113 protein-coding genes, 2 pseudogenes and 1 riboswitch (1 of these 116 cut by a window edge) are annotated in these 115,343 nt (G+C 37.9%); of the genes and pseudogenes, 87 read left to right on the top strand and 28 right to left on the bottom strand.

What is annotated here, in order from left to right:
- The 12 genes from MHH44_RS16290 to MHH44_RS16235 form a co-directional block, all read left to right on the top strand.
- A protein-coding gene (locus MHH44_RS16290; protein ID WP_340799036.1) for a TRAP transporter permease crosses the window boundary here: on the top strand, nucleotides 1-1,873 show its 3' portion. 113 nt of this gene lie to the left of the window's left edge; only the last 1,873 of its 1,986 coding nucleotides appear in the window; its start codon lies off the left edge, out of view; the stop codon is at nucleotides 1,871-1,873.
- Nucleotides 1,874-1,883: 10 nt separating this feature from the next.
- Nucleotides 1,884-2,585 carry a FadR/GntR family transcriptional regulator gene (locus MHH44_RS16285; protein ID WP_008406032.1) on the top strand — a complete coding sequence of 234 codons (702 nt, stop codon included), beginning with the start codon at nucleotides 1,884-1,886 and terminating at the stop codon, nucleotides 2,583-2,585.
- Between the two features lie 57 nt (nucleotides 2,586-2,642).
- A complete protein-coding gene (locus MHH44_RS16280; protein WP_340799035.1) occupies nucleotides 2,643-4,049 on the top strand; it encodes an FAD-binding oxidoreductase in 1,407 nt (468 codons plus the stop codon).
- On the top strand, nucleotides 4,042-5,331 hold the full coding sequence (locus MHH44_RS16275; protein WP_340799034.1) for a (Fe-S)-binding protein: 1,290 nt from the start codon (nucleotides 4,042-4,044) through the stop codon (nucleotides 5,329-5,331). Before MHH44_RS16280 ends, MHH44_RS16275 begins: the two co-directional genes overlap by 8 nt.
- A gap of 12 nt (nucleotides 5,332-5,343) precedes the next feature.
- Nucleotides 5,344-6,543 carry an L-2-hydroxyglutarate oxidase gene (lhgO, locus tag MHH44_RS16270; protein ID WP_065216904.1) on the top strand — a complete coding sequence of 400 codons (1,200 nt, stop codon included), beginning with the start codon at nucleotides 5,344-5,346 and terminating at the stop codon, nucleotides 6,541-6,543.
- Between the two features lie 245 nt (nucleotides 6,544-6,788).
- Nucleotides 6,789-7,850 carry an iron-siderophore ABC transporter substrate-binding protein gene (locus tag MHH44_RS16265; protein WP_340799033.1) on the top strand — a complete coding sequence of 354 codons (1,062 nt, stop codon included), beginning with the start codon at nucleotides 6,789-6,791 and terminating at the stop codon, nucleotides 7,848-7,850.
- Between the two features lie 40 nt (nucleotides 7,851-7,890).
- Nucleotides 7,891-8,886: a FecCD family ABC transporter permease gene (locus MHH44_RS16260; protein WP_445683043.1), complete on the top strand. Its 996-nt coding sequence runs from the start codon at nucleotides 7,891-7,893 to the stop codon at nucleotides 8,884-8,886.
- A complete protein-coding gene (locus tag MHH44_RS16255; protein ID WP_340799031.1) occupies nucleotides 8,883-9,914 on the top strand; it encodes a FecCD family ABC transporter permease in 1,032 nt (343 codons plus the stop codon). The genes MHH44_RS16260 and MHH44_RS16255 overlap by 4 nt, the downstream gene beginning before the upstream one ends.
- The gene (locus MHH44_RS16250; RefSeq protein ID WP_065216907.1) at nucleotides 9,914-10,729 is read left to right on the top strand and encodes an ABC transporter ATP-binding protein; all 816 of its coding nucleotides are present in this window, start codon (nucleotides 9,914-9,916) and stop codon (nucleotides 10,727-10,729) included. Before MHH44_RS16255 ends, MHH44_RS16250 begins: the two co-directional genes overlap by 1 nt.
- An 81-nt stretch (nucleotides 10,730-10,810) precedes the next feature.
- A complete protein-coding gene (locus MHH44_RS16245; RefSeq protein ID WP_340799030.1) occupies nucleotides 10,811-11,863 on the top strand; it encodes an NAD(P)/FAD-dependent oxidoreductase in 1,053 nt (350 codons plus the stop codon).
- 148 nt (nucleotides 11,864-12,011) lie between these two features.
- Nucleotides 12,012-13,031, top strand: coding sequence for a hypothetical protein (locus MHH44_RS16240; RefSeq protein ID WP_339262860.1), 1,020 nt, complete (start codon nucleotides 12,012-12,014; stop codon nucleotides 13,029-13,031).
- Between the two features lie 58 nt (nucleotides 13,032-13,089).
- Nucleotides 13,090-13,590: a GNAT family N-acetyltransferase gene (locus MHH44_RS16235; protein ID WP_014823003.1), complete on the top strand. Its 501-nt coding sequence runs from the start codon at nucleotides 13,090-13,092 to the stop codon at nucleotides 13,588-13,590.
- A gap of 49 nt (nucleotides 13,591-13,639) precedes the next feature.
- Here the strand turns inward: MHH44_RS16235 and MHH44_RS16230 are convergent, their stop codons facing one another.
- The 3 genes from MHH44_RS16230 to MHH44_RS16220 all read right to left on the bottom strand — a co-directional run bounded on the left by MHH44_RS16230 (nucleotide 13,640) and on the right by MHH44_RS16220 (nucleotide 17,612).
- Entirely contained in the window at nucleotides 13,640-15,361 is a 1,722-nt protein-coding gene (locus MHH44_RS16230) for an ABC transporter permease (protein ID WP_014823004.1), read from the bottom strand.
- Between the two features lie 15 nt (nucleotides 15,362-15,376).
- Complete coding sequence (locus tag MHH44_RS16225; protein ID WP_340799029.1) at nucleotides 15,377-16,447, bottom strand: ABC transporter ATP-binding protein; 1,071 nt, start codon at nucleotides 16,445-16,447, stop codon at nucleotides 15,377-15,379.
- 73 nt (nucleotides 16,448-16,520) lie between these two features.
- Nucleotides 16,521-17,612 (bottom strand): extracellular solute-binding protein, encoded by a 1,092-nt coding sequence (locus MHH44_RS16220; protein ID WP_008406017.1) that lies wholly within the window; start codon nucleotides 17,610-17,612, stop codon nucleotides 16,521-16,523.
- Between the two features lie 353 nt (nucleotides 17,613-17,965).
- On the opposite strand from MHH44_RS16220, the gene MHH44_RS16215 reads away from it, so the two are divergent.
- From MHH44_RS16215 to MHH44_RS16205, 3 genes are read left to right on the top strand one after another with little or no spacing between them, the layout of a single operon-like run.
- Nucleotides 17,966-18,367: a pyridoxamine 5'-phosphate oxidase family protein gene (locus tag MHH44_RS16215; RefSeq protein WP_340799027.1), complete on the top strand. Its 402-nt coding sequence runs from the start codon at nucleotides 17,966-17,968 to the stop codon at nucleotides 18,365-18,367.
- A gap of 13 nt (nucleotides 18,368-18,380) precedes the next feature.
- Entirely contained in the window at nucleotides 18,381-18,785 is a 405-nt protein-coding gene (locus MHH44_RS16210) for a pyridoxamine 5'-phosphate oxidase family protein (protein ID WP_340799026.1), read from the top strand.
- A gap of 44 nt (nucleotides 18,786-18,829) precedes the next feature.
- Nucleotides 18,830-19,075, top strand: a complete 246-nt coding sequence (locus MHH44_RS16205) for a hypothetical protein (protein WP_340799025.1) — start codon at nucleotides 18,830-18,832, stop codon at nucleotides 19,073-19,075.
- Between the two features lie 97 nt (nucleotides 19,076-19,172).
- On the opposite strand, the gene MHH44_RS16200 is transcribed toward MHH44_RS16205, so the two are convergent.
- Nucleotides 19,173-19,652 (bottom strand): hypothetical protein, encoded by a 480-nt coding sequence (locus tag MHH44_RS16200; RefSeq protein WP_008406009.1) that lies wholly within the window; start codon nucleotides 19,650-19,652, stop codon nucleotides 19,173-19,175.
- Between the two features lie 265 nt (nucleotides 19,653-19,917).
- Between MHH44_RS16200 and MHH44_RS16195 the strand changes: the two genes are divergently transcribed.
- The 4 genes from MHH44_RS16195 (at nucleotide 19,918) to MHH44_RS16180 (ending at nucleotide 23,463) form a co-directional block, all read left to right on the top strand.
- On the top strand, nucleotides 19,918-20,391 hold the full coding sequence (locus tag MHH44_RS16195; protein WP_008406007.1) for a Fe-S oxidoreductase: 474 nt from the start codon (nucleotides 19,918-19,920) through the stop codon (nucleotides 20,389-20,391).
- 278 nt (nucleotides 20,392-20,669) lie between these two features.
- Nucleotides 20,670-21,998 (top strand): hemolysin family protein, encoded by a 1,329-nt coding sequence (locus MHH44_RS16190; RefSeq protein ID WP_008406006.1) that lies wholly within the window; start codon nucleotides 20,670-20,672, stop codon nucleotides 21,996-21,998.
- A 56-nt stretch (nucleotides 21,999-22,054) separates the two neighbouring features.
- Nucleotides 22,055-23,122, top strand: coding sequence for a hemolysin family protein (locus MHH44_RS16185; RefSeq protein ID WP_039966902.1), 1,068 nt, complete (start codon nucleotides 22,055-22,057; stop codon nucleotides 23,120-23,122).
- A 182-nt stretch (nucleotides 23,123-23,304) separates the two neighbouring features.
- Complete coding sequence (locus MHH44_RS16180) at nucleotides 23,305-23,463, top strand: hypothetical protein (RefSeq protein WP_008406002.1); 159 nt, start codon at nucleotides 23,305-23,307, stop codon at nucleotides 23,461-23,463.
- A gap of 42 nt (nucleotides 23,464-23,505) precedes the next feature.
- Here the strand turns inward: MHH44_RS16180 and MHH44_RS16175 are convergent, their stop codons facing one another.
- The gene (locus MHH44_RS16175; RefSeq protein WP_008405995.1) at nucleotides 23,506-23,706 is read right to left on the bottom strand and encodes a hypothetical protein; all 201 of its coding nucleotides are present in this window, start codon (nucleotides 23,704-23,706) and stop codon (nucleotides 23,506-23,508) included.
- Between the two features lie 171 nt (nucleotides 23,707-23,877).
- Between MHH44_RS16175 and MHH44_RS16170 the strand changes: the two genes are divergently transcribed.
- Together MHH44_RS16170 and sstT are read left to right on the top strand one after the other, a co-directional pair.
- Nucleotides 23,878-24,816 (top strand): bile acid:sodium symporter family protein, encoded by a 939-nt coding sequence (locus tag MHH44_RS16170; protein WP_065216913.1) that lies wholly within the window; start codon nucleotides 23,878-23,880, stop codon nucleotides 24,814-24,816.
- 214 nt (nucleotides 24,817-25,030) lie between these two features.
- Nucleotides 25,031-26,242: a serine/threonine transporter SstT gene (gene sstT, locus MHH44_RS16165; RefSeq protein WP_065216914.1), complete on the top strand. Its 1,212-nt coding sequence runs from the start codon at nucleotides 25,031-25,033 to the stop codon at nucleotides 26,240-26,242.
- A 56-nt stretch (nucleotides 26,243-26,298) separates the two neighbouring features.
- Here sstT and MHH44_RS16160 read toward each other — a convergent pair whose 3' ends face one another.
- Nucleotides 26,299-27,225, bottom strand: coding sequence for a DUF4003 family protein (locus MHH44_RS16160; protein WP_065216915.1), 927 nt, complete (start codon nucleotides 27,223-27,225; stop codon nucleotides 26,299-26,301).
- Nucleotides 27,226-27,401: 176 nt separating this feature from the next.
- On the opposite strand from MHH44_RS16160, the gene MHH44_RS16155 reads away from it, so the two are divergent.
- The 5 genes from MHH44_RS16155 to MHH44_RS16135 all read left to right on the top strand — a co-directional run bounded on the left by MHH44_RS16155 (nucleotide 27,402) and on the right by MHH44_RS16135 (nucleotide 34,066).
- Complete coding sequence (locus tag MHH44_RS16155) at nucleotides 27,402-28,616, top strand: carboxylate--amine ligase (RefSeq protein WP_340799024.1); 1,215 nt, start codon at nucleotides 27,402-27,404, stop codon at nucleotides 28,614-28,616.
- 107 nt (nucleotides 28,617-28,723) lie between these two features.
- A complete protein-coding gene (locus tag MHH44_RS16150; RefSeq protein WP_008405990.1) occupies nucleotides 28,724-29,161 on the top strand; it encodes an SACOL1771 family peroxiredoxin in 438 nt (145 codons plus the stop codon).
- A gap of 13 nt (nucleotides 29,162-29,174) precedes the next feature.
- Complete coding sequence (locus MHH44_RS16145) at nucleotides 29,175-31,172, top strand: ABC1 kinase family protein (protein WP_014823015.1); 1,998 nt, start codon at nucleotides 29,175-29,177, stop codon at nucleotides 31,170-31,172.
- A gap of 462 nt (nucleotides 31,173-31,634) precedes the next feature.
- Complete coding sequence (gene hutH, locus MHH44_RS16140; RefSeq protein ID WP_340799023.1) at nucleotides 31,635-33,119, top strand: histidine ammonia-lyase; 1,485 nt, start codon at nucleotides 31,635-31,637, stop codon at nucleotides 33,117-33,119.
- 68 nt (nucleotides 33,120-33,187) lie between these two features.
- Nucleotides 33,188-34,066 carry a 5'-3' exonuclease gene (locus MHH44_RS16135; RefSeq protein ID WP_340799022.1) on the top strand — a complete coding sequence of 293 codons (879 nt, stop codon included), beginning with the start codon at nucleotides 33,188-33,190 and terminating at the stop codon, nucleotides 34,064-34,066.
- 38 nt (nucleotides 34,067-34,104) lie between these two features.
- Here the strand turns inward: MHH44_RS16135 and MHH44_RS16130 are convergent, their stop codons facing one another.
- The 4 genes from MHH44_RS16130 to MHH44_RS16115 all read right to left on the bottom strand — a co-directional run bounded on the left by MHH44_RS16130 (nucleotide 34,105) and on the right by MHH44_RS16115 (nucleotide 38,359).
- On the bottom strand, nucleotides 34,105-35,238 hold the full coding sequence (locus MHH44_RS16130) for a Ger(x)C family spore germination protein (protein WP_340799021.1): 1,134 nt from the start codon (nucleotides 35,236-35,238) through the stop codon (nucleotides 34,105-34,107).
- The gene (locus MHH44_RS16125; protein WP_340799020.1) at nucleotides 35,235-36,662 is read right to left on the bottom strand and encodes a spore germination protein; all 1,428 of its coding nucleotides are present in this window, start codon (nucleotides 36,660-36,662) and stop codon (nucleotides 35,235-35,237) included. Before MHH44_RS16125 ends, MHH44_RS16130 begins: the two co-directional genes overlap by 4 nt.
- Nucleotides 36,655-37,746, bottom strand: coding sequence for an endospore germination permease (locus MHH44_RS16120; RefSeq protein WP_340799019.1), 1,092 nt, complete (start codon nucleotides 37,744-37,746; stop codon nucleotides 36,655-36,657). Before MHH44_RS16120 ends, MHH44_RS16125 begins: the two co-directional genes overlap by 8 nt.
- An 85-nt stretch (nucleotides 37,747-37,831) precedes the next feature.
- Entirely contained in the window at nucleotides 37,832-38,359 is a 528-nt protein-coding gene (locus tag MHH44_RS16115; RefSeq protein WP_340799017.1) for a C39 family peptidase, read from the bottom strand.
- A 148-nt stretch (nucleotides 38,360-38,507) separates the two neighbouring features.
- Between MHH44_RS16115 and MHH44_RS16110 the strand changes: the two genes are divergently transcribed.
- Both MHH44_RS16110 and MHH44_RS16105 read left to right on the top strand, forming a co-directional pair.
- Nucleotides 38,508-39,014 (top strand): sigma-70 family RNA polymerase sigma factor, encoded by a 507-nt coding sequence (locus MHH44_RS16110; protein WP_340799524.1) that lies wholly within the window; start codon nucleotides 38,508-38,510, stop codon nucleotides 39,012-39,014.
- The gene (locus MHH44_RS16105) at nucleotides 38,983-39,915 is read left to right on the top strand and encodes a hypothetical protein (protein ID WP_061550146.1); all 933 of its coding nucleotides are present in this window, start codon (nucleotides 38,983-38,985) and stop codon (nucleotides 39,913-39,915) included. The genes MHH44_RS16110 and MHH44_RS16105 overlap by 32 nt, the downstream gene beginning before the upstream one ends.
- A gap of 51 nt (nucleotides 39,916-39,966) precedes the next feature.
- Here MHH44_RS16105 and MHH44_RS16100 read toward each other — a convergent pair whose 3' ends face one another.
- From MHH44_RS16100 to MHH44_RS16090, 3 genes are all read right to left on the bottom strand, one after another.
- Nucleotides 39,967-40,578 (bottom strand): NAD(P)-dependent oxidoreductase, encoded by a 612-nt coding sequence (locus MHH44_RS16100; RefSeq protein WP_008408701.1) that lies wholly within the window; start codon nucleotides 40,576-40,578, stop codon nucleotides 39,967-39,969.
- Nucleotides 40,579-40,580: 2 nt separating this feature from the next.
- On the bottom strand, nucleotides 40,581-41,774 hold the full coding sequence (locus MHH44_RS16095) for an MFS transporter (protein WP_340799016.1): 1,194 nt from the start codon (nucleotides 41,772-41,774) through the stop codon (nucleotides 40,581-40,583).
- 139 nt (nucleotides 41,775-41,913) lie between these two features.
- On the bottom strand, nucleotides 41,914-42,231 hold the full coding sequence (locus tag MHH44_RS16090; protein ID WP_008408698.1) for a thioredoxin family protein: 318 nt from the start codon (nucleotides 42,229-42,231) through the stop codon (nucleotides 41,914-41,916).
- 241 nt (nucleotides 42,232-42,472) lie between these two features.
- Between MHH44_RS16090 and MHH44_RS16085 the strand changes: the two genes are divergently transcribed.
- The 10 genes from MHH44_RS16085 (at nucleotide 42,473) to MHH44_RS16040 (ending at nucleotide 52,823) form a co-directional block, all read left to right on the top strand.
- Nucleotides 42,473-44,857 (top strand): 3-hydroxyacyl-CoA dehydrogenase/enoyl-CoA hydratase family protein, encoded by a 2,385-nt coding sequence (locus tag MHH44_RS16085; protein WP_340799015.1) that lies wholly within the window; start codon nucleotides 42,473-42,475, stop codon nucleotides 44,855-44,857.
- A gap of 121 nt (nucleotides 44,858-44,978) precedes the next feature.
- Entirely contained in the window at nucleotides 44,979-46,151 is a 1,173-nt protein-coding gene (locus MHH44_RS16080; RefSeq protein ID WP_008408694.1) for an acetyl-CoA C-acetyltransferase, read from the top strand.
- Between the two features lie 56 nt (nucleotides 46,152-46,207).
- Nucleotides 46,208-47,992, top strand: a complete 1,785-nt coding sequence (locus tag MHH44_RS16075) for an acyl-CoA dehydrogenase family protein (protein WP_065216926.1) — start codon at nucleotides 46,208-46,210, stop codon at nucleotides 47,990-47,992.
- A gap of 323 nt (nucleotides 47,993-48,315) precedes the next feature.
- The gene (locus MHH44_RS16070) at nucleotides 48,316-48,672 is read left to right on the top strand and encodes an arsenate reductase family protein (RefSeq protein WP_008408689.1); all 357 of its coding nucleotides are present in this window, start codon (nucleotides 48,316-48,318) and stop codon (nucleotides 48,670-48,672) included.
- A gap of 80 nt (nucleotides 48,673-48,752) precedes the next feature.
- On the top strand, nucleotides 48,753-49,133 hold the full coding sequence (gene gcvH / locus MHH44_RS16065; RefSeq protein ID WP_008408686.1) for a glycine cleavage system protein GcvH: 381 nt from the start codon (nucleotides 48,753-48,755) through the stop codon (nucleotides 49,131-49,133).
- Between the two features lie 89 nt (nucleotides 49,134-49,222).
- A complete protein-coding gene (locus tag MHH44_RS16060; protein WP_008408685.1) occupies nucleotides 49,223-49,549 on the top strand; it encodes a toprim domain-containing protein in 327 nt (108 codons plus the stop codon).
- A 7-nt stretch (nucleotides 49,550-49,556) separates the two neighbouring features.
- Nucleotides 49,557-49,859, top strand: coding sequence for a thioredoxin family protein (locus MHH44_RS16055; RefSeq protein ID WP_340799014.1), 303 nt, complete (start codon nucleotides 49,557-49,559; stop codon nucleotides 49,857-49,859).
- Between the two features lie 61 nt (nucleotides 49,860-49,920).
- Nucleotides 49,921-50,023, top strand: a riboswitch (SAM riboswitch).
- Nucleotides 50,024-50,168: 145 nt separating this feature from the next.
- Nucleotides 50,169-51,197 carry a methionine ABC transporter ATP-binding protein gene (locus MHH44_RS16050; protein ID WP_008408682.1) on the top strand — a complete coding sequence of 343 codons (1,029 nt, stop codon included), beginning with the start codon at nucleotides 50,169-50,171 and terminating at the stop codon, nucleotides 51,195-51,197.
- Nucleotides 51,190-51,858 (top strand): methionine ABC transporter permease, encoded by a 669-nt coding sequence (locus MHH44_RS16045; RefSeq protein WP_087618371.1) that lies wholly within the window; start codon nucleotides 51,190-51,192, stop codon nucleotides 51,856-51,858. Before MHH44_RS16050 ends, MHH44_RS16045 begins: the two co-directional genes overlap by 8 nt.
- A gap of 158 nt (nucleotides 51,859-52,016) precedes the next feature.
- Nucleotides 52,017-52,823, top strand: a complete 807-nt coding sequence (locus tag MHH44_RS16040) for a MetQ/NlpA family ABC transporter substrate-binding protein (protein WP_340799013.1) — start codon at nucleotides 52,017-52,019, stop codon at nucleotides 52,821-52,823.
- A gap of 121 nt (nucleotides 52,824-52,944) precedes the next feature.
- On the opposite strand, the gene MHH44_RS16035 is transcribed toward MHH44_RS16040, so the two are convergent.
- The gene (locus MHH44_RS16035; RefSeq protein WP_008408676.1) at nucleotides 52,945-53,847 is read right to left on the bottom strand and encodes a LysR family transcriptional regulator; all 903 of its coding nucleotides are present in this window, start codon (nucleotides 53,845-53,847) and stop codon (nucleotides 52,945-52,947) included.
- A 118-nt stretch (nucleotides 53,848-53,965) separates the two neighbouring features.
- On the opposite strand from MHH44_RS16035, the gene gltB reads away from it, so the two are divergent.
- The 8 genes from gltB to MHH44_RS15995 all read left to right on the top strand — a co-directional run bounded on the left by gltB (nucleotide 53,966) and on the right by MHH44_RS15995 (nucleotide 65,862).
- Nucleotides 53,966-58,486 (top strand): glutamate synthase large subunit, encoded by a 4,521-nt coding sequence (gene gltB, locus MHH44_RS16030; protein WP_340799012.1) that lies wholly within the window; start codon nucleotides 53,966-53,968, stop codon nucleotides 58,484-58,486.
- A gap of 15 nt (nucleotides 58,487-58,501) precedes the next feature.
- Complete coding sequence (gltD, locus tag MHH44_RS16025) at nucleotides 58,502-59,983, top strand: glutamate synthase small subunit (RefSeq protein WP_340799011.1); 1,482 nt, start codon at nucleotides 58,502-58,504, stop codon at nucleotides 59,981-59,983.
- A gap of 315 nt (nucleotides 59,984-60,298) precedes the next feature.
- Nucleotides 60,299-61,078, top strand: a complete 780-nt coding sequence (sufC, locus tag MHH44_RS16020; RefSeq protein ID WP_008408673.1) for a Fe-S cluster assembly ATPase SufC — start codon at nucleotides 60,299-60,301, stop codon at nucleotides 61,076-61,078.
- 18 nt (nucleotides 61,079-61,096) lie between these two features.
- Nucleotides 61,097-62,404 (top strand): Fe-S cluster assembly protein SufD, encoded by a 1,308-nt coding sequence (gene sufD, locus MHH44_RS16015; protein WP_008408672.1) that lies wholly within the window; start codon nucleotides 61,097-61,099, stop codon nucleotides 62,402-62,404.
- A complete protein-coding gene (locus MHH44_RS16010) occupies nucleotides 62,404-63,633 on the top strand; it encodes a cysteine desulfurase (protein ID WP_008408671.1) in 1,230 nt (409 codons plus the stop codon). Before sufD ends, MHH44_RS16010 begins: the two co-directional genes overlap by 1 nt.
- Nucleotides 63,623-64,063 carry a Fe-S cluster assembly sulfur transfer protein SufU gene (sufU, locus tag MHH44_RS16005; RefSeq protein WP_008408670.1) on the top strand — a complete coding sequence of 147 codons (441 nt, stop codon included), beginning with the start codon at nucleotides 63,623-63,625 and terminating at the stop codon, nucleotides 64,061-64,063. Before MHH44_RS16010 ends, sufU begins: the two co-directional genes overlap by 11 nt.
- 70 nt (nucleotides 64,064-64,133) lie before the next feature.
- Nucleotides 64,134-65,531 (top strand): Fe-S cluster assembly protein SufB, encoded by a 1,398-nt coding sequence (gene sufB / locus MHH44_RS16000; protein ID WP_008408669.1) that lies wholly within the window; start codon nucleotides 64,134-64,136, stop codon nucleotides 65,529-65,531.
- Between the two features lie 187 nt (nucleotides 65,532-65,718).
- Nucleotides 65,719-65,862, top strand: a complete 144-nt coding sequence (locus tag MHH44_RS15995) for a hypothetical protein (RefSeq protein ID WP_014823035.1) — start codon at nucleotides 65,719-65,721, stop codon at nucleotides 65,860-65,862.
- Between the two features lie 46 nt (nucleotides 65,863-65,908).
- On the opposite strand, the gene MHH44_RS15990 is transcribed toward MHH44_RS15995, so the two are convergent.
- Nucleotides 65,909-66,262, bottom strand: coding sequence for a thioredoxin family protein (locus tag MHH44_RS15990; protein WP_445683056.1), 354 nt, complete (start codon nucleotides 66,260-66,262; stop codon nucleotides 65,909-65,911).
- A gap of 69 nt (nucleotides 66,263-66,331) precedes the next feature.
- On the opposite strand from MHH44_RS15990, the gene MHH44_RS15985 reads away from it, so the two are divergent.
- From MHH44_RS15985 to MHH44_RS15960, 6 genes are all read left to right on the top strand, one after another.
- The gene (locus MHH44_RS15985; protein WP_014823036.1) at nucleotides 66,332-67,183 is read left to right on the top strand and encodes a DUF72 domain-containing protein; all 852 of its coding nucleotides are present in this window, start codon (nucleotides 66,332-66,334) and stop codon (nucleotides 67,181-67,183) included.
- 25 nt (nucleotides 67,184-67,208) lie between these two features.
- On the top strand, nucleotides 67,209-68,573 hold the full coding sequence (locus MHH44_RS15980) for a bifunctional metallophosphatase/5'-nucleotidase (RefSeq protein WP_065216301.1): 1,365 nt from the start codon (nucleotides 67,209-67,211) through the stop codon (nucleotides 68,571-68,573).
- A 65-nt stretch (nucleotides 68,574-68,638) separates the two neighbouring features.
- The gene (locus tag MHH44_RS15975; RefSeq protein ID WP_065216300.1) at nucleotides 68,639-69,742 is read left to right on the top strand and encodes an HD-GYP domain-containing protein; all 1,104 of its coding nucleotides are present in this window, start codon (nucleotides 68,639-68,641) and stop codon (nucleotides 69,740-69,742) included.
- Nucleotides 69,743-69,783: 41 nt separating this feature from the next.
- Nucleotides 69,784-70,554: a sporulation protein YunB gene (yunB, locus tag MHH44_RS15970; protein WP_008408660.1), complete on the top strand. Its 771-nt coding sequence runs from the start codon at nucleotides 69,784-69,786 to the stop codon at nucleotides 70,552-70,554.
- 113 nt (nucleotides 70,555-70,667) lie between these two features.
- Nucleotides 70,668-71,579 (top strand): lipoyl synthase, encoded by a 912-nt coding sequence (gene lipA, locus MHH44_RS15965; protein WP_008408659.1) that lies wholly within the window; start codon nucleotides 70,668-70,670, stop codon nucleotides 71,577-71,579.
- A 155-nt stretch (nucleotides 71,580-71,734) separates the two neighbouring features.
- Nucleotides 71,735-72,082, top strand: a complete 348-nt coding sequence (locus tag MHH44_RS15960) for a YutD family protein (RefSeq protein ID WP_065216299.1) — start codon at nucleotides 71,735-71,737, stop codon at nucleotides 72,080-72,082.
- Nucleotides 72,083-72,122: 40 nt separating this feature from the next.
- Here the strand turns inward: MHH44_RS15960 and MHH44_RS15955 are convergent, their stop codons facing one another.
- Nucleotides 72,123-72,389 (bottom strand): DUF3055 domain-containing protein, encoded by a 267-nt coding sequence (locus tag MHH44_RS15955; protein WP_008408657.1) that lies wholly within the window; start codon nucleotides 72,387-72,389, stop codon nucleotides 72,123-72,125.
- Between the two features lie 91 nt (nucleotides 72,390-72,480).
- On the opposite strand from MHH44_RS15955, the gene MHH44_RS15950 reads away from it, so the two are divergent.
- The gene (locus tag MHH44_RS15950; RefSeq protein ID WP_008408656.1) at nucleotides 72,481-72,933 is read left to right on the top strand and encodes a DUF86 domain-containing protein; all 453 of its coding nucleotides are present in this window, start codon (nucleotides 72,481-72,483) and stop codon (nucleotides 72,931-72,933) included.
- Complete coding sequence (locus MHH44_RS15945) at nucleotides 72,933-73,697, top strand: TIGR01457 family HAD-type hydrolase (RefSeq protein WP_340799010.1); 765 nt, start codon at nucleotides 72,933-72,935, stop codon at nucleotides 73,695-73,697. The genes MHH44_RS15950 and MHH44_RS15945 overlap by 1 nt, the downstream gene beginning before the upstream one ends.
- Nucleotides 73,698-73,723: 26 nt before the next feature.
- On the opposite strand, the gene MHH44_RS15940 is transcribed toward MHH44_RS15945, so the two are convergent.
- Entirely contained in the window at nucleotides 73,724-73,963 is a 240-nt protein-coding gene (locus tag MHH44_RS15940; RefSeq protein WP_008408654.1) for a YuzB family protein, read from the bottom strand.
- 270 nt (nucleotides 73,964-74,233) lie between these two features.
- On the opposite strand from MHH44_RS15940, the gene MHH44_RS15935 reads away from it, so the two are divergent.
- Complete coding sequence (locus MHH44_RS15935; protein WP_065216297.1) at nucleotides 74,234-75,301, top strand: NAD(P)/FAD-dependent oxidoreductase; 1,068 nt, start codon at nucleotides 74,234-74,236, stop codon at nucleotides 75,299-75,301.
- A 97-nt stretch (nucleotides 75,302-75,398) separates the two neighbouring features.
- Here the strand turns inward: MHH44_RS15935 and MHH44_RS15930 are convergent, their stop codons facing one another.
- Nucleotides 75,399-75,731: a YuzD family protein gene (locus tag MHH44_RS15930; protein WP_065216296.1), complete on the bottom strand. Its 333-nt coding sequence runs from the start codon at nucleotides 75,729-75,731 to the stop codon at nucleotides 75,399-75,401.
- 28 nt (nucleotides 75,732-75,759) lie between these two features.
- On the opposite strand from MHH44_RS15930, the pseudogene MHH44_RS15925 reads away from it, so the two are divergent.
- A pseudogene (locus tag MHH44_RS15925) lies at nucleotides 75,760-76,052 on the top strand (NifU family protein).
- A 52-nt stretch (nucleotides 76,053-76,104) separates the two neighbouring features.
- Here MHH44_RS15925 and MHH44_RS15920 read toward each other — a convergent pair.
- On the bottom strand, nucleotides 76,105-76,797 hold the full coding sequence (locus MHH44_RS15920) for a DUF2225 domain-containing protein (protein ID WP_340799009.1): 693 nt from the start codon (nucleotides 76,795-76,797) through the stop codon (nucleotides 76,105-76,107).
- 210 nt (nucleotides 76,798-77,007) lie between these two features.
- Here MHH44_RS15920 and MHH44_RS15915 point away from each other — a divergent pair, with 210 nt between their 5' ends.
- The 15 genes from MHH44_RS15915 (at nucleotide 77,008) to MHH44_RS15845 (ending at nucleotide 90,019) form a co-directional block, all read left to right on the top strand.
- Entirely contained in the window at nucleotides 77,008-77,382 is a 375-nt protein-coding gene (locus MHH44_RS15915; RefSeq protein WP_008409036.1) for a HesB/IscA family protein, read from the top strand.
- A gap of 162 nt (nucleotides 77,383-77,544) precedes the next feature.
- Entirely contained in the window at nucleotides 77,545-78,573 is a 1,029-nt protein-coding gene (locus tag MHH44_RS15910; RefSeq protein WP_340799008.1) for a tyrosine-type recombinase/integrase, read from the top strand.
- A gap of 823 nt (nucleotides 78,574-79,396) precedes the next feature.
- Nucleotides 79,397-80,002: a hypothetical protein gene (locus MHH44_RS15905; protein ID WP_340799007.1), complete on the top strand. Its 606-nt coding sequence runs from the start codon at nucleotides 79,397-79,399 to the stop codon at nucleotides 80,000-80,002.
- 1,069 nt (nucleotides 80,003-81,071) lie between these two features.
- A complete protein-coding gene (locus MHH44_RS15900) occupies nucleotides 81,072-81,359 on the top strand; it encodes a hypothetical protein (protein WP_340799006.1) in 288 nt (95 codons plus the stop codon).
- A 180-nt stretch (nucleotides 81,360-81,539) separates the two neighbouring features.
- Entirely contained in the window at nucleotides 81,540-82,034 is a 495-nt protein-coding gene (locus MHH44_RS15895) for an HNH endonuclease (protein ID WP_340799005.1), read from the top strand.
- 342 nt (nucleotides 82,035-82,376) lie between these two features.
- Nucleotides 82,377-83,156, top strand: coding sequence for a hypothetical protein (locus MHH44_RS15890; protein WP_340799004.1), 780 nt, complete (start codon nucleotides 82,377-82,379; stop codon nucleotides 83,154-83,156).
- A 145-nt stretch (nucleotides 83,157-83,301) separates the two neighbouring features.
- Complete coding sequence (locus tag MHH44_RS15885) at nucleotides 83,302-84,558, top strand: hypothetical protein (RefSeq protein WP_340799003.1); 1,257 nt, start codon at nucleotides 83,302-83,304, stop codon at nucleotides 84,556-84,558.
- Nucleotides 84,559-84,899: 341 nt separating this feature from the next.
- Nucleotides 84,900-85,250, top strand: coding sequence for a hypothetical protein (locus tag MHH44_RS15880; protein WP_340799002.1), 351 nt, complete (start codon nucleotides 84,900-84,902; stop codon nucleotides 85,248-85,250).
- Nucleotides 85,251-85,376: 126 nt separating this feature from the next.
- Complete coding sequence (locus MHH44_RS15875; protein WP_340799001.1) at nucleotides 85,377-85,763, top strand: hypothetical protein; 387 nt, start codon at nucleotides 85,377-85,379, stop codon at nucleotides 85,761-85,763.
- A gap of 631 nt (nucleotides 85,764-86,394) precedes the next feature.
- A complete protein-coding gene (locus tag MHH44_RS15870; protein WP_340799000.1) occupies nucleotides 86,395-86,802 on the top strand; it encodes a hypothetical protein in 408 nt (135 codons plus the stop codon).
- 396 nt (nucleotides 86,803-87,198) lie between these two features.
- Entirely contained in the window at nucleotides 87,199-87,762 is a 564-nt protein-coding gene (locus tag MHH44_RS15865) for a recombinase family protein (RefSeq protein ID WP_340798999.1), read from the top strand.
- Between the two features lie 533 nt (nucleotides 87,763-88,295).
- On the top strand, nucleotides 88,296-88,790 hold the full coding sequence (locus MHH44_RS15860; RefSeq protein ID WP_340798998.1) for a hypothetical protein: 495 nt from the start codon (nucleotides 88,296-88,298) through the stop codon (nucleotides 88,788-88,790).
- On the top strand, nucleotides 88,783-89,094 hold the full coding sequence (locus MHH44_RS15855; RefSeq protein WP_340798997.1) for a hypothetical protein: 312 nt from the start codon (nucleotides 88,783-88,785) through the stop codon (nucleotides 89,092-89,094). Before MHH44_RS15860 ends, MHH44_RS15855 begins: the two co-directional genes overlap by 8 nt.
- Nucleotides 89,095-89,108: 14 nt before the next feature.
- Nucleotides 89,109-89,582: a hypothetical protein gene (locus tag MHH44_RS15850; protein WP_340798996.1), complete on the top strand. Its 474-nt coding sequence runs from the start codon at nucleotides 89,109-89,111 to the stop codon at nucleotides 89,580-89,582.
- Entirely contained in the window at nucleotides 89,579-90,019 is a 441-nt protein-coding gene (locus MHH44_RS15845; RefSeq protein WP_340798995.1) for a hypothetical protein, read from the top strand. The genes MHH44_RS15850 and MHH44_RS15845 overlap by 4 nt, the downstream gene beginning before the upstream one ends.
- A gap of 395 nt (nucleotides 90,020-90,414) precedes the next feature.
- Here MHH44_RS15845 and MHH44_RS15840 read toward each other — a convergent pair whose 3' ends face one another.
- The gene (locus MHH44_RS15840; RefSeq protein ID WP_340798994.1) at nucleotides 90,415-91,470 is read right to left on the bottom strand and encodes an S-layer homology domain-containing protein; all 1,056 of its coding nucleotides are present in this window, start codon (nucleotides 91,468-91,470) and stop codon (nucleotides 90,415-90,417) included.
- 323 nt (nucleotides 91,471-91,793) lie between these two features.
- Here MHH44_RS15840 and MHH44_RS15835 point away from each other — a divergent pair.
- From MHH44_RS15835 to MHH44_RS15810, 6 genes and pseudogenes are all read left to right on the top strand, one after another.
- Nucleotides 91,794-91,895 (top strand): annotated as a pseudogene (locus MHH44_RS15835) (iron-sulfur cluster assembly accessory protein); the annotation flags it as partial.
- Nucleotides 91,896-92,221: 326 nt separating this feature from the next.
- Nucleotides 92,222-93,988, top strand: coding sequence for a methyl-accepting chemotaxis protein (locus tag MHH44_RS15830; protein WP_339262818.1), 1,767 nt, complete (start codon nucleotides 92,222-92,224; stop codon nucleotides 93,986-93,988).
- A gap of 604 nt (nucleotides 93,989-94,592) precedes the next feature.
- Nucleotides 94,593-95,804 (top strand): EAL domain-containing protein, encoded by a 1,212-nt coding sequence (locus MHH44_RS15825; RefSeq protein WP_008408828.1) that lies wholly within the window; start codon nucleotides 94,593-94,595, stop codon nucleotides 95,802-95,804.
- A gap of 150 nt (nucleotides 95,805-95,954) precedes the next feature.
- Complete coding sequence (locus tag MHH44_RS15820) at nucleotides 95,955-97,166, top strand: NAD(P)/FAD-dependent oxidoreductase (RefSeq protein WP_340798993.1); 1,212 nt, start codon at nucleotides 95,955-95,957, stop codon at nucleotides 97,164-97,166.
- A 150-nt stretch (nucleotides 97,167-97,316) separates the two neighbouring features.
- Nucleotides 97,317-97,814 (top strand): NUDIX domain-containing protein, encoded by a 498-nt coding sequence (locus MHH44_RS15815; protein ID WP_008408830.1) that lies wholly within the window; start codon nucleotides 97,317-97,319, stop codon nucleotides 97,812-97,814.
- A gap of 123 nt (nucleotides 97,815-97,937) precedes the next feature.
- Nucleotides 97,938-98,264 carry a YuiB family protein gene (locus MHH44_RS15810; protein ID WP_008408831.1) on the top strand — a complete coding sequence of 109 codons (327 nt, stop codon included), beginning with the start codon at nucleotides 97,938-97,940 and terminating at the stop codon, nucleotides 98,262-98,264.
- Nucleotides 98,265-98,340: 76 nt separating this feature from the next.
- On the opposite strand, the gene MHH44_RS15805 is transcribed toward MHH44_RS15810, so the two are convergent.
- On the bottom strand, nucleotides 98,341-98,820 hold the full coding sequence (locus MHH44_RS15805; protein WP_081483423.1) for a divergent PAP2 family protein: 480 nt from the start codon (nucleotides 98,818-98,820) through the stop codon (nucleotides 98,341-98,343).
- 157 nt (nucleotides 98,821-98,977) lie between these two features.
- Here MHH44_RS15805 and MHH44_RS15800 point away from each other — a divergent pair, with 157 nt between their 5' ends.
- From MHH44_RS15800 to MHH44_RS15790, 3 genes are all read left to right on the top strand, one after another.
- Nucleotides 98,978-100,477, top strand: a complete 1,500-nt coding sequence (locus MHH44_RS15800; RefSeq protein WP_065216290.1) for a leucyl aminopeptidase — start codon at nucleotides 98,978-98,980, stop codon at nucleotides 100,475-100,477.
- A 120-nt stretch (nucleotides 100,478-100,597) separates the two neighbouring features.
- Entirely contained in the window at nucleotides 100,598-100,792 is a 195-nt protein-coding gene (locus tag MHH44_RS15795) for a hypothetical protein (protein WP_014823047.1), read from the top strand.
- 94 nt (nucleotides 100,793-100,886) lie between these two features.
- Nucleotides 100,887-101,447 carry a YufK family protein gene (locus MHH44_RS15790; RefSeq protein WP_008408837.1) on the top strand — a complete coding sequence of 187 codons (561 nt, stop codon included), beginning with the start codon at nucleotides 100,887-100,889 and terminating at the stop codon, nucleotides 101,445-101,447.
- A 64-nt stretch (nucleotides 101,448-101,511) separates the two neighbouring features.
- On the opposite strand, the gene MHH44_RS15785 is transcribed toward MHH44_RS15790, so the two are convergent.
- Nucleotides 101,512-103,362: a transglycosylase domain-containing protein gene (locus tag MHH44_RS15785; RefSeq protein WP_339262810.1), complete on the bottom strand. Its 1,851-nt coding sequence runs from the start codon at nucleotides 103,360-103,362 to the stop codon at nucleotides 101,512-101,514.
- Nucleotides 103,363-103,484: 122 nt separating this feature from the next.
- Entirely contained in the window at nucleotides 103,485-104,702 is a 1,218-nt protein-coding gene (locus MHH44_RS15780; RefSeq protein WP_014823049.1) for an MFS transporter, read from the bottom strand.
- A 187-nt stretch (nucleotides 104,703-104,889) separates the two neighbouring features.
- Between MHH44_RS15780 and MHH44_RS15775 the strand changes: the two genes are divergently transcribed.
- Nucleotides 104,890-105,477: a peptidylprolyl isomerase gene (locus MHH44_RS15775; RefSeq protein WP_008408840.1), complete on the top strand. Its 588-nt coding sequence runs from the start codon at nucleotides 104,890-104,892 to the stop codon at nucleotides 105,475-105,477.
- Nucleotides 105,478-105,499: 22 nt separating this feature from the next.
- Nucleotides 105,500-105,745 carry a hypothetical protein gene (locus tag MHH44_RS15770; RefSeq protein WP_008408841.1) on the top strand — a complete coding sequence of 82 codons (246 nt, stop codon included), beginning with the start codon at nucleotides 105,500-105,502 and terminating at the stop codon, nucleotides 105,743-105,745.
- 66 nt (nucleotides 105,746-105,811) lie between these two features.
- Here MHH44_RS15770 and MHH44_RS15765 read toward each other — a convergent pair whose 3' ends face one another.
- Nucleotides 105,812-106,990: a MalY/PatB family protein gene (locus tag MHH44_RS15765; RefSeq protein ID WP_065216288.1), complete on the bottom strand. Its 1,179-nt coding sequence runs from the start codon at nucleotides 106,988-106,990 to the stop codon at nucleotides 105,812-105,814.
- A 78-nt stretch (nucleotides 106,991-107,068) separates the two neighbouring features.
- On the opposite strand from MHH44_RS15765, the gene MHH44_RS15760 reads away from it, so the two are divergent.
- Nucleotides 107,069-107,329 carry a YugE family protein gene (locus MHH44_RS15760; protein ID WP_173364534.1) on the top strand — a complete coding sequence of 87 codons (261 nt, stop codon included), beginning with the start codon at nucleotides 107,069-107,071 and terminating at the stop codon, nucleotides 107,327-107,329.
- Between the two features lie 36 nt (nucleotides 107,330-107,365).
- On the opposite strand, the gene MHH44_RS15755 is transcribed toward MHH44_RS15760, so the two are convergent.
- A complete protein-coding gene (locus MHH44_RS15755; RefSeq protein WP_008408845.1) occupies nucleotides 107,366-107,572 on the bottom strand; it encodes a helix-turn-helix domain-containing protein in 207 nt (68 codons plus the stop codon).
- A 111-nt stretch (nucleotides 107,573-107,683) separates the two neighbouring features.
- A complete protein-coding gene (locus MHH44_RS15750) occupies nucleotides 107,684-109,012 on the bottom strand; it encodes a sodium-dependent transporter (protein ID WP_008408847.1) in 1,329 nt (442 codons plus the stop codon).
- Nucleotides 109,013-109,258: 246 nt separating this feature from the next.
- On the opposite strand from MHH44_RS15750, the gene yugI reads away from it, so the two are divergent.
- The 3 genes from yugI to MHH44_RS15735 all read left to right on the top strand — a co-directional run bounded on the left by yugI (nucleotide 109,259) and on the right by MHH44_RS15735 (nucleotide 112,340).
- A complete protein-coding gene (gene yugI, locus MHH44_RS15745) occupies nucleotides 109,259-109,633 on the top strand; it encodes a S1 domain-containing post-transcriptional regulator GSP13 (protein WP_008408849.1) in 375 nt (124 codons plus the stop codon).
- A gap of 230 nt (nucleotides 109,634-109,863) precedes the next feature.
- Entirely contained in the window at nucleotides 109,864-111,108 is a 1,245-nt protein-coding gene (locus MHH44_RS15740) for a Glu/Leu/Phe/Val family dehydrogenase (RefSeq protein ID WP_008408851.1), read from the top strand.
- A 68-nt stretch (nucleotides 111,109-111,176) separates the two neighbouring features.
- Entirely contained in the window at nucleotides 111,177-112,340 is a 1,164-nt protein-coding gene (locus tag MHH44_RS15735; protein WP_008408853.1) for an iron-containing alcohol dehydrogenase, read from the top strand.
- Nucleotides 112,341-112,400: 60 nt separating this feature from the next.
- On the opposite strand, the gene MHH44_RS15730 is transcribed toward MHH44_RS15735, so the two are convergent.
- Complete coding sequence (locus tag MHH44_RS15730; RefSeq protein WP_065216286.1) at nucleotides 112,401-113,390, bottom strand: cation diffusion facilitator family transporter; 990 nt, start codon at nucleotides 113,388-113,390, stop codon at nucleotides 112,401-112,403.
- 14 nt (nucleotides 113,391-113,404) lie between these two features.
- Complete coding sequence (locus tag MHH44_RS15725) at nucleotides 113,405-114,124, bottom strand: MgtC/SapB family protein (protein ID WP_008408857.1); 720 nt, start codon at nucleotides 114,122-114,124, stop codon at nucleotides 113,405-113,407.
- A gap of 141 nt (nucleotides 114,125-114,265) precedes the next feature.
- Between MHH44_RS15725 and MHH44_RS15720 the strand changes: the two genes are divergently transcribed.
- Complete coding sequence (locus MHH44_RS15720) at nucleotides 114,266-115,156, top strand: DMT family transporter (RefSeq protein WP_340798990.1); 891 nt, start codon at nucleotides 114,266-114,268, stop codon at nucleotides 115,154-115,156.
- Nucleotides 115,157-115,343 lie beyond the last annotated feature (187 nt).

The following is a 115,343-nucleotide window of genomic DNA, read 5'->3' as shown; positions in this document are numbered from 1 at the left end:
AGCACTATTGTTTGCACTGGCATTCTTCTCGGTATACGTAAACAGTTTAATGAATATCCAGGAAATATACCGTAATGCCATCTTCCTGACATTTATTTTAGTACTGACATTTTTACTTTATCCAGCAACTAAAAAATCGAGTAAAACAAAAATCACAGTTGTAGATTATATATGGGCGGCATTTGGTTTTGCTGGGGGAGCTTACATTCTATTAAATTACTCAAATATTCATAATGTAAAATTCTCAGAGCCAACCTTTATTGATTATGTATTTGCATTCATTACAATTGTTGTATTACTTGAAGTTTCACGGCGTACGATTGGCTTATTTATTCCAATATTATCTGCAATTGCTTTATTCTTTGCACTTTTTGGTCCGTGGTTTCCAGGAATGTTTGGACATGCAGGGTTTAGCTTCGAACGTTTACTATACCGTTTATACATGACAACTGAAGGTATATTCGGAATGACCTTCTCGATTGCGACGACCTATATTGTAATATTCATTTTATTTGGTGCTTTTTTAAATGCGAGTGGAGCAACACGTCTGTTTAATGACTTAGCATTATCCATAGCAGGCCAACGACGCGGTGGCCCTGCCCAAGTAGCTGTATTATCTTCAGCATTAACAGGAATGTTAAGCGGATCGGCTGTAGCGAACGTTGCCACTACAGGAACATTTACAATTCCTTTAATGAAAAGTATTGGTTTAAAACCACGCTTTGCTGCAGCTGTTGAAGCAACTGCCTCAACAGGTGGGATGATTATGCCTCCAATAATGGGAGCTGCTGCATTCATTATGGCTGGTTTCTTAGGTGTAGGGTACAACGTCATTGTTTTGGCAGCAATTATACCAGCAATTCTTTACTACGCTTCACTCATAATTGCCATTGATCTTGAAGCGAAAAAGCAAGGATTAAAAGGGATTAGTAAAGATAATATACCAGATGTTATCGAAGTGATTAAAGCGCGCGGAGTGTTAATTTTACCGATTGTTATTGTTATTGTGACTTTAATGACAGGTTTCACAGCACTATTAGCTGGTTTCTCAGGGATTTTCGCTTGTATTGTAGCAAGCTGGTTAACGAAAGACAAAGAATTCCGTATTGGAATTAAATCAATTGTAAACGCATTAATTGAGGGTGCACGAGGTTCGATCCAAGTAGCGGTAGCCTGTGCAACAGTAGGGATTATCATTGCTGTAATTACGATGACAGGTTTAGGTTCAACTCTTGCCTACAACATTATTCAAATTTCGGGGAATAATTTAGCAATTATTTTAATCTTAGTCATGGTGACTAGTATTGTTTTAAGTATGGGCTTACCATCAACGGCTTTATATATTGTCGTTGCAGTAGCCGCTGCGCCAGCCCTAATTGAAGCTGGTGTTAATCCGATTGCAGCACATTTCTTTGTATTCTGGTTCGGTGCACTTTCAAATATTACACCACCTGTAGCACTAGCCTCCTATACAGCGGCAGGTATAGCAAGAGCCGATGCGATGCAAACATCTTGGACAGCGGTAAAACTCTGTTTACCAGGATTCCTATTACCGTTCATGATTGTATACAACCCGGCTCTTGTCATGCAGACAGATGCAACAGGTATAGATGCAATATTTCAAATAGCATTTGCATTTACAACATCCATTTTAGGTGTATTTGCATTATCAACAGCAGTATTTAATTTCTTTACGACAGGTATGAATATGATGGAGCGTATGCTAATGGGGATTGCGTCAATTCTGCTTATTATTCCGGAATTAATTACAAGTGCAATCGGACTAGCCCTTATTATAATAGTATTAACAATTCATATTCCACGCGGTAAAAAGGCGAATGCCCAAGTTAATAATTTATCTGTTGAAAGATAGGAGTTTTCATATGCAAGTAGAACGTAGAAAAGTTGCGGATCAAGTTTTAGATTTCTTAATCGAGATGATGCGTACTGGTGAATTACAAAAGAATACAATATTACCTACTGAAAACGAGTTAGCAACTCGCTTTGGTGTAAGTAGAGCACCGATTCGAGAAGCATTGAAAGTACTTGAAGTGGCAGGTGCAATCGAAAGCAGACAAGGTGGAAGAAGTTTAGTTAAAGAAGTATCTTTAGCTGAATTACTCGATCCTGTTCGCTTCCAGCTTATTCATAAAAAACAAGTGCTCGATTTGTTGGAATTTCGAATCATTATAGAGAGTGAAGCGGCTGCTCTTGCTGCCGAACGGCGGACAGAAGACGAGCTGATTGAGATTCAAAACTTAGTTGAGCACTTCCAGAATTTAATGAAAGACAACCAGGCGATTGGTCATGAAGAAGATTATCAGTTCCATCAATTCATTATGAAAGCGAGTAAAAATGATTTTATATCTGGAACAATTAGCAACTTAAGTGATCTGCATCTACGTGCTTTAAAGTTTTCATTATCCCATAATTTAGGATGGGACAAGAAACGTCAAGAAGTCGCAAAGGAGCATATGCTAATTGCTCAAGCGATCGCAAAGAAAGATTGCGAAGGCGCTAGACAAGCAATGCGAGAACATTTAATCAATGCACGCCAAAAAATTCTCAACTTACCGGAAGAGTAACGTTTCAATTACGTTCTCTATCGCGGTCAGAAGTTAACGGACAGTGGAGGGAACGAGATGAATCAAATCCTACAGCTTTTAAAACAAAACATTCAAGATGATGCACGCATATTTACTGAAAAGGCAGATTTAGTAAGCTATTCTTTTGATGCTTCATTCGGTTCATACATGCCTGAATACGTTGTGCAGCCTTTAACAACAGAAGAAGTAGCCGCTGTTATAAAGCTGGCGAATACTCATAAGGTTCCTGTCTATCCACGCGGACAAGGGACAAGCTTAAGCGGCGGTCCTTTGCCGGTTCGTGGGGGGATTGTGCTTGACCTCTCCCGATGGACATCGAAATTAGAAATTGATGCAGAAAATATGTTGGCAATAGTATCACCTGGGGTTACAGCACAAGCTATTAATGATGCTGCATTGCTACATGGCCTAATTTATCCTCCTGATCCGAGCAGTATGAATATTGCAACAATCGGGGGTAACTTAGCTGAAAATTCTGGAGGACCAAAAGGATTAAAATATGGTGTAACAAAAGATTACGTAATTGGCTTGGAAGTTGTTACGCCTGAAGGAAATGTCATTCGGACTGGTGGTAAAACGATGAAAAATGTAACTGGCTACGACTTAACAAAACTTATTGTTGGTTCTGAAGGAACGTTGGGTGTCATTACAGAGGCCATTTTACGCTTATACCCAAAGCCAGAAGCAACGGAAACATTGATGGCGCAGTTTGATGACATTGTCGATGCAGGTCGAGCAATATCCAGTATTTTAAGTGCGGGGATTATTCCGGCAAAACTTGAAATCATGGATAAAGCCTCAGTAGAAGCAGTTGAAGCGTATCGTCCATCAGGGCTGCCGACTAATATTGATGCGCTAATTTTGATTGAATTAGATGGCCATCCCGAGGCAATTAAAGATGAAATTAAACGAGTAAATGATGTTTGTATTAAAGAAAACGCCCGTGCAGTTCAAATTGCGCAAACAAAAGAAGAAGCAGCCCAACTATGGCAAGCAAGGAAACTTGTATCCCCGGCAATTGTACGTCTGAAGCCGACAAAGATTTCTGAAGATGCAACAGTACCACGTAGCAAAATTCCGGAAATGTTTCAACGTTTAAAAGAAATACGTGAAAAATATAATGTTGATCTAGTGGTGTTTGGTCATGCAGGCGATGGGAATTTACATCCGAATATAATTGCTGATGAGCGTGATGCAGAAGAGATGAGGCGTGTTGAAAAGGCAGTAGAGGAAATTTTCCGTACAGCCATTGAACTGGGTGGTACATTATCGGGAGAACATGGAATCGGTACATTAAAGGCACCATTTATGGAGATGGAGCTCGGGGCAGTTGGAGTCGATATGATGAAACGGATTAAACAAGCTTGGGACCCAAAAGATATTTTAAACCCAGGGAAAATATTCCCGGAACCAAATCAAAGGTTTGTGTTAACAAATGACTGAACTTGCATATCAAGAGACGCTCAGCTGTGTTCAATGTGGTTATTGTCTTCCAACCTGCCCAACGTATGTAACATTCCAAAAAGAAACCCATTCACCACGTGGCCGTATAAATTTAGTCAAAATGGCTGCAGAAGGGAAAATTACGTATGACGAAATATCCGATTCAATTGACTTATGTTTAGGTTGCCGTGCATGTGAAACAGTATGTCCCACAAATGTGCAATACGGAAAAATTTTGGAGTCGGCAATTGAAGTATTAACAGTTCATAAAGAACAACAAATGAAAAATCGTATGAAAACGGTGAAATCACTATTGTTCAATCAAGTTGTACCGAATAAAAATATTCAAAAAGTCCTTGGTACTGGTTTAGCCATATATCAACAAACTGGTATACAAAAAGTTGCACAAAAAACAAAAATATTAAACATTTTACCGGAAAATCTCCATTCTTTTGAAACGATACTACCAACCATTGAAGGACCTATTAAACGAAATAAAAGAAAAACACATTATGCTGTACAATCTCAAAAGCCAGTGTTTAAAGTAGGTTTTTTCGTTGGCTGTATTATGGATACGATGTTTTCATCGATTAATACACTTAGCATGAAGTTATTGCAGCAAGCAGGCTGTGATGTGACCGTTATTAAAGAACAAGGTTGTTGTGGTGCACTTCATCAACATAGCGGTTTAACAGATAAGACACGTCAATTAGCAAAACGAAATATTGAAGCATTTGAACAGTATGATTTTGATTTCGTAGTAAATAGTATCGGTGGCTGTGGTGCTATGTTAGGGGAATACCCTCATCTTTTAGCAACTGAGGCTGATTGGGTAAAACGCGCAATTGAATTTTCCGAAAAATCTGTAGATATTAGCGTTATTTTAAGTAAGTTACCGCTACCATTTAAGAAAAATTTGCCTTATGTAATTACTTATCAACCGTCTTGTCATATGACAAACGTACAAAAACGTGTAAATGAACCACTTCATATGATAAACAGTATTCCTGGTATTGAACTAATGCCATTGCCTGATGCTCATATGTGTTGCGGATCTGCAGGGATATATAACATCATTCGTTATAACCATTCTATGAAAATACTAGATGAAAAGATGAAGCATGTGAAGTTATTACAACAGCGACCAAATGTGATAGTTACGACAAACCCAGGTTGTCATTTACAAATGAAGTTAGGTGTAGAGCGTGAAGGGTTAGCTGAAACAGTTCGAGTTGTGCATCTTGTCGAGCTGTTAGCTGAAGCATGCGGCATAGAAGCGTAAGGGGGAAAATAGATGTTAGAAGTAGTTATTATTGGTGGAGGGATTGTTGGCTTATCTGTGGGTCTAGCTTTAACGGAACGCTTCCCGGATAAAAAAGTAGTCATTTTAGAAAAGGAGAATTCGGTATCGAAGCATCAAACCGGCAATAATAGTGGTGTCATCCATTCAGGCATTTATTATAAACCTGGTAGCTTTAAGGCACGTTTCGCAAAGCAAGGTAGTCAGTCGATGGTGGCCTTTTGTAAAGAGCATGGCATTGAATACGACATTTGCGGGAAAGTTATTGTAGCAACTGAGCAACACGAACTACCACTATTACAAAACTTATACGAGCGCGGTATACAAAACGAGCTTGAAATTGAAATGTTAAATGCGGAACAACTTAAAGAAATTGAGCCGCATGTAGCAGGTCTTGGAGCCATTCGAGTTCCACAAGCCGGGATTGTCAACTACCAGCAAGTGTCTGAAAAAATCCGGGAGTTAATAGAAGCAAACGGTGGCGAAATTCGTTGCGGCGAAGAAGTGAAATCTATTAATGAGCATGAAAATGGAGTGTCAATTGAAACTTCAAAAGGTACAGTTGAAACAAAAGTAATGATTAACTGTGCAGGACTTCAAAGTGACCGGATTGCAAAAATGACAGGATATTTTGCCGATTTAAAAATCGTACCTTTCCGTGGAGAATACTATAAGCTAAAAGAAAGCAGCCGTAGTTTAGTCAATCATTTAATCTATCCTGTACCAAACCCGGACTTTCCGTTTTTAGGTGTACACTATACACGCATGATTGGCGGGGAAGTCGAAGCTGGTCCAAATGCTGTTCTAAGCTTTAAAAGAGAAGGCTATAAAAAAACAGATATTAACTTATTTGATATCGCCGAGACGTTAACATACAAAGGGTTTTGGAAGTTAGCCGGGAAAAATATGAAAGAAGGATTAAATGAGATGGCTCGTTCATATAGCAAAGGGCTATTCGTAAAAAGTTTACAAAAGCTTATTCCAGAAATCCAAGCAGATGATTTAGAACCAGGAGGAGCAGGAGTACGGGCTCAAGCTTTAAAAAGTGATGGCTCAATGGTAGATGACTTTTATTTCATTCCGGGTAAGCGCAGCATTCACGTGCTAAACGCCCCTTCACCAGCAGCAACTGCATCCCTTGAAATCGGGAAGGAAATAGTCGCTCGATTTGAGAAAAAATTTGAAACTGTTTAATATTGAAAATTATAAACTACCGAAAGCAAAGGTTTAAAAATGCTCTCGGTAGTTTTTTGTAATAACGTAGTAATTGGTAAACCAAAATAGCGCTATAGGCTACAAAGCATTTTAAAACCCTCCTATATAAAAAATAATACTCAATAAGTAACAAATCTCATTGACAATCATTATCAAATAGCTTTATTATTCTAATTAGCGATAATGATAATTATTATCAATCAATTTTAAGGGGCGTTAATTAGATGAAAACGAAAAAGTTCTATTCTTTAATGGCAATGCTTTTCGTAACAATAGGCTTACTAGTTGTTGCGGGTTGCTCAGATAAAGAAACAAGTACAGATGAGAATTCAAATGAAACAACAGGCTCTTCGAATTCTGAAGATTCAGCAACGCAATATCCAATCGTAATCAAACATGCATTAGGCGAAACAGTAATTGAAGAAAAACCGGAGCGTGTAGCAACGGTTGCATGGGCAAACCATGATGTGGCACTTGCTCTAGGTGTAGTACCAGTAGGTTTCTCAGCAGCAAACTACGGAGTGCAGGATGAAAGCGGTATGCTTCCATGGACAGCAGAAAAATTAAAAGAGCTTGGTGAAGAAAATCCGAACATCTACCAAGATACAGATGGCATAGATTTTGAAGCGATTTCAGATTCAAATCCGGATGTTATTTTAGCAGCATATTCAGGTCTTACACAAGAAGAGTATGATACATTAAGCGAGATTGCACCAGTCGTTGCATATCCGGAAACTCCATGGGTTATTACATGGCGTGACCAAATCCTATTCAATGCAAAAGGTATGGGTATGGAAGAAGAAGGTAAACAATTAATCGCTGATACAGAAAAATTAATTCAAGATAAAGCAAACGAATTCCCTGAAATCAAAGGTAAAAAAGCGGCGTTCGGTATGTTTAACGCTACAGATTTATCGAAGTTCTATATTTATACACCAGCTGACCCACGTGGTGAATTACTGGAAGAGCTAGGTATGGAATATCCGGAAAGCATTAAAGCGCAAGTTCAGGATGAAAGCAGCTTCTATATCGAGTTAAGTGCAGAAAATGCAGATGCTTTAAACGATGCTGAAATTTTGATTGCCTATGGTGATGACAACACATTAAAAGTACTTCAGGCAGATCCGATTTTAGGCAAAGTGCCTGCAATCAAAAATGGTACGGTTTTAATTATTCCTGACAACACACCACTTGCTGCAGCAGGAAACCCGAACCCATTATCAATTCAGTACACAATTGATGAATACGTATCACTAATTTCGGAAGTTGCGAAAAAGTTAAAGTAATATGAAAAGTCCATCCGTTTTAGAAAAGAAGCAAATTATAATGCCGCGTAATTTTATAAAAGTATTATTGCTTTTAACGATTTTACTCGGACTATGTATACTTGCATCACTTATATTTGGTTCGCGGATGATTAGCTGGACAGATCTTCTGAATGGGTTATTCCGTTCAGAAGCTCAGTCTCATGAAGCGAACGTAGTAAGACAGCGTGTGGTACGAACGATTTTCTGTTTATTATGCGGCGCAGCATTAGGTGTTTCCGGAGCGCTTATGCAATCGGTTACACGTAACCCTATTGCAGATCCAAGTATATTAGGTGTAAATACAGGGGCATCCCTTTTTGTCGTTTGTGGTATTGCTTTTTTGAATATCAGTTCTGCAAATCAGTATATTTGGCTTGCGATAGCGGGAGCTTTTATTACCGCTATTTTTGTATTTGGAATCGGTTCAATGGGAAGAGGCGGGGCGACACCATTAAAGCTCGTTTTGGCAGGTGCAGCTACGAGCGCTATTTTATCTTCACTGGTCGTTGCCATTATGATTCCGCGAACGAATGTAATGGATCAGTTCAGATTTTGGCAAGTAGGAAGTGTCGGGTCAGGAAGCTGGGATACAATCACTTTATTTATTCCATTTATCGCGGTAGGACTATTCATTGCCTTTTTTACAGCGCCGGCATTAAATGCATTGGCATTAGGTGATGATGTCGCGACAGGGCTAGGGGTTCGCACAGGTACTGTAAGAATTGTAGCGGCATTAGGTGGCGTATTATTATGTGGTGCTGCGACTGCTTTGGCAGGTCCAATCGGCTTTATTGGTTTATTAGCTACACATATCGTACGTCTCGTAGTAGGTCCTGATCTACGTTATATTATTCCGATGTCAGCATTGTCGGGGGCGGTTATTTTAACCTTTTCCGATGTGATCGGAAGGCTTCTTGGCAGTCCAAGTGAGCTCGAAGTTGGAATTGTGACGGCCTTTATAGGTGCGCCGATTTTAATTTTAATTACGATGAAAGCGAAAATGCGTGCAATATGATGAATGAAACGATGAAGATGATTAAAACGTCAAGATTAAAAAGAAAACGCCGGTTTATATTGATGACTTCCTTGATGGCAATCATTTCGCTCGTACTTTGCGGTTTGATGCTTATGCTTGGCAACACGATTTATCCGGTGCAAGATGTCATAAAGGTTTTACTAGGTGAACAAGTGAAGGGAGCATCCTTTGCGGTCAATACAATTCGTTTCCCGAGAATGGTAGCCGGTTTGTTTGCAGGCTTTGCATTTGGTGTCGGGGGTTACATATTCCAGACAATGCTGCGCAACCCGCTTGCAAACCCAAATGTAATCGGAATTACAACAGGTTCAAGTGCTGCGGCAGTATTTTGTATCATTGTATTAAATGCAAGCAATACTGTCGTATCCATCGCAGCTGTAATCGGAGGGCTTGCAACAGCTATCTTTATCTATCTGCTGGCGAAAGGCACATCCTTTTCGATTGGTCGACTAATTTTAATCGGTATCGGCATTCAGGCGATGCTGACTGCCTTTATCAACTATTTAATGCTCATCGGGGATACACATGATATTCCGGCTGCAATGAGATGGCTGAGCGGTAGTTTAAACGGTGCTAAATTAACGAACTTATACCCGTTAATCCTTGTCGTGTGTATTTGCACACCGATTTTAATTTATTTTGCGAAGCGTCTGGAAATGCTTGAACTTGGTGAACAGGCGGCAACGTCTCTAGGCGTCAATACAAACCAAACGAGAGTCATCCTTATTATTACGTCGGTGCTCATGATTGCATTGGCGACTGCTGCAACGGGTCCGATTGCCTTTATTTCCTTTTTGGCAGGTCCCATTGCAAAAAAATTGGTCGGTGTCGGATTTTCAGGTCTTATTCCTGCGGGTTTAATCGGGGTCATTTTAGTATTGGCAGCAGATCTTATCGGACAGTTTGCTTTTGAGACACGCTATCCGGTAGGGGTCATTACAGGGATAATCGGTGCACCATACTTAATTTATTTATTAATCCGAATTAATCGGAAAGGAGATTTATGATGAAATCGACACATACATTCCAAACGGAAAATCTTGTTGCAGGCTATGACAACAAAGCGATTTTACACGGTGTAAGTCTAGCGATTCCTAGCAACAAAATCAGCATTATTATCGGTTCGAATGGCTGTGGAAAATCGACACTTTTAAAAACGATGGCACGATTAATCAAGCCAATCTCCGGCCAAGTATTGTTGGATGATAAATCGATTAACAAAATCCCGCCGAAGCAGCTTGCACGTGTTTTAGGACTTCTTCCGCAATCACCGATCGTACCGGAAGGCATCACGGTAGCCGATTTAGTTGGCCGGGGCCGATTTCCTCATCAGAGCTTGTTAAAGGGCTGGTCAACAGAGGATTATGATGCAGTTGCGGAAGCGATGGAAATGATGAATATTACCGAACTTGCAGACAGTCATATCGATGAGCTGTCAGGAGGGCAGAGACAACGTGTATGGATTGCCATGGCACTTGCACAGCAAACCGATATTTTGTTTCTAGATGAACCGACAACCTACTTGGATATTACGTACCAAGTGGAGATTTTGGACTTGCTGACGGATTTAAACCGTAAGCATGGTACGACAATTGTAATGGTACTCCATGATATTAATTTATCCGCCCGCTATGCCGACTATATTTTTGCTTTACATAAAGGTCGACTTGTTTCGGAGGGAACACCAGCACACGTGATTACGAGTGAATTAATCAAAGATATATTTAATCTAAACTGTGTGGTCACACAAGATCCTGTTTCGGATTCGCCTTCTGTTGTACCAATCGGAAGACACCATTCGAAATCCGGAATGCTCGTTTAGCTGCAACTTAGTCAATGGAATCCGGCTGCAATTTCGCGAAAAGTGTAATTGACCGATAATGAAAAGAATGGAGTGTTTCGAATGAACGATATTTATGATGTAACGATAATTGGCGGTGGTCCAAGTGGATTATACAGTGCGTTCTATGCAGGGTTGAGAGATTTAAAAACAAAAATCATTGAATTTCAGCCTACGCTTGGCGGTAAGCTGCATGTTTATCCTGAAAAAATCATTTGGGATATTGGCGGCATGCCTGCAACTCCTGCGCAGCAAGTCATTGAAAATCTGGTTAAACAAGGACTGACATTTAAGCCGACCGTATGTCTAAATACGAAAGTTGATTTCATTACAAAAAAAGATGATTTATTTGTAATTGAGACAAGTTCAGGCGAAAAACACTATTCGAAAAAGGTCGTAGTTGCAGTAGGTGGCGGTATTATTAGTCCGATCAAATTGCATATTGAAGGTGCTGAAAAGTATGAAGTATCGAACTTGCATTATACAATTCGGGGCATTCAAAGCTTTAAGGACAAGTCACTGTTAATTTCAGGCGGCGGTAACTCGGCAATTGACTGGGCGAAGGATCTGATCGGCATTGCCAAGCAGATTACAGTTATCTATCGAGGTGAAAAGCTATCTGCACACGAAGCCCAAATCCGACATTTGCAGGATAATGGGGTTCCCATCATTACAAATACGCAAATTAAAACACTTGTGGCTAATGACACAAAGACTAAAATAGAAGAAGTCATTTTGGAAAATGTCGTAACAAAGGAAACAACCAAAATAGTTGTGGATGATGTACTTGTAAATCATGGCTATGACCGGGATTCTTCGTTTTCTTTTGATGAGGCACTAGCTCCGGAAAAAGATTCGGATTATGACTATTATTATTTAACCAACGGAAAAGGATTGACATCTGTTGACGGTATTTATGCAGTAGGCGATATTTCCAAGTACGACAACAAAGTATATTTAATTACAGGTACATTCCAGGATGCCGTCAATGCAATTAATGCAATCAAGTTAAGCCTGGAACCTACAGCAGATCAGTATGCAAAAGTTTCTTCGCATAACGAAGTGTTCGAAAAGCGTAACAGGGAACTGATGAAGGATATCCTTGTGAATGGCTAGTACCAATAACGATTAATTAAAATAAATCCAAACGTAGAAGTTTATGTGAACTTCTGCGTTTTTTAATGAGGGAAAGGTAACATTAGATTATAATGGAAGTACCAGATTTATGGGAATTTATGTAATGCATTTAAGGAAGGGGATTGCGATGGTTTTCCAAAGAGTATTTGATTATAAATGGCTCCTGATTGCTTGTATCATTTTAATGGGTAATATGATTGTTTATCAGTTATCGTTTGTTTCCACACTTTCAGATGGGCAAGCGCGTGGGATGGTGATCGGTTCGCTAATTGACTGTGCAGTTGTGGCACCAGCGCTTCTTTTGCTGCAAAAGGGCAAATGGACAGTCCAAAATTTCGTTGTCTTTATCGCTGCCGGTATTTTATTTGCTCGACTAGTAATCCCTGATGGATTGATGGAACCTTTCCGTTATTTAACACTTTCTGCAATCGCTGTAGAAGCTGGGTTGGTTCTTATAGAATTATTCATTTTATTTATTTTTATCAAATATTTACCAAGCATTATTCGGGCGGTTAAATTAGAGCAGGAGCAACTTATTTTTGCGTTTCCTCGAATCGTAGCGGAGAAAGTGAAAGATAACATTCTCATTAGGGTACTTTGCTCAGAAATGCTAGTTTTTTATTATGCGTTTTGCAGTTGGAAGAAAAAACAGCCTACCGGATTTTCCGTTTACAAAAATACGATGTATGTACCTTTTTTAGTAATGATTTTTCATGCGGCATTGTTTGAAGGAATCGCATTTCATTGGTTCTTTCATGATCGGCTACCAATTTTAGCTTGGGGCCATACAGTTCTATCACTTTATGGACTCGTATTCTTACTTGCAGATTTTCGTGCATTAACGCTAAATCCAGTTCGTATTGAAAACGGAAATCTATATCTATCCAATGGCTTATTGAAACAAACAAAAATTGATGTGACTAATATTGCACACCTTCATAAGTCGATAGAAGAAGATAAAAATGTCTATCATTTTAAAGTATTAGGTAATACAGATGAACAGCCCGCTTTTGTAATTGAAATGAAGCAATTGCAATCAATCCAATTAGTTGGCGGATATGAAAAAAAGGCAAAATATATTGGGGTTTATGCCGATGCGCCAGCCCTATTACGTAGCGAAATAGAATTAGCGATACTAGCGAAATAGTGTAAAAGATTAAGAAACGGGGTATATAATAAGGGACGTAAATTTAAGAGGTGAAAAGATGAATATTAGAATATTAGGTTATAAAGATGCGGAACAATATCATAAAGTCAGATTGCATGGACTTTTAAATTATCCAACATTTTTTAGCTCGTCTTATGAACATGAGAATAATTATACGGTTCCGGAAATTGAACAACGACTTCGCCCGCAAGCCGATAAATTTACACTTGGGGCATTTAAAGAGAGCCAACTGATCGCAATTGCGACATTTAAAAGGGAAACAAACGCAAAATTAAATCATAAAGGCTTTCTTGTAGGTATGTATGTTATGCCAGAAGAAAGAGAGAAGGGCGTTGCGCGTGCCTTGGTAGAGGAGTTGCTGCGTCTATTAAGAGAAAACGAGGGTCTTGAACAGCTGCATCTAACAGTGGAATCAACGAATGAACGGGCAATTGCCCTTTATGAATCTTTAGGATTTAAGCAATATGCATTGGAACGACATGCATTGAAAGTTGACGGTAACTATTATGATGAAGTTTGGATGGTTAAAGAGCTATAGCAATAAAGAAAAAAGTAAAAGCAGTTTTTATGCTTTTACTTTTTTTTTGCTATATTGCGCTTCCTGCAGAACCTTTCGATAATCGTTCTGAAATAATCAGTACAATCAGGATTAAAATAATCTGCAGCACACCATACGCGCACGCCGTCCCAAACTTGAAGGCATACAACTTTTGGAAAATTGCAACCGACAATGGAATAGTCGACGTATTATAAATTAAAATCGATGCGACGAATTCCCCTATACTTTGGACAAAAGCCAACAATGTCCCGGCAAGAACGCCGGATAAAGTTAGGGGAATGACAATTCTTCTGAATGTGTACCACCATGATGCCCCTAAACTCCGGGAAGCTTCTTCTACAGACTGGTCCAGCTGCATGAGGGATGCTGATGTTGACCTGAAGACAAGCGGCAAATGCCGGATAAAGTACGCAAGCGGTAAAATCCAGAATGAACCAATTAATACTTGGTTGAATGTAAACGCACTTTCAGTTGAGAAGGCCGCGATTAAGTTGACGGCTACAACTGTACCTGGCAATGCCCACGGAATCGTAATTAAAATATCGAGCGCTGTTTTCCCCTTGAAACTAAGTCTGACCATAGCATATGCTGCAGCAACACCGAATATAATATTGCCGACTGTTGCGATGAAGCCCATCTGCAGCGAGTTCCAAATTGGACGCCATGTCCGCTCATCGGTAAAGAGCGCTTTGTAATGGTCGAGTGTATATTCCGTCGGTAAAATTTGAATTGTCCAAGCACCATCTTTAGAAAACGAAATTAAAATCAGCACCAAAATTGGCAGGATTAAAATTAATGTACCGATGAATGACAGTGTGACCGCTAAATATTTTAAAGGCTTTGAGCTCACTTCAGAGCGGTGAACACTTATGCCTTTACTTAAATTTTGATAATTACGTCGGTTTTGGTACCAACGCATAATAAGTAAAAAGGTGATAGATACGAACGATAAAATGGTTGACTGTGTTGCCGCCATATCCAGATTGCCGTTTGTCCGTGATAAGTAAATTTGCATCGTCATCGTACGTTCAACCCCGAACATGAGCGGCGCGGTATAGGATGCCATCGACACCATGAAAACGAGCAGGGAAGATGCGATTAAAGAAGGGGTAAGCATCGGCAAAATAATCTTCCGCCAAACACGGATCCGGCTTGCACCCAGGCTTGTTGCGGCTTCTTCCAGAGAAGGATCAAGCCCTTTAATTGCGGCAGAAGCAGTTAAATAAAAGTACGTATACATCGTAAACGTATGAACAACAATAACACCCCAAATCCCTTTCAATGCAAACGGTACATCTTCCAATTGAAACATCTGCTGAAATAAGCGCGGGAAAATGCCGCTTTCGCCATATAAAAATGTAAAGGATAACACCCCGACTAACGGGGGCAATGCCATCGGGACAAGTACTAAAATGGAAAGCAGCCTACGACCCGGGAAATCATAGCGCTCCAGTAAAAAGGCCATCATTACCCCGACAACAGCACAGCATATAACACTAATAATCGATATATAAAAGCTGTTCCAAAGTGCCTCTAAATTGGCTGTACTTTCCAAACTGAAAAACTTCTGATAGTTTGCTAGCTGATTGTCGCCTGCAAAACTTTGAATAAATGTTGAGTAAAATGGATAAATGACATAGGCAAATAAAATTAAAAACAGCGGGGAGATGAGAATATAGACAAAATAGCGTGATTGTGTAAGACGAGACCACCAACTCGCTTCGTATGTGTCAACGGATTTTTTGCTCATTGTGTGCCTCCTCTCTTATTCTCCTAGAAAATAAATATTTTGTTTAGGGATATGTAATTCAATCATATCGCCAGCTTGCAGTATTGCAGTACCCCGACTGATTATCATTGCTTTTAATGTTGTGTCATTCCATTTAATAAAGTAATTTACGCTGACTCCAGTAAATTCAATCAGCTCAACGATACCTGTAACGGTGTTTTCACCAGGACCATTTTCAAATGCTTCAGGACGGATTGATACATAAATTTCGTCACCGGTTGATACTTGAAGACCCGGTGCCAAGTTTTCTGTCAGGCCTTGGAGTTCAAGTTCTTTCTCATTTGTAACAGTAATAATATTGTCCTCAATCGATTGAACTTTCATTGTAAGCAAGTTTGTTTCTCCGATAAAAGTAGCGACGAAGCGGTTGTTTGGACGGTGGTATATTTCCTGTGGTGTACCAATTTGTTTAACGACACCATGCTCCATTACCATAATCCGATCCGACATTGCCATTGCTTCAGTCTGGTCATGGGTAACGTAGATTGTCGTCACACCCAGCTCTGACTGAATTCGTTTAATTTCAATGCGTGTTTCCTCACGCAGCTTTGCATCCAAATTGGATAATGGCTCATCCAGCAGCAAGATATCAGGTTCAATAACAAGTGCTCGTGCCAAAGCAACACGCTGCTGTTGTCCACCTGATAACTCATTAATCTTACGTGTGCCATATGGTCCTAAATGAACGAGCTCGCGTATTCGGTCAACCTTTTCTTTAATTGTTTTTTTATCATATTTCCGGATTTCCAGACCGAATGCGATATTTTCATTGACGGTCATATGCGGGAAGAGTGCATAGTTTTGAAACACCATTCCGATATTACGTTTATTAGGCTGCAATGTTGTGACATCCTGATTGTCAAAATAAATCTTTCCTTTAGAAGGGTAGTAAAATCCGGCGATCATCCGTAATGTAGTTGTCTTGCCACATCCACTAGGACCTAAAAATGTAAAAAACTCACCCGATTTTATATCCAACTCTAAATCTTTGACACTTACGATATCACCGAATTTTTTTGAAACGTCGTTAATATGAACAGCTTTCATCCAATCCAACTCCCTTCACACCGACAAATTATGAAAAGAAAGACCTCTTAATTCAGAGGTCAGTCTATAACTACTATTTACCTTTACCTTTAATGTTTGTATCCCAATACTCCATCCATTCCGCTTCTTTATCGGCCATAACTTGCCAATCGATCTCCAAAGATTTCAAATCCAGCTCTTTATACCAGTCCGGCATAGCATCCGCTGCAATATCAGTACGTGTTGGAATTTGGTAATACTCTTTTGAAAGCTCAATCATTGTCTCCTGATCGAACAGGAATTCCATAAATAATTTCGCATTTTCTTCGTTTTTCGCATTGTTTACAATACCGACTGCATCGACTAAAATCGGTGCACCACTTTCCGGATAAATAAAGTCAAACGTGTAATCCGTTGTATGTTTTTTCAGTAAAATATCCTGCAAGTTCCATAATGAAATCGAACCTTCTTGACGTGCCAGTTTCAAATACAATGCATTAGGATCCTGCGTATATTCTTTCGTGTTCGCATCCAGTTGCTTCAACCATTCATAGCCTTTTGACGGATCATCAGCACCTTGACGGAAAATCATAGAAGAATAAATTGTCCGCATCGTTCCTGAAGCAAGGACACCGCGAATTAAAATCTCATCTTTCCACTTCGGATCAAGTAAATCGTCCCAATCCTGAGGTCCTTCTTCTGGTGACATGACATCACTATTAATCATAATGACTTCAGGTAATAGCATTTCACCGACCCATCGATTTTGTTCATCTTTATGAAGAGGGTCAATAGCATCGATAAATGAAGGATCCCACTGTAAAAGTAAATCTTCATTTGCGGCAACCATCATCGCAGCTTGTGTACCACCCCACCAAAAATCCCCTTGTGGATTGGCTTTTTCACCACGGACACGCTCTAAAATTTGCTGGGCACCCATTGTCATATATTCCACTTCAATATCCGGGTAACGCTCATTAAATTTTTCAATAACACCCTGTACCATGTTTTCATCACGCCCTGTGTAAATGACGAGCTTGCCGGAAGCATTTTCTTCTGTTGTACCTTCTGTCGTGCCGCTATCGCCTTGCGTTGACTCATTTGTCGTCTCTTCGGCGTCGCTACACGCAGCCAAAACTAATAAAAGAGTTGTGAGAATAAGAGAAAGCCAAGTAAATCTTTTCATCCAATGTCCTCCTTACATATAGTTTTTCTTTATCATGCAGAATAAAGGATATCTATTCCAATTTCATTTTATCTACAAATTTTTTAATATTCAAACAAATATCCCTATATCTTATAATTTTTTACAGATTAGTAATTAAAATAAATGAGTTTTTACGTGGTCATTTTTAAAACGAGGAAAAGCGAGAGGACTATAAGCTGCGTTGAATATGAAGAAAGTTGTTTTATTTAAATTTATTAGGGGAATTATAAAAGCATCAGCACATCAGCAATTTTGCAAAATGGCTTCTATCAAGTTGGACGTGCTTCTCATCTCACGAATAATGGAACTTAATTTACCGGAGGAGTGAAAATATGAGTAATAAAGAAATTGCATTACAAATTTTAAATGAAAACAGTATTGGCGTTATGGCCACAAATAATAACGGTGTGCCTAATTCGCGCTACATGACATTTCACTATGTTGAATCAAAACTGTATACCGTGGCAAAGGAAGATTCCGATGTCGTCCGTGAAATTAAGGAATATGGCGGTACCCATATTTTATTAGGCTATGAAAGCGATGGCATACTTGAAACATTTTTAGAAATCGAAGGCAATGCAGCGACAACATTAAATGATGTTGTGAAGCAGCAGCTGCTTGTAAAATATTCAGAGCATGCGGACGGAAACTTTGTGCTCATTCAAGTTACGCCGACAAGAATGAGAATTATGAATAAAAACGGAAAAAACCAGGAAGAAATTCAACTATACTAAGGGAGGCATCGTAATGGAAACATTAAAGGAAAAAGTACTTTCAATTATTAAAGATCATAAAATTGGAACAATGGCTACATTAAACGGACGGCACCCTTATGTTCGTTACATGACATTTACAAATGAAGACTTCACACTATATGCGACAACAACAGAGGATTCCCAAAAAGTGTACGATTTAAATGAAAATCCCTACACTCATATTTTACTGGGCTATACTAAGGAAGATCTTGATGCCCCATATTTAGAAATTACAGCAAAACTAAGCGAAGTAAAAGATGATACATTAAAGCTGAAAATTACAAACTTCTTTAAAGACATTTTTACTTCAGAAGACGGGGATATGGTGACACTTCAATTCGATCCAATCACAATCAAATTAATGAATGATGGCGAACCGCAGGAACTGAAGCTGTAACGTGTTATTTATTTAATCGGTTAGCGAAGCAATGGCATATATCGTTGTCATTGCTTTTTCTGTTGCATATAGATTTAAAATATTTAGCAAACCCGCTCATTATGGGAATTGAGCGAGGTTTTACTAAGGAAGTCTATTTTAGTACGTTAAAAATTTTACCTATTATGTGGATTATCGTCGTATTGCTTGTACGTTTAGTAGCGGGTCCTCTAGTAGGTAAAATTATGCCTAAATTTGTTGGTCAAACAGACGGCTTCAATGGCAAGCTTTGCAATGAGAAAATTACATGAAAATCAAACTGCAAAAGAAGCAGCCCAACAATAAGTAAAAGCTCTTATGACGTAGTATGAATACTACCGCATAAGAGCTTTTGTATTTACCTTTAGCCTAGAAACATTGGAAAGTCAGGATTGAGTTACGGTTTACTGAACTGTATACCCAACCGAAACGTCCCCATCTAAAGCCTAAAATGATATTGCTCGTAACAAAAGTCGGGAAAAACCAGAAACTATTTCCGTTTCGTTGCCAAATGAACGTATTACGATAAATACAACGTCTTATACCACTGGAACCTTGCTGTGACTGGCTAGCGGATAGTTGTTGCATTTGGGGAGTAAAAGTAGGGGGCGGACCCATTGGCATTGGGGTATTACCGCCAGGACCTCCACCAGGACTGCCAGGGAAGCCACCTGGACCACCACCTGGGAATCCCGGTGCTCCACCAGGGAATCCTGGGCCACCAGGGAACCCACCTGGTCCTCCTGGGAAACCTCCCGGGCCTTGGCCGGGTGGGGCTGGGAAAAACTGTTGTTGAAATGGTTGTCCTGCAGGGCTCTCATCAAAGCGTTCAAACGGATTTTGATACAACAAGCATACCTTCTTTCTTAAGTATTCTTTGTAATGTATGTAAATGTGGATAAACGCCAATAGGAATTCGCCTAATACGAGTCAAAATACCGTAGTGTTCATAATTTTCGCCCAGAAATTTAGTTCCATTAATATGTTTTATTGCAAATTGAATTAGGGGGAAGTGTTAACAAATGGACAATTATTTAAAGTAAGGTTGAAGATTTGAAAATTGTTTGAAAGTAAACTAAAATTCACTATGAAGATGTAAAAGAGAAGGGAATTTATGATGAAAAAATATTTGTTCGCTATAATCTTATTGTTGTTGGCAGGTTGTAGTAATGGAGAAAATACAGAAGTTAAATTTACCGAAAAACAGGCAGTACCATTTGAAATTATTAAGTATGATGAAAAAATTGCACCGATTTACGAGACGCTCGTACCGCATATTGCTTATGCAAATACGCAAGGACAGTTTGAATCCTTGCAAGCTCGCTTTGATGTAGACAATTTCACGCTTGATATGGATAAATATATGGCCGTATTTATAGTTACTTACTCGGGTAGCTGTGGTACTTCAGTCGATAATGTTTACAAACACGGTAATTACTTGGCAGTTCAATTAATCGACAATGTGGGACAAAAATGTGAAGATGAAGGCGTCCCTCATACATTCGTTCTCCAAGTGGAGAAAGACGAATATGAAAAAGTTCAATTATATAACGGCGAAATTTTAAAATCTTCAATGGATGTAGAATAAATTTATTAAAAGTTTTCAGCTTTGATTATTCAAAGTCGAAAGCTTTTTTTTATAGTTCTATATTTATTGGGCACAATTTATTGTGATTTGATAAAAAAAACTATATAATTTTTATAAACTATAACGTGATGGTTTTGAGGGCAATAATTCTTCTATAAGAATTAGTAACTTCACCATTATAGTTAGCATGTTCAATAGGATAGTTGGGTACATATCAGAAAGACCGAATTACTATTAAATTATTTTTGGAGGTGAATCCCTCACGCTGAGGGAAGTAATTGGACGTAAACACCATATTAAACATCATTTTATTAATTATTTTTTTAGGTTTAACTGGATTTTTTGTTGCAGCTGAATTTGCTGTTGTTAAAATTCGTAAATCCCGTATTGACCAATTGATTTTGGAAGGCAATAAGAAAGCAGTCATTGCAAAAAAAGTAGCAGGAGACCTAGATTATTATTTATCTGCCTGTCAGCTTGGTATTACCATTACAGCAATCGGTTTAGGAGCGTTTACGAAGCCGTATGTAAAAGAACTGCTATATCCTGTATTTGACTGGTTAAATGTTTCGGATGTTGTAGCTTCGGCTGCTTCTTATGTAATTGCACTAGCTATTGTAAGTTATTTGCACGTAGTAATTGGCGAAATGGCGCCAAAAACGTTAGCGATTCAGTTTTCCGAGAAAGTAACTTTAATGCTTGCAGGACCACTTTATTGGTTCGGTAAAATTATGTATCCGTTTATTCAGGCATTAAATGGAACATCTCGGTTACTATTACGTGCAGTTGGTGTTAAATCAGCAAGTGAAGAGCAGGCCTATTCTGAAGAAGAACTGAAAATTATTATGGCACAGAGTTTCCAGGGTGGACAAATTGACCAACAAGAACTGAAATATTTAGAAAATGTATTTGCTTTTGATGAGCGTGTTGCAAAAGATATTATGGTGCCTCGAACAGACTTAGTTACAATCGACAAAGATATGAGCGCCGAAGAGATTATCCAAATTTTAGATGAACATAACTATACACGTTATCCGATTGTTGAAAATAATGATAAAGACCGCATTATTGGTGTGATTAATGCAAACAAGCTTCTTAGCTATATCGTTTCAAATCGAACAGTACAGCTCGAGCAGTTTTTAACAAAAGTACCATTTGTTTTAGGTGTGACTAGTATCCAAGATGCACTATTAAAAATGCAAAAGGCGAAAGTGCATATGACGGTCATTATCGATGAATATGGCGGTACAGCCGGAGTATTAACGATGGAAGACGTTTTGGAAGAGCTGGTTGGAGAGATTCGGGATGAATTTGACGAGGATGAAGTAGATGATATCCGTAAGTCAGGAGAAAACGAATATACGATTAATGGTCGTGTACTGCTCGATGAACTGGAAGATCGCTTCGGTTTTGAGTTTGAGGACAGTGAAGAGATAGATACAATTGGCGGCTGGATTCAGCATACGAACATCGATTCAATCAAAAACGGTGAAGAGCTTCAAATCGGTGATGAAATTAAATTCGACGACCATATTTGGGTCATTTCGGATATGGACAATTATCAAATTAAAGAAGTTGTATTAAGACAATATAAACTTCAGCAGTAAATGATCGATACTTTATATGTCTTGGAGGTGAATCCCTCATATTTCGGGGGAATTAATTGGACAGTATTATAATGATAAATTTAATTTTAATTGCAGTATTTATTTTGTTAACAGCCTTTTTCGTTGGAGCAGAATTCTCAATTTTAAAAGTACGTATGTCACGAATCGATCAGCTGATCGCAGAGGGCAATAAAAAAGCCGTCACGGCAAAAAAGGTAACACAGGATTTGGATTATTATTTGTCAGCCTGTCAGCTTGGAATTACGATTACAGCGTTAATTCTTGGTGCACTCGGGGAACCGACCGTAGAGAAAATGCTTGAGCCTGTTTTTGACTACTTCAGCATTCCAGCGGCGGTTGCAACAGCCCTTTCTTATGTTATTGCATTATCGGTTGTTACTTTTTTACACGTAGTACTTGGCGAATTAATGCCAAAGACATTGGCTATCCAATATGCAGAAAAAATGACACTATTATTGGCACCGCCACTTTATTGGTTCGGTAAAATTACAGGACCGATTATCTCGATATTAAACGGTTCTGCTCGTGGGCTGCTCAAAATCTTTGGTGTCAAACCGGCTGGTCACGATACAGTTTACTCGGAAGAAGAGCTTAAAATGATTGTGACGCAAAGTTATGAAGGGGGAGAAATCAACCAGACAGAGCTTGCCTATCTAGAAAATATCTTTGCTTTTGATACACGGAAATTACGGGAAGTAATGATTCCGCGCAATGAAATAATTACAATCGAAAAAACGTATACATTAGAGCAAATTCTTGCTGTTATTGACGAGTACGAATTTACGCGTTATCCGGTCATTGATCGCAGTAAAAATACAGCAGCCTTTATCGGTTTCATTAACTCGAAGGAAATGCTGACAGATATAGCTGCGGGACGGAAGAATAATTTCAGTACGTATATTCGTGAGATTCCCCGTTATAAGGAAACAGTAGCGATAAAAGACGTGTTTTTAAAAATGCAGCAATCGCGCAACCATATGGCGATTGTTACAGATGAAAAAGGTGTCACAATCGGTCTTGTGACAATGGAAGATATATTGTCAGAAATTGTTGGAGAAATTGAAGATGAAGACGATGGGGAAATTATCGTTCCCTCAACATAAAGTGAAACTCCAATTGGTTGGGGTATTTTTCATCCCCACGGTCCGTTAATGCGGGATAAGAAAAGGTCGTAAATGATGGACATATTGTTAATTATTTGCGGCTTTTTTTAGTATTATCGAAAGTTGAGCTAATAGATTATAAGGGCAAATGTCACTATAATTAAAGCAAGGAGCTGTTGAAAATGCAATGTGGTGCAAAATGCTTTTTAGTGGAAATTGAGCATAATGGCGAAAAAAAACAAGTTCAAGTGAAAGCAAAATCATCCGTACGTGCGAGAAAAACAGTACGTATTCAATTTGAAGAAGCCGTTAACATCCTATCCGTAAAGGAAGAAAAATAAAAATGAGCAACCAACAATACGGTTGCTCATTTTTCATTTGTTTTACTTATTCTGCTTTTCCAACTTTATTTGTTTAACTAAATGTACAATTAACATAATGATTCCGACTGTACAAAATAGCAGACTGACGATAAATAAAACAAGCCATGAAGTAATGCTCCAGTTAGTTGTGAAAAAGATAGAACTGATTAATAAAAGTATCCCGACAAACAAGACAAGATAGCCCTTTTTAGATAATGACAATGCAATAACCTCCTTAAATACCTATCATAAAAATACCATAATCTTTGCAAACTTATCTATTTAAACGGTTGCTTTACTAAATTGATGGTTGAATTTCATTCTGGTCCGGACGTAATCCGCTTATGATACAATTCGGTAAGGAATATAAATTCAAGAAAAGAGGCACAATGCATGGTTCAATTGCTCAATCAATTTATTCAAAAGTGGATGCCGGTATTAACACCCCTCAGTTTAGTCATCGGTGTGCTGCTCGAAAAAATCGGAACACATTTTCTTTTTCTAGTCCCGGTATTATTTGCCGTGATGACATTCATCAGCAGCTTGAATCTAAAATTTCGCGATATAAAAGTGTTTAAACAATACCCTAAAACGATTTTATTTGTCATCGCTTTTCTACATATTCTCATGCCTTTATGGGCGTTCTTTCTGGCGGAACTCATATTCGATGACCGCTTATTAACGATTGGATTTCTAATATCCGTTGCCGTACCAACAGGGGTTACGAGCGTCATTTGGGTGACGATCAGTAAAGGAAACTTGCCTTTATCTCTCGCCATTATATTGATTGATACTCTGCTTGCTCCGATCCTTATGCCATTAATTTTGCATTTAGTTGTCGGGGAATCGATATCACTAAATACATCAGCACTTATTTTTGATCTTATTTGGATGATTGTTTTACCGTCTATATTGGGTATCCTTGTAAACGAATGGACGAAAGGGAAGTTATTCGAACAATATGGAAAACCAATGTCTTTAGTTTCAAAGCTCTGTTTATTCGGCATTATTATGATTAATAGTAGTGTAATTGCACCTTATGTAAAAACGATTGACTTGGAGCTTGCGAAAGTTATTGCTGTTGTCCTGTTTTTGGCAGTTTCTGGCTATGTATTCTCCCTTGTACTTGGTCGGCTGTTATGGAAATCAGAGGCTGATCAGGCGACATTTGTTTTTAATGGAGGAATGCGGAATATTGCGGTAGGGGTCGTTATCGCTACCACATATTTTCCGTCAAAAGTAGCGATGCCGGTCGTTTTCGGGATGTTATTCCAGCAAGTTTTAGCTTCAATATTTTATAAAATAATCCAAAAAAATTCTGAAGCAGTTTAAAGTTACTTCTTAACATTGTACTGTGGAAAAATACAGTTGTGTTATTTAGTCGCACATTGTATTATTGGTCTATAGTAAATTATTAAATTTTGAAGTGTTATATAGAAAAGTAGCTTCAGCCGGAGAATTTTGTAGTGCATTGATCAGATCCAATCACTTACTCGTTCTCAAACATCCAGAAGCAATGTAACATCTTAGAATAGCGGGGGAAATTATGAAAAGATTGTTCGAAAAATGGAACAGCATTAACTTAGTAAACCGTATTATTATTGGTATAATTATTGGTGTTATTTTAGCACTGACGATACCGGAAGCGGTGAGTGGTATTACCATTCTAGGAACTCTATTCGTTTCAGCCTTAAAAGCAGTTGCACCGATTTTGGTGTTCGTGCTTGTTATTAATGCGATTGCTTCACATGCTGGCGGCAAAGCAACAAATATGAAAATGATTCTAGCTTTATACGGAGTTGCGACATTCGCGGCAGGATTTGTTGCCGTCATTGCAAGCTTTATTTTCCCGACAGTATTAACATTAAAAACAGAAGCACAGGATGTGGCTCCGCCTAGCGGGATACTAGAAGTGTTTGAAACATTATTATTCAATATCGTGACAAACCCGGTAAGTGCAATTATGAACGCAAATTATCTCGGCATTTTAGCTTGGGCAGTTGTTTTAGGGATTGCTTTAAAAGCTGCGAATGATTCAACAAAAAGTGTTATGGCGAATTTTTCGGATGCGATTACAAAAGTTGTGCAATGGATTATTAACTTAGCGCCATTCGGTATTTTAGGAATAGTATTTGAAGCGATTTCAACGACAGGCCTTTCAGCATTAGGGGAATATGCTCGTCTAATTCTGATCTTAGTAGGAACAATGTTCTTTGTAGCGCTCGTTGTAAATCCACTTATTGTATATACAGTAGCACGCAGAAATCCGTATCCGCTTATTTTTACATCTATAAAAGAGAGCGGAATTACAGCCTTTTTCACACGTAGTTCAGCGGCTAATATTCCAGTCAATATGGCATTGGCAGAGAAGCTGAAATTAAATAAAGATACATATGCTGTATCGATACCTTTAGGTGCAACAATAAATATGGGCGGGGCTGCGATTACAATTTCCGTACTGACAATGGCAGCTGCTCATACATTAGGTATCGAAGTTGATTTCCTGACTGCGGTCATCTTAATGGTAATGGCTGCAGTATCGGCTGCTGGTGCTTCCGGTGTTGCAGGCGGGTCGCTATTACTGATTCCGTTAGCATGTAGCCTATTTGGGATTTCAGATGATATTGCGATGCAAGTCGTGGCAATTGGTTTTATCATCGGTGTAGTCCAGGATTCTTGTGAAACAGCATTGAATTCTTCAACGGACATCGTATTTACGGCAGCTGCTGAATATGCAAAAGAACGTAAACAAAATTAATAAAACTGTGCTGAATGGAGTCTCTTCCGGTTCAGCACAGTTTTTTTATTTTTCTTTCAGTCAGCACCGCCAGCAGGAAGGTCGCTTTCATAACGACCAGAATTTGAATGCTCTGCAGCAGAGAAAATAATTGTGGAGAAATCTACATCATATGAGGGTAAGTCACCGATAGATTCAGTCGATGTGTAAATTTGAGTGGCTACCAGCAATGAGTTAAACTGGCTTCGATCCACCTTTAAAAAGCGGCAAATTTCTTCATGCATATCATGTAGTGCCGGGAATTGGTGCACTTCGAACTTCGCAAGCGAGAGCAGGGCAATCGTATTGTAATGGTACGGTGTAAGTTTTTTTTCTGTTTTTCTAATAAAAGTCGTCAGCTCTTTTAATCGGGCAAAGGTTTCATTATGAAAATCCCCTGTTCCGATTGTTAAAATGACAGCTGTATTTGTCGTGTCCTTTGTTCGTTCATATCCGATAGACACAAGCGCCTGATAATACTTTTCCACACTATTTGCCAATACTTTAGTATCTTCCACACGCCCGGCAAGCATCGTACTAGTGGAAAGTTTTAAAGGCGCATATTTTACGCTTTGTTTGTCCATTAAATCTGTAATTAACAGACCGATTCGCTCGATATGTTCTTCCGAGTTTAAATAGGCAGCCGCTATATAGCTGTCTTCATGGCGGCTAAACTGCTTCGTCAATAATTTATGGAGATTTATAACCTCACCGATTTTTTCAGGTTCATTTGCATAATGAACATAATATGTATTAATAATCTGAGTATTAACGCGAGCAAAGTTATACCATTTTGTATTGTTTTTAATTTGTTGACGCACGCTTTCATAATCCTCATAGTTAAATACAATATTGCGGACAGTCAGTTTTAGTGCAAGGTCAATATAAAAATATTTTGCATCTGCCCCAAAATATAAAACGATTTTATCAATGTTTGTGAAGAATAATTGTAATTGAGCATTCATCCCGATCACCTCTTACTTAATACGTACGTTTTAAACGAGGAGAAGTTTCATTAAAATATTCGGGAAATAATAAAAACCATTTACAAAATACAGCATAAATCGATAGAGTATTGTATGATAAATAAGTGATAAATCAAATAAGAATACCGTTGAACAGATTGAGAGGAAGTATAGTAATGACTCGACAACCATTTTTACCGATTATTGTCGGTACTGATATTAATGCATACAACATGGCGATATCTTTCCATGAAGAATATAAGATCCGTCCGATTGTAGTAGGGAAAGGTGTTTTACCTTTTACGAACTTAAGTAATATTCCACGTGCAATTGAGTATGACAAAAAACTTGGTGAACCAGACCAGTTTGCCAAAATTTTAATTAGCGTAGCGAAAAAATATGAAAAAGAAGCAGAAAAACTGATTCTAATCGGCACAAATGATTTATACGTCCGTTTAATTATTGAAAACAGCGCGATTTTAAGAGATTACTTTGTGTTTAACTATATCGACGAAACGTTAATGAATGACTTACAGATTAAATCCAATTTCTATAAACTTTGCGAACAATATGGAATCGATATTCCGACGACGGTATTTTATGATTGCAAAAATGATGGTCAATTCGAAACCGAGATGATGTATCCGGTTATTATTAAACCGAGTAACGGGATTGAGTATAGCCGTCATCCATTTGAAGGACAGGCGAAAGTTTTCAAAGTAGAAAACAAAGAAGAAGTCCAACAAGTGATCGATATGATTAAAAACAGCGGCTACCAGGAAGAACTCATTATTCAGGATTATATTCCCGGTGACGATACAGCAATGTGGGATTCGGTTGTTTATGTCAATTTAAAAGGCGAAACACAGCTCGTATCGTTTGCACAAGTTGTCCTTCAGGAACATACGAAAACGGCGATTGGCAATTACACGGCGCTTATTTCCCGTTATAACGAAGAAGTAATGACGAAACTGCGCGGCTTTTTGGAAGCGGTCGGCTATCGTGGCTACGGAAACTTTGATTTAAAATATGATGAGCGTGACGGGAAGTTTAAAGTGTTTGAAGTAAATATTCGACAAGGCCGTTCAAGTTATTATATTAATGCAATGGGTCATAATTTGGCGCGCAACTTTGTTGAAGATCTAATTTACGATATTCCGAAACCATGCTCGTATTTAAAAGGGGATGTGCTGTTTTCAGTCGTGCCGAAAATTGTATTAAAAAAATTCGTTTACGATGAAGCGGTGAAAAAGGATATTCGCCGATTGATTCTGGAAAAGAAAATTGTGAATCCGTTGTTCTATAAACAGGACAAGCATTTTAAACGTAAAATCTACATGTTCATCCGTCAGGTTAACTACTATAAAAAATATAAACAAAACGTATGGTAAACATCAGCCGATTAACAGGAGCTTTCTGTTAGTCGGCTGTTTTCATTAGCTGAACATCCTAAGGGAAAAATGTTATAGTTAAAGAAAATTGAAAAGAGTGAATAGTAATGACGGTACATACTTTTACATTAACGATTGACTGGCCAGGGGGACGAAATTCGGTTGGTGACTTAAAAACCGAACGATTGCAGACGCAAATTTCGATTCCGCCTGAAATGGATGGACCTGGTATTGGGACAAATCCGGATGAAATGCTGCTCGGTGCTGCAGCAACCTGTTACTTAATTACACTGGCGGCAATGCTTGAACGAAGCCAAATTGATGCAAAGCTGAATTTGAAATCAGAAGGGCTTGTTGATGTGACAAATGGTGTTTTTACTTATAAAGCGATCCATCACTATGTCGACATTGACTTGCAAAATAAGGAAGATGAACGTGCCCGTCGTATAGCGGAGCGCTATGCATATAAGGCAGAGGAAACTTGTATGATTAGTAAAGCGTTAAAAGGGAATGTAGAAGTGCATACACATTTAACTTTGACCTAAAGGGGCGATTTGAATGGATTTCATATCAGCTATACTTCAATTACTTATTGCATCCGTGCTTGTTTTCTTCATTAGCGGCCGTTTAATCGGCTCACAAATAAGTCTGATGAAAAGAATATTATCCGTGTTAATTAGTGTTTCCCTTACGACATTTGTATTTTGGTATACATATTTACGAGGATCGGACTATTATGACCAAGGAATCGTTTCGAATGTAGTCAACATTACAACACTTATCTGGCTCGGCAGTATGCTTCTGATTTCGATGCTGCTTTATCTGTTTTTTGAGCTGTTTGATTCGATAGAATTGAATGAAAATGGCACTCCTGTCGGCAGACGTTCCTATTTTAAGACACTTATTACGTATTGGAAGCGTCAAAAGCGGTTACGCGAAGTTGTAGGAATCGCGGTAACGAACGGGGTAACAAGAACGATGAAATATGCCCGTGCCCGTGAAGATGAACGGGAACTGGCAAAAGCATTACGGGATACGCTGGAACAGTGCGGCGGGGTATTTATTAAATTTGGACAAGTACTGTCAACGCGTAAAGAGCTCTTGTCTCCCATCTTTATTGAGGAACTTGAAAAGCTTCAGCAACATGTGAAACCCCTTACCGAGCAGCAAGTTGACCAAATAATTGCAGAAAATTTCAATGCAGGTACGCAACAAATCTTTTCTTATATAAGTAAAACTCCGTTAGCCTCCGCTTCAATCGGTCAAGTACATAAAGCGGTGTTAAAGGAAACGAACGAACCTGTCGTTGTGAAGTTTTTACGGCCTGATGTCAAAAATATTATGCAGGATGATTTATCGATATTAATGGAGTTTGCCAGATGGATCTCCAGTAAATCGCAATGGGCTGAAAACTTAGGCTTTTACGACTTGGCAAAAGGATTCAGCATGGCGTTAAAGGAAGAAATTGATTTTATTATTGAGGCACGCAACATGGAACAGGTTGCCAAAATTGTCGAACGTGGCAGTATCGATGTGAAAGTGCCGAAAGTATACCGGGAATGCAGTAATTCAAATGTTGTGGTGATGGAATATATAAAAGGGAAATCCGTTACAGTAGGAAATGCATTATTTACGGATTTGAGCATTGACCGCCATCAGTTTGCACAAACTTTATTGTATTCGTTTTTAGAGCAAACACTTATTTCCGGAATTTTTCATGCGGATCCACATCCGGGAAACATTTATATTGAGGAAACAACCGGGCGTGTCGCAATTCTCGATTATGGGGCTGTCGGCCGTTTAGCTGAATTGCAGCAGGAAGGGTTAAAATATTTCCTAGTCGGAATTCATCAAAATGATGCAGCACTTGTTGTTGATGGTATTGCCCAGCTTGTGGAAAATGCCGAACAAATCAATCGGCATGAAATGGAGCAGGCGATTAGTCAAATCCTGTTGAAAATTAATTATGTGTCGACAATCCCTACAGATGAACTAATGTACTCTATCTTTTCTGTAGTGCGTGAATTTGGACTCCATTTTTACCCATCCGTCAATGTGGCTTTACGGGCGATTGTTACATTGGATGGTACATTGTCTGTGATTTGCCCAGGCTTTAGGATTTTCAGTGAAGTAAAAGACTTCTCCAATGATTATTTGAAATCAAGCTTATTGAAACCGTTCAAACATCCGGGCGAGACGAAAGACTTAATTGAAGAAGAACTCGCATTGTTATTACCGAATATACGGAAAATACCGCGTCGTCTTGATCAGCTGTTCAGGAAAGTGGAGAGCGGGAAAATTATTTTGCATCATGATATTTTTTCGGATAAAGCGAATTCCATGTTTGTCACTCAGCTGTTTTCACGGTTTGTTCTGCTGATGGTTGGGATTACATTTGGGATTATATCGGTGGCATTGCTCGCAATCTCGCAATTTATTCATAATGCCTATGCAATTTATTTGAATACTGCTGCGTATTTAGGCTTGTTTTTATGTGCGATTTTGCTCGTGCGATTATCGATTCAAGCAATCCGAGATATGAAGCGAACAAAGTAGAGGCTTAAAATAATCCAAAATGCCATTTTTCTTCTTAAGGAAAATGGCATTTTTTGCTGTGCGTAAAAATTGATTTCCATTCCTGGACGCTTTCCATGGGCACGGCCTGAGCCTGTAGTCTTTAGGCGTCGTGCTATTCCCGTAGGAGTCGCCCTCCATTCCAATCAATTTTATTATATCGCCCATTTCTCACTAAGAGTTTTATTTTTCAATTAAATTACAACTGCTTTCTAAGCTTTTTATCCTTCTTCGCTTTAGTACTTTACTATAATAAAATACTAAATCACTAGAAGGCTAATGTATTAGTAGGTGAACAAGTTTTTAGAAATAAAACGCACAAAGCCTTTAATACAGGCGTTTTCAACTGAACTATAATTTTAAGGGTGAAATATTAGTAGCAATTAACTGCTATTTAAACAATAATAAATTTAAGAGTAACAATATTTAAAAGGGGTGCGGGAAATGATTCAGTTGAACGGACAAAATTTATCGATCGAACAATTGGGAAACATTTTATATAATGGGGAAAAAATAGAGATAGCTGAAGAAGCGAAGTTACGAGTTGTTAAAAGCCGTGAAGCAGTGGAAAGAATTGTTCAGCAGGATAAAACGGTATATGGGATTAACACGGGATTTGGAAAGTTCAGCGATGTAAAAATTGCAGAGCACGAAGTAAGCAAACTGCAAGTAAATTTAATTCGTTCCCATGCATGCGGGTTTGGGGAGCCTTTTTCGGAGCATGTTGCAAAAGCGATGATGGTGCTAAGATTAAATGCTTTATTAAAAGGGCTATCGGGTATTCGACTGGAAGTGCTGGAACGCTTGTTATGGATGATTAATGAAGAGGTCATTCCAGTTATTCCACAGCAAGGTTCACTCGGGGCATCCGGAGATTTAGCGCCACTTTCTCATTTAGTATTGGCGGTTATTGGAGAAGGCGATGTATATGTGAATGGTGTCATGCGCCCGTCACATGAAGTATTCGAACGTCGGGGACTGCCGAAAATTGAGCTGCAGGCGAAAGAAGGTCTTGCTTTAATCAATGGAACCCAGGCGATGACTGCACAAGGGGTCGTCAATTACTTGGAAGCGGAGAAACTGGCTTATGCGAGTGAATGGATTGCAGCAATGACGATGGAAAGTTTATACGGGATTATCGATGCCTTTCATCCAGCTGTCCATGAAGCGCGAGGCATGCAGGAACAAATGGCTGTTGCAGAGCGTATGCGTGATTGGCTGAAGGACAGTAAGCTCATTACACATCAAGGCGAAAAGCGGGTGCAGGACCCGTATTCGCTTCGCTGCATCCCGCAAATTCATGGAGCAAGCTGGCAAGTATTGAACTATGTCAAAGAAAAGCTCGAAATCGAAATGAATGCGGCAACAGACAATCCGCTCATTTTCGATGACGGCGGTTTAGTTATTTCAGGAGGAAACTTCCATGGACAGCCGATTGCGTTTGCGATGGACTTTCTGAAAATCGGTATGGCGGAGTTGGCCAATGTATCAGAACGACGGATTGAACGATTAGTAAACCCGCAGTTAAATGAAGGGCTGCCTGCATTTTTAAGCGCGAATCCAGGGCTTGAATCAGGAGCAATGATTTTGCAGTATAGTGCCGCAAGTTTAGTATCGGAAAACAAAACTTTGGCACATCCTGCTTCGGTCGACTCCATTCCATCCTCTGCAAATCAGGAAGACCATGTATCAATGGGGACGACAGGATCTCGCCATGCGCGGATGATTATTGCCAATGTAAGAAATGTATTGGCAATTGAGGCATTTTGTGCAGCACAGGCAGTGGAATACCGGGGTGTAGCAAACATGTCGCCAAAACTTTATGATAAGTGGAAAGACATTCGCAACATAGCGCCTGCCATGACAGAGGATCGTATTTTCAGCAAGGACGTAAATCATATTATTGACTACTTGAAACCGAATGGGTAAGTATTGACAGCTACATTCTACCGGTGCATTTGTTATAATAAGTGTTTAGTAGAAAGAGGAGATTTATTATGACAAAACCACATTTATTAATCGTAGATGGGATGGCGCTATTGTTTCGTTCATTTTTTGCGTCAGCTGCAATGAATCAATTTATACGTTTAGATGACGGGACGCCATCAAATGGTGTTCAAGGCTTTGCCCGGCATGTATTGACAGCACAAAATCTGATGCAACCGACACATATAGCTGTATGCTGGGATATGGGCGCGGTTACATTCCGCAATGACTTATACGATGGCTATAAAGCGAATCGACCTGCACCGCCGGAGGAAATGTTGCCGCAATTTGATATGGCTAAAAGAGTATCTGAAATAATCGGGTGGCAAAACTTTGGTACGCAAGGTCTTGAGGCAGATGATTTAATCGGCTCAATGATTAAAAAATGGAAAGACGATGCCCAAATTACTGTCATTAGTGGAGATAAAGATTTACTGCAATTACTTAACCCTTCGACAAAAATAGCATTTACGAAAAAAGGCTATACAGAGTACGATGTGTATACAGAAAGCCGGTTTGTAGAGGAATATGGCATTGCACCAAAACAATTCGCGGAAGTGAAAGCGTTTATGGGGGACACGAGTGATGGTTATCCGGGTGTAAAAGGGATTGGTCCGAAAACAGCATTACAGCTTATTCAAAATCACGGTTCCATTGATGGCGTATTAGAAGCATTGCCGACATTAAAGCCGGGACAACGCATTAAAATCAGCGAAAATTTAGCAATGTTACGTTTGTCCCATCAATTAGCTACAATCCATTGTGATGTACCGATTGACGTGGAGCTGGATCACTTAGCTTTATCCCCTTATGCTCCGGATTTGTTTAATCATATTGAACAGCAAGGCTATCGCTTAATCGCGAAACATGCTCGTTCGATTTATAAATAAAATGCGAAAGAGGTTGTGCACAGTTGCACAACCTCTTTTTAATGTGAAATGATACGTTCACCTTTGACTTTTACAAGCTCCACATCCACTTTCCGAATAGTAGACTCGTCAAGAGGAATATTTCCATCTTGTTCATACTTTTTCCAGGTTTTCAAATCTTTTCGATACAATACCTCAGCTAACCGGTAAATATCGGCATCAAATTCTAATGAAGCTTTATAGGTTTGCTCGATTTCTTTTTTTACTTGCTGCTTAATCTTATCTTTTAATAAATCCATTTTATTTTCATTAAGAATTTCATTTGTTTGAACAACCAATTGCACTTGTAAATCAAATTGCACATTATTTTCGGAAACAATTGGTGTGATTTTAGAATGCACTTCGTCAACGGTTGTCGTTGTATATAACTCTTCAAACTCTTCCGTTTTAACGGTAACACCTGAGCGGTCTGTTTCATTCTCTAGCCATTGAACACCTTTTAAATCGTCGCCTAATAAGTTCCCTTTTAAACCAGAGTTCTTACCGATAATGCTTATGCCTTTAAATGAATAGACTGGATCCGGTCCATCTTCCTTTGACCAGTTTTCGCTAATTTCGATAAATGGTATTTTGGCTTCATGACTAGGTTCATTCAAATGAATCATAAGTTCCCGTAATTGTATAGGACGGACTCGGGATGACTGATTAAATGAACTGAGCGGGTCGGACACTTTTGATAGGGTAATGGACTTGTTGATTATGGGTGTGATGAGCAAAGCTTCCTTGAGTGGTGAATCTGTAATATAAGCCCAAGTTGTATACCTCCATTCCCTGTATCGAATAAGGGAATTGATAACAGGTTCTACTTTACCTTCCTTTGCGATATTTTCCGAAAAAAGAACATAGTTTAAATGCCCTAAAAAGAAGCGCTCATCCATCGTTTGATATAAATTAAAAAATGCTTCATCAAAAGTCTTTCCTTTGGCAATCCCAACTTCAGCCTGCGTAGCTTCCGGGTTCGGCTGTTCGCTTTTAGCAATATTAGTGAAAGCAACAACTTGACTATAAATTTCATATTCACCATCTTTATAATCGATTCCCAGGCCAAGTAAATAATACATACGTTCAGGCTGATTTGTATCCCAGCAGCCAGCAACTAAAAGTAACAATGGAAGCAAAAGCCATTTTTTCATTTTGTTTTTTCCTTTGTTTTATCTTTATCATTTAATATTTCCGGTCGTTTAGTGTTTGATTTTGCTGGTGGACGGAAAAGGGTCATTTTTATATTATCCCAGCTCAAATTGACAGCTATATTTAAATAAGGAACACCAAATACACGGATATTTGCGATATAAACAAGGCAAATATAGATTGATAAGAAGAAGCCGAAAAGTCCTAAAATCGATGTAATAATAATAAATACAATTCGCATCATGCTGATTGTCGTAACGAAGGACTGATTGACAAGTGTAAAGGTAGCAATTGTTGAAATGGCTATGACAACAATCATTGCCGGACTAGTAATCCCAGCTCGAATGGCTGCATCACCTATAATTAACCCTCCTACAACACTGATCGTCCCACCTAAAACACTCGGTAAGCGTAATCCCGCTTCACGAAATAACTCAAACATAAAAAGCATTCCAAGCATTTCTATAGCTGCAGGCAGTGGGGAGCCCGTATTGGCTTGTACAACTGTCGCAAGTAATTGTATTGGGAGCTGCTCTTGATGAAATGTTGTTAATGCAAGCCAAAAAGCCGGAAGTAAAAGGGCTATTAATATGCAGAATAAACGTAATAACCTTTCTAACGAGCTGAATATGGACGGAAAATCATTATCCTCTCCGGACTTTAATAATGCCAATATATTGGTGGGCGTGATAATTGCGTATGCAATTCCGTCTACTAAAATGATAAAGCGTCCGGTAACGAGTGCTTGCATCGCGAAATCAGGACGACCTGTCGAATCATTTAAAGGAATTAAATAGGAAATTTTATTCAACCGTTCCATTATTAATTCACCACTTAAAATAACATCTGTATCGATTGCAGAGAGTTGTTTTTTTAATTGTTTCAAGATAGATAAATCTGCAATGTCATTAAAATATAAAATAGCGATCTTTGTTTTTGAACGTGCTCCTAACGTTATTTTCTCAACACTTAACGAATTCGTAGGCAGACGTTTGCGGATAAGAGCAATATTTACACCTAAATCTTCAATGAAGTTATCACGTGGACCTTTAATAGTTACTTCTAAGTTTGATTCCTCAGGGCTTCGATTAGGCTTTTTTTCAATATTGCTGCATAACAGTATATTTAAATTCTCGATATAAATAAGAACAAATCCGCTAAATACATTCGTAACAGCTTCTTGCAAATCTTCAATTTTCAGTAGCTGCGGAAGCTGTAATTTCTGCATTAAAACTGCCTCTTCAAATTGTTCCTTTTGATTGCATGCCACTCTTAATCGGGGTACGACTACTTCATTGAATAAATGATTGTCTGTCATCGCTTCACAGGTGATGAGTATGACATTGCTTGCAGGGAAGTCAAATGTTTGAAAGCGAATATCAGCACAATTATCAAATTGCATTTTTAAGGCAGCGTATTCAATCATTATATTCCAACTTTCGCTTTGTTTTTCGATTTACTAATATAAAGAGAATAATTGAAAGTACGAAAAAGAATAACGTAGTACTTATTAGAAAATATTGCCCCTTCCATTTGCTAAATATACTGTCATCGAGTAAATAAAGAGGCAGTGAGCAAAAAACAAAGAGCGGAAAAATATATTCCCAAACTTTCTTCTTTTGACCAGTGAGCCCTAATAGCTCGACTGCAATAAATAATATAAAACCAATACGGACAAATGCTCCTGTAAGCCACTGGTAAATAGAAAAGAAATCAATATGGTTTATAAAGCTTCCGATTGTGGCAATTCGCCATTCTTCAAATGCGGGGTAACGCTGTTTAGCAGCCTCAGTTGGTCCGAATTCGGCAATTGCCCCCAATAAGGGACCTAGTGTTAATCCAAATAGTAAAAAGAGCATGATTAATAAATGCCAAAATTTAAGCTTTGTTTTAAAGTGCTGCTGAATAAATACGAGCAAATAAAGCTCAATAAAGCCGGAAGCAGGGTATACCATAGATGTGAAAACCGGTGTAAATCCATGCTCGAAAAATGGCTGTAGCAATGCATAATCTTTCACTTGAATATTAACAAAAGCGATAAAGAAACCTAGAACTACGACAACAAACAATACGACAACATTGACCATCGTGATTGTTAGTATAGAGGATGTTGCCAGTAAAAAGCATACAACTGTAAAAAAGAAAAACAAAAGCAATGGCGGTGTTTGCAGCAAAAAGGTTGTTGAAACCCATTGTAGTGTTTCATGCATTGTAATAACGGCCATGAGAAGTAAGTAAAAAGCAATGATAAAAATAAGCACTTTACCCAGCTTAGGGTAATTGTTTAGTAAATACATACGAAGTGATTCATCTTTAAGTTTTTTTAATGTGATAAAGGGTAGAACTAACCAGGGAATCATCAAAAATATTGAAAAAATAACAGAAAACCAAGCATCACGACCTGCTCCCTGTAGTAAGGATGGAATAATCGTGACATGGTTTTTTAATCCGATGAATGTCATCGTTAAAAAGATAATATGTAAAAGACTAATAGAGCCAACTGATTTCATAATGTATCCTCGCAGTTTTTTTTACAGTAATAACCAATTAACTTATCATTTATTCAGAAAAAAGAAAACAGCAGTAGCATAGATGCTACTGCTGTTCCTTTTCAATTTTCACAAAGCTTAATATTTTGCGGTTGTCATCATATTTAAAAGTTCGGATCTGGCTGTCACGATTGCGGCTGCCATTATCATGAATCGTTAAGTAAAGTTCGTTGTCTTTTATTTCATAGCCAATTAACGGTACCCAGTGGTATTTATAGAGAGGGGTATAATTTTTTAAGAACTGCCCGGTAAAATACACATCAAATTTCATCGCTACCGGATTACCTAAGCGTAATTGCTCAATCGCCTGAGTTAATGTACATTCTTCGATACACCAGTCTTCTCCGAGTAGTCGACGTAAATTTCTGATCATCCGCCATTTAAAAAGTCCGATTTTTGTACCACCTAAAAATTTATAAAGTTCATTTACATCTTTAGTGCGGATTGTTTCATCTTCACATAAGTAATTCAAAATAACATGTGCAGTCGTTGGGCCGCATGCCGAGTTTTGATATTCAGGCCGGATATCCGAACTATATTGTGACCTGCCATTTACATTTAATAATACTCGCATACTAAAAACCTCCAAATTGTTATAAAGTAGTTTATTACCCACATTCAAAAAAAATAAACATTTAAAGTTGAAACTAAAAATAAAACAGCTCCGTCTAACGGTTGGCATTTGGAGAAGAGGGGGGAAGAAAATGTAGCTTGAAGAATTTATAAGAACACATGGCGAGGAATTACTTCGACTATCCTATACATATGTAAAAAATAAAGAAATGGCAGAAGATATTGTACAGGATGTGCTGTTAAAAGCATATGAGCAGCGTGGACAATTTCGTGGCGATGCGAGTTACCGGACGTATTTATATCGAATGACGATCAATCGTAGTTATGATTATTTACGCAGCTGGAGCTACAAAAATACCATTTTAACAAATAAAATTCAGGATATTTTTAAAGGAACCAAATCTGCAGAGCAATATGTGCTTGAGAGAAGCGAAAATCAATTGCTGGGAAATGTAGTTCTTGAGCTTCCGGTTAAGTACCGTGAAATTATAATTTTATATTACTACAAGGAACTGAAAATCGATGAAATTGCACATTTACTCTCGATTTCGGACAATACCGTGAAAACGAGACTTAGGCGTGGACGTGAAAAGTTAAGAGATCAATTAAAAGGTGGTGAATGGCATGACGAGTTCTCAAGTGAAGCAAGCAATTGATGAAACAATCGGCAGCGAACCGTTGATGAATAAAGCATTTGTACAAAAAGTTCTGGATGGAAAACAGCATCGTAAAAAGCGGATGCCCTTCATGCAGCCTGCCATCGTATTACTATTGCTTTTTGTTGTAGGTGGAATGCTTTACTATATGCCGCAATCGGATGAACAGTTGGCGGTCGATTCGGAAGATGAGAATATGTATTTGGCAAAACCTGAGCATTTAAATGATATGATAGTACAAAATCGTAAGGAAAGCAGAATAATGTATGTGTTTAATAATGGAACACTTCATTACAGGAGTGATACACGCCTTTATTTAGAAAAGCCAAAATCAGAAGATGAAAAACCCTATTCAGGAGAATTAATCGAGGAAACGTATACAAATATTCAAATCAAAACAAAAGATAATCAGTATTTCATTACTGGCGATGACGGCTTTAGCTGGACATTAACCCGTACCGCTCCACGTATTCTTGTAGATGATAAGGGTACTGAATATACAATACCGTTTGCTTTTGAAGATATCCCTCAAATAAGTGATGTTTTGCTGGTGGATGACATTCAATCATTGAAAATTTATAAAATCGGCGGCACTGGGACAAAGGTCTACCTATTAGAAGAAGATATAAATGAAGTAAAAGAATTATTCAGTCAGGCAACAGTGAACGAAGAACACCAAAGAATTGGTTTGGATGTATCTGAGTTAATGATAGAAATCGAATATAAAAATGGAAAGAGAGAAAGGCTGGAGCTATGGTTAAAGGGCGGAGACGAAGAAAGCTATGTGCTGAAAAATGATGTTGAAAAAAATACATGGACAATATTCGAAATCCCAAAAGCGTTGGCTAATCATTTCCGGAAATTAGTCAATAAAATCGAGGAAATCGATAATTCCAAATAAAAAAACGAAAACTACCTCAACCATTTGGAGGTAGTTTTCGTCTGTTTAAATCTAGCTGCATAAACCAATTGATTTGTTTTCGTATTGTGCATCATCCAATGCTTTCAGCATAAAATGGGCCACGCTTGCACGCGGAATCGAGCTTGAACCTTTTGGAACCGTATCGACTGTCTCTTTGTAATCGGTTTTTAACGGTTCATCTTTTAAGCCCATAGGACGTGCGATTGTGTACGTAACATCTTTTGTTTTGTAATAGTTAAGCGCTGCGCGGTGATCCGCTAATGGATTAGCGAGCATTTTCATCATCAGTTTACCCATCACACCCGGAATTTCACCATCCACACCAGCTGAAGCGCAGTACACTAGACGTTTTACGCCGGCCATCTCCATACCGTCTGCAATGTTTTTACCCATCGTTTCAAGCTCATTTGATTTTTTCATGCCAGCACTTGAACCTAAACATGAAATGACCGCATCATGACCTATAATCGCATCCGCCACTTGCTCTGCATTAAATGCATCACCTTGAATAATCGTTACATCTGTAGTTTTCAATTTTTCAGGTGTACGTACAAATGCGGTAACAGTATGACCAGCGGCGACAGCCATTTCAACAAAATGCTGTCCAACGCCACCTGTTGCTCCGAATACAATAATTTTCACGATTAATGACCTCCTTTTAATGCTGCTTTTTGGATCTTAATACCTTTCCACATAAATGTTAGAATGATAGTGAAAATTAATATGATTAATCCTGCGATAAACGGGTATAGGATATCGATGTCATATAACGCGCCTGCAAGAAGAGGGCCCATAATATTGCCTATGCTCATATAGGCATTGTTCATACCCATTGCAAACCCTTGTTCATTCCCGGCCATTTTTGAAATTAATGTCGTTAATACAGGACGCAAAATTGATGTCGCAAGGAATATTAATAACGAAATCGCAAAGAACATCGTATAGCTTCCTGCGATAATCGACAGGAAGAAGCCGGAAGCGGTAACGACTAAAAATAATTTTAATACATTTACTTCCCCGATCGCTTTTACTAGGCGGTCAACTACAAATAATTGCATAATTACACCGACTAATCCTGTTGATGTGACCATGAAGGCAATTTCCTGTGGTGTTGCGCCAAATTTATCATCTACATAAAGTCCAAGAACGGTTTCATAAGACATTAAACCGAAACTCATGATCAGTGTAATAATCAGTGGAATAAAGAATGGCTTTTTAACAGATAAAAGAATATCCTTTACCATTGATGAATTTTCGTCTTGTGGAATTTCGACTTTCTCTTCCTGGCTCTCCGCCAATGTAAAGTATGAAACGACAAACGCAAGCAATCCGACTACTGCCGAAACAAGAAGCGGTGTTTTAAGTCCGAAATCCGCTAAAAAACCTCCGATACCTGGTCCGATTACAATACCGAGTGACATCGAGGCTGAAATAAAACTATTACCTTTTGCACGTTGATCCATTGTTGTTATATCTGCTACATATGCAAAAATCGCAGGGATCAGGAACGCACAGCCAATTCCGCCAATAGCACGTGATAAGTAAAGCAGCCAAATGGAATCAGCAAAGTAGAAAATAAACATCGAAATAGCTAACGTAAGCAGTCCGATATTAATGAGCGGGCGACGACCATACTTATCCGTCCATTTCCCCCCGATAGGTGATACTAAAAATTGTGCGAATGCAAAAATCGCAATGATTAAACCTGCAGCTGTTCCGCCTTGCCCAATTTCTTTTAAATAGGCAGGGATAATTGGAATGATAATCCCGAAACTCCCAACAGCAATAAACATGTTAAGCATAAGTAAAGCGAGTTTTTTTCGTTGATCTGAAGTCATAAATTTTCCTTTCTTACAATAAAATTTCCCGTAATCCATTGTAATTAAAAAACCCCATTATGACTAGCGCTTTAACTTATTAAAATAAACAAAATAAATCCAAAAGCGGTAAACTTTTGGATTTATTCGTAAATACATATTATGCTTGTGCGTTTAAGAATTCTTCTACTTGTGCAGGTGATTTTGCATTAGCGCTATGTAAGTGTGCTAATTTTTCACCATTTTTGAAGATTAGTAATGATGGAATCCCCATTACTTGATATTTCTCCGCTAAATCCGGGAAGTTATCACGGTTGATTGAATACCAGTCATATTGATTGTACTCTTCAATAATTGGATCGATAAACATATCCATACGTGTGCAGTCCGGGCACCAGCCAGCGAAGAATTTTACGATTACTGGTTTTTCCTTGCTTGTTAGTTCTGTGAATTGTTCAATTGTTGTAATTTCTTGCATATTAATCACGCTCCTTACGCCCATTGTACACGATTAGGACAGCTTACGAAAAGTAATTTAACTTAATATATGTACCTTCTAGCAATAAAAATATAAGAATAATAAATTTATTTAAAATTGCGAGAAAATTATTGCGTAAATTGTCAAAATAATCTACACTAAGAACAGAAAAGCTGTTTGAAGTTTTTTTTTGATTTCAAAATGAATGACTGTTCATTCAAGGGAGAAGGGGGAAGTGCTCGTGTCTTACAAAATTGAAAAAGTAGCGGTTTTAGGTTCAGGGGTAATGGGTTCAGGGATTGCAGCACATTTGGCGAATATCGGGATTCCTACATTGTTATTAGACATCGCTCCAGGCGAACTAACAAAGGAAGAAGAAGCTAAGGGGTTAACACTAGATTCAAAACCTGTGAAAAACCGTTTTGCAGTTTCGGCAATGCAAAAATTACTAAAGCAAAAACCAGCACCACTTTCATCGAAAAAAAATCTAGCATTAATTACACCAGGTAACTTTGACGATGATTTAGAAAAGCTGAAAGATGTTGACTGGATTATTGAAGTAATTGTAGAAAGATTAGATATTAAAAAAGGCTTATTTGAAAAGATTGATGCTGTACGTAAACCAGGCACAATCATTTCATCAAATACATCAGGGGTTAGCATTAACGCAATGGCGGAAGGACGTTCAGAAGATTTCCAGGCACATTTCCTTGGAACACATTTCTTCAACCCGCCACGCTATTTAAAATTACTGGAAATCATTCCGGCTAATACAACAAAACCGGAAGTTGTGAGCTTTATGCAAACATTCGGCGAAGATGTATTAGGGAAAGGTGTTGTTATCGCAAAAGACACACCGAACTTTATCGCAAACAGAATCGGAACATACGGTTTAATCGTGACAATGAACGAAATGATTGCACGTAACTATTCAGTAGGTGAAGTAGATTCGGTAACAGGACCACTAATCGGTCGTCCAAAATCTGCGACATTCCGCACATTGGATGTTGTTGGTCTTGATACTTTTGCACATGTTGCAACAAATGTATATGACCAGACAACCGGTGAAGAACAGGCAGTATTTGAAGAATCTCCTATTTTAAAGAAAATGATCTCAAATGGTTGGATTGGCGCGAAATCGGGCCAAGGTTTCTTCAAAAAAGTTGGGAAAGAAATTCTACAATTGAATTTATCAACATTTGAATATGAACCGACTACGAAACTTGTAGCACCATCATTAGAAATGGCAAAACAAGCAAAAGGTACAGGAGGTAAATTAAAAGTTTTAATTTATGCAAATGACCGAGTTGGGGAACTATTATGGAATTCATTTGCACCGACATTAATTTACTCAGGAAAATTAGTAGGTGAAATTGCTGATGACATCGTTGCAATTGACAATGCGATGAAATGGGGCTTCGGCTGGGCTCAAGGTCCATTTGAAATGTGGGATGCAATCGGCGTAGAAAAATCAGTCGCTAAAATGAAAGAAGAAGGCCGTGAAATTCCTGAATTCGTAAATGGATTATTAGAGAAAGGCCTGAAAACATTCTATTCAGAAATTGATGGCGATTTAGCTTACTATAACGGTTCAGAATATGTAAAAGTGCCTGTAAATGAAAAAGCGATTGACTTAAAACGTTACAAGAAAAAACAGGGTGTTATTAAATCAAATTCAGGTGCAAGCCTAATTGATTTAGGGGATGGAATCGCATTACTTGAATTCCACTCAAAATCAAATGCAATCGGTTTAGACATTGTACAAATGATCAACTATGCCATTGATGAAGTTGAGAAAAACTTTAAAGGTCTCGTAATCGGGAACCAAGGTAAGAACTTCTGTGTTGGTGCCAACCTTGCGATGATTTTAATGGAAGCACAAGATGATAACATTTTCGAACTGGACTTTGTTATTAAGTCATTCCAGCAGGCAATGCGCCGTATTAAATATTCAACAAAACCGGTTGTTGCGGCACCATTCCAAATGGCATTAGGTGGCGGAGCGGAAGTATGTTTACCGGCTGCACACATTCAAGCATCAGCTGAAACGTATATGGGTCTTGTAGAAGTAGGCGTTGGATTAATCCCAGGTGGCGGCGGTAACTTAGGTCTTTACCAAAAGTTCATTAAAGGCTTGCCAAATGGCGTGGATGTAGACTATCAGCAAATCGCAAATAAAGTATTCGAAACAATTGCAATGGCAAAAGTTTCGACTTCTGGTGAAGAAGCACGTGAAAATAATTTCCTGGACTTTGCGGATGGTATTTCCGTAAATCCGGATCACTTAATCTATGATGCAAAACAAGCAGCACTTGCACTTGCGGATGCAGGCTATACAGCACCAGTGAAAAAACCGGTGAAAGTAGTAGGGGCACCAGGTTATGCAACATTGTTATTAGGGGCTCAAGGAATGTTCGATTCAGGCTATATTACAGAGCATGATCTGAAAATCGCGAAAAAACTTGCATATGTAATCGCAGGCGGAAAAGTACCATACGGAACAGAAGTTTCAGAAGAGTACTTATTAAACCTGGAAAAACAAGCATTCCTAGAACTGGTTGCAGACCAGAAATCACAAATGCGTATGCAGCACATGCTTGTAAAAGGAAAGCCGTTACGTAACTAATCGAAGTCCGTGCGCAAAAAGCGACAGACTTTAACTTAAAACGTTGTATCAGTTGAAAAATTTTGCCGGCAACTAGCTTACGAGTTTACTTGCTGGCTAATCACAAGGGGGAAACATCATTATGCGTGAAGCCGTTATCGTTGCAGGAGCACGAACACCAATCGGACGTGCGAAAAAAGGATCACTTGCGAACACTCGTCCAGATGATTTTGGTGCAGTAGTAGTAAAAGAAGCATTAAAACGTGCGGGCTATGAAGGTCCGGTTGATGATTTAATTATGGGATGTGCAATGCCAGAAGCAGAACAAGGGATGAATGTTGCCCGCTTAGTTGGGGCATTGGCTGGGTTACCGGATGAAACACCAGCATTAACAGTTAACCGTTTCTGTTCATCAGGGCTACAAACAATTGCCTATGCAGCAGAGCGTATTATGCTTGGCCATGCAAAAGCAATCGTTGCAGGTGGTACAGAGTCGATGAGTATGATTCCGATGACTGGTAATACAGTTCGTCTAAACCCAAAAATTGCTGAAGAAGCACCACAATACTATATCGGTATGGGTCACACAGCTGAAGAAGTAGCGAATCGTTACAATGTGACACGTGAAGAGCAGGATGCTTTTGCAGTACGTTCGCATGAATTGGCTGAAAAAGCAATTAAAGAAGGTAAATTCAAAGACGAAATCGTTCCAGTTGAAGTGACGGAGTATTATGTCGATGAAAACAATCAGTTAAAAGAAAAAGTTACAATTTTTGATACAGATGAAGGGGTTCGTCCAGGTACATCGGTAGAAACGTTGGCAAAATTACGTCCAGCATTCAACGTAAAAGGATCTGTAACAGCAGGGAATGCTTCTCAAACTTCTGACGGTGCAGCAGCAGTACTTGTAATGGACCGTGAAGAAGCGGAGAAACAAGGTATGCAGCCACTGGCAAAATTCTTAGGATTTGCTGTCGGAGGAGTTCCACCTGAAGTAATGGGTATCGGACCAATCGTTGCGGTACCGAAAGCACTTGAAATTGCAGGAATTACACAAGATCAAGTTGACCTGTGGGAAATTAACGAAGCATTCGCATCACAATCAATTCAAGTAGTTCGTGAGCTTGGCATTGATATGGAAAAAGTGAATGTTAACGGGGGGGCAATCGCATTAGGCCATCCACTTGGTGCAACAGGTGCGATTCTTACAGTGAAGTTAATCAATGAATTAAAACGCCGCGGCGGTAAATACGGTGTCGTAACAATGTGTATCGGCGGCGGAATGGGCGCAGCAGGGGTATTTGAAGTTCTTTAATTGTCTGGGGAAACAACACAATAAAAATCACAAAGGAAACTAGGGAGGAATTTACAATGGCACAAACAACAAACAGCATTATTAAAGGTGGCGGCTTTTTAATCGAGGACGTGGAAATTAACCGAGTAATTACACCGGAAGATTTCACAGATGAACAAAAAATGATTGCTCAAACAACTCAGGAATATGTAACAAACGAAGTATTGCCGGTAGTTGAAAACTTAGAGCACCATGAGTTCGAGCACTCGGTACGTCTATTAAAAACAGCAGGTGATTTAGGTTTACTAGCAGCTGACGTGCCGGAAGAGTACGAAGGCTTAGGCTTAGACAAAATCTCTTCTGCATTAATCGCTGAAAAAATGTCACCTGCTGGTGGTTTCTCAATCACACACGGTGCGCATGTAGGGATCGGTTCATTACCAATCGTATTATTCGGTAACCATGAGCAAAAAACGAAGTATTTACCGAAGTTAGCTTCAGGTGCCTTAATCGCAGCATACGCTTTAACAGAGCCAGGTTCAGGTTCGGATGCATTAGGCGCAAAAACAACTGCTAAATTAAATGAAGCGGGTACACATTACGTATTAAATGGTGAAAAACAATGGATTACTAATGCAGGCTTTGCAGATGTATTCGTTGTATACGCAAAAATTGATGGCGATAAATTTACTGCATTCATCGTTGAGCGTTCATTCCCAGGAGTTTCTGTAGGTCCGGAAGAGAAGAAAATGGGGATTAAATCATCTTCTACTCGTACATTAATTTTAGAAGATGCAGAAGTTCCTGTAGAAAACTTATTAGGTGAAGTAGGCCGCGGTCATATTATCGCATTCAACATTTTAAATATCGGGCGTTATAAATTAGGAGTAGGTACTGTAGGTGCATCAAAACGTGCATTTGAATTAGCGGTTGCTTATACAAACCAACGCCAACAATTCAAAACGAAATTATCGGATTTCAACCTAACGAAAGAAAAGATCGCATCAATGGCTTCTCACATTTATGCATCAGAATCTTTAAACTATCGTACAGTTGGCTACTTCGAAGACCGTTTAAGCCAGTTATCCGATGAAGAGCAAAAAGACGGCAAATCAATCGCAGCAGCAATCGCTGAGTATGCTATTGAGTGCTCAATCGCAAAAGTATTCGGTTCTGAAACACTGGATTTCGTAGCGGATGAAGCGGTTCAGTTACACGGTGGTTACGGATTTATGGCTGAGTACGAAGTGGAACGCATTTACCGTGACTCTCGTATTAACCGTATTTTCGAAGGTACAAACGAAATTAACCGTATGATCGTACCAGGCACATTTATGAAAAAAGCATTAAAAGGTGAATTACCACTATTACAAGTAGCACAAGAACTGCAAAACGAGCTACTAATGCTTATGCCTGAAGAAATTGGCCAAGGTGCTTTAGAGCAAGAGAAATATTTAGTGAAAAATGCGAAGAAAATCGCAGTACTTGCAGCAGGTGCAGCAGCACAACGCTACGGTGCAAAACTGGATGCCGAGCAGGAGCTGTTAGTGAACATCGCGAACATTGCAAACCAATTATACGCAATGGAATCTGCAGTAATCCGTACACAAAAAGCAATCGAGCGTGACGGAGAAGAAAAAGCAGCACAAAAAATCCTTTACACTCAAATTTTCTGTCAGGAAGCATTCGCAGAAATCGAAAAAGAAGCAAAAGAAACATTGATCGCTTCAGTTGAAGGTGACGATGCACGTATGATTTTATCGGCTTTACGTAAATTAACGCGTAACAACCCTTACAACTTAATTCCGAAAAAACGTGAAGCTTCAGTGAAATTAATTGAAGCAGAAAAGTATGTAGTTTAATAAAATACTATAGTCGGGTGCATGACACTGCACCCGATTTTTCTATGTTGTTCTAATATAATGTAAAATGTTCTAATATATTTTTACATGATCTAATATATCTCGGAAGTTCTAATATAAGTTTCCTTTCTTCTAATATGACCGCCAAAGTTTCAAATAAACGAAACCATTCTTCTAAAATACGACCAGCATGTTCTAATATCGGCACAAATCTTCTAATAAAACCCATATTCATAAAAACGCCAATAATACGAACACATTTTTGATTTGTCCTTCTATATCCGTTACAATATAGGAAAATCCAGGGCAAAAGGAGTACTTACATGACAGTAAAATTCATTCAATATCCAAAATGTACAACGTGTAAAAAAGCGCAAAAGTGGCTAGATGAGCAAGGTGTGGACTATGAAAATATTCATATCGTAGAACAGACACCATCTAAAGAGGAGATTAAAGCAATTTATGAAGCAAGTGGAGTGCCATTAAAGAAATTCTTCAATACGTCCGGTATGAAATATCGGGAATTAGGTCTTAAAGATAAATTAGCGACAATGTCCGAGGATGAGCAATTAGAGCTATTGGCATCAGATGGTATGTTAATTAAGCGACCGATCGTAACAGATGGAAAAAAATTAACTTTAGGATTTAAGGAGTCTGACTTCTTAGAAACTTGGAAATAAACAGTTATTCACATTGTATTTCCGAACGAAATATGGCAAAATGAACTTGAATGTACTACATATAACATGGAGGTTTTCGAATGAGCACACCAAAAGAATTACGTTATTCAAAAGAGCATGAGTGGGTAAAAATAGAAGACGGTAAGGCAACAATCGGTATTACGGATTTCGCACAATCTGAATTAGGTGATATCGTATTCGTAGAATTACCTGAAGTAGGCGATGAGATTTCAAAGGATCAGCCATTCGGTAGTGTAGAGTCTGTAAAAACAGTTTCTGAACTATATGCACCACTTTCTGGTAAAGTAGTTGCAATCAACGAAGAATTACTGGACAACCCAGAATACGTTAATGAATCTCCATACGGAAATGCATGGATGGTTACTGTTGAGTTAACAAGTGAAGCGGAAGTTGAAGAATTATTAGACGCAGATGCTTACACTGCATTAATCGAACAATAATATGAAACACTAAAGCCTTCTATAGTAAGGTTTTAGTGTTTTTTTGTTATTCTATACATAAAGGTGACTTTGAAAGGAAGCGTGTACGTATGGGAAAATGCCTTGTTGTCGAAGGACGTGCCGATAAGTTGAGATTAATCCCGATTTTAGCAGAGGACGTGACAATTATTTGTACAAATGGCACAATAAGCGAAGTCAATTTGATTGATTTATTAGAAGGTTATGAGCAAGATGAAATTATCACTATGTTTGATGCAGATAAAAACGGTGAAAAGTTACGTAAACTGATGAACCGTGCATATCCTGAAGCACAACAGCTAATCATACCTCACGAATATATTGAAGTAGAAAAAACACCTACTAAAATCTTAAGGGATATTTTACTACGAGCAAAATTTTTAGTAAAAGAAGGATGACAGTATAATGGAACAATGGACGCAACAGCAATGGGAACAAAACGTACAACAATATGATCAGACAGCATTTTTCCTATATACGCCTATGTGCGGCACATGTGAAGTATCGGAAAAAATGTTGGAAGTAATTGAGAAATTACTACCAGATCTCCCGCTTGGTATGGCAAATATCAATTATTTAGGGGATTTACCTTATGAACTGAAAATTGAAAGTGTACCTTGTTTAATCGTTTCAGACAACGGAGAACTAACGAATAAAATTTATGCATTTAAATCCGTACCGTTTTTGTATGAAATATTAAAAAAGTAATTGACGTAGTCACTTTGTCGTGATAAAGTAACATTCATAATAATAAAACTTAATAACGTTGCTCTTATAAAGAGAGGTGGAGGGAAGTGCCCTATGAAGCCCGGCAACCAGCGATTACGCAAAGGTGCCAATTCACACAAAGTGTAAACTTTGAAAGATGAGAGAACGGTTTACCGTATAAATGTATGTGAAACCTTTCTACTTGTCTTGGTAGAAAGGTTTTTTTCATTCAGCGGATGTTTTGGATGAAAAAAGAACATGATTTTGAAATAGCAGGAAGGTTATTTCAATTTAGAAGGAGTACAACCGATGATTGATATACAAAATATTACAAAAGTGTATAACACGAAAAATGGTAAGCTTACGGCAGTTGATAATGTAAGCCTATCGATCAACAAAGGAGAAATATACGGTATTATCGGCTACAGTGGTGCCGGTAAAAGTACAATGATTCGCCTATTGAACGGTTTGGAAAAGCCAACGACAGGTTCTGTCATTGTAGGTGGTCAGGATATTGCAAAAGCTTCCGGGGCTAAATTACGAGAAGCACGTCAAAAAATAAGTATGATTTTCCAGCACTTCAATTTACTTTGGTCACGTACCGTTGAAGAAAACATCGCATTTCCACTTGAAATAGCAGGTGTTTCAAAAGCTGATCGTGAAAAACGAGTAGAAGAGTTAATTGAACTTGTTGGTTTAAAAGGAAGAGGGAAAGCGTATCCTTCTCAACTTTCAGGCGGTCAAAAGCAGCGTGTTGGCATTGCCCGTGCGTTGGCAAATAATCCGGAAGTGCTTTTATGTGATGAAGCGACTTCAGCACTTGATCCTGAAACAACGGATTCAATTTTGGAATTGCTGCTTGATATTAATAAAAACATCGGACTTACAATTGTACTCATTACACATGAAATGCATGTTATCCGTAAAATCTGTAACAGAGTAGCTGTTATGGAAGCCGGAAAAGTAGTGGAACAGGGAGATGTATTACAAGTGTTCCAACATCCGCAAGCACCGATTACGAAAAACTTCGTGTCGCAAGCTTCTGGTGAAACACAGGAAACGCAAGCATCACTGGAACAGATTTTAGCCAATTATCCAGAAGGCAAAATCGCTAAATTAACATTTGCAGCGGCAACGACAGAACAGCCTGTCATCTCACAAATGATTAAGCAATTTGACGTAGTTGTTAATATAGTGCATGGCAAAATCTCAAATACAACGGGCGGTTCGTTTGGTACATTGTTTATTCATATCGATGGCGAGCCAAAAGCAGTCGCGGAAGCATTAAGCTTTTTAGCGAAGCAAGAAATTCAGGCGGAGGTGATTGAGCATGTTTAATCAATTATTTCCAAACGTAGATTGGGGTAAAATGCTCGAAGCAACATATGAAACAATTTATATGACGGCTGTTGCGACAGTCATCACATTTATACTAGGACTTCTAATTGGTATTGTCTTATTTTTAACGAGCGACAACCAATTATGGGCAAATAAAATTGTACACTTTTTGACAGGGTCACTTGTGAATATTTTCCGCTCGATTCCATTTATCGTCTTGATCATTTTATTAATTCCATTTACGAAGTTTTTACTTGGAACCATCCGTGGTGCCAATGCAGCATTACCTGCGCTTATTATCGGTGCAGCACCGTTTTATGCGCGCATGGTGTTAATTGCATTAAGAGAGATTGATAAAGGTGTTATAGAAGCGGCTCGCTCAATGGGAGCGAAAACTTCTACGATTATTTGGAAAGTGCTGATTCCGGAAAGCTTACCGGCATTAATTTCAGGTATTACTGTTACAGCTGTCGCTTTAGTAGGGTATACAGCAATGGCCGGCATCATTGGTGCGGGTGGTTTAGGAAACCTGGCATTCCTTGATGGTTTCCAGCGTAACCGAACAGATGTGACTTTAATGGCAACTGTATTGATTTTAGTTGTCGTATTCATCATCCAATATATTGGGGATTTCATCACAGCAAGAGTGGACAAACGATAGTTAGTGGCTCGTAAGGCCGTAATTATAAATATTGGTGCATCGAAACAATATGGACGCAAACTTTTATAAAAGTGCGCGTCTATCCGAAAAATAATCAGAATATAGAAAAAGTTTCGATGGGCCGAAAACAAACTAATAAAAAAGGGTAGGTAAAACAAATGAAAAAGTTATTATCAAGCGTTATTTTAGGAGCTTCAGTACTTGCATTAGCAGCATGTGGAGGAGAAGATGAAAAATTAGTAGTTGGTGCATCGAATACACCACACGCAGTTATCCTTGAAAAAGTTAAACCGATATTAGAGGAACAAGGTATTGAGCTTAAAATCGAACCTTATACAGATTATGTACTTCCAAACCAAGATTTAGATAACGGTGATCTAGATGCGAACTTCTTCCAGCACATTCCATACTTCGAAGCACAAAAAGCAGATTTCGATTATGACTTTGCAAATGCTGGCGGTATTCACATCGAGCCAATCGGTATTTACTCTAAAAAATATTCATCTTTAGAAGAACTTCCTGAAGGTGCAACGATTTTACTTTCTAACTCAGTGGCAGACCATGGACGTATGCTTTCATTACTTGAAGCACAAGGTTTAATTACATTAGCAGAAGGTATTGATAAAACAAAAGCAGAAATAAAAGACATCGTAGATAATCCGAAAAACTTCGAATTCGATGCAAACACTGCAGCTGAATTATTAGTGCAAATGTACGAAAATGAAGAAGGCGATGCGGTATTGATCAACTCAAACTTCGCAATCGATAACGGCATTAACCCATTGGAAGATTCAATCGCAATCGAGTCTAGTGAATCTCCTTATGTAAATATCATTGCAGTAAAATCTGGCGATGAAGATTCAAAAGAAATTAAAGCATTAGTAGATGCATTACGCTCGAAAGAAGTTCAAGACTTTATCGTCGAAGAGTGGGGCGGCTCTGTAGTACCAGTTTCAGGCGAATAAAAATAATCCAAAAACCATTTTCTCCATTGGGGAGAAAATGGTTTTTTCGTTTCATAAAATTATCTTTCCTAAAATGGGATTTCTCCATATCTAATGAAGCTTCTACTTCTATCCAAGCCTTTTATTGGAATCGTGTTAATCGTGAATAAAAATTTGATATAAAGTCGACAAATACTTGTTCGGATGGGGCAAGATCTCTTGATGTTGGTGCAATAATGCCGACTGTACGTCTTATATTAGGTATGGTGATCGGCACTTTGACGGTCATGCGCGGTGTTGAATCATAGAGTGAACTTTCTGGTAAAAGTGTCACACCTATTCCTGCAGCCACAAGCCCTTTTAATGCATCCATATCTTCTCCCTCGGTAGTGATATTCGGCATAAAGCCTACAGAGCGGCATGCATCTACGGCAACTTTGTTTAAAATATAACCTTCAGGAAAGAGTACAAATTGATCATGACGCAAATCAACAAGGTTAATCGATTCTTTTTTCGCTAGTGGGTGTGTTGCGGGCAACAAAGCATGGATGTTTTCGCTGAACAGCACTGTTGTATTGATTGCTTCGTCTTTTGGTGGTAATGGTCCAAGCAAAGCTAAATTCAGCTCGCGATTTTTGACTGCATCAATCAAATATTTATAGGACCCTTGGCGTAGATGAAAAGAAATTTCCGGGTATTCTTTTTTAAATGCAGAAATGACGGTCGGCAATACATAGCTTGCCAAACTTGTAGGGAAACCTATTTTAATTGTACCTTTTGCAGGGTCTAAATATTCTTCTACCTGCTTTGCAGCAAAATCAATTCCCTTGAGTGCGGTAATACAATGTTCCAAAAAAATCTTCCCAACTGGCGTCAACTTTACGTTACGCCCGATTCGTTCAAAAAGCGGCGTTCCAAGTTCTTCTTCCAAGTTGGCAATTTGTCGGCTGATTGCAGACTGGGCAACGTGTAAATGCTCCGCAGCTTCAGAAATATGCTCGCGTTCTGCCACCTCTACAAAGTAACGTAACTGTCTTAATTCCACTATTTCCACCCCATTCATCTAAAAAGTAGATTGTTTATATCCAAACTATATATTGTTTATATTATTTCGAAAACTTTAAAATGTAAATACGGTATTGAAAGAATGAGGGGGAATGGATATGAGTTTTCATCAGTTACCAAAAGCGCAAGGGTTATATAATCCTGAATTTGAACATGACGCATGCGGAATTGGCATGTATGCAAATATAAAAGGAATACCTTCACATCAGATTGTAAAAAAAGGGCTAGAAATGTTATGTCGTTTAGAACACCGTGCTGGACGTGGCGGAGATGGCAAGACAGGTGATGGAGCAGGGCTGTTAGTTCAAATCCCACATGCTTTCTTTCAACAAAACTGCGCGGAACTTAATTTACCTGAAATGGGTGAATATGGTGTAGGACAAATTTTTTTCACGGAAAATGAAAACGAACGCCAAAAAATTGAAGAAAAGATGAATGAATTAATTGGACAGGAAAATCAGCAACTGATCGGCTGGCGAACTGCTCCGACAAATAAAGAAAATTTAAGTGATATTGCTAAATCGACTGCCCCTGTTGTTCGCCAAGTATTTATTCGTTCAAACGAAAACGACAATAAGGCTTTCGAACGAAAACTGTATGTCATTCGCAAACAGCTCGAACATTGGGCGACAGAGCATCAGTACGAATTGTATATTCCAAGTCTTTCAAGTCAGACGATTGTATTTAAAGGATTGCTTTCACCAGAAGAAGTAAGTGAATTTTATGTGGATCTGCAGGACAAAAGCTTCGTATCCGCATTGGCACTCGTGCATTCACGTTACTCGACGAATACATTTCCATCTTGGAAACGGGCCCATCCGAATCGCTATATTATCCATAATGGGGAGATTAACACATTGCGTGGCAATATTAACTGGATGCGTGCACGTGAGCAACAGTTCGTATCTGAAGCGTTTGGAGAGGACCTTGAAAAACTTTTACCGATAATCGATACAACGGGATCTGATTCTTCAATGCTTGATAACGCATTTGAATTTTTTGTATTGGCTGGACGTTCACCGGCTGAGACAGCGATGATGATGATTCCGGAACCGTGGACAGAAAATCCGCGCATTGATGAAGACCGTAAAGCGTTTTATCAATATCATGCAAGTTTGATGGAACCGTGGGATGGACCGACTGCTATTTGCTTCACGGACGGCAAACAGATTGGGGCCATTTTAGACCGTAACGGCTTGCGTCCAGGAAGACTTTATGTGACGAAAGACGATCATGTTATTTTCTCTTCCGAAACAGGGGTTGTCGATTATGCTGAAGAAGACATTCTTTATAAAGACCGATTAAGTCCAAGTCGTATGCTGTTGATTGATTTAGAGCAGGGGAAAATTATTTCCGATGCGGAGCTGAAATCCGAAGTTGCAGCAGAAAAACCTTATGCAGCATGGCTGGAAGAAAATATGATCAAACTTGAATCGAAGAGTGAGCAGTTACCTGAAATAAATGAGCTGACATTACGCCAGAAAATTCACGGCTATACATTTGAGGATGTACAAAAATATATTGTACCTCTTGCAAATGAAGGGAAAGATCCGCTTGGCTCGATGGGGAACGATACCCCATTAGCTGTTCTTTCAGATAGACCACAATCATTATTTAATTACTTTAAGCAGCTGTTTGCACAAGTGACAAACCCGCCGATTGATTCTATTCGCGAACATGTCGTGACATCGACAATGACGTTGCTTGGAGCGGAAGGTGATTTATTACAGCCGAATGCGCAAAATGCACGTCGCCTCCTGCTGAAAACGCCGGTGTTAACAACTGCAGAATATGAGCAGATTGTAAATAATAACGAAGAACATTTTGAAGTAGCGGAAATCTCGTTAAAATTCACCGAAAATTTAGAAAGTGAACTTAACCGAATCAAAACGGAAGCGGAAGCTGCTATTTTTGGAGGCAAGACAATTATTGTACTGTCTGACTATATGGAAGATGCTAAGCAGTTAACAATGCCCGTTCTTCTAGCAGCGAGTACAATCCATCAATATTTAGTGCGAATCGGTCTACGTACGAAGGCGAGCATTATTGTGAACAGTGCGGAAGTTCGGGAAGTTCATCATTTTGTTGCATTGATCGGCTTCGGTGTTGACGCCATTCACCCGTACTTAGCATATGCAACAATTCATGAGGCAATTGAAAATGGTCATTTATCTGTACCGTTTGAAAAAGCGATTCAAAAATTCCGAAAAGGTGCAGCGGATGGTGTCGTTAAAGTAATGTCGAAGATGGGAATTTCAACAGTTCAATCTTATCGCGGTGCCCAAGTGTTCGAGGCAGTCGGGATTTCAAAAGAAGTGATCGACGAGTATTTCACAGGTACGGCTTCACAAATTGACGGCATTGACTTACAGACAATCGGGGAAGAAGCAAAACGCCGCCATGAGGAAGCGATGCAATCGATGTCAGCCCAACTGCAATCAGGTTCGGATTTCCAATGGCGTGCGGACGGAGAGCATCATGCGTTTAATCCGAAAACTATCCATACACTCCAATGGGCGACTCGTAAAAATGATTTTGGATTGTACCGGATGTATGCAGAAATGGCTAATGAAGAACGAATTGGATTTTTACGTAATCTATTCGACTTTAAAAAGAATGAACGCCGAATCCCTATGGAAGAAATTGAATCAGTGGATTCCATCGTAAAACGATTTAAATCAGGGGCCATGTCATTTGGTTCGTTATCGAAAGAAGCGCATGAAACATTGGCGGTAGCGATGAACCGTCTAGGTGCACGTTCGAATTCAGGTGAAGGTGGGGAAGATCCGGCCCGCTTTACAATCGAACCAAATGGTGATAACAAGCGCAGTGCAATAAAACAAATTGCATCAGGACGATTTGGTGTGAAATCGCATTATTTAGTGAATGCCGATGAGCTGCAAATTAAAATGGCGCAAGGGGCGAAACCAGGGGAAGGCGGGCAACTGCCTGGCAATAAAGTTTATCCTTGGGTAGCAGATGTGCGCGGTTCCACTCCTGGGGTTGGTTTAATATCACCACCGCCGCATCACGACATATACTCAATCGAGGATATGGCTCAGTTAATTCATGATTTAAAAAATGCAAACCGTCATGCAAGAATTTCTGTGAAACTCGTAGCAAAAGCGGGTGTTGGTACAATTGCTGCAGGTGTTGCAAAAGGTGCAGCGGACGTCATCGTCATTTCTGGCTATGACGGAGGTACAGGGGCATCGCCGAAAACTTCGATTAAGCATACGGGCTTACCGTGGGAGCTTGGTTTAGCGGAAGCGCATCAAACATTGATGCTCAATGGACTTCGAGACCGAGTGACATTGGAAACGGATGGCAAGCTCATGACGGGAAAAGATGTCGTGATGGCAGCACTTTTAGGGGCAGAGGAATTCGGTTTTGCGACTGCACCGTTAATCGTATTAGGCTGTGTCATGATGCGTGCCTGTCATCTGGATACTTGTCCGGTAGGTGTAGCAACGCAAAACCCGGAACTCCGTGCGAAATTTATGGGATCAGCTGATCATGTCGTCAATTATATGCGTTTTGTCGCTGAAGAAATGCGCGAATATATGAGTATTCTAGGATTCCGTACTGTGGAAGAGATGGTAGGTCGTACAGATGTGCTGCAAATTTCAGATCGCACGGCAAAACATTGGAAAGCAAGCCAGCTCAATTTAACGGCACTGCTTCATCAAATCCAAGGAACACGCACTAAACAGCATCAGCAAAATCATAATATTGAGGGAAGTTTTGATTTACAAGAGTTATTACCGCAAGTTTCAAAGGCAATCGAAGGAAACGAGCGAATCGAGTTAAATTATTCGATTAAAAATACAGACCGAGTAATGGGAACGATTGTCGGCAGTGAAATTTCCCGCAAATACGGTGAAGCAGGTCTGCCGGATAACACAATTAACTTAACGTTTACAGGCCATGCTGGTCAAAGTTTTGGCGCCTTTATCCCAAGAGGAATGTCGATGCGTGTAATTGGGGATGTCAATGATTACTTCGGTAAAGGATTGTCAGGAGGAAAAGTGACAGCGATTGCACCGATTAAAGGCGAACAGGAGCAAAACGTTATCGCCGGAAATGTTTGTTTATATGGAGCAACGAGCGGTAAGGCATTTATTAATGGGCGTGCTGGCCATCGATTCGGTGTTCGTAATTCAGGTGCTGAAATCGTTGTTGAAGGAATTGGGGATCACGGATGTGAGTATATGACAGGCGGTAAAATCGTTATATTAGGGGATGTCGGTCAAAACTTTGGTGCCGGAATGTCTGGTGGTATCGGCTATATTCTGCCGAGTGATGGGGAAAAGTTCAAAGCGCAGTGCAATACGGAAATGATTCACTTTGAAAAACTGACAGACCCTGCGGAAATTGAATCTGTCCGCCAATTAATTATTCAGCATTTGGAAGAAACGGATAGTTCCTACGCATTGGACGTTTTAGCAAAGTGGGAGCAGTTTGTTCCAAAATTCGTTAAAGTTGTGCCAACAGATTATAAAATTATGGTTGATAAAATAAACCACTACACTGCAACTGGTTCTACAAAGGACGATGCAGCAATGCAGGCATTTACGGAAGTGACGACTAGTCAGAAAAAGCTTGTGAGCACAAAATAAGAGGGGGTTTCTAGTATGGGAAAAGCAACGGGTTTTATGGAATTTAAACGAGAGAAAGTTCAGGAGCAACGACCACTAGAGCGACTTTCAAATTGGGGCGAATATGCAAGCAGGTTATCTGATGAAAAATTACAGACACAAGGTGCACGCTGTATGGATTGTGGAACGCCATTTTGTCATATGGGGATTGAAATTCGCGGTACTGCAGCAGGGTGTCCGATTCAAAATGTCATCCCTGAATGGAATGACTTAGTCTATAAAGGGAAATGGCAAGAAGCGTTGGAACGTTTGCATATGACGAATAATTTCCCTGAATTTACTGGCCGTGTTTGCCCTGCTCCATGTGAAGGGTCGTGTACACTTGCCATTACGGATCCGGCTGTCGCGATTAAATCGATTGAACGTACGATCATTGATAAAGGATTTGAAAATGGCTGGATCACACCACGTATCCCTGCATCGCGTACGGGCTTTAAGGTGGCGATTGTCGGCTCGGGTCCTGCAGGTTTAGCAGCAGCAGACCAACTGAACCAACTAGGTCATTCAGTAACGGTGTTCGAACGTTCCGACCGATTTGGCGGATTATTAATGTACGGAATCCCGAATATGAAGCTTGAAAAAGATGTGATTGAAAGACGTGTCCATTTATTATCATTAGAAGGAATCGATTTTGTGCCCAACACAGAAATCGGAAAAGATATAACGAAGGAGCAATTACAAGCTGATTTTGATGCTGTTATTTTATGTACGGGAGCACAAAAACAAAGAGTACTTCATTTAGAAGGAAGCGATGCTGGCAACATTCATTTAGCAATGGATTATTTAACGGATGTTACGAAAAGCCTGCTGGATTCCGACTTTGCGGATAATCAGGCGTTAAATGTGGAAGGGAAGGATGTCATCGTAATTGGCGGCGGAGATACAGGTGCTGACTGTGTAGCAACAGCACTTCGCCAAAAATGCCGATCTGTATACCAATTCGGGAAGCATCCGCAACAAGCCACAACACGTACAGATGAAACAATGTGGCCAAAAGATCCGAACATTTATACAATGGATTATGCTTATGCCGAAGCTGATGCGAAATTTGGCCGTGATCCGCGAGAATATTGTATTCAAACTACGAAAATAGAGAAAGACAGTAAGGGGAATGTAAAAGCGCTTCATACTATTCAAATGGAAAAAATTCTGGGCGAAGATGGCTTTCATTACTTTAAAGAATTGCCTGGAACTGAAAAAGTATGGCCGGCGCAGCATGTATTTGTCGCAATCGGCTTTGAAGGTGCCGAAAAAGAAACACCTGGACATTTCGGAGTAGAACTAACGAATAACCGCATCCGTGCATCCGTTAAAGACTATGAAACAAATATTTCAGGCGTATTTGCTGCCGGTGATGCACGCCGTGGCCAAAGTCTTGTCGTTTGGGCGATTAAAGAAGGACGCGGAGTTGCTGCTAGTGTTCATTATTATTTAAATGAAATGTTAGTAAAAAGTTAATAGGATGATATAAAACACCATTTTGAAAGCAGAATGGTGTTTTATATATTTTTTTGGAGAAAAGAAGAATCAATCATTTCAATAAGTGAAATTGATTCTCAATTAATGGATTGCTATTGAAAAAATGGAAAGCTGAATTATTACTATTTAAATAGTAGAAATAAACTGCAGTAAAGCGTTTTACAAGAATGATAGACATTTTTTAATTAAAATCATTCTAAACTATTTGCAACCAACATTCATTTCGGGTAAGATTGGTAATGAACTTAATTTGGCGTACAGAAAGTATGCAAATGAATATTTGGAGGTAATTTAATGTCAACATTAGAAATTAAAGATCTTCACGTTGAAATCGACGGAAAAGAGATTTTAAAAGGTGTAAATCTTACTATCAATACAAACGAAGTACATGCGATCATGGGTCCTAACGGTACTGGTAAATCGACATTAGCTTCTGCAATTATGGGTCACCCAAAATATGAAGTAACATCAGGCGAAATCTACCTTGATGGCGAAAACGTATTAGAAATGGAAGTAGATGAGCGTGCACAAGCTGGTTTATTCCTTGCTATGCAATATCCATCTGAAATTCCTGGTGTAACAAACGCAGACTTCTTACGTTCAGCGATTAACGCTCGTCGTGAAGAAGGACAAGAAATCTCATTAATGAAATTCATCCGTGAATTAGATAAAACAATGGAATTCCTGGAAATGCCTGAAGAAATGTCACAACGTTACTTAAATGAAGGTTTCTCTGGTGGTGAGAAAAAGCGTAACGAAATTCTACAAATGATGATGATCAAACCAACTTTCGGTATTTTAGATGAAATCGACTCTGGTTTAGATATCGATGCATTAAAAGTAGTTTCTAAAGGTATTAATGAAATGCGCGGCGAAGGCTTTGGCTGCTTAATGATCACTCACTATCAACGTTTATTAAACTACATCACACCTGACCATGTTCACGTAATGATGCAAGGTAAAGTTGTAAAATCAGGTGGTGCTGAATTAGCACAACGCCTTGAAGCAGAAGGTTATGAGTGGATTAAAGCTGAACTAGGTATTGAAGATACAGAAGAAGTAACAGAAGCATAATAAAGGAGGACGACGAAGATGACGGTTGAAACAAAATTAGCGTTATCAGCAGAAGAAGTACGCTCGTTCTCGCAAAAACATGCTGAACCAGCATCATTTGCTGATTTCCGTGTGAGCGCAATGGAAAAAGCTGCTGCGCTTGACTTACCAAAACCAGACAGAACGAACATTAACAAGTGGAACTTCATTGATTTCGCAAACCATACAGTAGAAAGTGCTCCATTCAATTCTTTGGAAGAGCTGCCTGTAGAGGTGAAATCAGTAGTAGATACTGAAACACAAGAAAACCTGTATATCCAACGCAACAACACACCAGCGTTTATTAAAATTTCAGATGAACTGAAAAACAAAGGTGTTATTTTCACAGATATCCAAACAGCAATCCGCGATCATAAAGATTTAGTGGAAAAATACTTTATGACAACTGCTGTAAAAGTGGATGAGCATAAATTAACGGCTTACCATGCAGCACTAGTAAATGGTGGTATTTTCGTATATGTTCCACGCAACGTTGTAATTGAAGCACCTCTTCAAGTTGTATTTTTAAATGACAATGCAGAAGCTTCATTATTTAACCACGTGTTAGTAGTAGCTGAAGAATCTTCGGCTGTAACTTATGTTGAAACTTATATTTCTACATTTGACGAAGCACATGGTCAAGTAAACGTTGTAACAGAAGTAATCGCAAAAGATAATGCACAAGTAACATTCGGTGCAGTAGACAACTTGGCTCATGGCTATACTGCTTATGTAAACCGCCGTGGACATGTACAGCGCGACGCAAAAATTGACTGGGCATTAGGATTAATGACAAACTCAGATACAATTTATGAAAATACAACGAACTTAATTGGCGATAACTCTACTTCAGATTTCAAAATGGTAACTGTAGGTAGCGGAGATCAAAAACTTAACTTCACAACATTAATCCGTCAATGGGGTAAAAATTCCGACGGTCAAATTTTAAAACACGGTGTAATGAAAGATTCAGCACAGTCAATCTTTAATGGAATCGGTCATATTATGCATGGTGGTACAAAAGCAAATGCAGAACAAGAGTCTCGCGTACTTATGCTTTCTGAAGGCGCACGCGGTGACGCAAACCCAATTCTTTTAATTGATGAAGACGATGTAACAGCAGGACACGCTGCATCTGTTGGACGCGTTGACCCAACTCAACTTTACTACTTAATGAGTCGTGGTATTTCTAAAGCAGAAGCAGAGCGCCTTGTAATTCACGGATTCCTTGCGCCAGTTGTTGCTAAATTGCCAATCGAAGGCGTTAAAAAGCAGCTGACGGAGGTTATCGAAAGGAAAGTTCGATAATGATACCTAATGATATTAAAAGTTATTTTCCAATTTTAAATCAGGAAGTCAATGGACATCCTTTAGTTTATTTGGATAGTGCGGCTACATCTCAAAAGCCGATTCAAGTAATTGAAGCAATCACAAATTACTATAATTTAGATAACTCAAATGTTCACCGAGGTGTGCATACACTTGGAAATCGTGCAACGGATTCTTATGAAGGTGCGCGTGAAAAAGTTCGTAAATTCATTAATGCTAGTTCAACACAAGAAGTGATTTTCACTCGTGGTACAACAACAGCACTTAATACGGTTGCTGCAGGCTATGGTCGTCAAAATGTGCAAGAAGGTGATGAGATTGTCATTACGTACATGGAACACCATTCAAACATTATTCCATGGCAACAGCTTGCAAAAGAAAAAGGGGCGGTATTGAAATATATCGACCTAGAGGCAGACGGTACAATTTCATTAGAAAAAGTACGTGAAACAATAACGCCAAAAACGAAAATTGTTTCTATGATGTATGTTTCGAACGTATTAGGTACAATTAACCCGATTAAAGAAGTTGCACAAATTGCTCATGAAAATGGCGCGGTAATTGTTGCGGATTTAGCGCAGGCAGCTCCGCATTTGAAGGTAGATATTCAAGATTTGGATGTTGACTTTGCGGCATTTTCAGGACATAAAATGTGTGGCCCTACTGGTATTGGGGTACTATATGGTAAAAAAGCGCTTCTTGAAGAAATGGAACCAGTAGAGTTTGGCGGAGAAATGATTGATTTCGTAGGTTTATATGAATCAACATGGAAAGAGTTACCGTGGAAATTCGAGGGCGGCACACCAATTATTGCAAGTGCAATAGGCTTAGGTGCTGCAATCGACTTTTTAGAGGAAATCGGTTTAGACAATATTGCAGCGCATGAACATAAGTTGGCAGGCTATGCAATGGATCAATTGGAAACGATTGATGGTCTTCAGATTTTCGGTCCACGTGACCCGATGAAACGTTGCGGAGTCGTGACATTCAATCTTGATGACGTGCATCCTCACGATGTAGCGACAGTATTGGATATGAGTGGCATCGCAGTTCGTGCGGGACATCATTGCGCCCAACCTTTAATGAAATGGCTTCAAGTAACAGCAACAGCTCGAGCAAGCTTCTACATGTACAATGATGAAGAAGATGTTGATCGTTTAGTTGCAGGATTGCGCTCAGCGAAGGAGTATTTTGGCGATGTCTTTTAATAATTTAGATCAACTTTATCGTTCCGTAATAATGGATCATTATAAAAACCCTCGTAACAAAGGGGCTCTTGAAGAAAACAGTGTGACAATCGATATGAATAACCCTACTTGCGGTGACCGTATCCATTTAACATTGAAGCTTAACGATGGTGTCGTGGAAGATGCAAAGTTCGATGGAGAAGGCTGTTCAATCTCCATGTCTTCAGCATCGATGATGACTCAAATCGTTAAAGGCAAAAAATTGGACGAAGCTTTGGAATTGGCGGATATTTTCTCGAAAATGATGCTGGGCGAAGACTTTGACGATGAAAAATATGATCTTGGGGATGTCGAAGCACTGCAAGGTGTTGCAAAATTCCCGGCACGTATTAAATGCGCTACATTAGCTTGGAAAGCAATGGAAAAAGGCGTAAACAACGAAAAGAAATAAATAGTAGTAAGGCTAAAGTGTGTGTCATGCACATTTTAGCACTTCTCATTAGATGAACGGAGGAGACAACATGGCTAAAAAAATGCCTGAAATCGGCGATTACAAGTATGGCTTCCATGATAAGGACGTATCAATTTTCCGTTCTGAACGTGGACTAACAGCAGATATCGTTCGTGAAATCTCAAGTATGAAGGAAGAGCCACAGTGGATGCTTGACTACCGCTTAAAAGCTCTTGAAAAATTCTATGAAATGCCAATGCCACAATGGGGTGGTGACCTTGCATCATTAAACTTCGATGAAATTACGTATTACGTAAAACCATCTGAAGCAACAGAACGTTCTTGGGATGAAGTACCTGAAGAAATCAAAGCGACATTCGATAAATTAGGTATTCCGGAAGCTGAACAAAAATATCTTGCAGGTGTATCTGCTCAGTATGAATCTGAAGTAGTTTACCACAATATGAAGCAAGACCTTACAGATTTAGGGATTGTCTTCAAAGATACTGACTCAGCATTAAAAGAAAACGAAGAAATCTTCAAAAAACACTGGGGTACAGTAATCCCTTATACAGATAACAAATTCGCAGCATTAAACTCTGCAGTTTGGTCTGGTGGTTCATTTATTTATATGCCTAAAGGCGTTAAATTAGATACACCATTACAAGCATACTTTCGTATTAACTCTGAAAACATGGGTCAATTCGAGCGTACGCTAATCATCGTAGACGAAGATGCTTCTGTACACTACGTAGAAGGTTGTACAGCGCCTGTTTACACAACAAACTCTCTACACTCGGCTGTAGTAGAAATCATCGTTAAAAAGAACGCTTACTGCCGTTACACAACGATTCAAAACTGGGCAAACAACGTTTATAACCTTGTTACAAAACGTACAGTTGTTGAAGAAAACGGTACAATGGAATGGATCGACGGTAACATCGGTTCAAAATTAACGATGAAATACCCTGCTTGTATTCTTAAAGGTGAAGGTGCACGTGGTATGACATTATCAATTGCCATTGCAGGTAAAGGCCAACACCAACACGCTGGTGCGAAAATGATTCACTTAGCACCAAACACATCTTCAACAATCGTTTCTAAATCGATTGCTAAGCAAGGTGGTAAAGTAACTTACATGGGTCAAGTAAAATTCGGTAAAAATGCAAAAGGTGCACGTTCGAATATCGAATGTGACACATTAATCATGGATAACGAATCTACTTCTGATACAATTCCATACAACGAAATCTTAAATGATAATGTATCTTTAGAGCATGAAGCGAAAGTTTCAAAAGTATCTGAAGAGCAATTATTCTACTTAATGAGCCGTGGTGTTTCTGAAGAAGAAGCGACAGAAATGATCGTAATGGGCTTCATCGAGCCTTTCACAAAAGAATTACCAATGGAATACGCAGTAGAAATGAACCGTCTAATCAAGTTCGAGATGGAAGGTTCAATCGGATAATAATCTATGAGGCACTTGTCTCCAACCTAAGTTGGAGTCAGGTGCTTTTTTTGTATATAATTGTGTTGAATTCGTGAAGAAATACAAAGGTTTACTAGAAAGATTTCAGAAAGCGTGGAGTATTCATTTACAATAATTGTATTAGATGGAATAATGTATTTAGAGAATGATATAAAGGAGCGACAAAATGGAAAACTTATTTTGGCCAATAGCTTTAGGGGTTCCTGGTACTGTAGTGGTAGTTGCGGTAGTACTCACTTTTTGGGCTTTAGGGGAAAAGAAGAACGGTAAGGTTATGAAAAATGAAGAGCATGAAGGTATTATTAAATAATATTAAAATAGCTTCAAACGACTATTAATGCGTTTGAAGCTTTTTTCTATTTTAAATTAGAAATAAAACTTTCAATTTCCTGTTGAGTTTTACGGTCTTTGCTGACGAAACGTCCAAGCTCGATGCCGTTTTCATAAGCTAAAAAGCTAGGAATGCCGATAATTCCTAAATCAATACATAAATCTAAAAACTTATCGCGGTCTACTTTAACAAATGTATACTCCGGGAATTTTTCTACAACTTCCGGCATAAACGGATCAATAAAACGGCAATCCCCGCACCAGTCCGCTGTAAATTCGAAAATTACGGGTGTACTGCTTTTAAATTGCTCAAATTCCTCAGTTGATTGTAAAATATGCATAAACTTGTCCTCCTTTTTTCTATTATTATGATAGGAAATGTAGTGTTTTGCAATGAATGAACATCGAAACGGGTAAGGTATTATACAATGCTAGAGAGGTGAAGAACGATGATTTCAATCGGCTTAACTGGTTGGGGAGATCACCCGGAAGTATATAGTGAAGTTACTGCCGCAAAAGATAAATTGTTTGATTATAGCGGGCATTTCCCTGTCGTAGAATTAGATACTTCCTTTTACGCAATACCATCACCGGCAAATGTTGAGAAATGGTGCAAGGATACCCCGGATACTTTTCAATTTGTCGTGAAGGCTTATCAGGGCATGACAGGTCATTTACGCGATGAACTGCCATTTGAGACGAAAAATGATATGTTCAACGCATTTCGAAATTGTGCGGATACATTTAAAAAGCATGGTAAGCTTGCAATGGTTCTTGTTCAATTTCCTCCTTGGTTTGACTGCCAAGGTAAAAATGTTCAATATATCCGATATATAAAGCAACAATTACAAGGGTATCCTATTGCTATTGAATTTCGAAATCAAACTTGGTACAGCCCTCAAATGAAAGAGAAGACAGTGCAATTTTTAAGAGACCATCAATTGATTCATACAGTCTGTGATGAACCGCAAGCAGGAAGCGGCTCGGTCCCTTTTGTTCCAATTGCTACTGATGAGAAAGTGCTCATACGTATCCATGGGCGCAATGTACATGGCTGGCGAAATATAGGCCATGGGGAGAACTGGCGAAAAGTACGTTTTTTATATGATTATAATGAAGAAGAACTGCAAAAACTTGCAGAAGAAATAAAATTTCTGGCTCGCCAATCAAAACATGTCTTCGTATTATTTAATAATAATTCCGGAGGGCATGCCGCAAAAAACGCAAAACGAATGCAGCAAATTCTTGATCTTGAATTTGATGGTTTAGCACCAAAGCAATTAGGTCTTTTTGAAGAATAACGAAGAGTGAGGTGGCAATGCAAAAGTGCGAGAAATAATTCATATATTCCATACGAATGATTTGCATAGTCATTTTACGTACTGGAAGCGCAGTCAGTCGTTTATTCAAATACAACGTCAAATACTGGCCGAAAAAGGCGAAACGAGCTTTCTGGTCGATTTAGGGGATCATTTGGATCGTTCGAATTTATATACAGAGGCAACACTAGGTAAAGGTAATATCAAAATGTTAAACGATGCTGATTATGATGTTGTGACAATTGGAAACAATGAAGGCATAACGCTTTCCTATAATTTGCTCTATCAATTATATGATGACGCACAGTTCGAAGTAGTTGTCGCAAATCTATATTCCCAGTCAGAAGAAAATCCAAGTTGGATGAAGCCATACACAATATTGACTACCCAGTACGGCACGAAAATAGCCGTAATAGCTGCGACAGCCCCGTTTGATCTTTTCTATAAGGAACTTGGGTGGAACGTAACAAACCCGCGTACAGAGCTTGTAAAGCTGGCCTTTGAATTAAAAAAACAGGCGGATATAATCGTTTGTTTATCACATTTAGGGATAACTGAAGATGAATTGCTGGCACAGGAATGTCCGATTATCGATGTGATCTTCGGTTCGCACACACATCATGTGTTTGAAAAAGGTCAAGTGGAAAATAACGTCCTTTTAACAGGAGGCGGGAAATTTGGCCAGTATACTGGTCAGTTAACGGTGGAATTTGACCACGCGTCCCGGAAGGTAGTAGAAAAATCAGATCGCCTATTTGAAAACGCTCTTTTACCAACAGTTGAAGAAGAAGAACAGTGGTTGTCCAATCTTCAAAAAGAAGCAAAGGTTATTTTGGAAAAACCTATTTTTACATTAACGAAACCCTACAATAAAGAATGGTTCCATCGTTCCCAATTATCGGATTTATTTGCAGAGTGTATGTATGATTATACAGAAGCGGATTGTGTCATGTTCAATGCTGGAATTTTTGTCGAACCACTACGCAAAGGGTTAATTTCTACATATGATATTCATAAAATTTTTCCCCATCCGATAAATATATGTGTTGTGCAAATAACAGGTAATGAATTAAAAGAAATTTTTACTCAATCCGAAAACGAAGATTGGCCACGTCTTGAATTAAAAGGTCTTGGCTTTAGAGGCGTTATTTTCGGGAAAATATTGAATTATGGTATTGAGATGACGAAGCAGCGCGAATTATATATTAACGGGAAACTTATGGAACCGGATCGGATCTACCGTTTAGCAACACTGGATCTCTTTACATTCGGGTATTTTTTCCCTAGCTTTAAATATGCCAAAAAACAATATCTTCTACCGGAATTTATCCGGGATGTTTTTAAAAATTATTGTATGAAAAAGTTTCAGTAATCTTCCAAAACCCCTCTTTCCAATTATATAATGAACGTAATAGTAGAATGGAGAAATAAATATAGATGCGATTAATATCGATAAATGTTTTGAAAGAAGGTATGGCAGTCGGCAGGACTATCTGGAATGAAGCCGGCCATCCACTGCTTCACAAAAACGTCGTTGTAACAAGCCGAATTATTGAAAGGCTGCGAGAGCTGAATATTCATTATTTATACATTGATGATAAACTATCAGCAGGAATTGAAATAGAAGAAACGATCGCTCCGTTAAAAAGAATGGAAGCCGTAAAAAATATGACTAAATCATTCGAAAATGTAAAAAAAGCTAAACGGGATCAGGCATCCTATGTACTGGATCAACAGTCCAAAGTGATTGGCTTAATTGTCGATGATATTATGAATGCCATCGTAAATAGCGAGGAAGTATTAATGGTGCTGACAGATGCGTATTTATATGATAAATATATTTATCAGCATTCATTCCAAGTAGCACTGTATTCAATCGCAATTGCTAAAGAAATGGGCTATTCTTACGAAGATATACGATTAATTGGAATTGGGGCAATTTTACATGATGTGGGGAAGCTGCTTATTTCACCTGATATTTTACTAAAGCCGGGCAACTTAACGGATGAAGAATATGAAGAGATGAAGAATCATGCACGCTACGGATTTGATTTATTACGCAACTTACATTCAGTATCATTGCTCGTAGCACATTGCGCTTTCCAACACCATGAACGAATCGATGGAAGCGGTTATCCACGGGGGATTATTAACAATGAAATTCATCCGTTTGCAAAAATCATCGCTGTCGCAGATGTATTTGATGCATTGACATCGAATCGCATTTACCGAAAGAAAATGTTGCCTTCAGAAGCGATTGCAATCATTGACAAAGGTGATGGGAAGCTTTTTGATGCAAAGGTAATGGAGGCATTCAGACGGAGCGTAGTCCACTATGCAAATGGTACAATTGTGTTGCTCACAGATGGCCGACGTGGAATTGTATCGAAGCAAAATCTTGTTGATGTGACACGACCTTGGATCCGTATTTTTCAAGAAAACGGCAAAATGCTGGGCGCTACATATGAACTATGTTTAAGTGATTACCCGACAGTTGATATTAAAAAAGTTGATGTGGATTTTGAGGGAAATATTGAATAAAAAATCTTTCTTCTCATATTTTATGGGAAGGAGGATTTTTTTTGCGTTTTCGTAAAAGAAAGTGGAATTCCTATGGCAGGAAAAAAGGCAAAATGCATAATGTCGTAACGATCGTCATCGTCAGTATTATCGGCATGGTTTGTCTTAGTATATATGTCATGAACGGCAGATTAATGCCAACCTATTTGCAGTACGCGGAAGTTCAAACTCATAAAGTAGCTTCGTATGTCGTGAGTAAAGCAATTAATTCCAGAACATCGAGTGTACTTGATGTAAATGATGTCATCGTTGATTTACCTACACAGTCAGACGATATGATTACGACAAAATTTAATACGGAAATAATTAACCAAGTGCGTGCAGAAACGACAACATTAGTAAAAGAGTATTTAGAACAGGCCGAAAATGGAGATTTGTCACATTTGCCAAATTTGGAAAATGTGGAATATGACGTAGGTAAAATGGAAGCAGGAGACGGAATCGTATTTTTCGTACCGTTAGGGCAGGCATTAAACCTTCCGATTATCGGAAATTTAGGACCTAAAATACCGATTCGCTTTCACATTATTGGTAATGTAAATAGTAATGTTGAGTCAACAGTAAGTGAATTTGGCATAAATAATGCAATTGTAGAAGTAAATTTACTGATTGGTGTTAATGTCCAGATTATTGTACCATTTGCCAGTAAGTCTGCATCGGTCGAACAGAAAATTCCAATTGCAATCGGTTTAGTAAGAGGGACAGTGCCGCATATTTACAGTGCAGGTGAAGGAGCACAGCCGTCTATTGAAGTACCAATCCCTTACGAATAGTAACTTAATTATGATAAATTAAAATTATAAGAATACTCTGTTGTTGGAAAGTAGTTAATATGATAATCTGACATCAGAAACATCGTAGCATTTGAGTGAGGGGAGTAAATGACATGACATCTTGTAAACCAACTAATCCGAGGGAAGAGCACTTACGCAAACCAGAGTGGCTAAAAATTAAGCTAAATACCAATGACGAATACAAAGCATTAAAAAAATTAATGCGAGACAATAATTTGCATACGGTATGTGAAGAAGCTCGCTGCCCGAATATTCACGAATGCTGGGGCGAGCGTCGTACAGCAACAATGATGATTTTAGGTTCTGTATGTACGCGGGCATGTCGTTTCTGTGCAGTTAAAACAGGATTGCCTAATGAATTGGATTTGGCGGAACCGGAACGCGTTGCAGATTCCGTTGCGTTAATGAACTTAAAACATGTTGTTATTACAATGGTAGCACGTGATGATCTGAAAGACGGGGGCGCGGAAGTATTGGCGGAAACGGTGCGTGCAATTCGCCGTAAAAGTCCGTTAACTTCTGTTGAAGTACTACCATCCGACTTAAGCGGCCGTGAAGAAAGTTTACGCATTCTGATGGATGCAAAGCCGGATATTTTAAACCATAATATCGAAACAGTACGCAGTTTGACACCACGTGTTCGGGCAAAAGCGACATATGACCGTTCACTGGAATTTTTACGCAGAGCAAAAGAAATGCAGCCAACTATTCCGACAAAATCTTCTTTAATGATTGGCTTAGGAGAAACGTTAGAGGAAATTTATGAAGTAATGGATGACTTGCGTGCAAACAATGTTGATATTATGACAATCGGTCAATATTTACAGCCTACGAAAAAACATTTGCCAGTAAAAAAATATTACTCTCCGATCGAGTTTGGCAAGCTGCGTAAAATCGCTATGGAAAAAGGATTCAGTCATTGTGAGGCAGGTCCATTAGTACGCAGTAGTTACCATGCGGATGAACAAGTGAATGCAGCAAAACAATCAAGTGTTACATTGTAGAAAATAGACGTTCAACTTATTTTTGGCGAGTATAATAATACTTGCTGAAAGACGGACTATTGCTGATTTCACCATATTTACCTACAAAATTTGTTGTGAATATTGCTTTCATCTTCAATATTCATTAACATGGAAATAGATAGGTGGTGTCTAGTTTGATTATTGCAGATGGGTATGCTTATGAAGTGATCGAAAATGTGCGGGAAGGCTTTCAAGAAGATGCATTTATCGCACGATACTCAGATATATTGACGAAATATGATTATATTGTAGGGGACTGGGGTTACGGTCAGCTACGTTTAAAAGGATTTTTTGATGACAAAAATCAAAAATCCACGTTTGATACAAAAATTAGCACGATACAAGACTATTTGTATGAATATTGTAATTTTGGATGCGCCTATTTTATAGTTCATAAAACAGGCCGTGCACCAGAGCAAAAGAAAGAACCAATAATCTCACAACAAACTGAGGCAGAAGAGCCAGTGGAAACAGTTGAATAACGAACAAAAGAGGAGGCGTTGTATAGCGCCCCCTCTTTTTTTAGCTTAATAGTTCACGCAAGTATTCTCGTAAGTCTTCCGTCTCTTCTTCTGTACGGTTATATACATGCTCTAAATAACCTGGCTCTTCCACATCATCTGCTCCAATGATGGCAAAACGCCCAAATTGAATATCAAGGACGAGCACTTTTCCGAAAAAGCGACTACTTTGTAATATGGCTAAATCATAACGCTGTGTTTTTCCGGCAAAGCTGACGAAGCGCGTTTTTGTATCTTCTACATCATCATATAAGAAAAATCTTTCCATTTTGTTTTGTACCCCTTCCATCTCTAAAGAATATGGTACTATATAAAGGAAAACACTATCAACTTTTATTGATTGAATGGAGGCTTTATCTATGTACTTCGTAGATAGAAATAAAATTACAAACAACTTAGCACACTTGGACGAATTATTGGCGATCTTTGAATCGACAGAAAACTGGTTGGCAGATGATATTCATAAGCTGGCATTACAGCGTATCGGCCATAATGTAATGGAAGCCATGATGGATGTAGGAAACCTGGTGATTGACGGTTTTATAATGCGTGACCCTGGAAGTTACGAAGACATTATCGATATTTTCGTTGATGAAAAAGTGATTACAGAAGAGATGGATGCACCATTAAAAACGGTTGTCGGCTTACGCAAAATGATCGTTCGTGAATTTATCGCTGTAGATAGTGAAGAAATTTTAAATGTATTAACAGCAAACTTAAATATACTAAAGCAATTCTCACCAAAAGTTCACGATTACTTAACGAATGAATTAGGACCAGTTTCAGCATTCTTACCAGAGGATCAGGCATAATGTTCCCATATAAAGCGTATTGCTTTGATTTGGATGGGACAATCTATCGTGGGAAAGAAGCGATCGATTCTGCCGTAAAATTTGTTCATTTACTGCAGAACGAAGGAATTGAGCCGTATTATTTAACGAACAATTCATCGAAAACCCGTGAAAGACTGCAGCAAGTTTTACAAGATATTGGCGTGGATGCAACCCTTGATCATATTTATTCAAGTTCACTTGCAACGGCAGCCTATGTTGCAAAAATGAGTAGTAATAAAAAAGTAAATGTAGTCGGTGAATTGGGCATTCGTACTGCTTTAATCGAGCAAGGATTAGAAATTACCGATGAACAAAGCGATGTTCTTGTAATGGGCATTGACCGTCAAATCTCGTATGAGAAACTTGTAAAAGCATGTGACTATGTCCAGAATGGCGCACAGCTTATTGGAACAAATGGCGATATTAAATTTCCGAACGAAACCGGTTTTACTCCCGGGAATGGATCATTTGTTCAATTAGTTGCAAATGTATCCGGAGTTACACCGACCTTTGTTGGGAAACCATCACCGGTAATGCTGCAAATCATTGCTGAAGAGCATCACTTTGAAAAGAGTGAAATGGTCATGGTCGGGGACAACTATGATACCGATATTTTGTGTGGAATAAACTTCGGTTGTGATACAATTCATGTCAATACGGGTGTTACGCCTACTGAGATTGTAAAAAAACAAGCCAATTTACCTACGTATTGTGTAGAAAATCTGTTGGAACTTATTAAATAAACAAAAAGAAATCCGGTGTGGGTCGTTTACCACATCGGATTTTCTTCTATATATTCATAAATGCGCTTCGTCAGCTCTTCTGGAGTATCCGCCTCAACTATATCCCCGTTCACAACAGCATAAAAGTTTTCGGCACATTTTGTGCAGTAGCTTAAGCAGCCATATTCCAATACATCAATATCAGGATCTTGCTCCAGTTGTTCATATGTTTGTTGCGCACCATTTGCTAAATTACTAATGCAAAATTCGACTAATGGATTTAACATGTTGTCACCTCACTATTAGCAATCCTACTTTTTTTTGCTGAAAACGTCAATTTCTCTGATTTAATAACTTTCGGCTGATGTTTGAAAATCCTTACAATCCTTTATAATGAAATGGCATCATTAACTTATGTGAATTTATTCACAAAATATCATTTAATATATTGTGAAACTTATCACAAACAGTTATAATACTTATGGAAACTTTGTGAACACAATTATGATGCCTAGCAGCTTCGTAATTGATTACTTACAGATATGAGGGAATATGCTATGCAAAAGTTAGTATTATTAGGTGGCGGATACGGAAATATGCGAATTTTACTTCGTCTATTGCCAAGCTTACCAGCGGATGTAGAAATTACATTGGTTGATCGTACACCATTCCATAGTTTGAAAACAGAATTTTATGCACTTGCTGCAGGTACATCAACAGATAAGGAAATCCGAGTTGCGTTTCCGGAACATGAGCGCTTAAAATGCGTTTACGGAGAAGTAGTACGTATCGACCGTGAAGATAAAAAAATTTATTTAGGTGACGGCGAGGAGCTTTCCTATGACCAGCTTGTAATTGGTTTAGGTTGTATCGATAAATACCATGGAGTGCCGGGTGCCGATGAATTCACATATAGTATTCAAACAATCGCCAAATCACGTAAAACTTTCGAAAAAGTATGCGGATTGGCTCCAGGTTCGACGGTTGCCATTATTGGTGCTGGTCTTTCAGGAATCGAGCTTGCGAGTGAACTACGTGAAAGCCGTTCTGATTTAAAAATTAAATTATTTGACCGTTCTCACCGTATTTTACGTGATTTCCCGGAAAAGCTAAGTGAGTATATCAAGTCCTGGTTTATTAAACATAACGTCGATGTAATCGCAGAATCGAATATTACGCGCGTTGAAGAAGGACGTTTATACAACCATGATGAAGTAATTGAAGCTGACGTAATCGTATGGACAGCTGGTGTACAGCCTGTGAAAATCGTTCGTGAACTGGATGTTGAAAAAGATAAATTCAATCGTCCGATTATTACGGATCATTATCATGTAGTTGGGGATGAAAATGTATTTGTAGTTGGAGATTGTGCTTCTTCACATTTACCTCCAACAGCGCAATTGGCAGAAGAACAAGGCGAACGTATCGTTAAAGTTTTAAAAATGCGCTGGAAAGGCGAGCCGCTTCCAGAAAAGCTTTCAGAAATCAAAATGAAAGGCTTTATGGGCTCCCTTGGGAAAAAGCAAGGCTTCGTTCATCTGGCGGATACAACTGTAACAGGACGCATTGCACGCCTTATGAAGTCGGGTCTGCTTTGGTACTACAAAAAGCAAAACGAAAACTAAAAATTGATCATCCCTGTAAAGGAATTCAATTTGACTTTAAAACAAAAAATTCAATTTCCTCGAGGAGAAAATTGAATTTTTTGTTATGTTAATATTTTTACTCTTCAGTTGGTACAAAGCCTGCCGTTTCTAGCGCTGTAAATACAGGCTTAATCTGCACATAGCCTTCACCAACTACTTCATCATTTACTAAAACTAAAGGGTAGAAAAATTCATCTTCTTGAATACGGTTTGCATAATCTTGATCACGTTCATTATCAATTACACCTTCAATATCGATATAGCGGATAGTAAACGGCTGTTCCGGATATTTTCGTGAAATTGCAGCTTGGAGCCATTCATATGTATCTTTGGAAGATGGTGCATTTACACAGCTGGCACAGATGATGTCAGCGCCGAATACTTCTATAACTGGATGAGATTGTGACATAGGAATTCCAACCTTTCGTGATTCAATAATGGATTTTTTTGCTCCTTCACATTATAATGATTTTAATGAAGGGAGTCGAGCAAAATGACAGAAACAGAACAATATGCACAAGTACAAGAAGTTTTAGATAAATTACGTCCGTTTTTATTACGTGACGGCGGAGACTGTGAATTGGTAGATATTGAAGAAGGTATCGTAAAATTGCGTTTATTAGGCGCATGCGGTAGCTGCCCAAGTTCTACAATCACATTAAAAGCAGGTATCGAACGTGCTCTTTTAGAAGAAGTGCCGGGTATCGTCGAAGTAGAACAAGTTTTCTAATTCAAGACTATAGAGCTGCCAAGAAAGTTTTTACTTACTTGGCAGCTCTTTTTTATTGGGCTATTTTACCGCGCTCTTGACGAACTAATTCCCATTGCTCTTTTGCCATATTAACGAGTTTAGCTTCTCCGCCTACACGTTGACTTTCAATTACACGTGAAAAGAAGCGTGTAGCATTTTCATAATCGCCAAGGCGACGGGACAACTCGGCGATCATATACACTATCCGTACACTGGACATTGTTGTGCCAGCATAATCTTCCGTCGAATAGCTTTCCATATAATGATCGCGTGCCAGTTTTAAAAAGCGCTGTTCCTGTATATTATTTTTTAATGATCGATATAACCACGCCAACCGCAATGCCAAGCCTGATGTAATGACAAATTTTTCCTTTTTTATTGTTGCGCAAAACAATGCCAGTTTGTATGTTTGAATGGCCTCAAAAATAGAACGCTCATTACTGAAACTGTGCGGTACCCAATGACTGCAAATTTTTTCATTGATTTGTTCTTTCACACCTGGAGCAAAATATTTACTGAAGTCTTCCGTAAACGAAAACCCACAATGCTGACAAACAAATACATTATAATATAATGCATTCACGTAATTGTCTGTATAGACTGGTTGAAAGTCGGATGCTGTATGCTCTATTTTTATGGACTTGGTACGAACTTTTAGTGTAGAAAAATTTTTCTTGCAATGAATACAGTTCACTGTCTTTTCGTAAAATGGGGAAATTTCCATAAAGGTTCATACCTTTCATTTAATTATGTTCCTTTATTATAGCAAGGAAAATTAAAAAATGTGATTAATATACCGAATTGATGTGAAATTTTTAGGTATTTTTTCCTTGAAAGTTTTTACTCAATGCAGGAATATAATCAGGTAGAGCAGTTTTGTTGTCAGATAGGTTTTACAATTGATATGATAAATAAAAGAAAGTAGGTGACTGGAATGGCAAGTGAAAAACAAGTAATCATTTTAACAGAAGCGGCCTCATTTCAAGTCAAAGAAATGATGGTTCAAAACGAAGAAGAAAATGCGAGCCTGCGTGTAGCCGTAAAAGGCGGAGGCTGTAGTGGTCTTTCATACGGAATGGCATTCGAGCAAACAATTAATGATGACGACTTCGTAGACAGCCAACACGGCATTCAAATTATCGTATCAAAAGAAGATGCGGGTATTTTACAAGACACGAAAATCGATTTTAAACAATCATTAATGGGTGGCGGTTTCACAATCGACAACCCGAACGCACTTGCTTCATGCGGATGCGGCACAAGCTTTAAAGCGGCAGCACGCCCAGCAGTAGAGCAACCATGTGAATAAAATATAACCAATGGGGATTGTAAATAACGGACAAATACAGCGTGTATACAATCCCGAAAATATGTAAACACAACCCTAAATCTGTGCTTTTAGGGTTGTAAATACCAAGCCTCTTTCATTTGTATGTTACTAAAACATCACAAGTGAAGGAGGCTTTTTTGCGTGGTCTTAAAGAAAAAGAAGCGAACGGCTATTGGTAAAATGGCGATGGGAAAGGAGTATCCTAAGATTACCTTTGAGCAAGCAATTGACCTTGTAACATCGGCTAAAAAGGCTGAGGGAATACGTCCTAGAACATTAAAGGACTATCACAAGGACTGGGGTTACTTTGTGAAGTGGGTTGAACAAATTTATGAGATTGAAACCATTGACGAGCTTACACCTCAAATCTTCCGTGATTATATTAATTACTTGAAGTATGATGCCCAAAAATATGAAGGTCACAAATTCATTAAGGAAGGGCAGGGAATAGGTTTAGCTGATACAACAATAAATATTCGCTTACGAGTTTACAAAGCGATATTTAATCATTTAGAAAGGGAGGACTTAATTGCTTATAATCCTTTGGAATCTGTGAGGCTTATAAAGCAAGATATTGACCTTACCAATTGCTTTACAGATGAAGAGGTTAAAGAGCTATTCAAGCAGCCTGAGAAGCGTGATTACGTTGGCTTTCGAGACTATGTTGCTATGACCTTGTTATTAGACTGTGGGATTAGAGCAAATGAGTTACTAAGCTTGCGAGTGGCTGATATAGACTTTCAAACACGCTTTATCACACTCAAAGCTGAGGTAAATAAGAATCGTAAAGCTCGTATAGTGCCAATTTCAGCGTACACGGTAAAGGTACTCATACAGCTCATAGGTGAGAATAAGAAACACTTCACAACTGATAGAATATTTTTGTCGCAATGGGGGGAGCCACTAGGTCAGAATCATTTCAACAAGCGTTTAAAATACTACGCTGAGAAGGCAGGTATCAAAGATAAAAAAGTGACAGCTCACGTTTATCGCCATACATGGGCTAAAAATATGACGCTTAATGGCTGTGATTCCTTCACACTTCAAAAGATGGGCGGTTGGAGCGATATTCGAACGATGCGCAGATATATTCAAATGGATACGGATGATTTGCGGAAGACACATGATAGCTATTCGCCTGTGATGAATTTGTTGAACAAGAAGCAATAGAGTTGGAGTAGGTTTAGGATAGCTTATGGAGCGGCTTAACAAGTGAGAAAGCATTATTAAATAAAAAAGAGAGCGGCTACTGGTAATAGCACACTCTCAAAGCTCTGGTAGCAGTACACGAATACAACTAAATAGAGCCAATTCATGCCTTCATTCTACTTGAAAAAAAGCGGATATGCAAAGGTCTAGTTTCCTATTGTCTTTTTTAGGTCAACGAGCGGCTCATTGGTGGAATCCTAGTAACACCAATTGTAACTAAACTTGACAGGTTATGACGTTTCCACAGCACACAAACGTCTAGGATACTATTAAGAGCTTCCTTGTTGGCTCTAGTGTCTGAATGGTGTTAGCGACCATTAACAGCTAGGAGTGGAAGGTCTGAGTGGCTACGGCTACGCAGGTTGTATCATATGTTTTTAGAAGTTCCAGAGTTCCTCATTCAACGTAGGATATGGATTAACGGCAATTGCAATAGCAAGTGTACGAGCTTTAATAACTATCGGGGGCAGAAGTAGATTAGTAGATGCAACGAGAGCAATCTCACATTAACAAGGGCATACATATACGGATACCTCAAATGAAGGATTCATGTTGCGATGACTGTCTATATTTCAATTTCTATTAAGTTAGTTTCTGAAATATAGGCAGTCATTCTTGCACCAAGCCGTTGTCCTCAACTCTTGCTTCATGTTGGAGATGGCTAGATTCTTTGTCAATAAAAAAATGAATAAGTTCTACAATTCTTAAGGAATACTTGGTCAGAGTAATTTAAAAGGTTCCCTAATAGTACGTAATGAAAATAAAAAAAATGGGAGTGATTCTTATGGCAAGGAATAGGCAGATACAGACACATACAGTTGGGTTTAATGTTACATCATTAAAGGGTCTATCGGGAGTGTACATATTTTATAACTCTAAAGGAGATTTTGAGTATGTTGGATCTTGTAAAGATAAGAATATAGAAATAGAGAATTGGCGAGCTAGATTTGTGGCGCATAACTCATACAGTGGTAAAAAGCTTACTTCAGAAGTCAAATATATGGATGTAATTATACCACCTCAAGATATTAGTGAGCGGCATTTGTTTGCTTTAGAACACCTATTCATGTGGTATCTTCGTCCTCAAAAAAACCTCTCCAAAGGATTAAGTAGTCATTGGAAATATTTTCGTTGGGACTGGACTGAAGAAGTTGTAAAGAAGGTAGCAAAAGATAAATATAAAATAGAAATATCCACTAATATTGATGAATTTCTAATGTCATTTGATTTAATAAGAATTCAAAGAGAATACGATGAAAATGGGGGCTTTAAAAAGTATGGTGATACAGAGCGAATAGAATATCCCTTTATAGCTTGCAATAAAAAACGTAATTGTTCTTGTTTTAACTGTAAAGCAAGAAAAAGACATAAATCAGTCTTTAGGAAATGAGTAGACAATAAATAACGCAAATATAGTGTCTGGAATGGGACACTTTTTCCCAGACCTCAAGAAATAGTGTCTAGCACGGGACACTTTTTCCCACCGTCACAGGAAATAGTGTCTGGAATGGGACACCTTTTGGTACTCTAATAAGAGAGACTAAAGGGGAATAAGAGAGACGAATATAAATAAGATATAGATAATGCCCCCCACGCAGGGCGTTCGGGGAAGGCAGGAACTTGGGTCGCTAGGAGAAAGGGTCAAATCTTAAAGGAGAAGTCATTGTTACCATAGATGGTCATTATTGATTTCTTGATGCAATAAAGCTATATTGAAGATAGTCACATTCACGGAGCGTGATGACCAATCGAATATGGTGTAAGATTAAAACAAAAAGTAACTCAACCCTTTTAACCATCCGACTGGTGAGGGCGAGTTACTTTTTGGATTGACGTTATTTTAATACATTACCATCTTCCAGATTAATAACAGTCTTTCTTATAACTATTTCGATCAAATAGAGAGCAGAAGTTATTCAGCAATCCATGTTTACCATATTAGGTAGAAGTAGGATACCCACCTCAATGCACATAATATAATGTGCAAAAATTTCGATACGAGACGAATATTAGCAGCTTTTCAACCTATAAAAATATTTAAACAATAAGTATTTCTAAACTAGACTTCGATACGTATATACAATTTTCCCTTTAAATATCCGTAGATTATGAAAAAATCCAAGAAGAATAATTATGAAATCTATTGCATTATCAGATTGATAGTGATATAATTATTTGACGTAAATATTAAAAAATAAATTTATCATATAATAATTATACTATGAAGGAGTTGTTTCTACATGTACCCGCCTCTTTAGGAGGCACACATATCTAAATACCTGTTACTTACTAAAATGGATAGGATGTATTTTGCCTATTATTAAACAGGGGATAAGTGTGTTTTCTAACGAGTTGGATCATGTAGATTCAGCTCCTTTTTTGTGTTGTTTTTTAAGGAGTGAATTTAGCTAATTCTTTATAAATTAATAGCCATGCGGGCTTAAAACGTAGGAGAAAAAATGTTAAGAACTAACAAAACTTACGCAATTCAATTTAGAACTACAGAGATTGAAGGCAATATTCTACATCATAGGGTATTTGAAGCGGAAATTCATTCTGCGGAAGAATTACTTGCACTGAGCCTAACACAAGGACGTTATACCAAATTTAAGCGTACGACTGATAAACAATGGTATACATTTCGAACATTTGCTAGACGGTTATTTGAGCGTCAGATGCTTGAAAAGGTTTTTAATGAATTTAATGTATATGATCCAATTGAGGAATATGATACTAATTTTAGATAATCTATAAATAAAGCTGGGGTGTTACCTCTAGGGAGTACATTTAGTTAAAAAAAAATAATCCAAAACAACACAAAAACTAAAATCCAATTATAGAAAGCGGGGTGAGGAGTTGCTGAAAATCGTAGTGTCGGGCAATGATATATTGTCGAGAGTGAGGGCTTACACTAGCTTCAAACATCAGTGTCCAAAAAATGTAGTAAGTGTAAAGAAATTAAGATTAGAGAAAAATTTGGGATAGATAGTACTAAATCAGATGGATTAACTAGTGCCTGTCGGGAATGTAATAATAACCGAGAAAAGAAACGTAGAGCAAATGGTGGGGATTTCACTAAAGAGCAAAAGCAAGCTGCCTTTGAAAAGTACGGTCATTTATGTCAAATTTGCAGAAGCGTTAGTAATTTGGAAGTGGATCATAAACTCGCACAGGATGTATGTAAGCCAAACACAGCTAGTAATGATGATAATGCTTGGGTATTGTGTAAAGGCTGTAATATTGCTAAGGGTACTCGAATCCTAAAAGAAGTTATTAGAGAAATACCTAGTGAGGTATTAGTACCGATGCTCTTGGAAGAATATGCTAAACCATTTGCACAAAGTTTTATCGATGAAGTAAAAGTATCAATTGGTGGAAAGTTGTTTACCGAAGTAAAACCCAAGAAAATTAACAGCATTTAATTCATTTTAAGGAATTCCATTTAAATTATTTACACCCAAAATTTAGGTGTAGTTTTATGAATATCAGTCAAAATACACCTAAAAATAAGGTGTAACATATGAAAAGGCTACCTAAAATTTAGGTGTCCCCCTAACCTTAAAAGAATTAGTGTTTTGCTATCATTCTGAATGTATTTGAAGGGGGAATAGATAGAAGAATACTAGATAGAAGATAATATAATAGATAGAAATGTAGGGCGCAAGTCGGCAAAGCCTCTCTTTGCTCCCTTCAGTTCAGACAAGCTTCAGTGAAATCTTTTTATCGGATGGTGAAGATAAAAAAATATAAGGAGAAAGACAACAGTGAATACAGAAAAAAAATCAACTACGAAGTCAAGAGAAAATACAGAATCATTTATTATGATTTCCAAGTCACTCATAGAAACCAAGAGCCTAGGCAAGAATGGTGAATTAGATGTTTATCATTTAGCAATTATTAAATCAATAGCAAACAACTTTCAAGGAGTAGCTTATACTGGTGTTACTCATTTAATGAGATTTATTGGTATGAATACTGAACAAAGTAAAACAAGGACAAGAACAAAGGATTCCCTACTTAGATTGCAAGAGGCGGGGCATATCAAGATTTATGAAGATTTTACAATGGAAAATATGACTAATGATTTAAAACCTGCTAACAACTATTTTATTAAACCAACAGGCAAGGATGAAGAATGGGGATTTGCTAAAGTATTCTATAATGATATTCAAAAAATTGTTGTAATGAAAAGCGATTATAAGCCAAAGATATTCGCAACCTATTTAAATATGATAGGAAATATTTTTTATGGTACAAGCAACATACCAATTTCATATACTAAAATTGATAAAATTGTAAGCGATACGGGTATAAACAGAAAGTCAGTTATAGAATATCTAAAAGCGTTGTATGAAGAAGAAATCCTAAACTTTGTTTACTTTCAGATTAATAACTCAATTACAAAGAACTACTGCACCAGATGGATTCATAAAGAACATACTTCAAAATGGGCTGCTCAGCAGGCAGAATTCCATTACAAAACTAGTCATAAAGAGTTTAAAAGTGGAGGGGCTGGTGTATCAGACGAAAGGGGAGTCTCATAATTGAGAATCTCTTCTTTTTATATTGGGATAGATATTTGTAAAATTTAAATTTACTGATAATTAAGATAAATATTCTAATTATTCCCCTGTAAACATTACCATATAGTGCTAAAATAAATTGGAATGTAATTAGAGGAGAGTGTATATGAAAATTCCATTTGAAGATTGGTTAATTAAACAAAATATATCTGAACAAGCACGTGAATTGCTTAAAGAGGCAATCTTATGTTATAAATCTTCTGCATATAGAGCATCACTATTATTCTCTTATTTGACTTTTCAAACAATCCTTAAAGACAGGGTTTTAGAAGCAAAAAAGCCTAGCGCAATACCCCAAGGTCTTTGGGATTCAATACAAAGGGATCTCCTTAATGATGATATTTGGGAGAGCAAATTATTGGAGACAGTAAATAGAAAGCAGCCCGCAGAAATATTCCTACTTAGTGAAGAGGTTAGAAAGCAATATGAATACTGGAAGGATCGAAGAAATGATTGCGCTCATGCTAAAGGAAATCAAATTAGTTACCAGCATGTTGAAGTATTTTGGCTATTTATTGAATCAAATATAGCAAAGTTTGTAGTTAATGGAGGGAAAGAATCACTTATTGAAGAAATTAAAGTTCATTTTGATTGGGGCGTAACCCCTAGAAGTGCTGACTATACAAAAATAATAGAATCAATACCTATAGTAGTAGAAAAACCTGACCATAATGAATTTCTCCAAAATATATATAATTATTTTAATGATAAGAATATATTAACTGATGATACTGTTCTAAAATTTTGGGCATCTCTGCTAAAAATTGACGGAGAATTCTCTGATAGTACAGTGAAATTTTTAGTTGATAAGGGTTCATTTATATTAGAATTATTAATGGCTGAACCAATTTTAGTGGTTTATTTCCGAGATGAAAAACAGTTCATACGCTCTCTTTGGAAAGAGAAGTTTTGGAATTCTTATAGAGTTTACCCGTTATTTATTACGATGTTAAGGAATAAGATAATACCTGAAGAGGAGTTAAAAGAGGCAATTGAAAGGATTTCAGTAGTTGTAGGTGATACACATTTCTCACGAGTAGAACAAGTTGATGTTACTTCATTGCAGGAAAGTGGATTTTTTGAGATATTTAAGGATTTAGCATTTGGTGAGTTCAGAAAGATAAACAACTTTAATTGGGCAAGGGAAAATAAGCATATTATCTGCCTTTATTTCAAAATATACGGACTAAATAGCGATATAGTTAGTGTACTTAATGATACATTTAATGCAAACCACATACCTTGGAAACTAGGTGATGCTATAAAAGAATTATTTGAAGAGAGACCTTCAATAAGAGATTCCTACATCAAGCTAAATGAAGATATAGCTGGTGAACTTCCAGATAGTTTAGGTTTTGATTAATCATCTTAAAATGCGACTGCAGCTAGCTAAGTTAGAAGATTATGTCGATACTAGATATTAAATGATTTTGAGTAATTTATCATTTTACTAGAATTAAAAATCTTATCCCATTGTGGAATAGACATAGTACTTTTTAGCGGTGTTAAACAAAGTAGTTGGTTATCAATTGAAATCGCAATAAGGAATATTCAACAGTTTTTATATTTGTAATAAAATATCGATTTTATTCACTATTACAATCACTTTAATGTTACCAAACGTCGGTTTGGGAAGGTTATATTCCAACCAATGTGGTAGGTTAGTTGATAATGGTAATATGGATTCGAAAAGGGGGTATGTCAGTGTTCTATCTAACTGTTTTATATATAGTTGTGTTAGCGGTGTTTGTAAGTGCTATTGGTGGTTTTCTGATATATAAAGTAAGTCATAATTTTTTAAACGCTGGATCACTTAGTCAAACATTGGGGGGCATAGTATCTTTAGTTTTAAGCTACCTAATAGCCTTAATGTTTTTTGAAGGGGTTTGGTTCTTTTCTTTACCTATGGCAGTGATGGCGATAATGATATATATCGGGTTTCTTTTGTTTTCGAAAGGTAATTTAGTATTGATAAAGTGGGTAGGAATAATTGCGTTAATTTTGTTTATTGCAGTACACGTTTATCTCATTACAGCCACTATAATATTAAGTTAAGGTGCTTTAGTGTATCTAACATATATCATAAATGGTTCCCAAACACCGCTTTGGGAACTAAAAACGTGATTGGGCGTCTTTAGCAGGCGAAATATGTATTTAAATCCATATTAACGGGAGGGACTTATGAAAAAAAGTCATTACATCATTGTTATTGTCGTCATTATCTTAGGCTCATTACTACTTTTTTGGGGAAGTCAAGCAGGCGAAAATACAATTTCTGCTAATGATATTTACACATTGATAGAACAAGGAGAAACACAAATCGATTTAACAAAACTAACTGACTTAGAATGGACACAAGTTGATGTGTTTGGACCATATACAACAGATGAAATGATAGAAGATTCAATGGATATTCAATTTAATTTTCTATTTGGAGGAATTGATGTACTCGAAACGGATTTCTTATTGGTATTTGCCAATGAAAAAAAACCAGTAAAAAAAATATATCTCTCTAGAAAATATGGAGATTATACAGTAAAAGACAATAAAATTTTGATTGTTGAATAGTTACTTTTACATAAATATGAATTATTTATGGAAATAACGGTCCCAAATGACACTTAGGGAACCAATTCCCCTTTTCAAATGACATATATGGCAATGTAAATATGGTATGAAATCACAAAATTCTGCGTTTATAAACATTCTTTTGATTTCTTATAAACAGTTGAAGAAAGGTGGATTAATTTGGATAAATTTATAAAATTTATTATTGCAATATCTTTAGTTATTTTGGCTATAAATAGTTTCTTTATATCTTCATATTTAAAAAATATTGTAGAATTAATGGCAGGTCTAGTTAATTCACACTAATAAAATCTTACTTATCGTTAAATTACATAAAATTTATATTCATCTCCATACAAAATAACGTTACCAAATCAAAGCTTGGGAACGTTCAATCTAGCAGCTAATACAAAGTGTTAGCTGTGATAAAACAAATAGAACGCTAATCGAAGTAGGTGAGATAAAAGTGAAGTTTAAATATTATCTGAGTGGAATTGGATGGTCCACCTGTATTGTTGAAGTCAATGGACAGGTATTAGAGTTTAGGGCAAGTTATTTATCTGATAGTTTAGATGATTTTCTAAGGTCACTAATGCTCTTAAACTCCTTGTGTGTCCCGAAAGGGGAAATAATGAGTAAAACTGTGTGTGAATGGGAAGGCGAACCAGCAAGAATTGTTTGGTCTTTTGAATTAAAAGAAAATAATATACTGAAAATAACTGCGGTCTATTATGAAGATGAATTCGACAAAAATAACACTAAAACACTTATTAAAACAGAATACCCATATGATGACTTTTTACTGATGGTGTTAATAGAAATAGATGCTTTAATAAAAAGAAACGGATTTATTGGTTACAGAGAAAAGTGGTATGATTTTGATTTTCCTTTAACTACTTTTTTAAAGCTAAAAAAGTATATAGTTCAAAAACAAAACTACCCTATACAAGAAGTACAAGGGACATTTGATACAGAGATAAAAAGTAACTTAAAATATGATTTAGAATTGTTGTTGCTAGAAATAAATAAGCCTTCTTAAGATAACTGGTGCTTTGGCATATCAAGGATTTATAGAGTATACAAAATCAACCCAATAAACGTTCCCAAATGAAAGTTTGGGAATACAGCAGAAAGGCATGAACGTTGTTATATCAACGTTTCGTGTCTTTTCTTTTGAACATTGGTTATACAGTATTTTATACAGATGACGCAAACCGCTGACGGAACGGTGTTTGTACTTGCTGGGCTTGTTCATTAATTTGCATAAAATAATGTATAGCAAATCTCTTATCGTTATAATCTTCATCCATTCCTCAAAAGTTTGGTGCAAAAACTTGAAAGTTATTGCACTGTTTTGGTAGTCCTGCTACAATAAGGTTTGTTAGGTGCATTAACTTAGTGCAATAAATAAGCGATGAGAATTGAGGATAATACAATGAAATATGGGTATGCAAGGGTCTCAACAATTGGACAAGATTTAGAGGTTCAAATCCAAGCGTTACAGGAGGAAGGATGCGCGGAAATATTTAAAGAGAAGTTCACTGGAACTCAAACAAATAGACCAGAGTTCAACAAGGTGCTTGAGGCATTACAAGAAGGTGATACATTAGTTGTAACAAAATTAGATCGTCTTGCTCGTAACACAAAAGAAGGTATCGAGGTAATCGAGAACCTATTCAACAGAGGTATTAAAGTCCATGTTTTAAATGTTGGTCTACTGGAGAATACGACAATGGGGAGATTCTTTTTAACTACACTGCTTGCGGTGGCAGAAATGGAACGTAATCTAATTGTTGAACGTACTCAAGAAGGTAAGGCACTTGCAAAGCAACGAGTTGATTTCAGAGAAGGTAGACCTAGAAAACACACTAAAGCTCAAGTATTGCATGCTTTAGAGCTTCTTAAGAAACATACATACAAAGAAGTTGAAGAATTGACGGGAATAAAAAAGCGAACACTGATTAACAGAAAGAATGAATTAGAAGCAAAACAATTGTAAGAGACTTTCTAGTGGTTCTATTTTTTGTTAAGAAGACGGGGGATGAATTCCACACTTTCATGGTGGACTTATGCGGGATAGGGCATGTGTTGGTTCATCCACACACCATGGATTTTTCACTTACATTCGTAATTTACTGTTTAAACGTTAAACCCTTTAACGGTCATCTTATTGATGTGATAAGAAAGTAATTTGTACACCTATTTTAAAAAAACCTAATTGTTTGGATTTCTGATGAAATTAGACTAGTTAATTTATCCACTGCTTATCTATAAAGTAAAATAAAAGCTTGGTAGAGCCTATGTTATATGGTTGCTGCTAAGTTTTTTTGGTATACCAGACTTGATACTTATAATCATATATTTCTATAAAATTGGGTATAAAAATAAAAAAACTAAACCAAGTATATCTTTTTTTGGTAAAATATTATTAATAGGAAAAATCAAGTGCAAAAGACTCTTAATATTAACAAATAATGTTATTGTTATGGGAATCTTACTAAGCATTGTTGAGGTTTTAGGAGGAACTATATCTTGGTGAAGAATTTAAGGGAGATGAAAATTTCCTTCATTAGCACCGCTCAAAGTGCTAAAGTTGATATAAAAGCTTTAGATGATGAAGAAGTTAATATAATTAAAACAATTTCTAAAACCGTGTCTGAAAGGGATGCTGCACTGAGTAGGAAAGAACGTATCGCAAAAGAAATTGAAATGCTTCAGGCAGAAGATGCCGACGTGGACAGATACATTCTAGGAATAGATGAGAAATTAGAAGCATACGGTTCTATAAGGTATACTGAAGAATTTTTAGAAATGCTGATTCAGGAAGAATTACTAAGGTCCAAAAGGGAAAACTTAATAAGGTTAAAGGACGAAGTAATGAAGGGAGAAGCAACTGTAATATCAATTCTAGCTTTGATAGACATGGACCCTATTATTAAACCTTTTATAGCATGTCAGCATGAAGGGTCTAAAATCGGTAGATTATTCAAAACTATAGTAGGGATGGGTGGAGGAACATATGACTAAGTTATATACTTGGACCTTCGAAAAAAAGCGTATTAACATAAAAAAATTCAGTTTTGAAAGCCCCCAATATTTAAATGTAGATATAGAGTATTATGGCGATTTATGTTTAGGTTATGAGAAAATAGGAAGATATACATTTAAATTTAAAGATAATAGGATAATAATTTATTTAGCAGAGGATTTTTCAAATGAAGAATTAAATAATTTGAGGATAAATTTAAAAATGCTATCAGAAAAAATGAAATGTTATTCTACCAGTGACTATGTTTATTTTAATAAAGGAAAAGAATTGGCATATTCTTAAAGGAGAATTTAATTATGATAGGACTACTAAAAGAAGTTCTCAACGACATAAATTTAAAGTATACGGTGAGAGAAAAAGGAGAAGAACAATTTATTTCTTTAACTTTTGAAAAAGAAGATTTATTTAATGAATTAATTAGATATAATATATTAATTTTTACAGATCCGTCTATAAATGCTGTATCTCTATATGTACCAGCAATTAATCCTATAGGGGTAGATGATTTTAAAAGTCTTAATAACAATATTCTAAAGGAAAAAATAGAATATTTTAACGAGAGAAATTTATACGGAATGTTGAAAGTGATGGAAAATAACGAAATAAGATTCAAATATAGTTTTGTCTATTTACATAGTTATGAATATTTAAAAGATGTATTGGAAGTTTTGTTTGGTTATATAGATTTTATTGTTTACGAAGTTGCTCTATTGGCAATGCCGACCCTTTCATTAAGGAATTTTATTAGCATTAGAGAAATAAAGAAATGAATGAGGATAAAAATATTGTAATTTTCTCATTGCAATTCGTGGTAATCTTTTCTTCTATAGGCTATCTAATCTATATTGTATTTTCAGATGAGTATTTTAAATCTACCCCCCCTATATTAGGAATTGTTTCTCTTTCGGTTGCATTGCTATATTTTTGCGCAATAGGATATTCAAAGTTTAATTTAAAAAACTTAGATAAGCACCATTTAAAACTTAATGATACTTTCGTTTATGCTTTCAAAATAGGCTATATATGTTTAGGGATTTTAATATTATTAGGAACATGTATAAGTTTATTTTTTGTTGATAGCTTAACTGTTCGGTGGTCGGATGCACTCGGTGTTTTAACTCTAATGATAACTCTTTCTGTTGAGTTGATTACGTATTTAATATTTTTAATTGCTAAAAAATATATAGTTAAATATGGAGAGAGTTAATAAAAATAAGTCAAACACTTGGTGTGCCTAGTATAAGTAGTGAAATCTATAGTGGTAAGCTAAGCCGTCGGTCGGGGGGCGAATCCCTTCTGGGACGTAATTAAATCAGTCACAAACTGTTGATGCAGCATTTGTGAAAAAATAGGGCTTCGGTCAGGGCTTCGGTCACTGATGCAGAACCCTTTTTTATTACCCTTAAAATTATGTGATTATAGATCTGGAATTATCTTCCGATTCAATCGAAATGGAAGGTTTTTTTATGACTAAGAAATCGAGAGAGTTTGATATTGATGGAACTATGTGGAATTGATATAGTCCTCTAGTAATCAATAGCAAAAATAAACCATTCAAAAAAATGGGATGTCAAGCATCCCCTTTAAAAAATCTATTATTTCTTACTTTTCTGGTGTTACAGCTTTATAAGAAACTTCAAAATTACCTTTTGAACCTGTAACAGTAATTTCTAGAACCTTTTCCTTACCAGTTCCACCACCGTTTTCAAATCTTGCAAAAGTCTTACCGACCTTTTTAGGCTCAAGGATAGCGTATACATTGTCTAATGTCGTTGCCATTCCTCTTCCATCAAGGAATGCCACTGTTTCAAAGTTAGAAATATCCTTAATAGAGATAATAGAAGAATCGTCAATTACAGCTTTGTCATGCGACCATCCTCCATTTTCAGTAGATACACTTTTGTTTGTTATATCAAAGTCTTTGAAGTATAAAAATTCATATTGAGGTCCTTTTTGCATACTGTTAATCATCAATGCTAACTGAGAGCGCTTAAGGGCTTCACCTTGTCTAAACTCTAACAGTTCACCTCTGTCTTTATAAGTTTCTCCTGTTTTGTAACCAGAGACAAATTTATAATAATGCATAGTTTCAATTGCTTGACTGAATTGACCCTCTAATGTAAGCATGATATCGCCATTCTCTACGGCACTATTTTCTCCACCACCTACATATCTTGTAGTGTCAACAAAACCTTTAAATCCTATATCATGAGCGCCAATTAATGGAATTTCAAATCCTTTTACTAAAATTGAAGACATTTGCCCACGAGTTAAAGGATCGTTAATTCCGAATACACCGTTGCCCTTCCCTTTAACAAGTCCTGCATTCTCTAATGCGGCAATATATTTATAGAATTGGTGGTCTTTTGGAACGTCCTTAAATTTAGGGTCTTTAACATTTTCAATATCAAGTTCTAAAACTTTTGCGATTATACTAGAAGCTTGACCTCGTGTTACATTCTCGTATGGTCTAAAACTATCGTTAGTTCTACTAATAGCTTTTTGATCTATTAAGCTTTCTACTGCTGAATAGAAGTTATCTGATGTTTTTACATCTTTGTAGTGTACTGAACTTGCACTTGCGCTTCCACCTGTACCCACCATGCTTGTAAAAAATAAACCTGTTGCTAATCCTGCTGTAATTAATGTCTTCTTCATTTTCTTCATCTCCTATATCGAATATCTTATTCTGATTTCTTATACTTTTCTGGCTGTATAACGCTGTACTGACGGAAAAAACCAAAATTAGTTTCACTTTTTTTCAATTTTTTATGTGATTACTACAGCCACTCGAAATTAAGTAGCTCACAGAACAATATGATTATTAATCGTAGATTTTCACTGTACCTTTAGGTATAATTAAAACCGTACCATACACAATCATAGAGGTAAGGGATACACAATCTACCCTGTGATTTACAACCCCTAAAAATAACGATAAACATTGATATAACAACATTTTATAACAACTAGGTGCAAGTGGCGGTTTTACAATCGACAACCCGAACGCACTTGCTTCATGCGGCTGCGGCACAAGCTTTAAAGCGGCAGCACGTCCGGCAGTAGAGCAACCATGTGAATAATGGATTGTGAATAACAAGTCTCCTTGATTTGTGATGTTATTAAACATGACAAATCAAGGAGGCTTTTTTTGTGCTTAAAAAAGAAAATAAACATCTGAAAGAGTATATTATGTAAAAATATGTTGGATTAAGTAAAAATTTAGGTTAAAATAACATTCGGGAATTAAAAATAGTACTTTTTTCCATGTTTTTTAGTTGTGGAGAAGTAATTAATACTCTTCTTTGGGGGGATTTTAATAGTCAATTAATGCTATAAATAGGGGAATTTAATTAGTTGCAAAACAAAATGAAATGATAGTTCTATAAATACAAGGGGTGTATATTAATTGAAAAAACAAGCTAAATCTAAACCTGAATTTCACTCATCTATTAAATCAAAATTAATTGGAATTTCTATTTTACTATTGATAGTTCCAATGATAGTAATAGGAATGACAAGTTACCAGAAAAGTTCTACCAGTTTAGAGCAAATAGGTAAAACAAACTTGCAAAACAGTGTTGAATTTACACTTGCAACAATCGAAGCATACAATTCGGAAGTTTCAAAAGGAACAATTTCCCTTGAAAGTGCTCAAGAGAAAGTAAAGGGGATTATTCTAGGTGAGAAGAATGGGGATGGGACCCGAAATATTAATGCTTCTATAGATCTAGGTGAAAATGGCTATATGATTGTATATAGTCAAGAAGGAACTCGAATTGCACATCCATCTAAAGAGGGTGCTAGTGCATGGGATGATGAGGATGAAAACGGTATAAAATTTGCTCAAGAGATGATTAAAATAGCCAATAACGGCGGTGGTTTTACTTTTTATAATTCAGCATTACCAAATAATAAAGAGCAAATTGAAGAGAAGGTTTCCTATTCGAAAGTTGATCCAAACTGGGATTGGGTAGTGACCGCCAGTACCTATATGACGGATTTTAATCAGCCTGCTACTGAGTTGTTTAATATTATTCTTATTGTTAGTGGTATTTCAATCATTTTAGGAGTTATCATCATTTGGTTCTCTGCAAATCTAATTACTAAACCAATTATAAAAGTAACTGAACAGATGGCTTATCTTGCAAATGGTGATTTAACGAAAGAATTATTGCTCATTAAATCAAAAGATGAAATAAGTAGATTGGCAGATGCTATGAATTTATTACATAACAATCTTAGAAATTCAATGAAAAAAGTTTCCGAAACTTCAGAGACATTAACTAGTCATAGTGAAGAACTATCTCAATCTGCCGATGAAGTGAAAATGGGATCAGAACAAGTGGCATCTACTGTTCAAGAATTAGCTGCTGGTTCTGAAACACAGGCTAATAATGCAAGTGATTTAGCTTCGGTAATGAATACTTTTGTAGAAACAGTCCAAGAGGCAAATGAAAGTGGGTTACGAATAGAAGGAAATTCAAAAGCCGTTCTAAGTATGACCAATGACGGAGCAGAGTTAATGAAACAATCGATTCAACAGATGGAAAAAATTCATTCCATTGTAAATGAATCCGTCGAAAAGGTTGCAGGGTTGGATAAGCAATCACAGGAAATATCTAATCTAGTTACCGTCATTAAGGATGTAGCGGATCAGACAAATCTTCTTGCTTTAAATGCTGCTATTGAAGCTGCAAGGGCTGGCGAACATGGAAAAGGATTTGCAGTAGTTGCTGATGAGGTAAGAAAACTGGCTGAACAAGTATCCAATTCTGTAACAGATATCACAGGAATTGTAGACAATATACAAAAAGAAACTTTTATTGTGTCTGACTCACTAAAAGTTGGGTATAAAGAAGTCGAACTCGGGAAAACACAAATTGAGTCAACGGGAGAAACTTTCGAAGGAATTAGTGTTGCTGTAACTGAAATGGTAAATAGTATTACAACTATCGGTAAAAATTTATCAGAAATCTCAGCAAGTACACAGGAGATGAACAGTTCTGTTGTAGAAATTGCATCAGTATCTGAAGAATCTGCAGCGGGCATTGAACAAACTTCCGCTTCTGTTCAACAAACAAGCAGTATAATGGAAGAGGTAGCAGGAAGTTCGAAACATCTTGCCAATTTAGCAGAAGAACTTAATACATTAGTAAGAGAATTTAAACTTTAAATTTATTTAGCATAAAAAAACACAAAGCGACCAACAACGATTTATTCTCGTTGTTGGTCGCTTTTTTGTGGTCTCTCTGGTAGTTATATGTAGTAAATAAAAAACTGCTTTTATATTACGGAACTAACCGATCAACCTATTTATGAATCTGAACCAATATCATCTATCAGCATTTTTCTTAACTCTCGTTTTCGCTTAATATGCCAAAGTAATCCTTTGGTTAACTGCATTTTAACTTCAATATTATCAGTATTAGTGATCAATATTCGTAATTTCTTAGTGCGTACCTTATGGAGCCGTATTTCCTCTAAACATTTCCTTCTCGCCAGCTCATCCAAGTAAGCACCTCATTTAGTTTGCTTAACTCTAACATAACAGGAATACGTTTGCATTATTAAAATTTATTTATATAGTCTCATCCGAATTAGGGTGTCCCTTTAGTATTTAAAATGAAATTTTTTCACTATCGTATGAAATTTAATTATTTTAACTATTAAAACTTATATTTCCTATAAAATAACTATGTTTTAATATGTCGTTTTGTATTATTATAAGGTTTGAATTATTATAGAGTTATCACCATACTGCTAGGGGGCTTTTTTTAATGAGTGTTTTAGAATTACTGGATAAGCTAGATCAAATCGAAATTTTATATGAGCCAATCTATAGTGCAGATGGACATCGCATCGTGGCTTATGAAGCGATAGGCCAAGTGGAAAGTGAAAATGAAAAAGAAATGATTAATATCGAGCAGTTTACATATGAAAAGGACGTACCAGCAGATATTAGAGCAGAAATTGAGCAAATCTTTGTCCGCAGATCATTACAAAATGTTGCTCATTTAATTGATGATGTCGGTTTATATATCCCATGCAATCCCGAACTGCTTTTGCTGGATTTTGGAGAAAGTTATTTTTCGATGCTGAAAGAAACAGTTGCTGAATCGAATCTTCCGAATATTACGTTAGTCATGACGGAACATCTTTTTGAGGGGGAGTTGAACCAGCTTCAGCATTTAATTCGATATATCAAAACATACGGAGTTAAAATTGCATTGGCAGATGTCGGCTCGCAAACTCAGCTTGAAAATATATTACTACTCGAACCTGCTATTCTTAAAATCAATGTTGGTCAGTTGAACTACAATTTGTGGGGTTCGCAAAACCATGCGTTTTCAACTATCCGAACACTCGCTGTAAAGATGGGTACGCAATTATTAGTTGAAAATATTGAAACGGTGTACCAGTTACAGCATGGATGGAAAAACGGGACTCGTTATTTCAAAGGCCCTTATTTGCAACTGCCGCATAAGGAGCTGCAAGTGCGCGATTCTTTAAAAGAACGTTTCCGCAAAGAGTGTGAGCAGTTTATAGCAACGGAGAAAAAGCTGCTTCTGCATAAATATGAGGAAATGAAGCGTCTTGAACGGACAATTTGTTCAACAGTCGATCAGATCAATCCATCCACTTCACAAATTGATAAACTAATGCAGCTGGCAAAGGCTTTGGAAAAATGCGCGTTTCGTATTTATATTTGCGACAGTAATGGTTTCCAAACATCTCCGAATATCCGTTGGAAAGACGAACAATGGGAAAAGCAAGAAGAAATTATCGGAAAAAACTGGAGCTGGCGTCCTTATTTCCTGTTGAACATTATTAAAATGACAAAAGACAATAAAGGCGAGCTGTCCTCAGTATACAGTGATATTGAAACAGGCGAGTTGACACGAACATATTCAATGGCCATTTCGAATGAAGAATTTTTGTTCATTGACATTAAATACGATTATTTATATGAATATAATATTGTAAATTGACGGATCGTATCATATCCATTTGTTTGAAATCGCGCAGGAAAAACGCTACTATTATGTTAGTATTTCAGTAATAAACCGTTTACTGGCGTTCTATAAAAATAGCCAATAGATTTATAGCGCCGGTTCATTAAAATGAAGGGGTTTGATTGAATGAAGAGACCGACTATTTTAGTATTAGGCGCGGGGTACGGGGGATTAACTACAATTGTAAATCTTCAAAAGTTAATCAATACACACGAAGCAGAAATTATTTTAGTGAACAAAAACGACTATCATTATGAAACAACTTGGCTGCATGAAGTAGGGGCAGGTACGATTTCACCGGATAAAGCACGTTATCCGATTTCAAAAGTGATTAATGACAATGTAACGTTTGTCATCGCAAATGTAGAAAACATTGATGTCAACACAAAGAAAGTAGAGACATCTGCCGGTGAGTTTACGTATGATTATTTAGTGATCGGTTTAGGATTCGAAGGGGAAACATTCGGAATTCCCGGCCTGAAGGAACATGCATTATCATTGACGAATATTAATACCGCTCGCCAAGTCCGTGAGCATATCGAATATCAGTTTGCTTCTTGGATTTTGGATGAAGTAAAAGACGACAGTAAGCTTACGATTGTCGTAGGCGGTGCCGGTTTTACAGGAATTGAATTTTTAGGGGAGCTCGGTAACCGGATTCCTGAACTATGCAGAGAATTTGATATCCCACAGGAAAAAGTACGCCTTCTTTGCGTAGAGGCAGCACCGACTGTATTACCAGGATTTGATCCGGAGTTAGTCAATTATGCACAGGAACAGTTACGTAAAAAAGGTGTGGAATTTTCAATCGGTACACCTATTGTGGAAGCAACTGCAGAAGGTGTGAAAATTAAAAAGGATGAAGGAAACACGGAATTCATTAAAGCCGGTACCGTTGTTTGGGCTGCGGGAGTACGTGGAAATGCCTTAATCGAGTCTTCCGGTATTGAATCAAACCGTGCACGTATTGCAGTTCATGAAGATATGCGTGCACCGGGCTTTGACGATGTCTTTATCGTAGGAGACTGTGCATTTTTACTGAATGAGGAAACTGGCAGACCTTATCCGCCGACAGCTCAAATTGCGATGCAGCAAGGCGCTATTATTGCGAAAAATATTAAACATATAATGAATGATGAACCGACAGAAGTATTTGTTTACGATGATAAGGGGGCTGTTTGTTCATTAGGTCAGGAAGATGCAATCGGAACAGCATTCGGTCGTAAATTTACAGGTAAACCTGCATCCGCGTTAAAGAAAGTCGTAGACGACCGCGCATTATATTTAGTCGGCGGTGTCGGCTTAACATTGAAAAAAGGGAAATTCAAATTTATATAAACAAACTTCAAACTTGCAAACGAGTGTATAACGCATCCTTTGCAAGTTTTTTTATCCCACATTCAGGTAGTAATTATTAAACCGGGAGAAAAGGATAAGCGGGAGACTAGCTACCGGACCTTATCAGCATAGCAAAGGGGATTGATGTTAATGAAAAAGGATCGTGGAAAAGTATGGCTTGGAGTGGCTGCAATTGTAGAAAATTCAGCAGGAGAGTGGCTGCTCGTCAAAAAAACATATGGGGGACTAAAAGGGGCATGGTCCCTACCGGCAGGATTTGTCCAGCCAGCCGAAACCGTTACGAATGCTGTCACGCGTGAAGTGTTGGAGGAGACGGGAATTGTTTGTGAAGTAAAGGGACTAGTGGGTTTCCGTTCCGGTGTAATTTTGAATGATATTAGTGACAATATGGCGATTTTTTATTGTAAGCCAGTCGATAATGACCAGCCATTTACTTTGCAGGAAAGAGAAATCGGTGAAGCATGCTGGATGGCACCAAATGAGATTATCCATCATGAACTGTCATCGGTCATGCTCAGAGAAATGGCTAACCAGCATGCAGCACAACATATTCACCCGATTATTGAAGGTGTGAACCCGGGAGATGTATTTGGCTATAGCGAATATCATCTGTTTTTCAAAAAATAAAACTATTTACTTTATGAAGGAATTTTGACAATATTAGTATTCTATACGTTATTTTGGATGTTGAATTGAAAGGACCCGTTATATCATGTAAAATTATGATAGATTAATGGGGGTATACATAACATGAATGATGTTTCGTTAGTACAAGTAATCATTTCCGTCGTATTATTTTTTGTCATGTTTTTCGGAATCGGCTTTTTATTGAATATGTTATTGCGGATGACATGGTTGATGGCAATTGTCTATCCGGTTGTCGTAGTTTTTATCATTGATGAAGTAAGTTTTTTAGATTATTTCTTTAAAGCGGGGACAGCATTTCCGGCTTTAATCGATAAAATTCAGGCATTACAGCTCGTTGATATCATCATCTTAGCTGGTGGTTTTGGCGGGGCAATTGTATCCGGCTTTGTCATGATTGCACTGCGAAAAGCAGGATATCGCATGTTTTAGGTTACTTCAGCGGATTGCCTGCAAAAAAATATGGAGGTGTGTTAAAGCCGGTTTGGCCTTTAACATACCTCCTATTTTATAATATTTGAATGGTGTACCATAAAGCAGCAAAAACAATCCCTGCAAATCCTCCGACGAATACTTCACTTTTTTTATGACCTAATAATGTTTTTAAATCCTCTATTTTTTCTTGCTCATTCATTTCCGGCCAGCGCTTAATTTCATCAAAAAACAACCGAAGATCGTGGCGCAGTTCGTTTAAAACTGCAGCATGTTGTCCAGCCTGAAAGCGTACATGACTCGCATCGTACATGACAATTCCTGCCAGCATCGCTGCAACAGCAAAAGTCGGTGAATCGAATCCGGTCTCAATACCAACTGCCGTAGCAACACTTGTCACAGCTGCAGAATGGGAACTCGGCATTCCGCCAGTAGATGTCAGCAAGCTCCAATCCACTTTTCTCGTTATGATAAAATGAATCGGTACTTTTAAAACTTGCGCAAAAATAATCGCAAAAACCCCAAGCCAAAGTGGCGTATTTTGTAGAAGTTCGATAATTACACCTACTTTCTCCTCATTGCTATAATTATATCATTTTCCCTACATTCGTTTGAATTTAAACTCACAGAAAAATAAAAATTATTGGATGTTTCGTTACCCGAATTAAACAGTTTTGTATATAATAAAACTATACATTAGGAGGTTTTAAACTATGAATATTGAATCAGCAGCTAAAACATTTGAAACACAAACTTCTGAAACATTGATTATCGGAGTACAAAAGCATCGTGAGCAAATGAAAAACTGGTCAGCGTTTAGTGAATTTTATGGAGATGTCATTGACACATGGCTTCATGCAGGCGAAATTTCGTCGGACGTTAAAAAAATTACGAAATTGCCGTATTCGGGCAGTCATTCTTCACTTAAACGTATTTACTTTGTCGGTATCGGTGAACGCAAAAATATAACAGCAAACGAATTACGTGAGGTATTTGCAGCTGTTGGTAAAGAACTGAAAGCGGCAAAAGTAAGCGACGCGGCAGTTTGGGTAGAATCTTTTACAACAGATCAGTTGGAAGAAGCGGAAGTCGCGTATTTAGCTGGTGAAGGTTTGAATTTAGGTTATTATTCCGTACAAAATTATAAAACGTCTTCAAATGAGCCGAATACGTATTTTGATCAAATTCAATTTGTGACGGAAGCAAATATGGAAGATGTCATTGGAAATTTTGAAGTCGGGAAAATTTATGCGGATGCTGTAAATGAAGCGCGTACATTAATCAACTTACCTCCTAATTTACTGACAGCAAGTGACTTAGCAGACTATGCAACAGAGCTTGCCAATATTTATGGCTTAGAAGTCGAAGTATTAAATAAAGCCCAAATGGAAGAATTGGGTATGGGCGGTATTTTATCTGTTAATAAAGGGTCTGTAGAAGAGCCACGTTTAATTACACTGAAATACCAAGGAAAACCTGAATGGGAAGATGTCATCGGCTTTGTCGGAAAAGGGGTAACATACGATACAGGCGGCTACTCATTAAAACCGCGTGAAGGCATGGTCGGCATGAAAGGTGATATGGGCGGTGCTGCTGCAGTTCTTGGTGCAATGCGCATTATCGGTGAAACTCGTCCGAAACAAAATGTCGTTGCTGTCATCGGTTCTACAGACAATATGGTATCAGGGGATGCATTTAAGCCGGATGATGTCATTACAATGTACAACGGCAAAACAGTGGAAGTATTAAATACAGATGCAGAAGGCCGTTTAGTATTGGCAGATGCCATGACATATGCAAAGCAGCAAGGTGCCAACTATTTAATCGATGTTGCAACATTAACTGGTGGCGTAATTGTAGCATTAGGGAAAGATAAAACAGGTGCTTTAACAAATAACGAGGAATTTTTCGAAGAGTTTATGGGTGCGGCGCTTGAAACAGGCGAGTTTGTATGGCGCTTACCATTAACAGAAAGCGATAAAAAGCGTATCCGTAAATCGGAAGTTGCAGATTTAAATAACTCGCCGGGTCGTGACGGCCATATGATTTTCGGCGGTGGCTTTGTTGGAGAGTTTGCAGAGGGTACGCCTTGGGTTCATCTTGATATAGCAGGGACATCTGATGCGGATGCACCGCATGCATTAGGACCAAAAGGCGGCACAGGCGCAATGGTACGTACTTTGGCAGCATTAGTAGAATTACGCGATAACTAATTAATCCTCCTGGATGCTTTGCAAGGAAAAACTTGCAAAGCATCTTTTTCATTTTTAGGCGGGTGACTAGCGGCTCTCATAATTATGAATACACTATTCATAAGGGAGGAGGACATGAACATGGTTAATCGCTATAATCCAGGTTTTGGATTCGGATATCCATTTGGGGTTCCGTTTTTAGGGAGCTTTTTAGGAGGTTTTTTAGGAGGTTCATTGAATAATCGTTACGGACCATATCCGCCGTATTATCAACCGTATCCGCCTAATTACTACTATCCACCTTATTATCCGCGCTATCCGAGACGCTACTGGTAAGTATGCGGAAGTTGATAAGGAGAGGCTTGCTCGTCCCCTCATAGTTAGCTATGATGAGAAAGAGAAATATTACGAGTTTTGAGGGACCAAAATTATGAAAAATCCATATTTATATGGCTACTTACCATTCATTACAATCATTTTATTCAGTTTTTCTTTCAGTATGTTAGCCATATCAGAATCACTACAATTGCTTCATGCAATCGGCGTCTATAATGGAATGCGTGAATTTTTATCGGATCTGGAGCTGCGTTTCGTATTACTGATTGTATTTGTACTACTATTTTTCATGATTTTTTCAGCATTGAAGCTGATCGGGGAAACGATTCATGAGCTTGGAATGCTGTTCTTCTCAAAAGATAAAGAAGGGCAAACGATCCATGCAGCACGCGGTGGATATGTCATCTTCTTTTTTGGAGCATTTGCTTCGGTAATTGGAAGTCAATCCTTACTAATTTTAGTCGGCATTTTTGTGTTCACGATTTTTTGTTATTTTATTTATAACGTTTATAAGAAGAGTCAGTACATGTCCATTGCAGGTGTGATCGGTTTAATCTTTTTTGAAGTACTTACCTGGTTTCTTTTACTGGCTCTTGTCGTCTATGCCGTTATTAAGCTGTACAACGGGATTCTCGCGAGCTTACCGTTCGCATAGTATAAAAAAAGCTTGTTAGGATTTAGCGGGGGAGGTGCGCTATTTAAAACTAACAAGCTTTTTTTTATTCTGTTATTGCATTGAATATAGAAAAATGGATTTTTGCGCGTTCGATTGCTTCCATTGAACGAGGCTGATCATAACCGATCCATACAGCTGCCGTATAATCATTCGTCAACCCGGCAACCCAATAATCTTTAAATTCATTCGTCGTTCCGGTCTTGGCTCCGATATAGCCGGATGAGCTATAAAGACCTCGCCCGGTACCGGTAGCCACCGTTTCATTCAGAAGGCTGCGCATCGTTTTCGTTGTCGATGCAGACCATATTTCCTCCCGTTTGTGCGACCAGCTAAAAATCGTTTCCCCTGTTAAATCCGTTACTTTCCGAATGCTATGGACAGGCAGGTAATAGCCATCGATAAAGCTGGAGTATGCATCGGCCATTTCCAGTGAAGTCACACCATATGTTAATCCGCCCAATGCTGCGGCAAATGTCCGGTCTTTTTCTATGATCGATTCGAAATTGAAGCGGTTAATATAACGAAATGCTGTATCAACCCCTATGGAATTAAACAAACGTAAAGCACTTGTATTAATACTGTTTTTGAATGCGGTTTCCACTGTAATGTTGTTGTACCAAATGCGTCCATAGTTGTCCGGGCAGAAATTCCCGACACAGTACGGACCGCCATTTACGATCGAATAAGGCGTAGCGGAAGTTTCTTCAAAGTAAGGAGCAAACACACTGATCGGCTTAAATGCAGAACCCGGCTGTCTTGGTGATTGGAATGCACGGTGCAAGTCATGCTTTCTATAATTCTTTCCGCCAAAAATGCTGATCACTTCGCGTGTTTCATTATCAATAATCGTTGCACTCGCCTGTAAATCCGTTTTCGGTAAAATTTGATTAATGGCTGCCTCGTCCTGCCGCTGTTTATCAGGTTGTAGCGCAGTATATACATGAACTCCTTGACGTAAAATAGCTTCTGTTTTTTTCTGCAGTTCTAACTGTAGAAACTCCTTTTCCAATTTATCTGACGTATTGTCGATTTTTTCACGGTAACCCGTTTGTTCGGCAATCAGCCATTTCAGTTCTTGTAAAACGAATGTACTGTAACTCGGATATTGCTGGGCTTTTTGCTTTATATTTAACTTGATCGGTTCATTTTTAAATGTATTTGCCTCATCCGCTGTAATAACCCGATGTTCGGTTAGTTTATCGATTAATCGTTCCTGCCTGCTTTTTGTATTTTCAAAATGCACGACCGGATCATATAATGAGGGATTGTTCGGAATAGCCGAGATAAAAGCGATTTCGGCAATAGAAAGTTTTGATAACGGCCGATTGAAATAATAAGTTGCCGCAGCGCCGATTCCATATACTTGATTGCTGAAATACATTTCATTTAAGTACATTTCAAAGATTTCGTCTTTTGAAAAAGATTTTTCAATTTCGTAGGCGTAAAAAAGCTCCATTAATTTCCGCTCATATGTTTTGTCTGTTGTTAAATAACGCATGCGGACAAGCTGTTGTGTAATGGTGGAACCGCCCTGTTGGATGGACTGTTCCGATTTATTTGCGATGAGTGCACGGGCGATTGCACTCACATCAAAACCGATATGTTGATAAAAACTTTCATCTTCACTGAAAATAAATAGCTGTTTTGCGATTTCAGGAATTTCACCCAGCGCAAGTGGCTGTGACCATTCAGTATATTCTTCACTAAAAATTTTACTGTTTGCATCATATAAAGTGATGGGCGATGTAGAAGTTACTTCAGGAAGTTCAATAGATCGCTTGATTAATTGTTCATACTGCTCCGCTTTCGCCATTTCCTTCCAAGCCGCATTACCGATTAGGAGAAGTATAGGAATGCTACATAAAATGACAATGTAGCCGAAAAGTTGTTTCATGGATGATTGGCCCCTAACTAGGATCTTCAATAAAATTGTCCAAAATAAAAACAACAAAATGAAAACGTATCATGCGTAATCATCTGTTGTTTTTTTAAGGATACCATATAAACATTGAACATTTAACCATGTTTTTTTAACATCTCGTCCATATACTGAACTGGAAGCTTTTTCAAAAAAGACATAATGACAAATCCGATAAAAAATAGCAGGCCGGTCGTATAAAATACGGAGTGGATTCCACCTAGGCTTGCTACAACCCCGCCTAATACTGGCCCGATTATATTGCCAAGGAAACGGAAACTCTGGTTATAGCCCATAATTTCACCTTGTACTTCAATCGGTGCTTCACGGCGAATAAGCGCGGATGTAATCGGGATTAGACCGCCGGATATAATTCCGAATAAGAACCGTAGTATGATCAGCTGCCATAACTCTGTAACGAAAGCCTGCGGAATGATGAAAATAACAGCCAATATTAACAAGTACGATAAAATCCGTTCATAACCATAATGGTCAGCTAATTTCCCCCAAAATCTAGCGAAACATATATTACCAAGCCCTGCAGCACTGAATGTAACACCAGCGAGCATTGCTACTTCCTGAGAAGGGGTAAGTTCAGATACGTATAGGGACAGCAATGGCTGAATACTAAAGTTCCCAATCTGAATGAGAGAAGTTACGAACATAACATTTAATATGAGGCGGTGATGGAAAATGGCCCAAATTACGTTTTTCCGTGAATAAATGGCATTCTTAACTTTTCGGATAATGGCCGGTTCATGAATTCCGAAAATGATAATAGTTGCTGCAATTGTAATTGTGACTGCGGTAATGAGAAATGTATATTTAAAGCCAAAAGTATCTGCCATCAAGCCTCCTAATACAGGACCGAATAATGTCCCGCCGACACTTCCCATCTGCAATGTCCCAAGCGTCTTTCCTGCAACTTCCTTTGGGGTATGTTTACTGATAAACGCAATGGAAGTAGGGATAAAGCCTGTTACAACACCCATTGCAAGTCGCAATACAAAAAACTGCTCGACATTTTGAACATAGCCCATTAAAAAGATACTTAACCCCACACCAAAACAGTTGATGATCATGATAGGCTTGTACCCGTATTTGTCAGCAATTCTCCCCCAAATCGGGGACATTAAAAATGCGGTAATAAATGTAGCCGCAAAGATTATGCCCGCCCATGTTTGGACATAATCATCGGAAAAATCACCGAGCGTATCAATATATAAAGACAAAAACGGCATAATCATCGTAACAGACGCTGCAACAATAAAGTTTGCTACTAAAATGATGATGAAATTATGTCGCATATTTTTCAAAAGTATCACATTCTTCCTTTTTTATTAAAATATAGTATAGCTTATTTCGTAATACGAAGGAAGTCCTTCGCAACATAGTGGCTTAAAATATTAGAGTTATGGTAAACTGGGACTTGGTATTAAAGGGGAAGTTTGGTTCTATACCTATACCCATCCTTTCCACATTTTATTTAAAGGAGAGACAAAAATGTTTCCACAATTATCGAAAGAACTAAATCCAGGCGAAGTAATGGTAGAAATGAACACAACAATGGGTTCAATCAAAATTAAATTATTCCCGGAGCACGCACCAAAAACAGTTGAAAACTTTTTAGGTCATGCAAAATCAGGTTACTATAACGGTATTATTTTCCACCGTGTAATTCCGAACTTCATGGTTCAAGGTGGCGATCCAACTGGTACTGGTATGGGCGGCGAGTCTATTTGGGGCGGTACATTCGAAGATGAGTGTGTGCCTGAGTTAATGAACATCCGCGGCGCATTATCAATGGCAAATGCGGGCCCTGGTACGAACGGTTCTCAATTCTTTATCGTTCAAGCACCTCAAGTTGAAGTATCGATGTTAAAACAGATGGAAGTGCGCGGCTGGTCAAAAGATGAAGTAGAATTTTATAAACAAAACGGCGGTACACCGTGGTTAGACGGTAAACATACAGTATTTGGCCAAGTTGTTGAAGGTATGGATGTTGTTGACAATATTGTTAAAGTTGACCGAAATATGCACGATAAGCCTAAAGAAGATGTTAAGATTGAGTCAATCACAGTAATTGACTAATTTTTAAAGGACGTGTGGGCTAGTGAACCAATTTTTAATGAATTTCTCTGGTGGCTTTTTATATTTCCCGGAAGACAAATCACTTTATCTTCCAGCTGCAATTGAATTCGCTATATTACTGATTATTGTTTTTGTTACATTCCGGTTCATCCGCCGCATCGCTGCTCGCCAAGCAGCACAGGCTAAAATTTTGGAAGAACGCGCATTAAAAGAACGTGATGCGCGTATCGCTAAAGAAAACGCTAAGGAAGAATACCAAAAGCAATAATCAAAATGATGTAATAAAAATGGGGCAGTCCGGAAATTAATATTTCCAGGCTGCCCCTTTGATTCATTATTCAAATGTTGCCATCGTTCTTTTAATGCGTTCAACCCCGTCCTGCAACAGTTCGAATGGACAAGCTACATTGATACGTAAGAAGCCTCTTCCTGCTTCCCCGTATTTTGTCCCTGGATCTAGCGCAACTTGTCCTACTGATAGAAGTCGTGCCATTAGTTCCTTTTCTTCAATCCCTGTTTTACGATAGTCAATCCACATTAAATACGTCGCATCGGGAATTTCCACATCAAGTCCTTCAATAGCGTTCAATTCTTTCGCAACATATTCCATATTGTTTTTTATATAAACAAGAAGATCGTCCAACCACGCTGCTCCTTCTGAATAGACAGCCTTTACAGCAGTCGAAGCAAATGTATTTAAACCTAAATTACCGTGTGCCTGTGTATTTTTCTCGATTGCCGTAAATAGTTTACGGTCTGATGCAACAATCATTGCTGCATGAATTCCGGCAATATTAAACGTTTTTGTTGGTGCAATACATGTGATAATTTTTGCCTCGTTTGCATTCGCTAACGTTAATACAGGCGTATATGATTTTTGTATTGAAATATCCGCATGAATTTCATCGGATAATAGATAGACATCGTATTGAACACATAGTGCGACTAACTGCTCCAGCTCTTCACGGCTCCAAACAATACCGATCGGGTTATGCGGATTACATAAAACAAATAGTTTAATACCGGCGCGGAATATTTCTTCAAGCTCAGCAAAATCCATCGTATAATGACCATTTTGTTCAGTTAATTCACATGTTACGACTTCACGTTTCTGAGCAGCCGGTACATTGGTAAATGGTGGGTATGCTGGAGTGGACATACCGATTTTATCACCAACCTCTGTAAAGGTTTCGATAATGGTCGCGATTGCCGGCACAACACCAGGCTGGAAAATAATTGTGTTAGGATCAATCGTCCATTGGTGGCGCGTTTTATACCAATGAACAATTGCATTTTTTACATCGTTGTCAGCAAATGTATAGCCAAAAATAGGGTGCTCCAATCGAGCCTTTAGTGCTTCTGTTAAAGCTGCAGGTGGAGGGAAGTCCATATCTGCTACCCACATCGGCAGTAGTTCTGTAGTGTTATCTTTCAGATTGTAAACGACATTCATCATATCCCATTTTACAGATGCGGAACCGCGACGATCATGAACTTTATTAAAAATAGACATTTGAATCCTCTTTTCTTATGATTTCTTTCAAATTATGGTATCATACTTACTATTATAAGAGGTAGTTAGGTGAATCAAATGGATAATATTGAAATGAATCAAAAATGTGTACATTTATTGGAACAGTGGGACCCTTTTAGCTACGGTACCGATAGTTATTCTACTGAAACGGCAGATGTTGTCGCTGCACTTCAAAATATTGACGATCCAACAACATTGGCAAAAGTCATTCAAAGAGTTTATGAATACTCTTTTGAACAATGGATTCCATTCGAGCAATGTGTTGCAATCGCTTATAAATTAATTGCCGTAAAATTCGAAGCGAAGTGTATTATATAAAAAGCAGGCGACCTGTAAGCTGAGGTCGCCCGCATTTTAATGTAATCCGTCAATTAAGTTCAAAACCGGAACTTCCAAAATAGTTGATAAAATTAGTATGGTTTGGGTTGAAGGAATTTGCTCACCGTTTTCGTAGGCTGTCAGTTTTTCAATACTGATTTGTGTTCGTAATGAAAGCTCTTCAATTGATAAATTCTTTTCCGAACGTAAAGTTTTCATCTGTTCCTGAAACTGCAATTTCATTTCCCATCTCCTCCCCGTATATGTTTACTATCATATGAACAACAACTTATAAAGTCCTCTAAATAATAAAAAAAACTTGTCCGATTTTTAAATCGGACAAGTTTTTCAAGTTTAACTAAAGAAAACTTTATTAATAAAGATAGCCGCAATTGAAAGTGGGGCTACATAACGTACAATAAACAACCAGCAATTATAAACAATTGGGGATGCCTGCATTTCTTCACGAGAAATTTTCTTTGAATAATAATATCCGGCAAAAATAGAAGTTAAAAAGGCACCGATCGGCATTAAAATCGCGCTTGTTACATAATCAACAAAGTCAAAAATAGACCGTTCGAAAATGGTGATGTCCGATAAAATGCCGAATGACAAAGCACTGGGGATCCCGACAATAAAAATAATCGATGCTAATAACCAAGAGGCTTTTTTACGCTGAGCTGTTTTTTCTCGAATACCGATTGAAACGACCACTTCCAATAATGCAATCGCGGATGTAACTGTTGCAAACAGGAGTAAGATGAAAAATACCAGCAATAAAAATCCGCCAAATGGCAATTGTTCAAAAACCGCTGGGATCATTATAAATACTAAGCCAGGTCCCTCTGTAGGAGAAAAGCCTAATGCGAATACTGCAGGAAATATAACAAGGCCTGCCAATAAAGAAATCGCAATATTCATACTCGCAACATTTACAGCAGAAGTTACAATTTTTTCTTTCTTAGATAAATAAGATGCGTATGTTATCATTGCCGCAACTCCAATACTAAGAGAGAAGAACGCTTGACCTAACGCTAACATTAAAGTATCGCCGCTTAGGTATGACCAGTCCGGAACGAACATGAATTTAACGCCTTCCATCGCACCATCCAATGTAATAGAACGAATAAACAGTAAAATGAAAAATAAGAATAGAATCGGCATCATCCATTTACTTGCTGTTTCAATCCCGTTTTTTATTCCAGCTTGTACAATGAATAATGTTAAAAGCATGAAAGCAGCCTGTGCGATTAACACTTCCCATGGGTTTGAAATGATATCCGTGAACAAAGTGCTGAAATTTACCCCTTGACCTGTAAGTGAAAAACTAACAGCCCGAAGTATATAGCTTAATATCCAACCACCTACAACACTATAGAAGGATAATATTAACCCGCACGCAACAAGGCCAATCCAACCGATCATAAACCACGGTTTATTTGGAGCCTGCTCTTTAAAAGATGTGATCGGATCTTTTTGACCTCGTCGTCCAATCATAAATTCTGCGATTAATATCGGTAAACCAATTAAAATAGTACATAGAACAAACAAAATAATAAATACACTACCGCCATTCGTGCCCGCCATATAGGGGAACTTCCAAATCGCGCCAAGACCGATTGCGCTTCCTGCTGCCGCAAGTATGAATCCTATCTTAGATGTAAATTGATCTCTAGATGACAAAAAAAACCCTCCTCATATATATGCAAGTACTCATTTTACAGTACGATTCACGTATTTAGCAAAAAGTTTTTTGAATTTATTGAATCTGCAAATTGAAGGAGAAGAAATTTTTACATTTTTTTAGAAAGACTCTTATTTAATGACTTAAAAACGCTAGATTAAAGCGATTCTTTGTTACAGCTCGTCTCATATGTTATAATTTAACATGACATTTACGTATATACGAAAAGAAGGTAGGAACAACGTATGACAAAAAAAATTGAAGTGGGTGACGTGCTAACGGGTAAAGTGACAGGAATTCAACCATACGGAGCTTTTGTTGCTTTAGATGAATATACGCAGGGACTTGTGCATATTTCTGAAATCACATACGGTTTTGTGAAGGATGTAAGTGATTTTTTATCCGTCGGGGATGAAATAGAAGTTAAAGTTCTGGATGTGGATACAGATCAAAAAAAAATAAGCTTATCGATACGCGAGCTGCAGGAAGTACCGTTCCACCGAAGAAGGGATATGCCGCCACGGCGTTCTTTACAAGATCGGGTCGATGAAGTGGATGCGGATGGATTTCAAATTTTAAAGGAAAAATTGAAAGATTGGATCGAACAATCTGGACATTAAGCAAGACATGTTCAATTTATTTTTAATAAGTTGGACATGTTTTTTATATGGAGACAATAGGTCAGTTTTGAGCAAATTTCATGAAAAAAGCGCTTTCTTCGTTAATTATCAAAGGAATTGTTAAAAGTGTATAAAATGTGGCTAAATATTTAACAAACTCTGAATAAAGTATGTTACAATGTTGGCGGAAAGACCCAAATACATCAAAATTTAAAGAGGCGAATTATAAAATGGCTGAAAATTTGAACTTATTTACATCAACTCAAGAAGTAATTCATGAGGCATTAAATAAACTAGGCTATGACGAAGCAATGTATGAATTACTGAAAGAACCACTTCGTATGTTGACTGTGCGTATTCCTGTAAAAATGGATGACGGTACGACAAAAGTATTTACTGGTTACCGTGCACAACATAATGATGCAGTAGGTCCAACAAAAGGTGGCGTACGCTTCCACCCGATGGTATCGGAAGAGGAAGTGAAAGCGCTTTCGATGTGGATGACGTTAAAATGCGGTATTGTTGACCTTCCATATGGCGGAGGGAAAGGTGGCGTTATCTGTGACCCACGCGAAATGTCAATGGGTGAAATTGAACGATTAAGCCGCGGCTATGTTCGTGCCATTAGTCAAGTAGTTGGCCCGACGAAGGATATTCCTGCACCAGACGTATTTACAAATGCTCAAATTATGGCTTGGATGATGGATGAGTACAGCCGTATGGATGAATTTAACTCGCCAGGATTCATTACAGGTAAACCAATCGTTCTTGGCGGTTCACAAGGTCGCGACCGTGCAACTGCAGAAGGTGTTACAATTGTGATCGAAGAAGCTGCAAAAAAACGTAATATTGATATTAAAGGCGCACGAGTGGTTATTCAAGGCTTCGGTAACGCAGGTAGTTTCTTAGCGAAGTTTATGAGTGATTTAGGTGCGAAAGTTATTGGTATTTCAGATGCACACGGTGCGTTACATGATCCGAACGGTTTGGATATCGATTACTTATTAGATCGCCGCGATTCATTTGGAACGGTTACTACATTGTTTGAAAATACAATTTCAAACAAAGAGCTTTTGGAACTGGATTGCGATATTTTAGTGCCTGCTGCTATTGAAAATCAAATTACAGCGGACAACGCACATCAAATTAAAGCAAACATCGTTGTAGAAGCAGCGAACGGTCCAACTACAGCTGAAGCAACTAAAATTTTAACAGAGCGCGGTATTTTGCTTGTTCCGGATGTTTTAGCGTCTGCTGGTGGTGTAACGGTATCTTACTTCGAATGGGTACAAAACAATATGGGTTATTATTGGACGGAAGAAGAAGTACGTGAAAAATTATATTCAAAAATGATTGCTGCATTTGAAAATGTTTATACAACAGCTCAAAACCGTAATATTAACATGCGTTTGGCTGCATATATGGTTGGTGTTCGCCGCACTGCCGAGGCCTCTCGCTTCCGTGGATGGGTATAAACATTATATTATTAAGTCTCACTCCTATTATTGGAGTGGGACTTTTTTGAAAATAGGGGGAACTAATAATGAACGAATTTTCATTTTATAATCCAGTAAAGATTCATTTTGGTAAAGGGAGTATTGAACATTTAAGAAAAGAACTTCCGCAATATGGAAAAAATATATTAATCGTGTATGGAGGGGGAAGTATTAAATCGAATGGTGTATACGATGATATTATGGCCATTTTAAATGACTTGAACATGAATGTATTTGAGTTATCAGGTGTCGAACCAAACCCTCGTGTAGAAACAGCACGTAAAGGTATTGAAATTTGTAAAGAAAATCAGATTGATATCGTGTTGGCGGTAGGGGGCGGTTCGGTCATTGACTGCTCTAAGTTAATCGTTGCAGGTGCAAAAGTGGAGGCGGATGCCTGGGATATCGTAACTAGAAAAGTTATGGCAACTGAAGCATTACCATTAGCGACAGTCCTGACATTAGCAGCGACAGCATCTGAAATGAACTCAGGTTCGGTTATTACGAACTTAGAAACAAAAGAGAAGTATGGTTGGGGTAGCCCGGCAACTTTTCCGAAATTCTCGATTTTAGATCCATCCTATACTTATTCAGTGCCGGCAAACCAAACGGTAAATGGTGTTGTTGATACAATGTCTCATATCTTTGAACAGTATTTCAACAATGCTACAAACACACCGATTACAGATGAAATGAGCGAAGGGATTTTACGTACGCTAATCGATGTTGCACCAAAAGCATTGAAAGATCCGTCTAACTATGAGCATCGTGAAACATTAATGCTTGCAGGAACAATCGGCCTAAATGGTTTCCTGGCATTAGGCTCACGCGGTGACTGGGCAACGCATAATATTGAGCATGCGGTATCAGCATATTACGATATTGCACATGCAAGCGGCTTAGCTATTTTATTCCCGAACTGGATGAAGCATAATTTACATGTGAATCCTTCCCGTTTTGCAAAATTAGCTGTAAATGTATTCAATATTGATCCGACAAACAAATCAGAGGAACAAGTTGGTTTGGAAGGTATTGAAGCATTATCAGCGTTTTGGACATCTCTTGGTGCCCCGAATCGCTTAGCTGACTATGATATTGATGCTACACACTTCGAAGAAATGGTTGAGCATTGCCTAGTATATGGTCCATTCGGCAACTTCAATAAACTTGAAGCAGAGGATGTACGCAAAATTTTAGAAATGTCTTTATAAGAACGTGAAAAAAAGGAAGCGGTCGGATAGTGGGACCAGCTTCCTTTTTACTTGATTCAATTAAATCATGCCTTTTTCTGATTCGGGTTTTGTAGCGATATGTGTCCAGCTGCGTTCTCCATTATCCTCATCGAACGCCAACGTAACTTTTGTCACACCTTTTTGGTTTAACAGCAGTGTAGTTAAATGATCGCGTACATCATCTAAATAGGCGAGAGACAAACTTGGATCTGTTTCCGCAATAAGTTCAACATGTAAAAATTCGCCTTCTTTAATTACTTCAAGTCGTGCGATATCTGTTACATGAGGATCTTCCATCACAAGATTTCCGATATGCACAAGCATTTCCTCATCAGTTTCTCCAATTGCCCCACGTGCATTATCTAAAAAGACACGGCCAACTACGTAAAACATCATTAAACCGATTACCATTGAAATAAATCCTTCTAATCGGTAAAATTCGGTGAAATATGCTATAACAATTGCTAAAAACGCCAGGACATTACCTGAAGTCGCCACTAAGTCTTCCATCCATACAAGCTTTGTCGCCGGTTTTGCACGCTTTAAATATTTTGCAGACTGGAATATTATTATCCCTTTAGGTTCTACGCTAACTTCATGAAGCACTTCTTTTGCGGCTTTATTTAAAACAAAACCTTCTAGAATGATACCAATTGCCAATACACCAAGAGCAATCAAAACTCCTGAAGATTCCGTTGCAGGATGCATAAAATGATGCCATCCTTCTTTAATTGTTTCATATGAAAGGATTGCTACAATTAAAACGGCGCCCAAACAGACTAAGTTAACTATACGTCCGTAACCATTCGGGAATTTTGGAGTAGGAGCCTTTTTTGCTAGGGCAGAGCCTATGAATACGAAAAATTGGTTTGCAGCATCCCCGAAAGAGTGCATCATTTCGGCGAACATCGCAACATTTCCAGTAAAGAAGAACGCAACTCCTTTAATCGTTCCTAAAAATGTATTGACGAATGCAGCGAGTAATGACGGTTTATTACCATCCTTGAGTAATTTAAATAGTTCTCCCATTGCGTTTTCCTCCGTTAATCTAAATATTCTATTTTAATATTTCTTACATAATCCAACTTTCGCAGCCGGTTGTAAAGTTCGATTGTATGATTCGTTTCGACGGTCGACAATCGTATATCGATTTCGTGCAACAGCTTATCAGAAAATGGTACATCCCTGATAGAAATATTATCAATATACATATCATGCTCCCTCAAATAATCCACGAGATTTTTTATATTATCTGCTTGGTCGGTATTGATAATTAAAGATACTTCACGCATTCTTAGACGTTTTGGACCGAATCTAAACAGAAAAGGTGCCAGTAGTTCAATGCCCAGTACGACAATAATCACAGTAATAAAAGCTTCAATATAAAAGCCAGCTCCTACGGCAATTCCGATTCCGGCTGCTCCCCAAATCATTGCTGCTGTTGTAAGACCCGTTATACTGTCATTCCCCTTACGCAAAATAACACCAGCACCTAAAAAACCAATACCACTTACAATTTGTGCAGCTAATCGCAATGGATCCATCGTAATGTTAATATCGTCTCGTGCAGGTGTTGAATAGGCAGTCTCAATTGAGATAATCGTAAGTAAACAACTAAACGTTGCAATAACTAAACTTGTCTTTAGACCGACTGGCTTCTTTTTCAATTCCCTTTCGATACCAATAATTAAACTTAGTGTAGCCGCAATTAATAATTTTAATAAAATTTCTAACGTAAATTTATCATTCGCTAACCATTCCATATCCAAACATCTCCTTCATGTTAAATGGAATTCAAATCCTCTCGAAAAATAATTCTTAATAAGGTATAGTTTGATAATGTGATATGAGGTATCGCAAAATATTTCGTATTAGATAATATATTATAGAAAGAAGGGATTTTAGTGGAAAAACCACCAATCCACCCGTATATCCCTATTATTATTGGGGTAATCTCTGTTTCCCTTTCTGCGATTTTTGTAAAACTTTCAAGTGCAGATGCTGGAGTTATTGCCTTTTACCGTATGCTGTTTTCGATAATGATTATGCTCCCGTGGTTTTTGATGAAATATAAAAATGAAATAAAAGTGCTGTCAAAACGCGATTGGGTCTTTTCATTAATCGCAGGGGTATTTTTATCATTTCATTTTATTTTATGGTTTGAATCATTAAATTACACTTCTGTAGCCAGTTCTACAGTGTTAGTAACAATGCAGCCGCTATTTGCTTTTATAGGAACGTATTTATTTTTCAAAGAAAAGATAACGCTCCAGACATTTATTGCAGGGGGCATTGCGATTTTAGGCAGCGTCCTTATTAGCTGGGGAGATTTCAAAATTAGTGGTACGGCACTTTATGGGGATATATTAGCATTGATTGCCTGTGCCTTAATAACGGGTTATTTATTGTTCGGGCAAGATGTACGGAAAAGATTGTCTCTTGTTACATACACGATGGTCGTTTATTCAGTAAGTACAGTTACTTTATTCTTTTATATTATTGTAAAAGGGGAATCATTCGGTCCGTATCCGGCGATTGATTGGATGTGGTTTATTTTATTGGCGATTATTCCAAACTTATTAGGGCATAATCTTTTCAACTGGGTGTTAAAATGGACGAGTACAAATGTAATTTCGATTGCCATTTTATTTGAACCGGTTGGTGCTGCGCTACTTGCAATGTTTATCTTCAATGAATATTTGACTGTTTCCCAAATTGTAGGAGGATTAGTCGTTATTTTGGGGATTATGTTGTTTGTAATAGACCTAAAAAAGTTTTTTAGAAAAAAAGCTTGATTTCAACTATCCTTTTGAGGTATATTATTACTTGTCCTTAAGAGGATAGTTACTTCAAAAATATTTCGCAATAATTATTGACTTCGTAGAAACAGTATATTACACTAGTCGAAGTCGCTAATGAAGTGAAAAAATATTATAAAATGTTATTGACATAATAATAGTGAAATGATAATATTGAGAAGTT

This window comes from Solibacillus sp. FSL K6-1126 (assembly GCF_038003445.1).
Classification (GTDB): Bacteria; Bacillota; Bacilli; order Bacillales_A; family Planococcaceae; genus Solibacillus; species Solibacillus silvestris.
This window is presented reverse-complemented; position numbering and strand designations above follow the sequence as displayed.

What these genes read in the sequence shown, in the direction of transcription:
- MHH44_RS16285 (WP_008406032.1), top strand. Translation starts at nt 1,884, where the DNA reads ATGCAAGTAGAACGTAGAAAAGTTGCGGATCAAGTTTTAGATTTCTTA.
- MHH44_RS16280 (WP_340799035.1), top strand. Translation starts at nt 2,643, where the DNA reads ATGAATCAAATCCTACAGCTTTTAAAACAAAACATTCAAGATGATGCA.
- MHH44_RS16275 (WP_340799034.1), top strand. Translation starts at nt 4,042, where the DNA reads ATGACTGAACTTGCATATCAAGAGACGCTCAGCTGTGTTCAATGTGGT.
- lhgO (WP_065216904.1), top strand. Translation starts at nt 5,344, where the DNA reads ATGTTAGAAGTAGTTATTATTGGTGGAGGGATTGTTGGCTTATCTGTG.
- MHH44_RS16265 (WP_340799033.1), top strand. Translation starts at nt 6,789, where the DNA reads ATGAAAACGAAAAAGTTCTATTCTTTAATGGCAATGCTTTTCGTAACA.
- MHH44_RS16260 (WP_445683043.1), top strand. Translation starts at nt 7,891, where the DNA reads ATGCCGCGTAATTTTATAAAAGTATTATTGCTTTTAACGATTTTACTC.
- MHH44_RS16255 (WP_340799031.1), top strand. Translation starts at nt 8,883, where the DNA reads ATGATGAATGAAACGATGAAGATGATTAAAACGTCAAGATTAAAAAGA.
- MHH44_RS16250 (WP_065216907.1), top strand. Translation starts at nt 9,914, where the DNA reads ATGAAATCGACACATACATTCCAAACGGAAAATCTTGTTGCAGGCTAT.
- MHH44_RS16245 (WP_340799030.1), top strand. Translation starts at nt 10,811, where the DNA reads ATGAACGATATTTATGATGTAACGATAATTGGCGGTGGTCCAAGTGGA.
- MHH44_RS16240 (WP_339262860.1), top strand. Translation starts at nt 12,012, where the DNA reads ATGGTTTTCCAAAGAGTATTTGATTATAAATGGCTCCTGATTGCTTGT.
- MHH44_RS16235 (WP_014823003.1), top strand. Translation starts at nt 13,090, where the DNA reads ATGAATATTAGAATATTAGGTTATAAAGATGCGGAACAATATCATAAA.
- MHH44_RS16230 (WP_014823004.1), bottom strand. Translation starts at nt 15,361, where the DNA reads ATGAGCAAAAAATCCGTTGACACATACGAAGCGAGTTGGTGGTCTCGT.
- MHH44_RS16225 (WP_340799029.1), bottom strand. Translation starts at nt 16,447, where the DNA reads ATGAAAGCTGTTCATATTAACGACGTTTCAAAAAAATTCGGTGATATC.
- MHH44_RS16220 (WP_008406017.1), bottom strand. Translation starts at nt 17,612, where the DNA reads ATGAAAAGATTTACTTGGCTTTCTCTTATTCTCACAACTCTTTTATTA.
- MHH44_RS16215 (WP_340799027.1), top strand. Translation starts at nt 17,966, where the DNA reads ATGAGTAATAAAGAAATTGCATTACAAATTTTAAATGAAAACAGTATT.
- MHH44_RS16210 (WP_340799026.1), top strand. Translation starts at nt 18,381, where the DNA reads ATGGAAACATTAAAGGAAAAAGTACTTTCAATTATTAAAGATCATAAA.
- MHH44_RS16195 (WP_008406007.1), top strand. Translation starts at nt 19,918, where the DNA reads ATGATGAAAAAATATTTGTTCGCTATAATCTTATTGTTGTTGGCAGGT.
- MHH44_RS16180 (WP_008406002.1), top strand. Translation starts at nt 23,305, where the DNA reads ATGCAATGTGGTGCAAAATGCTTTTTAGTGGAAATTGAGCATAATGGC.
- MHH44_RS16170 (WP_065216913.1), top strand. Translation starts at nt 23,878, where the DNA reads ATGGTTCAATTGCTCAATCAATTTATTCAAAAGTGGATGCCGGTATTA.
- sstT (WP_065216914.1), top strand. Translation starts at nt 25,031, where the DNA reads ATGAAAAGATTGTTCGAAAAATGGAACAGCATTAACTTAGTAAACCGT.
- MHH44_RS16160 (WP_065216915.1), bottom strand. Translation starts at nt 27,225, where the DNA reads ATGAATGCTCAATTACAATTATTCTTCACAAACATTGATAAAATCGTT.
- MHH44_RS16155 (WP_340799024.1), top strand. Translation starts at nt 27,402, where the DNA reads ATGACTCGACAACCATTTTTACCGATTATTGTCGGTACTGATATTAAT.
- MHH44_RS16150 (WP_008405990.1), top strand. Translation starts at nt 28,724, where the DNA reads ATGACGGTACATACTTTTACATTAACGATTGACTGGCCAGGGGGACGA.
- MHH44_RS16145 (WP_014823015.1), top strand. Translation starts at nt 29,175, where the DNA reads ATGGATTTCATATCAGCTATACTTCAATTACTTATTGCATCCGTGCTT.
- hutH (WP_340799023.1), top strand. Translation starts at nt 31,635, where the DNA reads ATGATTCAGTTGAACGGACAAAATTTATCGATCGAACAATTGGGAAAC.
- MHH44_RS16135 (WP_340799022.1), top strand. Translation starts at nt 33,188, where the DNA reads ATGACAAAACCACATTTATTAATCGTAGATGGGATGGCGCTATTGTTT.
- MHH44_RS16130 (WP_340799021.1), bottom strand. Translation starts at nt 35,238, where the DNA reads ATGAAAAAATGGCTTTTGCTTCCATTGTTACTTTTAGTTGCTGGCTGC.
- MHH44_RS16125 (WP_340799020.1), bottom strand. Translation starts at nt 36,662, where the DNA reads ATGATTGAATACGCTGCCTTAAAAATGCAATTTGATAATTGTGCTGAT.
- MHH44_RS16120 (WP_340799019.1), bottom strand. Translation starts at nt 37,746, where the DNA reads ATGAAATCAGTTGGCTCTATTAGTCTTTTACATATTATCTTTTTAACG.
- MHH44_RS16115 (WP_340799017.1), bottom strand. Translation starts at nt 38,359, where the DNA reads ATGCGAGTATTATTAAATGTAAATGGCAGGTCACAATATAGTTCGGAT.
- MHH44_RS16105 (WP_061550146.1), top strand. Translation starts at nt 38,983, where the DNA reads ATGACGAGTTCTCAAGTGAAGCAAGCAATTGATGAAACAATCGGCAGC.
- MHH44_RS16095 (WP_340799016.1), bottom strand. Translation starts at nt 41,774, where the DNA reads ATGACTTCAGATCAACGAAAAAAACTCGCTTTACTTATGCTTAACATG.
- MHH44_RS16090 (WP_008408698.1), bottom strand. Translation starts at nt 42,231, where the DNA reads ATGCAAGAAATTACAACAATTGAACAATTCACAGAACTAACAAGCAAG.
- MHH44_RS16080 (WP_008408694.1), top strand. Translation starts at nt 44,979, where the DNA reads ATGCGTGAAGCCGTTATCGTTGCAGGAGCACGAACACCAATCGGACGT.
- MHH44_RS16075 (WP_065216926.1), top strand. Translation starts at nt 46,208, where the DNA reads ATGGCACAAACAACAAACAGCATTATTAAAGGTGGCGGCTTTTTAATC.
- MHH44_RS16070 (WP_008408689.1), top strand. Translation starts at nt 48,316, where the DNA reads ATGACAGTAAAATTCATTCAATATCCAAAATGTACAACGTGTAAAAAA.
- gcvH (WP_008408686.1), top strand. Translation starts at nt 48,753, where the DNA reads ATGAGCACACCAAAAGAATTACGTTATTCAAAAGAGCATGAGTGGGTA.
- MHH44_RS16060 (WP_008408685.1), top strand. Translation starts at nt 49,223, where the DNA reads ATGGGAAAATGCCTTGTTGTCGAAGGACGTGCCGATAAGTTGAGATTA.
- MHH44_RS16055 (WP_340799014.1), top strand. Translation starts at nt 49,557, where the DNA reads ATGGAACAATGGACGCAACAGCAATGGGAACAAAACGTACAACAATAT.
- MHH44_RS16050 (WP_008408682.1), top strand. Translation starts at nt 50,169, where the DNA reads ATGATTGATATACAAAATATTACAAAAGTGTATAACACGAAAAATGGT.
- MHH44_RS16045 (WP_087618371.1), top strand. Translation starts at nt 51,190, where the DNA reads ATGTTTAATCAATTATTTCCAAACGTAGATTGGGGTAAAATGCTCGAA.
- MHH44_RS16040 (WP_340799013.1), top strand. Translation starts at nt 52,017, where the DNA reads ATGAAAAAGTTATTATCAAGCGTTATTTTAGGAGCTTCAGTACTTGCA.
- gltB (WP_340799012.1), top strand. Translation starts at nt 53,966, where the DNA reads ATGAGTTTTCATCAGTTACCAAAAGCGCAAGGGTTATATAATCCTGAA.
- gltD (WP_340799011.1), top strand. Translation starts at nt 58,502, where the DNA reads ATGGGAAAAGCAACGGGTTTTATGGAATTTAAACGAGAGAAAGTTCAG.
- sufC (WP_008408673.1), top strand. Translation starts at nt 60,299, where the DNA reads ATGTCAACATTAGAAATTAAAGATCTTCACGTTGAAATCGACGGAAAA.
- sufD (WP_008408672.1), top strand. Translation starts at nt 61,097, where the DNA reads ATGACGGTTGAAACAAAATTAGCGTTATCAGCAGAAGAAGTACGCTCG.
- MHH44_RS16010 (WP_008408671.1), top strand. Translation starts at nt 62,404, where the DNA reads ATGATACCTAATGATATTAAAAGTTATTTTCCAATTTTAAATCAGGAA.
- sufU (WP_008408670.1), top strand. Translation starts at nt 63,623, where the DNA reads ATGTCTTTTAATAATTTAGATCAACTTTATCGTTCCGTAATAATGGAT.
- sufB (WP_008408669.1), top strand. Translation starts at nt 64,134, where the DNA reads ATGGCTAAAAAAATGCCTGAAATCGGCGATTACAAGTATGGCTTCCAT.
- MHH44_RS15995 (WP_014823035.1), top strand. Translation starts at nt 65,719, where the DNA reads ATGGAAAACTTATTTTGGCCAATAGCTTTAGGGGTTCCTGGTACTGTA.
- MHH44_RS15985 (WP_014823036.1), top strand. Translation starts at nt 66,332, where the DNA reads ATGATTTCAATCGGCTTAACTGGTTGGGGAGATCACCCGGAAGTATAT.
- MHH44_RS15975 (WP_065216300.1), top strand. Translation starts at nt 68,639, where the DNA reads ATGCGATTAATATCGATAAATGTTTTGAAAGAAGGTATGGCAGTCGGC.
- lipA (WP_008408659.1), top strand. Translation starts at nt 70,668, where the DNA reads ATGACATCTTGTAAACCAACTAATCCGAGGGAAGAGCACTTACGCAAA.
- MHH44_RS15955 (WP_008408657.1), bottom strand. Translation starts at nt 72,389, where the DNA reads ATGGAAAGATTTTTCTTATATGATGATGTAGAAGATACAAAAACGCGC.
- MHH44_RS15950 (WP_008408656.1), top strand. Translation starts at nt 72,481, where the DNA reads ATGTACTTCGTAGATAGAAATAAAATTACAAACAACTTAGCACACTTG.
- MHH44_RS15945 (WP_340799010.1), top strand. Translation starts at nt 72,933, where the DNA reads ATGTTCCCATATAAAGCGTATTGCTTTGATTTGGATGGGACAATCTAT.
- MHH44_RS15940 (WP_008408654.1), bottom strand. Translation starts at nt 73,963, where the DNA reads ATGTTAAATCCATTAGTCGAATTTTGCATTAGTAATTTAGCAAATGGT.
- MHH44_RS15935 (WP_065216297.1), top strand. Translation starts at nt 74,234, where the DNA reads ATGCAAAAGTTAGTATTATTAGGTGGCGGATACGGAAATATGCGAATT.
- MHH44_RS15930 (WP_065216296.1), bottom strand. Translation starts at nt 75,731, where the DNA reads ATGTCACAATCTCATCCAGTTATAGAAGTATTCGGCGCTGACATCATC.
- MHH44_RS15920 (WP_340799009.1), bottom strand. Translation starts at nt 76,797, where the DNA reads ATGGAAATTTCCCCATTTTACGAAAAGACAGTGAACTGTATTCATTGC.
- MHH44_RS15915 (WP_008409036.1), top strand. Translation starts at nt 77,008, where the DNA reads ATGGCAAGTGAAAAACAAGTAATCATTTTAACAGAAGCGGCCTCATTT.
- MHH44_RS15905 (WP_340799007.1), top strand. Translation starts at nt 79,397, where the DNA reads ATGGCAAGGAATAGGCAGATACAGACACATACAGTTGGGTTTAATGTT.
- MHH44_RS15900 (WP_340799006.1), top strand. Translation starts at nt 81,072, where the DNA reads ATGTTAAGAACTAACAAAACTTACGCAATTCAATTTAGAACTACAGAG.
- MHH44_RS15885 (WP_340799003.1), top strand. Translation starts at nt 83,302, where the DNA reads ATGAAAATTCCATTTGAAGATTGGTTAATTAAACAAAATATATCTGAA.
- MHH44_RS15875 (WP_340799001.1), top strand. Translation starts at nt 85,377, where the DNA reads ATGAAAAAAAGTCATTACATCATTGTTATTGTCGTCATTATCTTAGGC.
- MHH44_RS15870 (WP_340799000.1), top strand. Translation starts at nt 86,395, where the DNA reads ATGAGTAAAACTGTGTGTGAATGGGAAGGCGAACCAGCAAGAATTGTT.
- MHH44_RS15865 (WP_340798999.1), top strand. Translation starts at nt 87,199, where the DNA reads ATGAAATATGGGTATGCAAGGGTCTCAACAATTGGACAAGATTTAGAG.
- MHH44_RS15855 (WP_340798997.1), top strand. Translation starts at nt 88,783, where the DNA reads ATGACTAAGTTATATACTTGGACCTTCGAAAAAAAGCGTATTAACATA.
- MHH44_RS15850 (WP_340798996.1), top strand. Translation starts at nt 89,109, where the DNA reads ATGATAGGACTACTAAAAGAAGTTCTCAACGACATAAATTTAAAGTAT.
- MHH44_RS15845 (WP_340798995.1), top strand. Translation starts at nt 89,579, where the DNA reads ATGAATGAGGATAAAAATATTGTAATTTTCTCATTGCAATTCGTGGTA.
- MHH44_RS15840 (WP_340798994.1), bottom strand. Translation starts at nt 91,470, where the DNA reads ATGAAGAAGACATTAATTACAGCAGGATTAGCAACAGGTTTATTTTTT.
- MHH44_RS15825 (WP_008408828.1), top strand. Translation starts at nt 94,593, where the DNA reads ATGAGTGTTTTAGAATTACTGGATAAGCTAGATCAAATCGAAATTTTA.
- MHH44_RS15820 (WP_340798993.1), top strand. Translation starts at nt 95,955, where the DNA reads ATGAAGAGACCGACTATTTTAGTATTAGGCGCGGGGTACGGGGGATTA.
- MHH44_RS15815 (WP_008408830.1), top strand. Translation starts at nt 97,317, where the DNA reads ATGAAAAAGGATCGTGGAAAAGTATGGCTTGGAGTGGCTGCAATTGTA.
- MHH44_RS15810 (WP_008408831.1), top strand. Translation starts at nt 97,938, where the DNA reads ATGAATGATGTTTCGTTAGTACAAGTAATCATTTCCGTCGTATTATTT.
- MHH44_RS15800 (WP_065216290.1), top strand. Translation starts at nt 98,978, where the DNA reads ATGAATATTGAATCAGCAGCTAAAACATTTGAAACACAAACTTCTGAA.
- MHH44_RS15795 (WP_014823047.1), top strand. Translation starts at nt 100,598, where the DNA reads ATGGTTAATCGCTATAATCCAGGTTTTGGATTCGGATATCCATTTGGG.
- MHH44_RS15790 (WP_008408837.1), top strand. Translation starts at nt 100,887, where the DNA reads ATGAAAAATCCATATTTATATGGCTACTTACCATTCATTACAATCATT.
- MHH44_RS15785 (WP_339262810.1), bottom strand. Translation starts at nt 103,362, where the DNA reads ATGAAACAACTTTTCGGCTACATTGTCATTTTATGTAGCATTCCTATA.
- MHH44_RS15775 (WP_008408840.1), top strand. Translation starts at nt 104,890, where the DNA reads ATGTTTCCACAATTATCGAAAGAACTAAATCCAGGCGAAGTAATGGTA.
- MHH44_RS15765 (WP_065216288.1), bottom strand. Translation starts at nt 106,990, where the DNA reads ATGTCTATTTTTAATAAAGTTCATGATCGTCGCGGTTCCGCATCTGTA.
- MHH44_RS15760 (WP_173364534.1), top strand. Translation starts at nt 107,069, where the DNA reads ATGGATAATATTGAAATGAATCAAAAATGTGTACATTTATTGGAACAG.
- MHH44_RS15755 (WP_008408845.1), bottom strand. Translation starts at nt 107,572, where the DNA reads ATGAAATTGCAGTTTCAGGAACAGATGAAAACTTTACGTTCGGAAAAG.
- yugI (WP_008408849.1), top strand. Translation starts at nt 109,259, where the DNA reads ATGACAAAAAAAATTGAAGTGGGTGACGTGCTAACGGGTAAAGTGACA.
- MHH44_RS15740 (WP_008408851.1), top strand. Translation starts at nt 109,864, where the DNA reads ATGGCTGAAAATTTGAACTTATTTACATCAACTCAAGAAGTAATTCAT.
- MHH44_RS15735 (WP_008408853.1), top strand. Translation starts at nt 111,177, where the DNA reads ATGAACGAATTTTCATTTTATAATCCAGTAAAGATTCATTTTGGTAAA.
- MHH44_RS15730 (WP_065216286.1), bottom strand. Translation starts at nt 113,390, where the DNA reads ATGGGAGAACTATTTAAATTACTCAAGGATGGTAATAAACCGTCATTA.
- MHH44_RS15725 (WP_008408857.1), bottom strand. Translation starts at nt 114,124, where the DNA reads ATGGAATGGTTAGCGAATGATAAATTTACGTTAGAAATTTTATTAAAA.